This window comes from Streptomyces sp. RK9, assembly GCF_045070545.1.
Lineage (GTDB): Bacteria > Actinomycetota > Actinomycetes > Streptomycetales > Streptomycetaceae > Streptomyces > Streptomyces alboflavus.
Window position 1 is genome coordinate 288,358 of record NZ_CP173705.1, and the last position, 115,343, is coordinate 403,700.

Annotated in this window: 90 protein-coding genes, 2 tRNA genes and 1 riboswitch (2 of these 93 only partly in view); of the genes, 31 read left to right on the forward strand and 61 right to left on the reverse strand. The window is 73.3% G+C overall.

Features of this window, described 5'->3' with window-relative positions; translation table 11 throughout:
• Nucleotides 1-1,660: the 3' portion of a putative bifunctional diguanylate cyclase/phosphodiesterase gene (locus AB6L24_RS38810; protein WP_405664098.1), read on the forward strand. The gene continues 200 nt to the left of window position 1, outside the view; only the last 1,660 of its 1,860 coding nucleotides appear in the window; the start codon falls outside the window, past its left edge; the stop codon is at nt 1,658-1,660.
• An 8-nt stretch (nt 1,661-1,668) separates the two neighbouring features.
• Here the strand turns inward: AB6L24_RS38810 and AB6L24_RS38815 are convergent, their stop codons facing one another.
• From AB6L24_RS38815 to AB6L24_RS38830, 4 genes are all read right to left on the reverse strand, one after another.
• The gene (locus tag AB6L24_RS38815) at nt 1,669-2,577 is read right to left on the reverse strand and encodes a LysR family transcriptional regulator (RefSeq protein WP_405664100.1); all 909 of its coding nucleotides are present in this window, start codon (nt 2,575-2,577) and stop codon (nt 1,669-1,671) included.
• Between the two features lie 158 nt (nt 2,578-2,735).
• Nucleotides 2,736-3,836 (reverse strand): LLM class flavin-dependent oxidoreductase, encoded by a 1,101-nt coding sequence (locus AB6L24_RS38820; protein WP_405664523.1) that lies wholly within the window; start codon nt 3,834-3,836, stop codon nt 2,736-2,738.
• A 481-nt stretch (nt 3,837-4,317) separates the two neighbouring features.
• Entirely contained in the window at nt 4,318-5,058 is a 741-nt protein-coding gene (locus tag AB6L24_RS38825) for a decarboxylase (RefSeq protein ID WP_405664102.1), read from the reverse strand.
• Nucleotides 5,055-5,975 carry a decarboxylase gene (locus AB6L24_RS38830; protein WP_405664105.1) on the reverse strand — a complete coding sequence of 307 codons (921 nt, stop codon included), beginning with the start codon at nt 5,973-5,975 and terminating at the stop codon, nt 5,055-5,057. Before AB6L24_RS38830 ends, AB6L24_RS38825 begins: the two co-directional genes overlap by 4 nt.
• A 575-nt stretch (nt 5,976-6,550) precedes the next feature.
• Between AB6L24_RS38830 and AB6L24_RS38835 the strand changes: the two genes are divergently transcribed.
• Together AB6L24_RS38835 and AB6L24_RS38840 are read left to right on the forward strand one after the other, a co-directional pair.
• Entirely contained in the window at nt 6,551-7,483 is a 933-nt protein-coding gene (locus tag AB6L24_RS38835) for a D-2-hydroxyacid dehydrogenase (protein ID WP_405664525.1), read from the forward strand.
• Between the two features lie 101 nt (nt 7,484-7,584).
• Nucleotides 7,585-8,994, forward strand: coding sequence for an amidase (locus tag AB6L24_RS38840; RefSeq protein WP_405664108.1), 1,410 nt, complete (start codon nt 7,585-7,587; stop codon nt 8,992-8,994).
• Nucleotides 8,995-9,120: 126 nt separating this feature from the next.
• Here AB6L24_RS38840 and AB6L24_RS38845 read toward each other — a convergent pair whose 3' ends face one another.
• Nucleotides 9,121-9,612, reverse strand: a complete 492-nt coding sequence (locus AB6L24_RS38845; RefSeq protein WP_405664110.1) for a DUF3830 family protein — start codon at nt 9,610-9,612, stop codon at nt 9,121-9,123.
• A 109-nt stretch (nt 9,613-9,721) separates the two neighbouring features.
• On the opposite strand from AB6L24_RS38845, the gene ehuB reads away from it, so the two are divergent.
• From ehuB to AB6L24_RS38875, 6 genes are all read left to right on the forward strand, one after another.
• Nucleotides 9,722-10,621 (forward strand): ectoine/hydroxyectoine ABC transporter substrate-binding protein EhuB, encoded by a 900-nt coding sequence (gene ehuB, locus AB6L24_RS38850; RefSeq protein WP_405664113.1) that lies wholly within the window; start codon nt 9,722-9,724, stop codon nt 10,619-10,621.
• Nucleotides 10,618-11,364: an ectoine/hydroxyectoine ABC transporter permease subunit EhuC gene (gene ehuC, locus AB6L24_RS38855; RefSeq protein WP_405664116.1), complete on the forward strand. Its 747-nt coding sequence runs from the start codon at nt 10,618-10,620 to the stop codon at nt 11,362-11,364. The genes ehuB and ehuC overlap by 4 nt, the downstream gene beginning before the upstream one ends.
• Nucleotides 11,361-12,026: an ectoine/hydroxyectoine ABC transporter permease subunit EhuD gene (gene ehuD, locus AB6L24_RS38860; RefSeq protein WP_380854825.1), complete on the forward strand. Its 666-nt coding sequence runs from the start codon at nt 11,361-11,363 to the stop codon at nt 12,024-12,026. Before ehuC ends, ehuD begins: the two co-directional genes overlap by 4 nt.
• Nucleotides 12,016-12,831 (forward strand): ectoine/hydroxyectoine ABC transporter ATP-binding protein EhuA, encoded by an 816-nt coding sequence (ehuA, locus tag AB6L24_RS38865; protein ID WP_380854823.1) that lies wholly within the window; start codon nt 12,016-12,018, stop codon nt 12,829-12,831. Before ehuD ends, ehuA begins: the two co-directional genes overlap by 11 nt.
• Before the next feature lie 232 nt (nt 12,832-13,063).
• The gene (locus AB6L24_RS38870; protein ID WP_405664120.1) at nt 13,064-13,822 is read left to right on the forward strand and encodes an IclR family transcriptional regulator; all 759 of its coding nucleotides are present in this window, start codon (nt 13,064-13,066) and stop codon (nt 13,820-13,822) included.
• A 95-nt stretch (nt 13,823-13,917) separates the two neighbouring features.
• Nucleotides 13,918-13,991, forward strand: a tRNA-Lys gene (locus AB6L24_RS38875).
• Between the two features lie 214 nt (nt 13,992-14,205).
• On the opposite strand, the gene AB6L24_RS38880 is transcribed toward AB6L24_RS38875, so the two are convergent.
• From AB6L24_RS38880 to AB6L24_RS38900, 5 genes are read right to left on the reverse strand one after another with little or no spacing between them, the layout of a single operon-like run.
• A complete protein-coding gene (locus AB6L24_RS38880; RefSeq protein WP_405664123.1) occupies nt 14,206-15,120 on the reverse strand; it encodes a kinase in 915 nt (304 codons plus the stop codon).
• On the reverse strand, nt 15,117-18,752 hold the full coding sequence (locus AB6L24_RS38885) for a non-ribosomal peptide synthetase (protein ID WP_405664124.1): 3,636 nt from the start codon (nt 18,750-18,752) through the stop codon (nt 15,117-15,119). Before AB6L24_RS38885 ends, AB6L24_RS38880 begins: the two co-directional genes overlap by 4 nt.
• A complete protein-coding gene (locus tag AB6L24_RS38890) occupies nt 18,749-20,008 on the reverse strand; it encodes an ATP-grasp domain-containing protein (RefSeq protein ID WP_405664127.1) in 1,260 nt (419 codons plus the stop codon). Before AB6L24_RS38890 ends, AB6L24_RS38885 begins: the two co-directional genes overlap by 4 nt.
• Nucleotides 20,005-21,642: an argininosuccinate lyase gene (argH, locus tag AB6L24_RS38895; protein ID WP_405664129.1), complete on the reverse strand. Its 1,638-nt coding sequence runs from the start codon at nt 21,640-21,642 to the stop codon at nt 20,005-20,007. Before argH ends, AB6L24_RS38890 begins: the two co-directional genes overlap by 4 nt.
• Complete coding sequence (locus AB6L24_RS38900) at nt 21,639-22,718, reverse strand: cysteine synthase family protein (RefSeq protein WP_405664131.1); 1,080 nt, start codon at nt 22,716-22,718, stop codon at nt 21,639-21,641. The genes argH and AB6L24_RS38900 overlap by 4 nt, the downstream gene beginning before the upstream one ends.
• Before the next feature lie 399 nt (nt 22,719-23,117).
• Here AB6L24_RS38900 and AB6L24_RS38905 point away from each other — a divergent pair, with 399 nt between their 5' ends.
• On the forward strand, nt 23,118-23,846 hold the full coding sequence (locus AB6L24_RS38905) for a thioesterase II family protein (protein ID WP_405664134.1): 729 nt from the start codon (nt 23,118-23,120) through the stop codon (nt 23,844-23,846).
• A 7-nt stretch (nt 23,847-23,853) separates the two neighbouring features.
• Here AB6L24_RS38905 and AB6L24_RS38910 read toward each other — a convergent pair whose 3' ends face one another.
• Nucleotides 23,854-25,263 carry a class II 3-deoxy-7-phosphoheptulonate synthase gene (locus tag AB6L24_RS38910; RefSeq protein ID WP_405664137.1) on the reverse strand — a complete coding sequence of 470 codons (1,410 nt, stop codon included), beginning with the start codon at nt 25,261-25,263 and terminating at the stop codon, nt 23,854-23,856.
• 230 nt (nt 25,264-25,493) lie between these two features.
• Here AB6L24_RS38910 and AB6L24_RS38915 point away from each other — a divergent pair, with 230 nt between their 5' ends.
• The gene (locus AB6L24_RS38915; RefSeq protein WP_405664527.1) at nt 25,494-27,062 is read left to right on the forward strand and encodes an anthranilate synthase component I family protein; all 1,569 of its coding nucleotides are present in this window, start codon (nt 25,494-25,496) and stop codon (nt 27,060-27,062) included.
• A gap of 125 nt (nt 27,063-27,187) precedes the next feature.
• Nucleotides 27,188-27,835: an anthranilate synthase component II gene (locus AB6L24_RS38920; RefSeq protein WP_405664139.1), complete on the forward strand. Its 648-nt coding sequence runs from the start codon at nt 27,188-27,190 to the stop codon at nt 27,833-27,835.
• On the opposite strand, the gene AB6L24_RS38925 is transcribed toward AB6L24_RS38920, so the two are convergent.
• Nucleotides 27,822-29,234, reverse strand: a complete 1,413-nt coding sequence (locus AB6L24_RS38925) for a PLP-dependent aminotransferase family protein (RefSeq protein ID WP_405664142.1) — start codon at nt 29,232-29,234, stop codon at nt 27,822-27,824. The genes AB6L24_RS38920 and AB6L24_RS38925 overlap by 14 nt on opposite strands.
• A gap of 153 nt (nt 29,235-29,387) precedes the next feature.
• Here AB6L24_RS38925 and trpD point away from each other — a divergent pair, with 153 nt between their 5' ends.
• Nucleotides 29,388-30,452 (forward strand): anthranilate phosphoribosyltransferase, encoded by a 1,065-nt coding sequence (gene trpD / locus AB6L24_RS38930; protein ID WP_405664144.1) that lies wholly within the window; start codon nt 29,388-29,390, stop codon nt 30,450-30,452.
• A 306-nt stretch (nt 30,453-30,758) separates the two neighbouring features.
• Here trpD and trpC read toward each other — a convergent pair whose 3' ends face one another.
• The 12 genes from trpC to AB6L24_RS38990 form a co-directional block, all read right to left on the reverse strand.
• Entirely contained in the window at nt 30,759-31,586 is an 828-nt protein-coding gene (trpC, locus tag AB6L24_RS38935) for an indole-3-glycerol phosphate synthase TrpC (RefSeq protein WP_405664147.1), read from the reverse strand.
• A gap of 205 nt (nt 31,587-31,791) precedes the next feature.
• A complete protein-coding gene (locus AB6L24_RS38940; protein WP_405664153.1) occupies nt 31,792-32,844 on the reverse strand; it encodes a TauD/TfdA family dioxygenase in 1,053 nt (350 codons plus the stop codon).
• Nucleotides 32,837-34,093: a cytochrome P450 gene (locus AB6L24_RS38945; RefSeq protein WP_405664155.1), complete on the reverse strand. Its 1,257-nt coding sequence runs from the start codon at nt 34,091-34,093 to the stop codon at nt 32,837-32,839. Before AB6L24_RS38945 ends, AB6L24_RS38940 begins: the two co-directional genes overlap by 8 nt.
• Before the next feature lie 53 nt (nt 34,094-34,146).
• Nucleotides 34,147-35,037: an ABC transporter permease gene (locus tag AB6L24_RS38950; RefSeq protein ID WP_405664158.1), complete on the reverse strand. Its 891-nt coding sequence runs from the start codon at nt 35,035-35,037 to the stop codon at nt 34,147-34,149.
• Nucleotides 35,034-45,668: an amino acid adenylation domain-containing protein gene (locus tag AB6L24_RS38955; protein WP_405664160.1), complete on the reverse strand. Its 10,635-nt coding sequence runs from the start codon at nt 45,666-45,668 to the stop codon at nt 35,034-35,036. Before AB6L24_RS38955 ends, AB6L24_RS38950 begins: the two co-directional genes overlap by 4 nt.
• A 174-nt stretch (nt 45,669-45,842) precedes the next feature.
• Nucleotides 45,843-46,589, reverse strand: coding sequence for a 3-oxoacyl-ACP reductase FabG (fabG, locus tag AB6L24_RS38960; RefSeq protein WP_405664162.1), 747 nt, complete (start codon nt 46,587-46,589; stop codon nt 45,843-45,845).
• 66 nt (nt 46,590-46,655) lie between these two features.
• Nucleotides 46,656-47,741 (reverse strand): beta-ketoacyl synthase N-terminal-like domain-containing protein, encoded by a 1,086-nt coding sequence (locus AB6L24_RS38965; protein WP_405664165.1) that lies wholly within the window; start codon nt 47,739-47,741, stop codon nt 46,656-46,658.
• Nucleotides 47,738-48,979, reverse strand: a complete 1,242-nt coding sequence (locus AB6L24_RS38970) for a beta-ketoacyl-[acyl-carrier-protein] synthase family protein (RefSeq protein WP_405664167.1) — start codon at nt 48,977-48,979, stop codon at nt 47,738-47,740. Before AB6L24_RS38970 ends, AB6L24_RS38965 begins: the two co-directional genes overlap by 4 nt.
• Before the next feature lie 55 nt (nt 48,980-49,034).
• Nucleotides 49,035-49,304, reverse strand: a complete 270-nt coding sequence (locus tag AB6L24_RS38975; RefSeq protein ID WP_405664169.1) for an acyl carrier protein — start codon at nt 49,302-49,304, stop codon at nt 49,035-49,037.
• Nucleotides 49,305-49,485: 181 nt separating this feature from the next.
• On the reverse strand, nt 49,486-50,502 hold the full coding sequence (locus tag AB6L24_RS38980; protein WP_405664172.1) for a LysR family transcriptional regulator: 1,017 nt from the start codon (nt 50,500-50,502) through the stop codon (nt 49,486-49,488).
• Nucleotides 50,503-50,685: 183 nt separating this feature from the next.
• Nucleotides 50,686-51,483, reverse strand: a complete 798-nt coding sequence (locus AB6L24_RS38985) for a BTAD domain-containing putative transcriptional regulator (RefSeq protein WP_405664174.1) — start codon at nt 51,481-51,483, stop codon at nt 50,686-50,688.
• Between the two features lie 210 nt (nt 51,484-51,693).
• Nucleotides 51,694-53,955 (reverse strand): MMPL family transporter, encoded by a 2,262-nt coding sequence (locus AB6L24_RS38990; RefSeq protein WP_405664177.1) that lies wholly within the window; start codon nt 53,953-53,955, stop codon nt 51,694-51,696.
• A 403-nt stretch (nt 53,956-54,358) separates the two neighbouring features.
• Here AB6L24_RS38990 and AB6L24_RS38995 point away from each other — a divergent pair, with 403 nt between their 5' ends.
• From AB6L24_RS38995 to AB6L24_RS39010, 4 genes are all read left to right on the forward strand, one after another.
• Nucleotides 54,359-55,909 carry a tryptophan halogenase family protein gene (locus AB6L24_RS38995; RefSeq protein WP_405664180.1) on the forward strand — a complete coding sequence of 517 codons (1,551 nt, stop codon included), beginning with the start codon at nt 54,359-54,361 and terminating at the stop codon, nt 55,907-55,909.
• Between the two features lie 99 nt (nt 55,910-56,008).
• A complete protein-coding gene (locus AB6L24_RS39000; protein WP_405664182.1) occupies nt 56,009-56,524 on the forward strand; it encodes a flavin reductase family protein in 516 nt (171 codons plus the stop codon).
• A 196-nt stretch (nt 56,525-56,720) separates the two neighbouring features.
• Nucleotides 56,721-57,623 (forward strand): ABC transporter ATP-binding protein, encoded by a 903-nt coding sequence (locus tag AB6L24_RS39005; protein ID WP_405664184.1) that lies wholly within the window; start codon nt 56,721-56,723, stop codon nt 57,621-57,623.
• On the forward strand, nt 57,620-60,172 hold the full coding sequence (locus AB6L24_RS39010; protein ID WP_405664186.1) for an FtsX-like permease family protein: 2,553 nt from the start codon (nt 57,620-57,622) through the stop codon (nt 60,170-60,172). Before AB6L24_RS39005 ends, AB6L24_RS39010 begins: the two co-directional genes overlap by 4 nt.
• Before the next feature lie 505 nt (nt 60,173-60,677).
• Here AB6L24_RS39010 and AB6L24_RS39015 read toward each other — a convergent pair.
• The 7 genes from AB6L24_RS39015 to AB6L24_RS39045 all read right to left on the reverse strand — a co-directional run bounded on the left by AB6L24_RS39015 (nt 60,678) and on the right by AB6L24_RS39045 (nt 67,943).
• On the reverse strand, nt 60,678-61,685 hold the full coding sequence (locus AB6L24_RS39015) for an ArsR/SmtB family transcription factor (protein WP_405664188.1): 1,008 nt from the start codon (nt 61,683-61,685) through the stop codon (nt 60,678-60,680).
• Between the two features lie 166 nt (nt 61,686-61,851).
• Nucleotides 61,852-62,778, reverse strand: coding sequence for an ATP-binding cassette domain-containing protein (locus AB6L24_RS39020; protein ID WP_405664190.1), 927 nt, complete (start codon nt 62,776-62,778; stop codon nt 61,852-61,854).
• A 39-nt stretch (nt 62,779-62,817) separates the two neighbouring features.
• A complete protein-coding gene (locus AB6L24_RS39025) occupies nt 62,818-63,036 on the reverse strand; it encodes an MbtH family protein (RefSeq protein ID WP_405664192.1) in 219 nt (72 codons plus the stop codon).
• A 187-nt stretch (nt 63,037-63,223) separates the two neighbouring features.
• On the reverse strand, nt 63,224-64,918 hold the full coding sequence (locus AB6L24_RS39030) for an amino acid adenylation domain-containing protein (RefSeq protein WP_405664194.1): 1,695 nt from the start codon (nt 64,916-64,918) through the stop codon (nt 63,224-63,226).
• 63 nt (nt 64,919-64,981) lie between these two features.
• Complete coding sequence (locus tag AB6L24_RS39035) at nt 64,982-66,235, reverse strand: hypothetical protein (RefSeq protein WP_405664196.1); 1,254 nt, start codon at nt 66,233-66,235, stop codon at nt 64,982-64,984.
• Nucleotides 66,232-67,236: an alpha/beta hydrolase gene (locus tag AB6L24_RS39040; protein WP_405664198.1), complete on the reverse strand. Its 1,005-nt coding sequence runs from the start codon at nt 67,234-67,236 to the stop codon at nt 66,232-66,234. Before AB6L24_RS39040 ends, AB6L24_RS39035 begins: the two co-directional genes overlap by 4 nt.
• Before the next feature lie 14 nt (nt 67,237-67,250).
• Nucleotides 67,251-67,943, reverse strand: a complete 693-nt coding sequence (locus AB6L24_RS39045; RefSeq protein WP_405664200.1) for a tryptophan 2,3-dioxygenase family protein — start codon at nt 67,941-67,943, stop codon at nt 67,251-67,253.
• Between the two features lie 276 nt (nt 67,944-68,219).
• On the opposite strand from AB6L24_RS39045, the gene AB6L24_RS39050 reads away from it, so the two are divergent.
• The 4 genes from AB6L24_RS39050 (at nt 68,220) to AB6L24_RS39065 (ending at nt 73,986) form a co-directional block, all read left to right on the forward strand.
• Nucleotides 68,220-69,083 carry an endo alpha-1,4 polygalactosaminidase gene (locus AB6L24_RS39050; RefSeq protein ID WP_405664202.1) on the forward strand — a complete coding sequence of 288 codons (864 nt, stop codon included), beginning with the start codon at nt 68,220-68,222 and terminating at the stop codon, nt 69,081-69,083.
• Nucleotides 69,084-69,219: 136 nt separating this feature from the next.
• Nucleotides 69,220-70,752, forward strand: coding sequence for a sensor histidine kinase (locus tag AB6L24_RS39055; protein WP_405664204.1), 1,533 nt, complete (start codon nt 69,220-69,222; stop codon nt 70,750-70,752).
• Nucleotides 70,685-71,467, forward strand: coding sequence for a response regulator (locus tag AB6L24_RS39060; protein WP_405664206.1), 783 nt, complete (start codon nt 70,685-70,687; stop codon nt 71,465-71,467). The genes AB6L24_RS39055 and AB6L24_RS39060 overlap by 68 nt, the downstream gene beginning before the upstream one ends.
• Before the next feature lie 269 nt (nt 71,468-71,736).
• Nucleotides 71,737-73,986, forward strand: a complete 2,250-nt coding sequence (locus AB6L24_RS39065) for an MMPL family transporter (protein WP_405664208.1) — start codon at nt 71,737-71,739, stop codon at nt 73,984-73,986.
• A 15-nt stretch (nt 73,987-74,001) separates the two neighbouring features.
• Here the strand turns inward: AB6L24_RS39065 and AB6L24_RS39070 are convergent, their stop codons facing one another.
• From AB6L24_RS39070 to AB6L24_RS39105, 8 genes are all read right to left on the reverse strand, one after another.
• Nucleotides 74,002-74,367, reverse strand: coding sequence for a hypothetical protein (locus tag AB6L24_RS39070; RefSeq protein WP_405664210.1), 366 nt, complete (start codon nt 74,365-74,367; stop codon nt 74,002-74,004).
• Nucleotides 74,368-74,468: 101 nt separating this feature from the next.
• Complete coding sequence (locus tag AB6L24_RS39075; protein ID WP_405664211.1) at nt 74,469-75,143, reverse strand: response regulator; 675 nt, start codon at nt 75,141-75,143, stop codon at nt 74,469-74,471.
• Entirely contained in the window at nt 75,101-76,435 is a 1,335-nt protein-coding gene (locus AB6L24_RS39080) for a sensor histidine kinase (RefSeq protein WP_405664213.1), read from the reverse strand. Before AB6L24_RS39080 ends, AB6L24_RS39075 begins: the two co-directional genes overlap by 43 nt.
• 168 nt (nt 76,436-76,603) lie before the next feature.
• Nucleotides 76,604-78,301: an AMP-binding protein gene (locus AB6L24_RS39085; protein ID WP_405664215.1), complete on the reverse strand. Its 1,698-nt coding sequence runs from the start codon at nt 78,299-78,301 to the stop codon at nt 76,604-76,606.
• A gap of 216 nt (nt 78,302-78,517) precedes the next feature.
• The gene (locus AB6L24_RS39090) at nt 78,518-79,117 is read right to left on the reverse strand and encodes a lytic polysaccharide monooxygenase (protein ID WP_030358267.1); all 600 of its coding nucleotides are present in this window, start codon (nt 79,115-79,117) and stop codon (nt 78,518-78,520) included.
• 159 nt (nt 79,118-79,276) lie between these two features.
• A complete protein-coding gene (locus AB6L24_RS39095; protein ID WP_405664218.1) occupies nt 79,277-79,930 on the reverse strand; it encodes a nucleoside/nucleotide kinase family protein in 654 nt (217 codons plus the stop codon).
• A gap of 129 nt (nt 79,931-80,059) precedes the next feature.
• The gene (locus AB6L24_RS39100) at nt 80,060-81,001 is read right to left on the reverse strand and encodes an SPFH domain-containing protein (protein WP_405664220.1); all 942 of its coding nucleotides are present in this window, start codon (nt 80,999-81,001) and stop codon (nt 80,060-80,062) included.
• A gap of 480 nt (nt 81,002-81,481) precedes the next feature.
• Complete coding sequence (locus tag AB6L24_RS39105; protein ID WP_405664222.1) at nt 81,482-82,852, reverse strand: peptidoglycan-binding protein; 1,371 nt, start codon at nt 82,850-82,852, stop codon at nt 81,482-81,484.
• A gap of 254 nt (nt 82,853-83,106) precedes the next feature.
• On the opposite strand from AB6L24_RS39105, the gene AB6L24_RS39110 reads away from it, so the two are divergent.
• The 4 genes from AB6L24_RS39110 (at nt 83,107) to AB6L24_RS39125 (ending at nt 88,289) form a co-directional block, all read left to right on the forward strand.
• Nucleotides 83,107-83,180: transfer RNA gene (locus tag AB6L24_RS39110), tRNA-Lys, on the forward strand.
• A 114-nt stretch (nt 83,181-83,294) separates the two neighbouring features.
• On the forward strand, nt 83,295-84,008 hold the full coding sequence (locus AB6L24_RS39115) for a FadR/GntR family transcriptional regulator (protein ID WP_405664224.1): 714 nt from the start codon (nt 83,295-83,297) through the stop codon (nt 84,006-84,008).
• A gap of 325 nt (nt 84,009-84,333) precedes the next feature.
• Entirely contained in the window at nt 84,334-86,355 is a 2,022-nt protein-coding gene (locus AB6L24_RS39120) for a glycosyltransferase family 2 protein (protein WP_405664226.1), read from the forward strand.
• Nucleotides 86,352-88,289 carry a galactose oxidase-like domain-containing protein gene (locus AB6L24_RS39125; protein WP_405664228.1) on the forward strand — a complete coding sequence of 646 codons (1,938 nt, stop codon included), beginning with the start codon at nt 86,352-86,354 and terminating at the stop codon, nt 88,287-88,289. The genes AB6L24_RS39120 and AB6L24_RS39125 overlap by 4 nt, the downstream gene beginning before the upstream one ends.
• 48 nt (nt 88,290-88,337) lie before the next feature.
• Here the strand turns inward: AB6L24_RS39125 and AB6L24_RS39130 are convergent, their stop codons facing one another.
• Nucleotides 88,338-89,327, reverse strand: coding sequence for a glycoside hydrolase family 6 protein (locus AB6L24_RS39130; protein ID WP_405664529.1), 990 nt, complete (start codon nt 89,325-89,327; stop codon nt 88,338-88,340).
• Nucleotides 89,328-89,537: 210 nt separating this feature from the next.
• Between AB6L24_RS39130 and AB6L24_RS39135 the strand changes: the two genes are divergently transcribed.
• The 3 genes from AB6L24_RS39135 to AB6L24_RS39145 all read left to right on the forward strand — a co-directional run bounded on the left by AB6L24_RS39135 (nt 89,538) and on the right by AB6L24_RS39145 (nt 92,086).
• Nucleotides 89,538-90,311: an ANTAR domain-containing protein gene (locus AB6L24_RS39135; RefSeq protein WP_405664230.1), complete on the forward strand. Its 774-nt coding sequence runs from the start codon at nt 89,538-89,540 to the stop codon at nt 90,309-90,311.
• 349 nt (nt 90,312-90,660) lie between these two features.
• Nucleotides 90,661-90,812, forward strand: a riboswitch (cobalamin riboswitch).
• Nucleotides 90,813-90,845: 33 nt separating this feature from the next.
• The gene (locus tag AB6L24_RS39140) at nt 90,846-91,073 is read left to right on the forward strand and encodes a CbtB-domain containing protein (RefSeq protein WP_030358276.1); all 228 of its coding nucleotides are present in this window, start codon (nt 90,846-90,848) and stop codon (nt 91,071-91,073) included.
• 17 nt (nt 91,074-91,090) lie between these two features.
• Nucleotides 91,091-92,086, forward strand: coding sequence for a CbtA family protein (locus tag AB6L24_RS39145; RefSeq protein ID WP_405664232.1), 996 nt, complete (start codon nt 91,091-91,093; stop codon nt 92,084-92,086).
• A gap of 3 nt (nt 92,087-92,089) precedes the next feature.
• Here the strand turns inward: AB6L24_RS39145 and AB6L24_RS39150 are convergent, their stop codons facing one another.
• From AB6L24_RS39150 to AB6L24_RS39210, 13 genes are all read right to left on the reverse strand, one after another.
• Nucleotides 92,090-92,716, reverse strand: a complete 627-nt coding sequence (locus tag AB6L24_RS39150) for a class F sortase (RefSeq protein WP_405664531.1) — start codon at nt 92,714-92,716, stop codon at nt 92,090-92,092.
• Between the two features lie 61 nt (nt 92,717-92,777).
• Nucleotides 92,778-93,323, reverse strand: coding sequence for a hypothetical protein (locus tag AB6L24_RS39155; RefSeq protein ID WP_405664234.1), 546 nt, complete (start codon nt 93,321-93,323; stop codon nt 92,778-92,780).
• A 216-nt stretch (nt 93,324-93,539) separates the two neighbouring features.
• A complete protein-coding gene (locus AB6L24_RS39160) occupies nt 93,540-94,319 on the reverse strand; it encodes an HAD-IIA family hydrolase (protein WP_405664236.1) in 780 nt (259 codons plus the stop codon).
• A gap of 79 nt (nt 94,320-94,398) precedes the next feature.
• Nucleotides 94,399-95,904, reverse strand: coding sequence for an alkaline phosphatase family protein (locus AB6L24_RS39165; protein ID WP_405664238.1), 1,506 nt, complete (start codon nt 95,902-95,904; stop codon nt 94,399-94,401).
• A gap of 126 nt (nt 95,905-96,030) precedes the next feature.
• Nucleotides 96,031-97,107: a 2-aminoethylphosphonate ABC transporter substrate-binding protein gene (locus AB6L24_RS39170; RefSeq protein WP_405664239.1), complete on the reverse strand. Its 1,077-nt coding sequence runs from the start codon at nt 97,105-97,107 to the stop codon at nt 96,031-96,033.
• A 59-nt stretch (nt 97,108-97,166) separates the two neighbouring features.
• The gene (locus AB6L24_RS39175; protein ID WP_405664241.1) at nt 97,167-97,994 is read right to left on the reverse strand and encodes an ABC transporter permease; all 828 of its coding nucleotides are present in this window, start codon (nt 97,992-97,994) and stop codon (nt 97,167-97,169) included.
• Nucleotides 97,981-98,955, reverse strand: coding sequence for a 2-aminoethylphosphonate ABC transporter permease subunit (locus AB6L24_RS39180; protein ID WP_405664243.1), 975 nt, complete (start codon nt 98,953-98,955; stop codon nt 97,981-97,983). Before AB6L24_RS39180 ends, AB6L24_RS39175 begins: the two co-directional genes overlap by 14 nt.
• Entirely contained in the window at nt 98,948-100,009 is a 1,062-nt protein-coding gene (locus tag AB6L24_RS39185; RefSeq protein WP_405664244.1) for an ABC transporter ATP-binding protein, read from the reverse strand. The genes AB6L24_RS39180 and AB6L24_RS39185 overlap by 8 nt, the downstream gene beginning before the upstream one ends.
• Nucleotides 100,006-100,716 (reverse strand): phosphonatase-like hydrolase, encoded by a 711-nt coding sequence (locus AB6L24_RS39190; RefSeq protein WP_405664246.1) that lies wholly within the window; start codon nt 100,714-100,716, stop codon nt 100,006-100,008. The genes AB6L24_RS39185 and AB6L24_RS39190 overlap by 4 nt, the downstream gene beginning before the upstream one ends.
• Nucleotides 100,710-101,831 (reverse strand): TIGR03364 family FAD-dependent oxidoreductase, encoded by a 1,122-nt coding sequence (locus AB6L24_RS39195; protein WP_405664248.1) that lies wholly within the window; start codon nt 101,829-101,831, stop codon nt 100,710-100,712. Before AB6L24_RS39195 ends, AB6L24_RS39190 begins: the two co-directional genes overlap by 7 nt.
• Before the next feature lie 161 nt (nt 101,832-101,992).
• Nucleotides 101,993-102,781, reverse strand: a complete 789-nt coding sequence (locus AB6L24_RS39200) for a GntR family transcriptional regulator (RefSeq protein ID WP_405664250.1) — start codon at nt 102,779-102,781, stop codon at nt 101,993-101,995.
• 214 nt (nt 102,782-102,995) lie between these two features.
• Entirely contained in the window at nt 102,996-103,748 is a 753-nt protein-coding gene (locus tag AB6L24_RS39205) for a hypothetical protein (protein WP_405664252.1), read from the reverse strand.
• A gap of 208 nt (nt 103,749-103,956) precedes the next feature.
• Nucleotides 103,957-105,138 carry an ROK family protein gene (locus AB6L24_RS39210; protein ID WP_405664254.1) on the reverse strand — a complete coding sequence of 394 codons (1,182 nt, stop codon included), beginning with the start codon at nt 105,136-105,138 and terminating at the stop codon, nt 103,957-103,959.
• A gap of 56 nt (nt 105,139-105,194) precedes the next feature.
• Between AB6L24_RS39210 and AB6L24_RS39215 the strand changes: the two genes are divergently transcribed.
• Both AB6L24_RS39215 and AB6L24_RS39220 read left to right on the forward strand, forming a co-directional pair.
• Complete coding sequence (locus AB6L24_RS39215) at nt 105,195-106,277, forward strand: Gfo/Idh/MocA family oxidoreductase (RefSeq protein ID WP_405664256.1); 1,083 nt, start codon at nt 105,195-105,197, stop codon at nt 106,275-106,277.
• A complete protein-coding gene (locus AB6L24_RS39220) occupies nt 106,274-106,786 on the forward strand; it encodes a heme-degrading domain-containing protein (RefSeq protein ID WP_405664258.1) in 513 nt (170 codons plus the stop codon). The genes AB6L24_RS39215 and AB6L24_RS39220 overlap by 4 nt, the downstream gene beginning before the upstream one ends.
• 69 nt (nt 106,787-106,855) lie before the next feature.
• Here AB6L24_RS39220 and AB6L24_RS39225 read toward each other — a convergent pair whose 3' ends face one another.
• From AB6L24_RS39225 to AB6L24_RS39245, 5 genes are all read right to left on the reverse strand, one after another.
• On the reverse strand, nt 106,856-108,433 hold the full coding sequence (locus tag AB6L24_RS39225) for a choice-of-anchor A family protein (RefSeq protein ID WP_405664260.1): 1,578 nt from the start codon (nt 108,431-108,433) through the stop codon (nt 106,856-106,858).
• Nucleotides 108,434-108,587: 154 nt separating this feature from the next.
• On the reverse strand, nt 108,588-109,445 hold the full coding sequence (locus AB6L24_RS39230) for a fumarylacetoacetate hydrolase family protein (protein ID WP_030358294.1): 858 nt from the start codon (nt 109,443-109,445) through the stop codon (nt 108,588-108,590).
• Nucleotides 109,446-109,581: 136 nt separating this feature from the next.
• On the reverse strand, nt 109,582-110,355 hold the full coding sequence (locus AB6L24_RS39235) for a YidC/Oxa1 family membrane protein insertase (protein WP_405664262.1): 774 nt from the start codon (nt 110,353-110,355) through the stop codon (nt 109,582-109,584).
• A 143-nt stretch (nt 110,356-110,498) separates the two neighbouring features.
• A complete protein-coding gene (locus tag AB6L24_RS39240; RefSeq protein ID WP_405664264.1) occupies nt 110,499-110,867 on the reverse strand; it encodes a DUF6412 domain-containing protein in 369 nt (122 codons plus the stop codon).
• Nucleotides 110,868-110,890: 23 nt separating this feature from the next.
• Nucleotides 110,891-111,421 (reverse strand): winged helix-turn-helix transcriptional regulator, encoded by a 531-nt coding sequence (locus AB6L24_RS39245; protein ID WP_405664266.1) that lies wholly within the window; start codon nt 111,419-111,421, stop codon nt 110,891-110,893.
• A gap of 84 nt (nt 111,422-111,505) precedes the next feature.
• Between AB6L24_RS39245 and AB6L24_RS39250 the strand changes: the two genes are divergently transcribed.
• Nucleotides 111,506-112,912 carry an MFS transporter gene (locus AB6L24_RS39250; RefSeq protein WP_405664268.1) on the forward strand — a complete coding sequence of 469 codons (1,407 nt, stop codon included), beginning with the start codon at nt 111,506-111,508 and terminating at the stop codon, nt 112,910-112,912.
• On the opposite strand, the gene AB6L24_RS39255 is transcribed toward AB6L24_RS39250, so the two are convergent.
• From AB6L24_RS39255 to AB6L24_RS39265, 3 genes are all read right to left on the reverse strand, one after another.
• Nucleotides 112,869-114,461, reverse strand: coding sequence for a sodium:solute symporter (locus AB6L24_RS39255; protein WP_405664270.1), 1,593 nt, complete (start codon nt 114,459-114,461; stop codon nt 112,869-112,871). The two genes, AB6L24_RS39250 and AB6L24_RS39255, sit on opposite strands and share 44 nt — an antisense overlap.
• Nucleotides 114,458-114,664: a DUF3311 domain-containing protein gene (locus AB6L24_RS39260; protein WP_380854740.1), complete on the reverse strand. Its 207-nt coding sequence runs from the start codon at nt 114,662-114,664 to the stop codon at nt 114,458-114,460. The genes AB6L24_RS39255 and AB6L24_RS39260 overlap by 4 nt, the downstream gene beginning before the upstream one ends.
• Nucleotides 114,665-114,744: 80 nt before the next feature.
• Nucleotides 114,745-115,343: the 3' portion of a class E sortase gene (locus tag AB6L24_RS39265; protein WP_405664273.1), read on the reverse strand. The gene runs 241 nt beyond the window's last position; only the last 599 of its 840 coding nucleotides appear in the window; its start codon lies off the right edge, out of view — the gene reads right to left on this strand; the stop codon is at nt 114,745-114,747.

The following is a 115,343-nucleotide window of genomic DNA, read 5'->3' on the forward strand; positions in this document are numbered from 1 at the left end:
AGCGCTGGCCGAACTGCTCGGCGCCGATGCCGCCGACCTCACCGGGCGGGTCGCCGCCGACCTGGTGGACCTCGCGTCCGACGCCCGCACCTGGCACGCGTACCGCGAGGTGCTCCGCGGCCGGCAGGCCAAGCTCCGCTGCACCCGCCGCCTCAAACACCCCGAGGGGCACTCGCTGTGGACCCAGATCACCGCGTCGCCGCTGCCCGGCGGGACCGAACGGCGCGGCGCGGGCACCGTCCTGCTCGCCGCCGCCGACATCAGCGCGCGCCGTGACCTGCAGGCCCGGCTGCGGCATCTGCAGATGCACGACCCGGTGACCCGGCTGCCCAACCGCGCGCTGTTCTTCGAGCGCCTGGCCACAGCCCTTGAGGCGGGGGCGTACGACGACACGAGCACCGGCCGGATCGGGCTCTGCTATCTGGACCTCGACGGATTCAAGGCGGTCAACGACACGCTCGGCCATCGCGTCGGCGACCGGCTGCTCGCCGCCGTCGCCGAGCGACTGACCGCCCTCGCCGACCGCGCCGGATACGGCAGGGCGTCGGCGCCGCTCGTCGCCCGGCTCGGCGGCGACGAGTTCGCGCTGCTCGTGGAGGACTCCACCGGCACCGACCAGCTCACCGAACTCGCCGAGACGGTCCTGCGGACCCTCCAGGAACCCTTCGACCTGTCCGGGCAGCGGCTCTCCGTTTCGGCCTCCATCGGCGTCGTCGAGCGGCGCGCCGCGGGCACCACGACCACCGGTCTGATGCAGGCCGCCGACACCACGCTGTACTGGGCGAAGGCCGACGGCAAGGCCCGCTGGACCCTGTTCGACCCCGAGCGCAACGCCCACCGCATGACCCGCCAGGCGCTCGCCAGTTCGCTGCGCCCCGCCGTCGAGCGCGGCGAATTCGTCCTGGACTACCAGCCGTTGGTGGGCCTGGAGGGCGGCGACGTGCGCGGCGTCGAGGCACTCGTTCGGTGGAATCACCCGCAGTTCGGGTTGCTCACGCCGAATCGGTTCATCGGACTTGCTGAAGAAGACGGCTCGATCGTGCCGCTCGGCCGCTGGGTGCTGCGGACCGCGTGTCTCCAGGCCCGGCGCTGGCAGCTCGAACACCCCGGCCGGGAGCCGCTGTTCGTGAGCGTCAACGTCGCCGTGCGCCAGGTGTGGGACTCCGACCTGGTGGCGGACGTGGCCGAGATCCTGGCGGAGACCGGTCTCCCGGCGGGACTGCTGCAACTGGAGCTGACCGAATCCGCCGTCATGGGCTCCGCGGGCCGGCCGTTGCAGGCCCTGCAGGCGCTCAGCGACATGGGCGTCCGCATCGCCATCGACGACTTCGGCACCGGCTACTCCAACCTCGCCTACCTCAGCCGCCTCCCGGTGTCGGTCCTGAAGCTGGACGGCTCCTTCGTGCGCGGATTCCAGTACGACGAGGGCGAGTACGGCGCGGTGTCCGCGCACATCAACCCCGCCGACGAGGTGATCGTCGAGGCCCTCGTCCAACTCGCCCACCGCCTCGGGCTCACCGTCACCGCGGAGTGCGTGGAGACGTCCGGGCAGGCGGAGCGGCTGCGCAGGATCGGGTGCGACACCGGGCAGGGGTGGCTGTACTCACGGCCGGTGGGGGCGGATCGTATCTCCGTACTTCTCGGGTCGCGGGACACCTGAGCCCCCGGTCACTCCCCCGCCTCCGGCTCGTCGCGCGCGGCGAGGCACGCCTGTACGAAGTCCCGCACCTCCTGCGGGACTTGGGCGCCCGGGGCGTGGGCCACGCCGACCCGGGCCGGGCTGACGCCGCGCACCGGACGGTAGACCACGCCGGGGCGGCGGCAGGCGCGGGCCGTCGCCGCCGAGGCGAGGGAGACGCCCTCGCCGTCGGCTATGGCGGTCAGCCACTCCTCGACGGTACGGGCGACGGCGCCGACCTTCGCCGGGCGGCCGTCGCGTTCGTCCGCCGCCAGCCAGTAGTCGCGCCACCAGCCGGACTCCGGCGGGGCCGCGACGAAGGGCTCGTCGAGGAGTTCGGCGAAGTCGACCTCCTCGTACGCGGCAAGGCGGTGCCCGGCCGGCAGCGCGACGCGGCGCGGCTCGGTCAGCAACACCTCGACGTCCAGGGCCTCCTGGCCGGGGAACGGCAGCCGCAGCAGCGCCGCGTCGACGGTGCCCGCGGCCAGGCCCCCCGTCGGGTCGTCCGGCGCGGCCTGCGTCAGGCGCACCCGCCAGCCGGGTCTGCGGCGCGCGAACTCGGCGACGCTCCGGCGCCCGAGCCCCTCCGCCCCGTCGGTCACGAAGCCCACCCGCAGGACGCGGTCCGCGCGCGCCGCCGCGCCCCGCGTGGAGCACAGCGCCGCTTCCCAGGCGTCGAGCACCGCGGGCGCGGTGGCGGCGAGCGCCGCGCCCGCGTCCGTCAGGGCCATCCCGGCGCGCGACCGCGTGAACAACTCCGTCCCCAACTGCGTCTCCAGGCGCCTGAGCTGCCGGGTCAGTGCGGGCGCCGACAGGAAGAGGCGGTCGGCGGCACGCGCGAGGTCGCCCTCCTGGGCGACGGCGGTGAAGCAGCGCAGCAGTCGGGTGTCCATGTCCATGGCGACAGGTTAGGGAAGCGGGTGGGACATGGGGGCTTGGGGGTGGTCGCGGGGCACACGCCAAGGGGCGGGCCGGTGACGGGAGTTGGGTGACGGGAGTGCGGGTGCCGCCCCCACCCCCGTCGGGGGCGGCACCCTTTGTGGTGCGCGGGCCGCGGTCAGGCGGGGTTCGGCAGTCCGTAGGCGTCCGCGACGAGTTCGTAGCTGCGCAGGCGTACGTCGCCGCTGTGCGCGTTGGCCGTGAGCATCAGCTCGTCGGCGCCGGTGCGCTTGGCGAGGTCGTCGAGGCCGGTGCGGACCTGGTCGGCGGTGCCGTGGACGACGTTGGAGTTCCAGCTGTCGATGAAGTCCCGCTCCATCTCCGTGAACCGGTGCGCCTCCGCCTCCTCCGGCGTCGGCACCAGGCCGGGGCGGCCGGTGCGCAGGCGGACCATGTTCAGGGCGGCGGCCATCACCTGACGGCGGGCCTCCTTCTCGTCGTCCGTCGCGAGCGCCGAGACGCCGATGAGGGCGTACGGGGCGTCGAGGACGGCGGACGGGCGGAACGACTCGCGGTACAGGTCCAGGGCCGGGATCGTGTTCTGCGCGGAGAAGTGGTGCGCGAAGGCGAAGGGCAGGCCGAGGCCGCCCGCGAGGCGGGCGCTGAAGCCGGACGAGCCGAGCAGCCAGACGGGCGGGCGGTGCGGGGACTGCACGCCGCCCGGGGAGGTGGACTGGACGGGGCCCGGGACCGCGTGGATGCGGGCGTAGGGGTGGCCGTCGGGGAAGTCGTCGTCCAGGAAGCGGGTCAGCTCCGCGAGCTGCTGGGGGAAGTCGTCGGCGCCCTCGTTCAGCCGCTCCGTGCGGCGCAGGGCCGCGGCTGTGGCGCCGTCCGTGCCCGGGGCGCGGCCGAGGCCCAGGTCGACGCGGCCCGGGGCCAGGGCCTCCAGGGTGCCGAACTGCTCCGCGATGACCAGGGGGGCGTGGTTGGGCAGCATGACGCCGCCCGAGCCGAGGCGGATGCGGGTCGTGTGGGCTGCCAGGTGGGCGAGGATCACCGCCGGGGAGGAGGAGGCCACTCCCGGCATCGAGTGGTGCTCGGCCACCCAGTGGCGGTGGTAGCCGCGGGACTCGGCCAGCTTGGCCAGGGCGACGCTGGTGCGCAGGGCGTCGGTCGCGGTGCGGCCCGCGCCCACGGTCACCAGGTCGAGTACGGACAGGGGGGTCGGGGCGTCGCCGTGCCGGGGGGCACGGATTCCCTCGTCGCCGCTCTGCTCCACTGTCACCGGGGCCTCCTGGTCTTCGCCTGCGTCTTTGCGGTACGCAGGGTCGAACAGGAGGGTGTCTCCGTTTATTCCCGCATGGGACGCCCCAGTCCCGCCCCTTTCCCGAAACCGGGGCTCCGCCCCTGGACCCCGTAGGCAGGTGTCCCGTGGCGGGTGGGACAGTCCTCCCCCGCTATCGGCGCTCCGCGCCTCGTCCTCAAACGCCGGACGGGCTGAAATACAGCCGGGGCGGGCTGGAAAGGTGCCGCGGAGTGGAAAGGTGCTGCGGGGTGGGCCGGCGAGGCGCTGCGGCGTGCGCCGTTTCGGGGCTGAAGGTGCCGGGCTGTTGGCCAGCAGGGTGCAGGTTGGGGCGGGTGGGTGGGAGAGAGCCTGTCCGGCGTTTGAGGACGAGGCGCGGAGCGCCGATATGGGGGTGACCCCGGCGGGGCTGAGGGTGCCGGGGCTGTCGGGCAAGCCGGTGCGCGCCCCGGCCGGGCTACTGGTCGCGGATCTGGACGATGGGCTCCTTCGTGAAGAGGGCGCCGAGGTGGGGGGCGTTGACTCGGCGGGAGGTCAGGCGGAGGGCTTCCCAGAGGGTGACCTGGTTGGCGGTGAGGACCGGCTTGCCGAGGGCCGCTTCGAGGGGCTGGATGTGGGCGGCCGTGTGGAGCGCGGTGTCGGGCAGGAGGACGACGTCCGCGTCGGGGTGGTCGCCCGCGCGGGCGAGGGCGAGGACCTCGTCCCACCCCCAGGTGCCGACCTCCGCGGCGGTGATGATGCCGCTGCCCCGCAAGGCGACGACCTCGGCCCCCGCCGCCTTGAGGAAGGCGGAGAAGTGGAGGGCCACGTCCTCGGGATAGGTCGCGGCGACGGCGACGCGCTCGGCGCCGAGTTCGCGTACCGCGTGGGCGAAGGCGAAGGACGTGGAGGACGCGGGCAGCCCGGCGGACCGGGCGAGCGCGCGGACCTGGTCGTGCGCCCCGTCCCAGCCGAAGACGAAGCTTCCGCTGGTGCAGGCCCACACCACCGCCTCCGCGCCGGTCAGCCGCAGCTCCTCGACACCGGCGGTGAGCCGCGCGGCCGAGCCCATCTCCAGGAGCGCGTCCACGCGGTGGGCGTCCTCGCCGATGTCCGTGTGCACGACGTGCAGCCGGATGTCCGAGTCGAGGAGTTGTTCCATGCGGGGGTAGTCGTCCTCGGCCGAGTGTCCGGGGTAGAGGAATCCGAGTGCGGTCAAGTCCAGCCTCCTTCGGCGGTCGGTCCTGCGGGCCCGGTGGGTTCCGCGGAGCCCGCTGGACCCCCGGGCGGGTCGGGCAGGCCGTCCGAGGGCGCCGCGCCCGGCGGCACCGCGGGTGACACCGGTGGCTCGGCGAGCGCGTCGAGGGCACCGAAGTCCGCGGTGCCCGGCCGCGCGCCCGCGTTGACCAGCGCTTGGTAGGGCCCCACCGCTCGCGTACCCAGCCTGCGCAGGGACGACCACATCGTGACCTGGTTCGCCGAGATCACCGGCATCCGCAGCTCGGCCTCCAGCTGCGGGATGACGTCGTACGTGGGCAGGTTCGTACAGCTGATGAACAGCGCGTCGACGGGCCCTGACGCCGCCTGCCGCGCCATGTCGGCCACGTCGCGGTAGGGCACCTTCCAGATGTGCCGGGTGAGGCCGAGATAGGCGCGGCCCACCACCGAGACGCCCGCCTCCGCCAGATACTCCTCCAGGGACTGGGTCACCGACCAGGTGTAGGGCGTGACCAGGGCGATCCGCCGCGCGTCCAGCTCGTCGAGCGCTTCGAGCAGGGCGCCCGACGTCGTCACGGAGGCGACCGACCCCTCGCGCGACATGGCCTCGCACATCGCCCGCTCGCCCGCGATGCCGCCGACGAAACTGCCCGACGTGCAGGCGTAGGCGAGGACTTCCGGTTCGGCGGCGGTGAGCGCGCGCACCGCCTCGGCCAGGGTCTCGTGCTCGCTGACCAGGCGGGCCAGGTCGAGGCTGACTTCGACGGGCACGTACGGCGTGCGCGTCAGATGCAGGGAGACCTCGTCCGGGACCCAGCGCCACAGCTCCCGGTCGAGGGCGAAGTCGAAGGGTGCGACGACACCGACACCGCGCTGAGGGTGTGGTCCGCCGAGGGTGGAGAACGAAGTGACGTCCATGAGCAGGCCCTAAGTTCGTGCGTGCAGGGACAGGGCCGGCCGGGGGCCGGAAAGTGGAGCTTGGCGGCGCGCGACGCGCCGGGACGTCGGGACGGGGGTGCGTGTGCGGCGAGCACACCGTGCGCGAGGGAGGAGACACGCAGCGTGCTCGTCCCTGTGGTGCCTGAGCTGAACTGCTTCTGTTGACGAAGGTAGGTTGGGGTGCCAGCGTGGTCAATCCGCACATCTCAGACGGCTGAGAACGTCGGCCGCCGGGACGCTGCGGTGTCGTCCTGACGCTCTCCCAGGGAAGCGGGCTCTCGTTGCGAAACGGTTTCTCTGCCATGTCCGAAAGCGGTGGCTCCGGGAGCGCCGCGCGTGTCGGAAGCGGGGGCTCCGACGGCGGGGCTTCCGGAAGCACGACGCCCGGTGAGGGCGTGCCCCGGAGCACCGAGGCGCGGGGCACGGGGCCCGGTGAGCCCCTCACGCCCCCCTCCGTCCCGGCAGCCGCTGCGGCTCCCACGCCCCGCTCCGCCCCCTCTGCTCCCTCCGCCCCCTCTGCTCCGGCTGCTCCCACTCCCCCCACCGTTCTCGTACTGGACGCCCCCTCCCCCGCACCCCCGCCCCGCCTCGGCTCCCTCACCGGGCGCGCCCGGGTGCTGCACGCCGACGAGGACACCCTCGCGGACCGGCTCCCGGACGCCGATGTGCTCCTGGTGTGGGACTTCCTCTCGCACGCGGTGCGGCGCGCCTGGCCCGGTGACGGGCCGCGGCCCGCGTGGGTGCACACGGCGAGCGCGGGCGTCGACCATCTGATGTGCCCCGAACTCGCCACGTCCGACGCGGTGGTGACCAACGCGCGGGGCGTCTTCGACGAGCCGATCGCCGAGTACGTGGCCGCGCTCGTGCTCGCCATGGCCAAGGACCTGCCGCGCACCCTCGACCTCCAGCGGGAGCGGACCTGGCTGCACCGCGAGAGCCGGCGGATCGCGGGCACGCGCGCGTGCGTGGTGGGTTCGGGGCCGATCGGCCGCGCCGTCGCCCGCACCCTGAAGGCGCTCGGCATCGCGTCGGCCCTGGTCGGGCGGGCCCCGCGCGCCGGGGTGCACGGCCCGGACGACCTCAACCGGCTGCTCGCGCGCGCCGACTGGGTGGTGTGCGCGGCACCCCTGACGGACGACACGCGCGGCATGTTCGACGTGCGCCGCTTCGGGGTCATGCAGCCGTCGGCGCACTTCATCAACGTGGGCCGGGGCCAGCTCGTGGTCGAGGACGACCTCGCCGCCGCGCTGTCGAAGCGGTGGATCGCGGGGGCCGCGCTCGACGTCTTCGAGCGGGAGCCGCTGCCCGCGGACAGCCCGCTGTGGAGTGCTCCGGGCCTGATCGTCTCGCCGCACATGAGCGGTGACACGGTCGGCTGGCGGGACGAACTCGGCGCGCAGTTCGTGACGTTGTTCGGCCAGTGGGAGGCGGGTCGGCCGCTGACGAACGTGGTCGACAAGAAACGTGGGTATGTCCCTGGGCACTGATCGTTCGGCGCCCTCGACGGGCACCGTCCGACCGGCGCCCGGCCTCTCTCGGCGCACGCCCGCCCCGCCCTGCCTCGCCCCCGTCTCGTTGAGGAGCACGCATGACCGAGCTCACGGACCTCACCGCCGTACAACTCGTCGATGGCTACCGCAAGGGCGAATTCAGCCCCGTGGATGTCACCCGTGCGGTGCTGCGCAGGGCCGAGGAGATCCAGCCGGTCGTCAACGCGTTCGTACGTCTGGACCCCGAGGGGGCGCTCGCGGCGGCCGACGAGAGCGCGGAGCGGTGGCGGCGCGGTGAGCCCGCCGGGCTCGTCGACGGGGTGCCGGTGACGGTGAAGGACATCCTGCTGCAGCGCGGCGCGCCGACCTTCCGTGGCTCCAAGTCCGTGTCGGAGGAGGGGCGTTGGGACGAGGACGCGCCCTCGGTGGCGCGGCTGCGCGAGCACGGCGCGGTGTTCGTCGGCAAGACGACGACTCCGGAGTTCGGCTGGAAGGGCGTGACGGACAGCCCTCGGCACGGCGTCACGCGCAATCCCTACGACCCCTCGCGCACCGCGGGCGGCTCCAGCGGCGGCAGCGCGGCGGCCGTGGCGCTCGGCGCGGGGCCGCTTTCGCTGGGCACGGACGGGGGCGGCTCGGTGCGGATCCCGGCGGCGTTCTGCGGGATCTTCGGGTTCAAGCCGACGTACGGCAGGGTGCCGCTGTATCCGGCGTCGGCGTTCGGGACGCTCGCGCACGTCGGGCCGATGACGCGGGACGCGGCGGACGCGGCTCTGATGCTGGACGTGATCTCCGCGCCGGACGCGCGGGACTGGTCGCACCTCGGGCCGGCGCCGGGGAGCTTCCGGGACGGGCTCGACGGTGGGGTGCGGGGGTTGCGGGTCGCCTACTCGCCCTCGCTCGGCGGGCAGGTCGCGGTGCGGCCCGCCGTCGCGGCGGCCGTGCGGGAAGCGGTGGGGAAGCTCGCCTCACTCGGTGCGTACGTCGAGGAGGCCGATCCCGATTTCACCGATCCGGTGGAGGCCTTCCACACGCTGTGGTTCAGCGGGGCGGCCCGGGTCGTGCAGCAGCTGCCGCCCGGGCGGCGGGAGTTGATCGATCCGGGGCTTCGGGAGATCTGTGCGCAGGGGGCGCGGTTCAGTGCGCTCGACTATCTGGCGGCGGTGGATGTGCGGATGGCTCTGGGGCGGCGGATGGGGGTCTTCCATGAGACGTACGACCTGTTGGTGACGCCCGCGTTGCCGGTCACCGCGTTCGAGGCGGGGGTCGAGGTGCCGGGGAGGTCGGGGCTGCGGCGGTGGACGGGGTGGACGCCGTTCACCTATCCGTTCAACCTGACGCAGCAGCCCGCTGCGACGGTGCCCTGCGGGGTGGATGGGGACGGGTTGCCGGTGGGGGTGCAGGTGGTGGCTGCGCGGCATGCGGATGCGTTGGTGCTGCGGGTGGCTCAGGCGTTGTACGGCGGGGGCGCCGCGCGGGGCGTTCCCCAGCCCCGCCCCTTCCCGTAACCGGGGGCCGCGCCCCCGGGCCCCGCTGGGCGGGTGTCCCGTGCGGGTGGGACAGCCTCCGCCGAATCGGCGCTTCGCGCCTCGTCCTCAAGCGCCGGACGGGCTGGACGGGGCGGGCCGGGAAGCTCAGCTCGCCCGCCGGAAGTTCAGGCTCTCCCCCAGCGCCCCCGACCTCCACAAGTCGTTGCACGCCGCCGCCATCTCCTCCAGGCCCTCCACGATCTGGCCCCAGACGATTCCGGGGACCCAGCCCACGTCGCCGTTGATCAAGAGGTTGTTGCGTTCGTAGAAGAGGGCCAGGTCGACGATGGTGCCGCGTTGGTCCTGGTCGTAGCCGTAGGACTTGGTGCCCAGCTCTGTGCCGGTGAAGGTGAAATAGCACAGGTCGCCGGGGATGGGCGTGATGGTGGGGTTCTCCAGGGGTGGCTCCTCGGGGGCGAAGGCCGGGAACAGGGCATAGATCTCGTTCCGGGCATACTTCGCATGGAACACTTCTCCGCCCAGCGGGAGGGCGTCCCAGACCGCCGCGCAGGTGACCGGAGCCCGGTCGTCGAGGAGCTTCGCCGTGGCCTGAACTCCCCGCTTGGCGAGGGAGACTTCGATGTATCGGTCTGCCATGGGGCCCATGGTCCACCCCGGGTCGGCGCCCGCGTCAAGTGGACAACGATCGCATCAGGGGCCGAAATTCAACGGCATATCTCGTGTCTACTCGGGTAGCCGCGCGGCCATGGCTCCACCATCGAGGAATCCGAACAAGACAGAGCGCGCACCCGGCGTGCGCCGGAGATCCGTGCTCGCCTCCGCCGCCGTCCTGGGCGCGGGCGCGCTCGGCGCCACGGCGTGCAGCCGGGTGCCGACGGGCGACACGCTGGCCCGCCTGAAGTCGCAGGGCACGGTGCGGCTCGGCATCGCGGGCGAGGCCCCGTACGGCTACATCGACGAGAAGGGCGACTTCACCGGTGAGGCGGTGGAGCTCGCGAAGATCATCTTCAAGCGGCTCGGCGTGGACAGCGTGCAGCCCGTCGCCACCGACTTCAGCTCGCTGATCCCCGGGCTCAAGACGCAGCAGTTCGACGTCGTGTCGGCCGGCATGTACATCAACAAAGAGCGCTGCCAGCAGGTGATCTTCTCCGATCCCGAGTACCAGATGCTGGACGCCTTCATCGTGCGCAAGGGCAACCCGAAGGGGCTGCACACGTACGCCGACGTGGTGAAGAAGAAGGCCAAGTTCGGGACCGGGACGGGCTACGCCGAGATCGCGTACGCCGTCGACGCCGGGTACAAGGAGAGCGACATCGTGATCCTCCAGGATCCGGTGGCGGGGCTCAACGCCGTCGAGGCCGGACGCATCGACGTGTTCGGCGGCACCGCGCTCACCGCGCGCGGCGTCGTGAAGAAGAGCCGCAAGGCCGAGGCCACCGAGGCGTTCGCGCCCATCGTCGACGGCAAGAAGCACGTCGACGGCGGCGGCTTCACCTTCCGTCCCAACGACACCGAGCTGCGCGACGCCTTCAACGTGGAGATCCACAAGATGAAGAAGAGCGGCGAGCTCTTCCGGATCCTCAAGCGGTTCGGCTTCACCAAGGACGAGATGACCGAGCTGACCGCAGAGGAGCTGTGCAAATGACAGCGGGACTGTGGGAACACTGGGTACTCCCGGGCATCTGGATCACCGTCCAGCTCACGCTCTACAGCGCGGCGCTCGCGACCGCCGTGGCCTTCGCCGTCGGCATCGCGCGCACGCACCATCTGCGCGTGGTGCGCTTCTTCGCCGGGTTCTACACCGAGATCTTCCGCGGCACCTCGGCGCTCGTCCTGATGTTCTGGATCTTCTTCGTCCTGCCGCAGCTCGCAGGCTGGGCGCTCGTCCCGATGTGGGCGGCGGTGCTCGCGCTCGGTCTGTCGTACGGGGCCTACGGCGCCGAGGTCGTGCGCGGCGCCCTGAACGCGGTGGCACCGGCGCAGCGCGAGGCGGGGGTCGCGCTGAGCTTCACGCCGTGGCAGCGGATGCGGCTCATCCTGCTGCCGCAGGCCGTGCCCGAGATGATCCCGCCGTTCTCCAACCTGCTGATCGAGCTCCTGAAGGGCACCGCCCTGGTGTCGCTGCTCGGCATCGGTGACGTGTCCTTCGCCGCCTATCTGGTGCGGCTCGCCACCACCGAGAGCGCGGAGATCTACTCGATCACGCTGGTCATCTACTTCGTGCTCGCGTTCCTGCTGACCCGCGGCATGCGGATCCTGGAGCGCCGGGCCAAGGCCGGCATCGGGCAGCGGCCCGAGCCGGGCGTCGGCGTCCTGAACAGGCTGGGCCTGCGCCGGTCGACGGACGAGCTGACCCACGCGGTGAAGCAGAACGGGGGTGCCTCATGAACGACGGTACGGACAAGTGGGACTGGGGCGCCGTCTCCGACTTCATGCCGCACTTCTGGGACGGGCTGCTCGTCACCCTCCAGGTGCTCGCGCTCGGCTCGCTGATCTCGTTCGGCGTCGGCCTCCTCTGGGCGCTCGCGTTCCGGGCGCCGACGCGGTTCGTCCGCTGGCCGGTCGGGATCATCACCGAGTTCATCCGCAACACGCCGCTGCTCGTACAGCTCTTCTTCCTGTACTTCGTGCTGCCGGAGTGGGACATCCAGTACTCGGCGATGACCACCGGCACCATCGCGATCGGCCTGCACTACTCGACGTACACCGCGCAGGTCTACCGCGCGGGCATCGAGGCCGTGCCCGTCGGCCAGTGGGAGGCGGCCAAGGCGCTCAGCCTGTCGTACACGCGCACCTGGACCGCGGTGATCCTGCCGCAGGCGATCCGGCGCGTGATCCCCGCGCTCGGCAACTACGTCATCGCCATGCTCAAGGACACCCCGCTGCTCGCCAGCATCGGCGTCCTCGAACTCCTGCAGCGCTCGCGACTCGAGGCCGCGCAGACCTTCCAGTACACCGAGGCCCTGACCGTCGTCGGTGTCGCCTTCATCCTCATCGCCTACCCGTCCTCCCTCCTCCTGCGAGCCCTGGAGCGCCGTCTTGTCCGCTGACACGAATCTCACCAAGGACCAGCCGAACCCGGCGGTGGACGGCAGCGAGCTGATCCGCTTCGACAAGGTCGTCAAGCGCTTCGGGTCCAACACGGTCCTGGACGAGCTGGACTTCTCCGTCGCCTCCGGCAAGCACGTCACCCTGATCGGGCCGTCGGGATCAGGCAAGACGACGATCCTGCGCCTCCTCATGACCCTGCTCAAGCCGGACGAGGGCACGATCAAGGTCGGCGGGGAGTATCTGACGCACGAGGAGAAGAACGGCAAGCTCGTCCCGGCGGGCGAGAAGCACGTGCGCGAGGTCCGCAAGAACATCGGCATGGTCTTCCAGCAGTTCAACCTCTTCCCGAACATGAAGGTGCTCCGCAACATCACCGAGGCGCCCGTCACCGTGCTCGGCCTGTCCAAGGACGAGGCGGAGCAGCGCGCCCGCGACCTGCTCGACCTGGTCGGCCTCGGCGACCGCTGCGACTCGTACCCGACGCAGCTCTCCGGCGGCCAGCAGCAGCGCGTCGCGATCGCCCGCGCCCTCGCGATGCGGCCGCAGGTGCTCCTCCTGGACGAGGTGACGTCCGCGCTCGACCCGGAGCTGGTCGCGGGCGTCCTCGACGTCCTGCGGGACATCGCGCACACCACCGACATCACGATGCTGTGCGTGACCCACGAGATGAACTTCGCCCGGGACATCTCCGACCAGGTGCTGATGTTCGACGCGGGCCGGGTGATCGAGTCCGGGCCGCCGGAGAAGATCTTCACCGAGCCCGAGCACGAGCGGACGCGAGGATTCCTCTCGGCGGTGCTCTGACCACGGCCGTCCCGCCGCGCGATGCCGTGAGCACGGCGCGCAACGCGTGAGGCCATGGCGTCGGCGTATTCGCTTGGCATATGCCAGAGTGGCGCGTTCCTGTTCAGCGAGCCGGAAACGCGCCACTCTTGTGGCCAACACCCCCTCCCCAGGGGGTATTTGGCGGTTATCGTGGACAGTGTCCAGCTGTCCGGAACCGTTCCATCTCAGGCTCAGGGATCAGGGAGAAGCCGTGGCGGTGCAGCGCGAGTCGACGACGGCCCACCAGTTGGTGCAGAACGCCCTGCGGGTGCTCGAAATCGTCGCGCGCCGGGGCACCGGCGTCACCGAGGAAGAGCTGGCCCGGCGCACCACGATGCCCGCCGCCCAGCTCGCCGCCCTCCTGCGCATGCTGCGCCGCGAGGGGTACGTCGAGCAGATCACCGACGGGGCGTACGTCACGGGCGTCTCGCTCACCCGCCTCGGCTCCGCCCACGACCGCGCCCTCGCGCTGCGCGACAAGCTCCGGCACACCCTCGGCGGCCTGCGCGACTCCATCGGCGCGGCGGTCTACGTCAGCCGTTATGTGGACGGCGAGATCCGGGTCACCGACTTCGCCGACGGCCCCGGCACGCCGAAGGTCAACGAATGGGTGGACTTCCGGGTCTCCGCGCACGCCAGCGCCGTCGGCAAGAGCCTGCTCGGCCAGCTCGACCTGGACGCCCGCCGGGACCATCTGTCCCGGCACAAGATGGCCCGCCTCACCTCGCGCACCATCACCAGCGAGCGCGTCCTGCTCAGCAACCTCGACGCCCAGGCCGCCACGGTCCCCGTCCTCGACCTCCAGGAGTACGCGGTCGGCACGGTCTGCGCCGCCGTCCCCATCACCGCGGGCGCCACGGTCGGCTCCCTCGCCCTCTCCCTGCCGGTCGAGCACGCCCACCGCCTGCGCGAGGCGGCGGAGACCCTGAACCGCAGGGCGGCCCCGGTGCTGCTGTCCCTGGCGATCTAGGCAGTCCCGGACAGGTCCTGCCCGGGTCCCGCCCCGGCCCGCCCCTGGTGGTCCGGAGCACCCCCCAGGACCAGGTATTATTTTCGAGTCAGCAGGCGCCGCTAGCTCAGTTGGTTAGAGCAGCTGACTCTTAATCAGCGGGTCCGGGGTTCGAGTCCCTGGCGGCGCACGACAGGCAAGGCCCTCCGTGGATACGGGGGGCCTTCGCTGTTGGACCAGGCTCGGCAGCGCCCAGCGAAGTCGGCTGGGGGTCCGGGGGTTATCCCCCGGGAGATGCAGCATCAGCGGGTCCGGGGTTCGAGTCCCTGGCGGCGCACGACAAGCAAGGCCCTCCGTGATCACGGAGGGCCTTCGCTGTTGTCAGCGGAGGGCCTTCGCCGGTCTCAGTCGAAGCTCAGCGTCCTGTACACCGTCACGTTCCCCGCCAGTTCCTGGCAGCGTTGGGCCGCTGCTGTCAGCTTGGTGTGGCAGTCGGGGGCCGATGTGTCCAGGAGGATGCCGAGGGCCGTGCCGCTGTGGCCCACGACGACGCCGAGGCCGCCCACGTCGGCGCAGATGGCGATCATGGGTTCCAGGGACCACTTGTGCCGCAGGACCTGGTTCATGCGGGCGCTGGCCGTGGCGACGCGGCCGACCTCCGTGAGGTCGCGGCGGGCCACGGCCCCGGTGACGCGGTCGAGGAGGCGGGCGTACTCGCGTTTGTCGGCGGCGGTGAACGGCTTGGGGATGTTGTTGAAGTCGACGGTGTCCACCGAGCCGCCCTCGTCGACGCTGACCACCGCCATCGACGGCAGCGAGCCGAGCAGCGCGCGCAGCCGCACGCTGCGGTGGTGGAAGGCGACGACCGAGGGGTAGAGCACGCCGTCGGTGGGCTCGATCCTGGCGAGGTAGGTCTCGATGCGGCGCGGCGGCATCGGCTCGCGCAACGCGTTGGCGACCGCGCGGGCCGTGGCCACCAGGTCGGCGGACGAGCTGGCGAGGCCCTTGCCCTCGGGCAGGGTGCTGTCGAGGGTGAGCAGGCCACCGCCGGGCCGCCGCGCGTCCTCCATGATCATGGAGGTGAGCCGGAGCGCCTTCTTCTTGTGCGGCGGCACGACGGCGAGCTCCGCCGCGCCGCGGTCGAGCTCGAAGCGGGCCATGGCCCAGCGGGCCACCGGCAGCGTCACCAGGAAGTCGCCGTCCTGCTCGGGCAGCACGCCCTGGAGCAGCTCCCCGAAGGTGCCGAAGGCCGCGCTGACGCCGACGGCGGCGACGCCGGGCGGGGCCGCGCCGGTCAACAGGTGTGCGTGCGTGGTCACTTGGTTCCTCCTTGCCCGGGCGGGCCGGCGCGCAGCGCGGCCCGCACCGCTCCCGCCGCGTCAGCGGGGCGGGTATTGACGAAGTAGTGGCCTCCCAGAGGCAGTTCGTGGCTCGTGACGTGGTCGCTGACCGCCTTCCAGGCGAGGGGCGAGCGCGCGGAGCGCCCGGTGGCCGGGTCGTCGCGCGCGACGACGACGTCGAGGGGCGCCCGCACCCGGTGCGCGTCGGGGTCGGCGCGCAGCCGCAGGAGGTGCGCGTGCGCGGCCCGCAGGTCGTGGCGGCAGGCGCGGGCCACGACCGCGGCGCGCTCCGGCTTGAGCGCGTCCAGCTCGACGTACGCGCCGCCCGCGCGGAGGCCGTCGAGGAGCGTCACGTCGTCCGCCGCGGCGGCCCGGTCGGCGCGGGCGCGCAGGGTCGGGGGGTCGTCGAGGAGCTGGGCGCCGACGAAGACCCGCGCGACGGCGTGGCCGTCGGCCTCCAGGAGCCGGGCGGTCTCCAGGGCGGGCGCGGCGCCCGCGCCGTGGCCCCAGAGCAGGACGGGGCCGGTGGCGCGGGCGGCCAGTTCGTCCCGTACGCGGCGGGCGAGTCCGGGGACGTCCGCGAGGGGGTCCGCGGTGCCCGCGAGGTCGTGTCCTGGCGGCTCCACGCCGAGGACGGCGATGCCCTCGCCCTCCAGCTCGGCGGCGAGCGCGCGGTAGTTGACGGCGTTCCCGCCCTCGTACGGGAAGCAGACCAGGGTGTGGCGCGGGTTGCGGACCAGGGACAGCTCCTGGAGGAGGCCGCCGCCCGGGGCCCCGGCGCCGTCGACGGCGGCGGCCAGGTCGGCAAGGACCGGGTGGGCCGTGAGGCGGGCGAGGGAGAGGGTGCCGTCGAGGTGGACGAGGAGGCGTACCGAGGCGAGGGACGTGCCGCCCAGCTCGAAGAAGCTGTCGGTGCGGCCGATGCGCTCCAGGGGTACGCCGAGGACCTCCGCCCACACCATGGCGAGGCGCCGCTCGGTGGCGGTGGCGGGCGCGGTGTGCGGGGCGCCGCCGTGGCCGAGGGTTCCGGCGAGGCGGACCAGGGCGGGCTTGTCGGCCTTGCCGTTGCCGGTGCGGGGCAGCCGCTGAAGCTGGTGGACGTACGTCGGCACCATGTAGTCGGGCAGGCGGACGGCGAGGTGGTCGCGCACGCGGTCGGCGGGCAGCGGGCCGGGGCCGCTGACGAAGGCGGCGAGGTGGCGCGGGGCGCCGGTGCCCTCGCGCGGGCCCCCGGTGGCGATGTCGGTGCCGCCGCCGTCGACGACCACGGCGGCCTCGCGGACGCCCGGCATCGCCGTCAACCGGTGCTCGATCTCGCCGAGTTCGATGCGGTAGCCGCGGATCTTGACCTGTTCGTCGTGGCGGCCCAGGTACTCGATGCGGCCGTCGGGCAGCCAGCGCCCGAAGTCGCCCGTGCGGTACATGCGGGTGCCCGCGCGGAACGGGTCGGCCACGAAGGCCTGCCGGGTGCGCTCCTCGTCGCCCACGTAGCCGCGCCCGACGCACACGCCGGAGAAGGCGATCTCGCCGGTCGAGCCGAGCGGCACGAGGTCCAGGTTCGCGTCGAAGATGTACGGGTTGACGTTGCGCAGCGGCCGGCCGAGCGGCACGAAGTCGCGCTCGGGCGCGGCGTCGAGCACGTCGTGCACGGTGTCGTCGCAGACCTCGGTGGCTCCATAGGCGTTGACGAGCCGGATGTCCGGGTACAGCGCGAACCAGCGCCGGACCAGGCCGAGGCCCAGCGCCTCCCCCGTCACCGACAGCGCGCGCAGCGCCCCGAGCGGGCGCGGCGGCCCGCTCTCCAGGTGCGTGAGCAGGACCTCCAGGTACGAGGGGACGACCTGCGCGACGGTGACACCACCGTCGACGATGTCGTCCAGGAAGCCGTCCACACCGAGCTGTCGTGCGGTGTCGACGATGCGGACGGCCGCGCCGGTGAGCAGAGGCGCGGCGAACTGCCAGAGAGAGATGTCGAAGCTCTGGGACGCGGTCTGGGCCACGACTTCGCCACTGCCGCCGGAGTGCGCAGGGCCGGTCACACGGCCCGCGCCCGCCGGGTCCGCGAGCCCCATGTCGTCGATCTTCGCCCGAAGGTGGTTGAGCAGCCCGGCGTGCTCGCACAGGGCCCCCTTCGGGGTCCCGGTGGACCCGGAGGTGAAGTAGACGTAGGCGGCCCGGCCGGGGGTCAGGGGGACGTCGGGGGCGTGGTCGGGGCCGCCCGCCGTGAGGATGCGGGGGACGGGGAGGATCTTCGGGGTGGTGGGGGTGTCCGGCCGCGCGGGCGCATCCGGCGCTGAGGGGTCCGGGGCCATGGGGGCATCCGGACCGGGAAGGGCATCCGGCCTCGGGAGGGCGTCCGGCCCGGCAGGAACGTCCGGCCCGGCGAGCGCATCGGCCCCCGCAAGCGCCGCCGCCTCCCGCGCCGGGCCCTCCCCGGCCTCGTCCGCCAGCACGAAGTCGGCTCCGCTGCGGACCAGTTGGGTCGCGATGTGATCGACGGGGAAGTCCGGGCGCACCGGCAGATAGACGCCGCCCGCCTTGAGGACGCCGAGTGCGGCGGTGATCCAGTCCGGGGTGCGCCGCATGACGACGGCCACCACGTCCTCGGCGTCGAGGCCCTCCGCGAGCAGCGCGTGGGCGACCGCGTTAGCGGCCCGGTCGAGCTCCCGGTACGTCAGCCGCCGCTCCCCGTGCACGACGGCGGGCGCGTCGGGGCACGTCCGGACCCGGTCCTGGAACTCCTCCACGAACGTCCGCTCCGCCAACCGCCCGCGCGGGCCCGCGAATTCGTACAGCTGTGTCTCCTTCTCGCGTGCCGACAGCAGGCTCTGCCGGTCGTGGCGCGCGGCCGGGTCGGCGGCGATCAGGCGCAGCGCCGCGAGGTGGTATCCGGCGACGCGTTCGGCGTACGAGGCGTCGAGTGCGGCCGTGTCGTAGGTGACGCGCAGAGCGAGCCCGCCGTCCGCGTCCGGGGCGAGGCGCACGCGCAGGACGGTGCCGTCGGGCAGGACGCAGTCCGGACGGTCCGGCCCTGGCGGCGAGCCCGACCCCGACCGCGAGTCCGGCTCCGACCCCGAGTCCGCCCCCGGCAGCGAGTCCAACCCCGACAGGTCAAGCGTCACCTCAGGGCACCCCCCACCGCGATACGTCCCCGCCCCGGCCGCCCCCGCGATCAGCTCGGCCCACGTCGAGTCCGGCACCGCGAGGCGCAACGGCCCCCGGAACGCGTCCTGTTCGTGCGGGACGTAGCCGATGAGCAGGTCGCGTTCGTTGGTGAGGGTCGCGAGGACCCGGGCGTGGGCGGCGAGGAGCAGGGCGGGGAGGGTGGTGTCCAGGTCGGCGGCGGTGCGCTCCAGGGTCCGGGTGGTGTCGGCGGGCAGCCGGGCCGTGCGGGTGCCCGTGCCGGGCCTGCCTCCGGGGAGGGCGGTCCAGCGGGGGATCCTCGTGGCGGGCTCGCCGTCGGGCTCCCTGGCGAGGCGCGCGGAGGGCCCTTGGGTCGACGCGTACGTCGGGGCGCGCTTCGGGTCGTACGCCGGGGCGCTCCTCGGGCCGTGCGGCGGCGCGGCCTTCGGGCCGTACCGCGGCACCGCCTTCGCCTCGTGGTCGGTCATCGGTCCCCCTTCGCGCCCTCGTCCAGCTCGACGTCGATTCTGTGGGTCGCGTCCCGCGCGCGGCGGGCCGCCGCGTCGGGGCCGGGGCCGGTGGCGACGACGCACGCCAGGCGGTCCAGGAACGAGTGCGTGACGCGCACGTCCCTGCCGACGGCGGTGCCCGCGGTCGCCGCGACGACCCCCGGTGCGGCCAGCGCGTCCGCGAGACCCGTGACCGCCGTGACCCGCCCCTCCCCCGCCGCCCGCAGGAAGCGGACGGCGGCGTGCCCGGCGCCGGTCCCCGCCGGGGCGGGCGCCAGGCCCGATGCACGCGCGATCACCGCGTCGACCAGGTCCACGCCGGTCGCGGCCCGGACGGCGACGGGGATCATGCCGCCCGCGAGCCTCGGGTTGACCTCGATGACGACGGGTCCCCGCGCGGTCAGGCGCAGTTCGGTGTGGGCCGCGCCCCAGCCGAGGCCGAGGGCGGTGAGCGCCCGCAGCGCGGTGTCGGCGAGGGCGGCGGCCGTGTCGTCGGGGACGGGCGCGGGTACGTCGTGCCCGGTCTCCACGAAGTACGGCTCGGCCCCGAGGTGCTTGGCCACGACCGCGACCACCCGGTCGTCCAGGGTCTCCACGGAGAACTCGGGCCCCTGGACGGCCTGTTCGACCAGGACGCGGGCGGGCACGGGGGCGCCGCGTTCGTCGGTGGCCCGCTCCAGGAGGCGTGCGGCCCAGGCGCGGGTCTCCGCCGGGTCCCGGCACAGCCGTACGCCGACGGAACCGGAGCCGCTGACGGGCTTGAGGACCACCGGGAACCCGGTCACCTCGGCGGCCCGCACCGCCTCGGCCACGCTCCCGGCCTCCGTGAACGCCGGGACCGGCACCCCGTGGGCCGCGAGTGCCGCCCGCTGGGTGCCCTTGTCGCGGCAGCGGGCGACGGCGTCCCCGTCGGCGGCGGGCAGGCCGAGCTTGGCCGCCGCGCGGGCGGCGGTAGCCACGAAGTACTCGGAGCTGGAGGCGACTCCGGCGAGACCTCCGCCGCCCCCGCGCACCGCGCCCTCCGCGAGCGCCGCGCACTCCTCCACCACCGCCGTCAGATCCCCGGTGTCCACGATCCGTACGTCCACGGCGTCCTCGGCGAGGTACGGATAGCGCGCCGGATCCCGGGTCAGGAGCACGGGCCTGAGCCCGCGCGCCCGGGCGGCGGCGCAGAACTCGCGGCCCGTGCCGGTGGTGTTGCTCTCGACGAACGCGAGGAACGCGCCCTTGCTCATCCCGAGCCTCCCGTCGCTCCCCCGGACCCGGCTGCCGCCGAAGGACCGGGCCCGTACCGTTCGACGACCCCCGCCACGGCCGCCGCGAGCGCGTCGTCGGCGTCCCGCAGCCGGGCCCGGCAGGCCGCGCCCCAGTCGGCGTGGGCGCCGAGCCTGCGGCGCAGCGCGGCCACGACCTGGTCGCACTCGCCGGGGCCGCCGCCGCGGTCGTGGTCGGCCACGACGTCGGCGAGCGGCGGGAGCGGCCCGCCGAGGCCGGGGTGGCCGTCGGGCGGGGTGACGTCGGTGAGTTCGGCGGCGCCGGAGTCGACGGCGTCGCGGACGGCGGCGCCGACGGCGTGGTGGGCGGTGCGGAACGGGACGCCCTGCGCGACCAGCCGGTTGGCGATCGCCGTGGCGGTCACGAAGCCCTCCTTGGCGCGCTGTTCCATCCGGGCCGGCACCGGCCGCGCGCCCGTGACCAGGACCTGCGTCAGGAGCACGGAGTCCCGCACGGCGACGAGCGCGGGCCACACCACGGCGACGGCCTCCGTGCCGACCTCGATGGAGTTGGTGAACGGCGTCGACTTCATCGCGGACGCCGACGCGGTCCAGGCGCCGACGGCCGCGGCGGCCTTGGCCTTCACATGCTCCAGGAGGAAGGCGTTCCGTTTCTGCGGCATGGCGGAGCTGCCGCCGACGAGCCGCTCCGGGAACTCCACGAAGCCGAACTCCTGCGTGGACCACAGCTGCAGGTCGGTGGCGAGACGGCTCAGGGTCACCCCGGCGGAGGCGGCCGCGGCGAGCGCCCGCAGCGCGGTGTCACGGGCGGCCACCGCGTCCGTGGCGTGCAGCGGCGGGCCCGCGAAGCCGAGCAGCGCGGCGGTGCGCGCGGGCCGGATCGGCAGGTCGGTGCCCGCCACCGCGCCCGCGCCGAGCGGACAGCGGCGGCCCAGCTCGTCGACGGTGTGCCTGAGGCCCGCGATGTCCCGGTCGAGCGCGGTGGCGAGACCCGCGAGGTAGTAGCCGTACGTGATGGGCATCGCGGGCTGGAAGTGGGTGTACACGGGCATGACCACGTCCCGGTGGACGCGGGCCCGGGACAGCAGGGCGGCTTGCAGCCGGAGCAACTGGCTGATCAGCTCCTGGAGTTCGACGCGCAGCCGCATCGCCGTGACGGTGGCCTTCAGGTCGTTGCGGGAGCGCCCGGTGTGCAGCTTTCCGCCGACGTCCGCGCCGAGCGCCGCGACGAGATGCCCCTCGTACATGAGGTAGAGCCCGCGCGGCGCCGGTGCGCCCACGAGGTCCCGGAAGCCGTCAGCGCGCAGCCGGCCGACGCGGTCCAGGAGGGCCGCGGCGGCGGGACCTGGGAGCAGCCCGCTCTCGGCGAGCATCACGACGTGCGCGAGGTCGACGGTGCTGGTGAGGTCCAGTTCGGCGCGGACGTCGGCGGGGGTCGGCTCGCCGTAGACGACGCGGCGGGTGCGGGGGCCGAGGACGGCGGTGAGGCGGCCGGTGCCGGGGGGTGGGGTGTCCGGGGACGAGGTCTCCGGGGTCGGGGCTCGGGACGGCCCCGGTTCTGATGCCGGGGCCGGGGCTTGGGCCGGGACTTGACCCGAGGCTTGGGCCGGTGTGCCGAGCGGTGGGGCCGTCATGACAGGACCTGTTCCGCGCGGTCGCGCCCCGCCGGGCGCGGCACCACGCCGGGCACGTCCTCGTAGCCGCGGCGGTTCCACGCGAACCGGGTCCAGGCCGCCCCCGCCTCGTCGGGCGAGGCGACGGTCACGGGCTCGGCGTCGGGGCGCGGGTCGAGGACGTACCCGTTGTCCGCGAGCCAGGCGTCGTCGTACACCGTGGCCTGATAGCGGTAGCCCTCGTCCGGCATCATCACCACGCACAGCTTGTCCGGGTTGCGCCGGGCCCACCACTGCGCGACGAGGTAGGCGGCGCCGCTCGTCGGGCCCTGGAACAGGGCGTGCTGGGCGTGCAGGGCGCGGGTGTGCGCGTACGCCTCCTCGGCGGCGCACCAGTGGACCTCGTCGAAGACGCCGTGGTCGAGGTTGGCGGGCCACAGGCTGTTGCCGAGTCCGCGCAGCGTGCGCGGCCCGTCGTCCTGGCCGAACAGCACGCTGCTGTGCGTGTCGACGCCGATGGCGAGGGTGTCGGGGTTGTGCGCGCGCAGGCCGCGCGTGGTGCCGCACATCGAGCCGCCCGAACCGACGGGCCCCACCAGGCAGTCCACCGCGCCGAGGGTGCGGATCAGTTGCTCGGAGACCCGCTCGTAGGAACGGGGGTTGTCGGGGTTGGTGTACTGCTCGGGGCAGAACGTCGACGGCAGCGCGGCGCGGATCTCCGCGAGCCGCCGCAGCCTGGCCTCCTGGAAGCCGCCGACGGCGGCGGGCTCCCGGCAGATCTCGACCTTCGCGCCGAGGTCGCTGAGCCTGCGGTACAGGTTCGCGTCGATGGCCGGGTCGCTGACCAGGATCAGCTCGCGCTCGGTCAGCGCGGCCTGCATGGCGAGGGCGAGCCCGAAGGTGCCTGAGGTGGTCTCGACGACCACCGTGTTGTGGTGCAGCTCGCCGCGCTCACGCGCGCGTTGGAGGATGAAGTGGGCGGGCAGCAGCTTCATCAGGGTGAAGACCGCGCCGTAGAGGTTGGGGCCGATCCGCACGAGACGCGGCATCATCTGCGCCTCGGTGATCGAGTGGTACGTCGGGGGGGTCACCGGCATGGGAGCTCCCTGGGAATCGGGGTGGTGCTGGTCGGGGCGGCGGCGGGCGGAGCCCACGGGGTGGGCGGCGGAGCCCGAGAGGCGGATGGCGAGCGCGTCGCGGGGGACGCGGGCCGGGCTCCGCGCGAGGCCGGCGCCGATGGCGGTGCCTCTCCTTCGGTCAGGATCCAGGGCGGCCCTGACAGCGGACTGACAGCCGGAGCGGGTGCCGGGCGCCGGGGGCCGTCGGGCCCCAGGTGTGAAGGGTCCCGGGTACGGGCGCCGCCGGGCACCGGACCCGGTCGGGGTGCCGCAGCTCACGCCTCGCGGTCAGGTCGCCGTCAGCGCGCGGTGGAATCATGGGGGCCGACCGGTGTGCCCTCGCACGCCGGTGGACGACCGGCTGACTGGGGGACGGCAATGGTGTGGACGCAAGCAGTCGAGGCACGGCCCTTCGCGGCGGGCCGCCTGGTGTGTTTCCCGCACGCCGGGGGCTCGCCGTACTTCTACCGCTCCTGGGGCAAGGCGCTCACGGACGTGGAGGTCCACACGGTCTGCTATCCGGGCCGCGCCGACCGCATCGCCGAGCCGCCCGCCACGGACCTGAAGGCGATGGCCCGCGACCTCGCCGACGAGCTGCGCCCGCTGCCCGACGGGCGGCCCACGGCGTTCTTCGGGCACAGCATGGGCGCGTTCGTGGCCTATGAGGTGGCCCGGCTCTGGCAGGCCGACGGCGCGGAGGTGAGCCACTTCTTCGCGTCGGCGGCCCGCGCCCCGCACACGGCGCACGGCACCCCGGAGCGCGCCGCCGAGGTGGACGACGCGGCCGTCCTGCGCACCCTCGCCCAGCTGGGCGGCACGGACGCGGAGCTGCTCGACAACCCGGTGTTCCTGGAGCTCGTGATGCCGTACGTGGGCGCGGACTTCCGGATGGTCGCGGGCTACGCGGGCGGGCCGGACGCGCTCCTGGACTGCCCGGTCACGGTGCTGCGCGGCGAGGCGGACACGCGGGTGAGCCCCGCGGAGGCTGCCGCCTGGCGGGAGCAGACGCGGGGCCCCGTCACGCTGCACACGCTCGCGGGCGGGCACTTCTACCTGACGGACGAGCCACCGCTGCGGATCGTCGAGGACGCCCTGCGCGCGGGGTGAGCCCGCGTCAGCTCCCGCGGTACATCTCGGCGAGGCGGAACGCCAGGTCCAGGGACTGGGCGCGGTTGAGGCGCGGGTCGCACGCGGTCTCGTAGCGGTGCGGCAGGTCCTCCTCCAGGACGGCGTTGCCGCCGCCGACGCACTCGGTCACGTCGTCGCCGGTCAGCTCGACGTGGATGCCGCCGGGGTGGGTGCCGAGTTCCTGGTGGACCTCCACGAACCCGCGCACCTCGTCAAGAACGGTGTCGAAGCGGCGGGTCTTGTGGCCGCTGGGCGCCGTCGTGGTGTTGCCGTGCATCGGGTCGCTGACCCAGGCGACCAGGGCGCCCTCGGCGTTGACCTTCTCCACGAGTGTGGGCAGCAGGTCCCGTACGCGGTCGGCGCCCGCGCGCACCACGAACGTGAGGCGTCCTGGCTCCCGGTCCGGGTCGAGCCGGTCGAGCAGGGCGAGCACGGTGTCGGGGGACGTCGTCGGGCCGAGCTTGACGGCGATGGGGTTGGCGACGCGGGAGAAGTACTCGACGTGGGCGCCGTCGAGGTCGCGGGTGCGCTCGCCGATCCACAGGAGGTGGCCGCTGGTGGCGTAGGCGCGGCCGGATGCGGGGGCCAGGGCGCCCTCGGGCTCGGCGTGGGTCGCGGGCTCCGTGCGGGTCAGGGCCGCCTCGTAGTCCAGGAGCAGCCCCTCGTGGCCGACGAAGAACTCGGCGGTGGCCAGCCCCCGGGTGTCGACGCCGCACGCCCGCATGAAGTCGAGGCTGCGGCCGATCTCGTCGGCGAGCTGTGCGTAGCGCGCGCCGGCGCCGGACGCGGCCACGAACCCCTCGTTCCAGGCGTGCACTTGGCGCAGGTCGGCGAAGCCGCCCGTGGTCAGGGCGCGCACCAGGTTGAGGGTGCGCGCCGACGCCTCGTACATCGCGCGCAGGCGGCGCGGGTCGGGGACGCGGGCCGCCTCGGTGAACTCCAGGCCGTTGACCGCGTCGCCCCGGTACGAGGGCAGGACGACCCCGGCGCGCTCCTCGACGGCGCTGGACCGCGGCTTGGCGTACTGCCCGGCCATGCGGCCGACCTTGACGACCGGGAGGGCGGTGGCGTGCGAGAGGACCACGGCCATCTGGAGCAGCGTCTGGAGCTTGCCGCGGATCGCGTCGGCGGTGGCGTGCCCGAAGGTCTCGGCGCAGTCGCCGCCCTGGAGCAGGATGGCCTCGCCGCGCGCGACCGCCGCCATGCGCCGCCGCAACCGGTCGCACTCGGCGGCGAAGACCAGCGGCGGCGCGGCGGCCAGGTCGTCGGTGACGGCCCGCAGGGCGCGCGGGTCCGGCCAGTCGGGCTGCTGCCGGGCGGGGAACGCCCGCCAGGATTCGGCGGCCGTGTTCCTCGCCGCGATTTCCCTTTTGCTGGCTCTTGCGCTGTCTTCCATGACTGCCTTCCCCGTGCGGACATAGGACAGGAGGAACGGAAACGTGCCCCCACTGAATCCGTGCGGTGCCGCCCGGGTCAAGCGATTCGGAATTGGTCCGCCCCGAGTCCCGGGAATTGGTCTGGCACGGTTCACGGCACCGCTGTTTGACTTTCCGGCAGCACGGAAAAGGCGGCCGTGGGACAAGCCGACGGCGGCGAATTCACAAGGAGTTCACCATGCCGGACTTCATGCGGGACTTCACGCGGGGCCGCACGCCGGAACTCGTGCCGGGCCTCATTCCGGTCGACGTGCGGGTGACCGCGGGCGAACTGCCCCGCCACGACCCCCTGGACCTGTACGTCCCGCTGCGCGCGGCCCTCGGCGGGGACGAGGTGTTCCTGTTCGAGAGCGTCGACGGCGCCGACCAGGACCGCCGTGCGGCCGTCGTCGGCTTCGGGCGGCTCGCGGAGATCCGGGTGTACGACGGGTACGTCGACCTCGACGGCACGCCCGCCCTCACCCGCGCGCTCGCCGGGGCGGCCCTGGCGGCCGGCCTGCGCGGGGACCATCCGCGGGAGCCGGACCCGGGCGTGCACCGGCTCCGCCTCACCGCCGCCGACCAGGTCTGGGACTTCCTCGCCCGCGCCCAGCGCCTGTTCGCCCTGGACACCGAACTGCCCACGACCGGCTACGCGTTCGGTTTCCTGACCACCCTCGCGTACGAGGCCGCCTGGCACCTGGAGGCGCTGCCCGCGCGCACCGAGGGGCCGGGCGCCCCCGACATCACGCTGACGCTCTTCCGGGACACCGTCTGGTACGACCTGGCCGACGGGTCGGTGCGTCATGTGCGGGCCGAGAGCAGGGCGTTCGGGGACGGTGACCCGGCGAAGGCCCGGGAGGTGGCGCACGAGGCCGCGCGGGCGGCCGCTGCGGGGGCGCGGGGGCCGGTGGTGGTCCCCGAGGCGCCCGCGCCCGGGTCCGTGCGGGACAGCGTGGACCGGGAGACGTTCCTCGGCTGGGCGAAGACGTGCCTGGAGCACATCGCGGTCGGCGACATCTACCAGATCCAGATCGGCCACCGCATCGACGTCCGCACCGCGTTGACGCCCGTCGACGTCTACCGGCGGCTGCGCGCCCGCAACCCGTCGCCGTACATGTATCTGATGCCGCGCGCGGGCCGCACGCTGATCGGGGCGAGCCCGGAGCTGTTCTTCCGGATCGAGGGCGACGAGATCGTGATGCGCCCCATCGCGGGCACCGCCCGGCGCGGCCCCGACGAGGAGGAGAACCAGCGCCGCATCAAGGAGATGCGTGAGTCCATCAAGGAGCAGGCCGAGCACATCATGCTGGTCGACCTGTGCCGCAACGACATCGGCCGAGTGACCACGGCGAGCACGAAGCCGGTGGACCGGCTGATGGCCGTGGAGGGCTTCAGCCATGTCTTCCACCTGGTGTCGACGGTGTCGGGGCGGCTTGAGGGGGGCGCAGAGGGCACGGACACCTGGCAGGCGGTGCGTGCGACGTTCCCCGCGGGCACCATGACCGGGGCCCCGAAGGTGCGCGCCATGGAGATCGTCGACGGTCTCGAACGGGAGCGGCGCGGCGCCTACGCGGGCGCGGTCGGCCTGGTCGACGTGCGCGGCTGGAGCGAACTCGCGCTGTGCATCCGCACCGTCGAGCACGACGGGGACACCTACTCCACGCAGAGCTCGGCGGGGATCGTCGCCCAGTCCGAGCCCGCGGCCGAGTGGCGCGAGACGCTGGCGAAGATGGGCGCCGCGTACTGGGCCCTGACCGGTGCGGAGCTGCTGCCGTGACCGGCGCGCCGCGCCTTTGGCCGCTCGGTCCGCGCGGACTCGACCCCCTGCCCGCACCGCCCGCTCCCCGCCCGCCGTCCGCGTGCGGCACTCGCCCCGTCCCGTACGAGAGAGGCATCCCGCGCATGAACGTCCTGCTGATCGACGCCTATGACAGCTTCGTCCACATCATCGACCAGTACCTGCGCACGCTCGGGGCGCGCACCCAGGTGGTGCGCTCGCTGACCCGCTCCCCGGCCGATCTTGCGGCGGACGGGCCCGACGCGGTGGTGCTCGGGCCGGGTCCCGGGCATCCCGCGGAGTCCGGACACGTGGAGCTGGTACGGGAGTTCGCGGGGCGGGTGCCGCTGCTCGGCGTGTGCCTGGGGCACCAGGCCGTCGCGCTCGCGTACGGCGGGCGGGTCGAGGTGGCCGGGCAGGTGATGCACGGGCGCACCAGCACGGTGCGGCACGACGGCGCCGGGGTCTTCCAGGGCCTCGGGCACACCCTCGAAGCCACCCGCTACCACTCCCTGGTCGTCGCCGAACCGCTGCCCGCGCAGCTGGTGACGACGGCCACCGCCCTCGACCACGGGTACGTGATGGGCCTGCGGCACCGGACGCTGCCCGTGGAGGGCGTGCAGTTCCACCCCGAGAGCATCATGACGAACGGGGGGCTCGCGATGATGGAGAACTTCCTGGGGCGGGCGGCCGCCACCGGGGTCGGGGCCGGGCCGGGAGCCGCGGCCGGGTCGGGGGCCGGGTCCCCCACCGCCGCCGTCACCTCCCCCTGACCACCTCCGCGATCTCCCGCACCGCCTCCGTGACGCCCGAGCGTGGCAGGTGCGCGTGGCCGACGACCAGGGCGGGCGCGGTGGGCCCCGGCCGGGCGTGGAAGGCGGCGCCGCCGCGCACCAGGACGGAGCGGGCGAGCGCCCCGGCCACCACCGCGGCCTCGTCCAGGTGCCGGGGCAGCCGCACGTACGCGTGCAGGCCCGCCGCCCGGCCGATGACGCGGGCGCCGGGCAGCTGCTTGCGCACGGCCTCCTCCAGGGCCTCGCGGCGGCTGCGGGCGCGGGCGTTGAGGCGGCGCAGATGGCGGTCGAACTGGCCGCCGCGCAGGAGTTCCGCGAACGCCAGCTGGGTGAGGGTGTCCGTGCCCAGGTCCTGCCGGGCGCGCACCCGCAGGAGCCGGTCGAGCAGCGGCCGGGGCGCGGCGATCCAGCCGAGGCGCAGGCCGGGGGCGAGGGTCTTGCTGGCCGTGCCCGCGTACAGGACGTGGTCGGGGGCCTCGCGCTGGAGGGCGAGGGGGCGGATGCCGCCCTGCTCGTACCAGAGCCCGCCGTCGTAGTCGTCCTCGATCACCAGGGCGCCGGTGTCGCGCGCCCAGCGGGCCAGTGCCTCGCGGCGGCTCGCGGACAGCTTGACGCCGGTGGGGAACTGGTGGGCGGGCGTGACCAGGACGGCGCGGAGGCCGGACGCGGCGAGCGCCTCCACGTCGATGCCCTCGGCGTCCACGGGCAGCGGCACCGGACGCAGTCCGCTGTCCCGCACGAACTGCCGCTGCCCGGGGTGGCCGGGGTCCTCGATGCCGAGCTCCGCCACTCCGTCCCGGGCCAGGGCCGCGCACACCAGGGACAGCGTCTGCGCGAATCCGCCGACCACCATCATCTGGTCGGCGTCCGCGCGCACGCCCCGCATCCGGCCCAGGCAGTGGGCCAGTTCGCGGCGCAGGCCCGGCTCGCCCGCCGGCGGCGGATAGCCGTGGTCGGTGACGTTCGCGCGGTTCAGGACCCGTTGGTAGCAGCTCAGCCACTCGCGGCGCGGGAACGCCGCGAAGGTGTGGCTGCCCGGTCTCAGGTCCCAGCGGGCGCCGGGCGAGGGGGCGTCGAGGCCCTCGTCGAGCAGCGCGGGCACGACGGCCGCGGCGGCAGCGGCGTCCACGTGCTCCACCACGCGGGTGCCCGCGCCCCGCACCGCCTCCAGATAGCCCTCGGCGACGAGCTGGCCGAAGGCCTCCACGACCACGCTGCGGGAGACGCCCAGGTCGTCCGCGAGGCGGCGGGTCGAGGGCAGGCGGGTGCCGGGGTGCAGGATTCCTTCCGCTATCTCCTTCCTGATGAAGCGCTGTATCTGGGAGGTCAGGGACTGCTCGGATTCCCTGACGACGTCCACTGCCATGTGCAGGGCCACGGCCCCTCCCTTTCCTGTGCTGCGTGAACTTCTGCGAGTTCTTCTCGAATTGGCCCGTACGGCTCCTCGGAAAGTGGTCTGGAACGTGCGTGCGCCGCTCTCCAGAATGAAAGGGACGTGCTCTTCTTCTTCGAGGATTCGAGGAGAATTCCCGTGACCGCCGATGAGCCACAGGGCCGTACCTGGCCGGAACTGCTGAACGCACTGCTGAGCCGCAGGGATCTGACCGCGGCCGAGACCGCCTGGGCGATGGATCAGGTGATGTCGGGCGCCGCGGGTCCCGCGCGGCTCGCGGGTCTGATGGTGGCGCTGCGCGCCAAGGGCGAGACCGCCGAGGAGATCGACGGCCTGGTCGACGCCATGTACGCGCACGCCGTGCCGCTGTCCGTGCCCGGGCCCGCGCTCGACATCGTCGGGACCGGCGGCGACGGCTCCCACAGCGTCAACATCTCCACGATGTCGGCCGTCGTCGCCGCCGGTGCCGGGGCGCGCGTCGTCAAGCACGGCAACCGCTCGGCGTCCTCCGCGTGCGGCTCCGCCGACGTCCTGGAGGAGCTGGGCGTGGCCCTCGACCTGCCCGCGCCCGAGATCGCGGAGGTGGCGGAGGAGGTGGGCATCACGTTCTGCTTCGCGCCGCTGTTCCACCCGGCGATGCGGCACGCGGCCGCTCCGCGCCGGGAGTTGGGCATCCGCACGGTCTTCAACATCCTGGGCCCGCTGACGAACCCGGCAGCGCCGACCGCCCGCGCGGTGGGCGTCGCCGACGCCCGGCTCGCGCCGCTGCTCGCGGCGGTCCTCGCCCGGCGGGGCGTGTCGGCGCTGGTCTTCCGGGGCGACGACGGGATGGACGAGCTGACGGTCACGACTACCTCCACGGTCTGGTCGGTCTCCGGCTCCGAGGTGCGCGAGGAGTCCTTCGACCCGAGGGACATCGGCATGGCGTACGCCACCGGGGATGCGCTGCGCGGCGGCGACCGGACGCACAACGCGCGGGTGGCGCGCGAGCTGGTCGGTGGGGCCCGCGGCCCGGTCCGGGACGCCGTCCTGCTCTCGGCCGCCGCGGGCCTCGCCGCCCTGGAGCCGAGCACCGCCCCGGTCACGGAGCGCATCGCCGCCGGCGTGGACCGCGCCGCCGAATCCCTCGACTCGGGCGCCGCAGCGGCCGTGCTCGACCGGTGGGCGACGGTCACGACGAAGCGTGCGAACCAGGGAGCGTGAGGGGGACGGCCAGGACGAGCACCACCCAACGGGCCCCGGGCGACCGGGGCCTTCGGCCGTCGGCACGGGGCGAGCACCCACAGCACCAGCCACCACCGGCCAGGGCAGGACCACATGCCGCAGGCTCAGGCGGGACCAGGCTTCACCAGCACCGGCACAACAAGGAGCAGAAGCAGAAGCACGAGCTCAGGCGCCGGACTCAGGCGCCGGACTCAGGCGCCGGACTCAGGCGCCGGACTCAGGCTTCAGGCACGAACACGAACACAGAAACAGACACAGACACAGAAGCAGGCACAAGCCCCGCGCTCACCCGATCCCGCCGACCCCCCGCCCCCGCTGCCGCGCGAGCCCCCGGCCCGCCGCCACCAGCTGGGCCACCGCCTTCCTGCTGTCGCCGCCCGTGACCACGGACTCGCCGACGAGGATCGCGTCGGCGCCCTGGGCCGCGTACGCCAAGGCGTCGTCGGGGCCGCGGACGCCGGACTCGGCTATGCGCACGACGCCTTCGGGAATCTCCGGGGCGAGGCGGGCGAACATGCCGCGGTCCATCTCCAGGGTGCGCAGATCGCGGGCGTTGACGCCGATGATCCAGGCACCCGCGTCGAGGGCACGCTTGACCTCCGTCTCGTCGTGCACCTCCACCAGGGGCGTCAGGCCGATCTCGGCGGCGAGCGCCAACAGCTCGGCGAGCAGCGGCTGTTCGAGGGCGGCGACGATGAGCAGGACCAGGTCCGCGCCGTGCGCCCGGGTCTCCCAGAGCTGATAGGGGTCGACTATGAAGTCCTTGCGCAACAGCGGCACCCGCACCCGCGCGCCCACGGCGTCCAGGTCGGCGAGGTGGCCGCCGAAGCGGTGCCGCTCGGTGAGGACGCTGATCGCCGCGGCGCCACCCGACTCGTACTCCGCGGCGAGGCCCGCCGGGTCGACTATGTCGGCCAGGCAGCCCCGGGACGGGCTGTTCCGCTTGACCTCGGCGATGACCTTCAGGCCGTCCGCCCCGGAGAGCAGCGCGGCGCAGTCCAGTCCGGGGCCGACCTCGGCCACGCGGTCCGAAAGCTCGGCCTCAGGAACCAGCCGGCGCCGCTCCGCCAGGTCGGCCCGCACCGCCCCGATGATCTCGTCGAGCGCGTTCATCCATCCGTCCTTCCCTATGCCAACAAACCTAAGGACGGCCGGAGCCCCGGACCACACCCTTTAGCGTTCGTTGAAAGTCCCAGGTGGGAGCAGGTGCGAGGGTGTGGTCCCGTGGTCCGTCCGTCGAGCAGCGGGCCGCGCGCGGTCCGGGGCCGAGCGGCCCGGGCCCCGTCGGCCCAGGTCGCGGCGGTCCGGACCGCGCCGCTCAGGTCATCGACACCACCACCTTGCGGGTGCCGGTGAACGCCTCGCGGCCGTGCAGGACGGACATGTTGTCGACGATCATGATGTCGCCGGCCTGCCAGGGCTCGGCGATCCGGTTCGCGCGCTGGGAGCCGCGCACGTCGGCGAGGTCCTCGTCGGAGAGCGGTGTGCCGTCGGCGTAGGTGATCCAGTGCGGCAGTTCGGCGTGGTCGTCGATGAGGGAGAGCAGGGTCTCGGCCTCCTCCGGGGGGAGGTTGGAGGGGTGCCACTGGTCGGCCTGGTTGAACCAGGTGTCGCGGCCGGTGCGCGGGTTCTTGCGGATACCCGGCCGGTGCTGGCGCACGCGCAGACCGCCGTCCCCGGTCCAGGTGAACTCGGCCCCGGACGCGGTCAGGAACTCCTCGACGACCGCCTTGTCCTCGGTCTCGAAGGTCGCCTGCCAGGACTTGCCGAGGCCGAGGCCGCCGTGCAGGTGCTGGTGGTAGACGACGCCGTCGGCGAACCGGGCGCGCACCTCGGGCGCGAGGCCCGCGAGCAGCGCCTCGCCGTCGCACACCGGGGTGGCGCCGCCGGTGTCGGGGGCGTCCAGGCAGCAGAAGTAGAGCCGCGTCGGCCACGCCATCGCGTACGACATCTCGTTGTGCAGGGAGATGTCGTAGCGCGCCGGGTACTCCGTGGACGTGAAGACGCCGTCGGAGACCGTGGCGCGCGGGGTGTTGCCGCCGCGGTAGCTGTCGATGAGGGAGTCGCCGAAGCGGGTGACGGTGCGGTGGAAGGCGGCGGCGTCCGCGATGCCGAGTCCGCGCACGAGCACGGCGCCGCACTCGGCGATCAGCTCGTCGGCCCGCACGCGCACCGCCTCCCAGGAGTCGGATCCTCCGCTTCCGGCCCCCTTACCCACTTGATCGCCGCCGAAGTCGCCTTCGGAGAACCGGTGTTGACCGTCCGCGCCGAAGCCCCCCTCCGCACCGAAGTCCCCGTCCACCCCGAAGTCGCCCTCGACGTGCAGCACGGCCAGCGTCGTCCCGCCCGTCGTACGCCTCTCGTCACGCATCGCCGTCCGTCCTTTCCCTGTCCTGCTCCGCCGTGAAGGCGACGGGCAGGCCGCTGTAGCCGTGCACGAAGTTGGAGTAGAGCCGCCGCGCGGGACCGCGCAGGACGATCCCCGCGACCTTCTCGCGCAGGGCCTCGACCATGGCGTTCACATGGACGCGGCCGAGGAAGGCGCCGAGGCAGAAGTGCGGGCCGTGCCCGAAGACGACGTGCTTGTTGGGGCTGCGTCCCACGTCGAAGGAGTACGAGTCGGTGAAGACGTCCTCGTCGAAGTTGGCGGAGCTGTTCCACAGGGTGACGACGTCGCCCGCCTTGACGACCCGGTCGCGCAGGGGCACGTCGACGAGGGCGCGGCGCCCGAAGTGCATGGCGGGCGTGGTCCAGCGCAGGATCTCCTCGGTGGCGCTGTCGGAGGTGACCTCGCCCGCCTTGAGGCGCCGCCACTGCTCGGGGTTCTCGGCGAGCGCGATGAGGCCGCCGACGAGGGACATCCGGGTGGACTCGTCGCCGCCGAGGATCAGGCTGTAGCAGTTGAGTACGATCTCGTCCTCGGTCAGCGGCTCGCCGTCGACGGTGGCGGTGGCCAGGACGCTGATGACGTCCTCGCCGGGGTTCCGGCGCCGCGCGGCGGCGAGTTCGGAGAGGTACAGCAGGATCTCGTTGCGCGCCATCAGCGACTCCAGCTCGCTGTCCTCGCTGCTGTGCCGGGACAAGGTCTGGGTGTTCCACTCGACCAGGCGCGGCCGGTCGGCGAGGGGGATGTCCATGAGGTCGCCCATGGTGTGGATCGGCACGTGGTCGGCGACGTCGGTGACGAAGTCCGCCTCGCCCGCCGCGACGGCGCGGGCGACGAGTTCGCGGGTGTGCCGGTGCACGCCGTCCACGACGGGCGTGAGGACGCGCGGCGCGAAGGACTTCAGCATCAGGTTGCGGATCGCGCGGTGGCGGGGCCCGTCGGTGACGGCGAGCATCTTGCCCGCGGCCGAGTCGCCGCCCTGGAGCAGGGTGGTGAGGACGTTGCCCTTCTCGGAGGTGAACCGCTTGTTGTCGCGGTAGACGGCGACGGCGTCCGCGTACGTGGACACCACCCAGAAGCCGAGCGCGCGCTCGGTCGGCGGGTGCCAGTGGACGGGGCTCTCCTCGCGGAAGCGCCGCCACAGGGCGTGCGTGTCCACGTCGTGGAAGGTGCGGGGGTCGGTGAGGTCGACGGCCGCCGGGTCCGGCGGCGCCGACACCTGGGATACGGACATGGGTTGACTTCCTTCAGGCACGGGGCTCGGAAGCCCGCGGTACGGAACCGGGCCTAGGAGCCCGCGGTACGGAACCGGCGCAGGCTCACGGCGACGCAGGTCGCGAAGAGCACGCCCAGGGTGAGGGCGACCACCACCAGCGGGTGCTCGCCGGGGAAGCCGCCGCCGCTGGTGGCCGGGTTGCCCCACAGGTCGCGGCAGGAGGCGATGACGGCGCTCACCGGGTTCCACTCGGCGACCGGGCGGATCGCTCCCGGCATGGACTGCGGGGCGAGGAACGCGCTGGACAGGAACGGCAGGACGACCACGATGAACGGCGCGACCACGCTGATCGTCTCCACGCTGCGCAGCGTCATCGCGAGGAGCACGCCGAGCCAGAGCATCGCGTACAGGAACAGCGCGACGATCCCGAACCCGGCGAGCGTCGGGAGCACCCCGGTGTGCGACCGCCAGCCGAGCGCGAGGCCCGCGCCCGCCGTGACCGCGAGCCCGGCGAGCCCGACGAGGAGGTCGGCGAGGGTGTAGCCGATCGGCACCGCGGACCTGCTGATCGGCAGCGAGCGGAACCGGTCGACGAGCCCGCCGCGCAGGTCCATGGCGATGGACACCGCCGTCGGCCCGACGCAGGCGAGACCGACCTGCACGGCGCCGCCCGCGAAGACGTACTCGGTGTACTCGCCGCCCGCGGGCAGCGTGATGGCGTCCCGGAAGAGATAGCCGAGGAGCACCATCGACACCAGCGGGTTGAGGACGATGCCGATGGCGCGCCCCGGTGCCCGGCGCAGCCGCCGGAGCCTGCGGCCCGCGATGGCCAGGACCTCGGTGCGCAGCGCCGCCGGGCCGGACTTCGCGGGCGGCAGGCCGGTGCCGAGCGGCCGGTCGGGGCGCGGTCGCCCGGTGGGGCGGTCCGCCCCGGGGCCCGGCTCCAGGAGGGTGGCGGTCATGACGTCCCCCGCCCGGCCGTACGCTCCGACTTCGCCTGCATCCGCGCCAGTTCGGCGGCGACGAGCGGGCCGATCTCGGCGAGCGGCCCCGGGTCGAGCATGTCGTCGTGGGCGCACTCGACGCGGTGGACGGCCACTTCGCCCGTGCAGTACGGCTCCCAGAGGCGTTCCTTGTCCGTCACGTCGCCCCAGGGCGAGTGCTCGGCGAGGAAGAGCCGCATCCGGCCGTCGAAGGCGCCCGGCGTGTACTCGGGGATGATCGCCTGGTGCCGGGCCATCAGGCTCAGCATCCGGCCCATGCGCTCCTCGCCGAGCCGCGCGAGGGCGTTGCCGTCGCGCCGCAGCGCGTCGATGACGTCGTCGGGGGTGAGGTCGCGGTCCCCGAACTCGGACCGGTGGTGGCCGACGCCCTCCAGGAACCAGGCGAGCATGTTCTGCTCACCGCCCCTGGTGTCGGCCACTCCGGTCCGCGGATACGAGTCCAGGTTGGCCACCAGACCCACCTCGTCCCCGGCCGCGCGCAGCTGCACGGCGATCTCGTACGCGATGAGTCCGCCGAACGACCACCCGACGAGGTGGTACGGGCCGCTGGGACGGACGCCCTTGATGAGCCGGACGTACGCGGCGGCGGTGTCCTCGACGCTGTCCGGCAGCGGCGCGCCCGCGACGACGGCCGGCGCCTGGATGCCGTACACCGGGTGCTCCGGGTCGAGGTAGCGGGTCAGCGGCAGGTACGACAGGGCGAGGCCGACGCCGCTGTGCAGGCAGAACACGGGCGGGCGTGAGCCGGTCTCGCGCAGCGGGAGCACGGTCGCGAAGGGGTCCGCCTCGTCGTGCCCGGCCGCCGCGCCCGTGGGGGCGATGGCGGAGATGGCGTCGGCGACGATCCGGGTGCTGCCGCGCGGGGTCGGGGGCGCGGGGGTGGGTTCCGGGGCGGGCGCGGGTGGGGGCGCCGGTGCCTCGGCCGGTTCCGGGGCCAGGGTCGCCGCCAGGGCCCGCACGCTCTGGTGCGCGAAGACGTCCGCGATGCTGATGCTCAGCCCGGCCTTGCGTGCCTGGCTGACGAGCCGCAGCGACTTCATGCTGTCCATGCCGCCGGACACCTCGAAGAAGTTCTCCTCGGCGTCGAACCGTTCGACGCCCAGGAGCCCGGCGACGATGCCGAGGAGGGTGTCCTCGGCGGTGGGGGGCAGGGGCTGTGCCACGGGCTCCACCCCAAGGCCGCCGATCCGCACGTCCGGGTCCGCCGCCACGGCCCGCAGCACCCGTGTGAACTGCTCGACCATGTGCTCCGCGGTGGCGCGTGCGTACAGGTCGGTGCTGAAGGTGAGGAGGCCGCGCAGGCCCTCGTGTCCTGGCCAGGCGACGAGTTCGAGCAGCAGGTCGAGCTTGGCGTGGTCGGAGCCGACGTACTCGGGGCGGGCCGTCAGGCCGGGCAGGTCCAGCTCCGCGATGCCCTCCGTACGGACGCCGAGGCCGATCTGGAACAGCGGGTTGCGGCTGAGCGAGCGCGTCGGCTTGAGCGCGTGGACGACCTGGTCGAAGGACACGTCCTGGTGGGCGTACGCCGCCAGGTCGGTCTCCCGGAGCCGGTCGAGGAGTTCGCGGAAGGTGGGGTCGCCGCTCGTGTCGCCGCGCAGGACGAGGGAGTTGATGAACATGCCGACGAGGTCGTTCAGGGACTCGTCGGCGCGGCCGGCCACCGAGACGCCGAGGGGGATGTCGGTGCCCGCGCCGAGCCCGGTGAGCAGGGCCGAGAGGGCCGCCTGGAAGACGATGAAGTCGGTGGTGCCGGTGGACCGGGCCAACCTCCCCAGCGTGTCGGCCAGTTCGGGTTCCACGTCGAAGTGGACCACGTCGCCGTGCGACGCGCTGACCTCCGGGCGCGGGAAGTCCGTCGGCAGGTCCAGCTCCTCGGGCAGGCCCGCGAGCGCGTCCCGCCAGAAGGCCAGCTGCCGCCCGGCCAGACCCTCCCCGGCCACGCCCTCGCCGTCCAGCAGCTCCCGCTGCCACACCGCGTAGTCGGCGTAACTCACCGGCAGCGGCGTCCAGCGCGGCGCGTGCCCGGCGGTGCGGGCCCGGTAGGCGGTGGCGAGGTCGTTCTGCAGGGGCTCCATGGACCAGCCGTCGAAGACGATGTGGTGCAGGACGAGGAGCAGCACGCACTCGTCGGGCCGCACCGGGAAGAGCCGGGCCCGCCAGGGGAGTTCGACCGTGAGGTCGAAGCCCTGGTCGCCCTCGGCGGCGAGGGCGGCGGCGAGGTCGGGCTCCGGGACAACGACGGCCTTCAGCTGCGGCCCGCCGGTGGCCGCGTCCCGCACCTCGGGCGTGGGCACGCCGTCGGTCTCGGGAATCACCGTGCGAAGGACCTCGTGGCGCGCGGCCACGTCGGCGAGCGCCTGCTGGAGCGCGGCGGTGTCGAGGCGGCCGGTGAGCCGGAAGGCGAGGAGCGTGTTGTACGAGCCGTCCTCACGCCCCTGGCGCCGGTTGAGGAACCACTGGCGCTGCTGGCTGTACGACAGGGGCCGCTCCGCGCCCGCCGGTGCCGGGGTGAGCGGGGGCCTGGCGCTCGCCGCCCGCTCGACGTGCCCGGCGAGGGCGACCACGGTCCGGGCGTCGAACAGCGCCCGGATGGGCAGTTCGACGCCGAGCGCGGTACGGGCCCGGCTGACCAGGCGGGTGGCGAGCAGCGAGTGCCCGCCGATCTCGAAGAAGTCGTCGTCGATGGAGACGTGCGCGGCGCCGAGGATGTCGGCGAACAGGCCGCACAGGATGCCCTCGGTGAGGGTGCGCGGCGCGCGCCCACGCGAGGTCGCGCCCAGCTCGGGGGCGGGCAGGGCCTTGCGGTCCAGCTTGCCCTGGGCGGTCATCGGCAGCGCGTCGAGGGCGACGACGGCCGAGGGGACCATGTAGTCGGGCAGGGCCTCGGCGAGGCGGTCGCGCAGGGCGGTGGTGTCGGCGGCGACGGCCTCCGCCCCCGTCCCCGTACCGGAGGCGGCACCAGCACCGGAGCCCGCGCCCGACCCGGGACCCGATCCCGGCCCGGAACTCGCGCCCGACCCGGAAGCCACCACGTACGAGACGAGTCGCCGCTCCCCCGCCTCGTCCTCCCGCACCACCGTGACCGCCTGCTCCACGCCCGCCTGGGCGAGCAGCGCCGACGAGATCTCGCCCAGCTCCACGCGGATGCCGCGCAGCTGGACCTGGTCGTCGACGCGGTCGAGGTAGTCGAGTTCGCCGTTCGGGAGCCAGCGCACGAGGTCGCCGGTGCGGTACATGCGCTCGCCCGCGGGGCCGTAGGGGTCGGCGACGAAGCGCTCGGCGGTGAGGCCGGGCCGGTCGAGGTAGCCGCGGGCGAGGCCGCCGCCGACGTACAGCTCGCCGGGGACGCCGGGTGGGGTCGGCCGCAGGTCGCGGTCGAGGACGTAGACGCGGTGGGCGTTGGTGGGGCGGCCGATGGGCGGGCGCCCGGATGCGGTGAGGGGGCCGCTGACGGTGCAGCCGACGACGGCCTCGGTCGGCCCGTACCCGTTGAACATCCGCACCGACCCGGCCCACCGCTCCACGACCTCCGCGGGCACGGCCTCGCCGGTGCCGACCAGGCGCAGGTCGGCCGGCAGGGTGGCGCCGTCGGGGAGTGCGCCGAGGACGACGGGCGGCAGGGCGGCGAGGTTGATGCGGGCGTCGTTGATCAGGTCGACCAGGGGCTGTCCCGGGGTGCGGCACTCCTCGTCGGCGATGACGAGCGTGCCGCCGGGGAGCAACGCCAGCATGATCCCGAAGATGGACGCGTCGAAGCTGAACGACGCGAACTGCAACACCCGCGTGTCGGCGTCGAGTTCGAAGCGGTCGGAGAGGCTGTCGACCATCGCGAGCAGCCCGGTGTGGGCCACGACGACACCCTTGGGGCGGCCGGTGGAGCCGGAGGTGTAGATGATGTACGCCGGGTGCTGCGGCCGCAGCGGGGTGGTGCGGTCGGCGTCGGTGAGGTCGGTCGCGTCGAGGCCGGCGAGGCGCGCGGCCGTCTCCGGGGCGTCGAGCAGGACGAGGCGGGTCGCGGTGTCGGCGCCCACGGTCTCGGGCAGTGCGCCGGGCCGTCCCGCGAGGGCGCTGTCGGTGAGGAACACCGTCGGGCGGGCGTCCGCGACCATGTAGCCGACGCGGTCCGCGGGGTACTCGGAGTCCACCGGTACGTAGGCCGCGCCCGCCTTGATCGCCGCGAGGGCCGCGACGAGCAGGTCGGGGGTGCGCGGCAGCATCACCGCGACGGCCCGCTCGGGTCCGGCGCCCAGCTCGACGAGGAGTCGGGCGAGCCGGTTGGCGCGGGCGTCGAGGTCCGCGTACGAGACCTCCTGCTCGCGCAGGACGACGGCGGTCTTGTCCGGGGTCTCCGCCGCCCGCGCCTGGAACACGTCGGTGGCGAGGCCCCCGCGCTCCGGTCGTGCCCCGCCGCTGCCCGACCAGTCGCCGAGCACCTGGCGCAGCTCGTCCTCGCCGAGCGCGTCGAGGCGGCCGAGCGGGACGCCTGGCGCGGCGGCGAGCTGTTCGAGAACGCGGGTGAAGCGGCGTACGAACACGGCGACTTGTTCCGTGTCGAAGATGTCGGGGCGGAACTGGGCCTCCAGGCGCATCCGATGGCCCTCGACCGGGAACACGCCCATGGCCAGGGGGTATTCGGCGACGACGCGGGCGTTCCAGGCGCGGGTGGAAAGGCCGGGGAGGTGTTCGCCGAGGGCGTCGAGGGCGCCGGACGGATAGTTGTGGAAGCTCACGACCGTGTCGAACAGCTCGCCCACGCCCGCGCCCTGCTGGACGTCCGCGAGGCCGAGGTGCCGGTGCGGCTCCAGGGCGAGCTGGCGGTCCTGGAGGTCGGTGAGCATCGTCTCGAACGGAACGGACGGGTCGAGCGTCACGCGCACCGGCAGTGTGTGCATGAAGGCGCCGACGATCCTCTCCACGTCCGGCAGTTCCGCCGGGCGCCCCGACGCCACCGCGCCGAACGTCACGTCGCGCCGACCGGTGAGACGGCCGAGCGCGACGGCCCAGCAGCCCTGCATGACGGTGTTCAGGGTCAGCCCGCGCGAGTGCGCCCACGCGGACACGGCGGCGGTCAGCTTCTCGGGCAGCTCGGCCGTCAGCGTCTCGGGCAGCACGGACACCCGGGGCCGGTCGGCCGGGCCGAGCCTGGTCGGCTCGTCGATCCCGGCGAGGTCCTTCTGCCAGGCCTCCCGTGCGGCGGCCTCGTCCTGTGCGGCGGCCCACTCCAAGTAGGCGCGGACGGGGGCGATCTCGGGCAGTACGGAGGTGTCGGCGCCGTTGGCCCACAGCGTCACCAGTTCGCTGGTGAGGACGGCCGACAGGGACCAGCCGTCGACGAGCAGGTGGTGGGTGGTCCACACGACGCGGTGCCGGTCGGCGCCCGCGCGGTACACGGTGAAGCGGGTCAGCGGGCCCTCGGTGACGTCGAAGCGGCGCAGCCACTCCTCGTCGGTGCGCCGGTTCAGCTCGGCGTCCACGGCGTCGGCGGGCACGTCCGCCAGGTCCACCTCGGTCCACGGCACGTCGACCGCGCCGGGGATGAGCTGCACGGGGTCGCCGGTGTCCCGTTCGCGGAAGCGGGCGCGCAGGCCGGGGTGCCGGGCGACGAGGGCGGTGGCGGCGGCGCGCAGGGCGGCGGGCTCCAGGGGTCCGTCGACGTCGAGGACGATCTGGAGGGTGTACGCGTCCATGCCGTGCCGGTCGAACTCGGCCTGGAACAGCAGCCCGCGCTGCAGCGGCGACAGCGGCAGGATGTCGTCGAGCCGCGCGCACTCGGTTTCGTACGCCTCGATCTCGCGCTGGGAGACGGTGACGAGCGGGAACTCCGAGGGGGTACGGCCCCCGGCGTCCGGCCGTTCGGCGTGCGCGGTGAGCGCCCCGAGCGCCCGGAACCAGCCGTCGGCCAGCGCCCGCACGTCGTCCTCGGCGAGCAGTCCGCCCGCCCAGGTCCACTCGGCCACGAGCACCGGGCCCTCGGGCCGGTCCTCGGTGCGGGACACCAGCTCGAGGGCGTGCCGCAGCGGGGTGCCGGGGGCGGCGCCGAGGCCGAACGTCCCGGCCTCCATGGCCCAGTCGCGGCGCTCGCCCACGGTGAAGCGGCCCAGGTAGTTGAAGCCGACGCCCGGGGTCGCGGCGCGGGCGAGGACGGCGGCGGTCTGCGGGTTCAGGTGCCGCAGCAGGCCGTGGCCGAGGCCGTGGTCGGGCAGGGCGCGCAGGGTCTCCTTGACGCGCTTGAGCACGGCGGAGCAGGCGGGGCCGCCCGCGTACACGTCGGCCCAGTCGGCGTCGCCGAGGCCACTGAGGTCGCTCAGGTCGAGGGCGACGGGGAAGACGCTGGTGAACCAGCCGACGGTCCGGGACAGGTCGGTGCCCTCGGCCCCCGCGAACTGCTCGCGGCCGTGTCCCTCCAGCTCGACGAGCGCGCGCGTGGCGGGGGTTCCCCGGCGCCGGGCGCGGTCGGCGAGGGCCAGCGCGAGGCCGGTGAGCAGCACCTCGTTGACCTCGGTGCCGAAGACCGCGGGGAGGCGGGTGAGCAGGGCCCGCGTCCGGTCGGCGGGCAGCTCGACGCGGACGGTGCCAGCGGTGGCGCGCACGTCGGTGGCGGGGGCCAGGGGGCGGTCGCCGAGGGCGGCGGCGTCGGGGCCCGGGGCCGACTGGGCGGTCCACAGGGGGAGTTCGGCGACGCGGCTCGCGGTGCGGGCCTCGTCGGCGAGGAGAGTGGCCCAGCGGCGGTAGGAGGTGGCGACGGGGTCGAGGCGGGGTTCGCGGCCCGCGGCGAGCGTGGTGTACGCGGACTCCAGGTCGGGGAGCAGGACGCGCCAGGAGACGCCGTCCACGGAGAGGTGGTGGATGAGGAGGAGAAGCCTCGCGGCGCCCCCGCACTCTCCCCTGCCCCCTCCCTCGTTGTCGCCCCGGTCCGCGCCCCCGTTCTCCAGCAGCACCGCCTGGACCATCAGCCCGTCCTCGGGCCGCAGTCGCGCCCGGGCCGCCTCCGCCTGCTCGGCGAGCACCGCGTCGGGGTCGTCCTTCGGGTCGACGACGACCCGGCTGAGCACGTCAGCCGCCGCCACCGCGCCCTGCGGCAGCGTCTGGAGGGACCACAGCCCGGCCACCGGCGCGCCGAGGCGCAGCCGCAGTGCGTCGTGCCGGTCGAGCACGGCCTGGAGGGCGCGCTCCAGGACGCCGGCGTGCACGTCCGCGGGCACGGAGACCGCGACGTACTGGCTGAACTCACGGGTGGCGTCCGGAAGTCGGGACACCTCGTCGCGGAGCTGGTCGACGATCGGGGTGAGGGCGACCTCGCCGACCCCGTCCGCGACGGCGACCGGCTTGGCGGCGGAGCGCCGGGCCACGGCCGCGATGGCCGCCGCCGTCCGGTGCTTGAACACGTCGCGGGCGGTGACGACGAGGCCCGCGCGCCGGGCACCGCTGACCACCTGCAGGGAGCTGATGCTGTCGCCGCCCAGCTCGAAGAAGCTGTCGTCGGGACCCACGTCGGGCAGGCCGAGGACGTCCGCGAGCACGCCGAGCAGGATCCGCTCCTCCTCGGTGCGCACCCGGCCGCCCGCGCTCTCGGCGGGCACCCCGGCACCCGTGTCCCCGGAGGGAGCACCGGCACCGCCGGCCTGCTGCAAGACCGGCGCGGGCAACGCCTTCCGGTCGACCTTCCCGTGGGCGGTCAGCGGCAGTTCGTCCAGGGTCACCAGCACGGCGGGCACCAGCGCCCCGGGCAGCCGTGCGGCGAGCGCGGCACGCAGCTCGCCCGCTTCCGGGGCCACGCCCGTGCCGTCACCCGCCGCCTCCGTGACGACGTAGCCGACGAGCCGTCGCTGCCCCGCCGGATCCGTGACGGCCGCGGCGACCGCCTCCGCCACCCCGTCCAGGGCCCGCAGTCCCGCCTCCACCTCGCCCAGCTCGACGCGCTGACCGCGGATCTTCACCTGGTGGTCGCGGCGCCCGACGAAGGCGAGCTGCCCGTCCGCGCGCAGCACCACCTGGTCGCCGGTGCGGTACATCCGGGAGCCGTCGGCGGCGAACGGGTCGGGCACGAAGGTGACGGCGGTGCGCCCCGGGTCGTCGAGGTAGCCGCGGCCGACGCCCCACCCGGCGATGAAGAGTTCGCCGGGCACGCCGCGCGGCACCGGCCGCAGGTCGTCCCCGAGGACGTACAGGCGGGTGTTGCGCAGCGGCCGCCCGATCGGCACGACGGGGGTGTCGAGGTCGGCGGCGGAGCGGACGTAGGCGTGCGTGACGTCGTCGGAGCACTCGGTGGGGCCGTAGAGGTTGGCGAGGGGGACGTCGGGGTGGCGGGCGAACCAGCGGGCGCACAGGTCGGCGGGCAGCGCCTCGCCGTTGGAGATCATCCAGCGCAGCGCGGGCAGTCGGGGCGCGCTCCCGGCGGCGTCCCAGACGTCGAGGGCCGCGCGCAGCAGGGACGGTACGACTTCGAGGACGGTCAGGCGCTCCTCGGCGATGACGCGGAACAGCGCGTCGGGGTCGGCGAGGTCGAGGCGGTTCACGGCCCGCACCCGGCCGCCGACGAGCAGCGTGGTGAGGGTCTGCCAGACGGTGACGTCGAAGGTGACGGGCGCGTTGTGGACGAGCGCGTCGGCCGCGTCGAGGCCGAACTCCTCGACCTTGGCGAGCATGTGGTTGACCATGCCGCCGCGCTGCACCATCGCGCCCTTGGGGCGTCCGGTGGAACCGGAGGTGTGGATGACGTACGCGAGGTCGTCGGGCCCGCCGAGGACGGGGGCGAGCGCGGTGTCCGGGTCGCGGGTGCCGTCGAGCACGTGCACGGGCAGCGGGCCGCCGGGCAGGTCGGCGGTCACGTGCTCGGCGAGGGCGCGGTGGGTGGCGTCGGTGAGGACGGCGGCCGCGCCCGCGTCGCGCAGGAGCGCGGTGAGGCGGGGCAGCGGGGCGCCGGGGTCGAGCGGCATGAAGGCGCGTCCGGCGCCGAGGACGGCGACCTCGGCGGTGACGAAGTCGCGGCCGGGCTCGGTGAGGATCGCGATGGGGCCGGTGGGGGCGGGGGTGCCTGCGGGCAGAGACACAGCGCCCGTCAGCACGCGCGACACGGCGCCGGCCCGCCCGACGAGCTCCGCGTAGTCCAGGCTGCCGCCGTCGTCGGTGACGGCCACGGCGTGCGGGGTCTCGGCGGCGCGCTGCCGGATGCGCTCGACGACGCCCAGGTACGGCGTCGCACGCACCGGCCCGGTCAGGTCGGCGTCGCTCTCGCCGGGGGCGGCGAGGTCGAGGGCGGACAGCGGGGTGTCGGACGGTGCGGTCAGGAAGCGGTCCAGGAAGCCGGTGAAGCGGGCGAGGTGGTCGCGGATGTCGCGGGCGTCGTAGCGGGCCTCGTTGCCGCTGAGGTCGACGGCGATCCCGGAGTCGCCCTTGTCGGCGACGGTGAACTCCAGGTCGTCGACGAGGCCGGGGGACGGGGTGTGGATGGTGGCGGCGGCCGGGCCGATGGGGAGGTGCTCGACCTGCGGCAGGACGTTGACGTACGGGCCGAACGGCCTGCGGTCGTCGCTGGTGAGTCCCATGGTGCGGCGGATCAGGCTGGTGCGGTGGCGCTGGTGCTTCAGGCAGTGGGACAGCGACCGGTAGGCGTCCGCGAGGAGTTCGGCGCGGGTCGTGGCGGGGTGCGCGGTCAGGCGCAGCGGCAGGCAGTTGACGACGACGCCCGGTGTGTCCCGCATGGCGGCGCCCACGCGCCCGGTCACCGGCAGGGAGAGGAGGACGTCGTCGGTGGCGGCCATCCGGGCGGTGTACGCGCCGATCGCGGCGACGAGCACGGACTGCCAGGTCACCCGGGCCTCCCAGGCCACGGCCCGCAGCCGCTCGGCGACGTCGGCGTCGAGGACGGCCACGTCCTGCCGGAACGTCTGCCCGGGCGGCACGTCGCGCGCGGCGAGGCTGACCAGCGGCGGCCGGTCGCCGACCCGCGCCTGCCAGTACGCGCGGTCGCGTTCGGCGCGCGCCGAACCCGGGTACGCCGCCTCGGCGTCGACCAAGCTCCGCAGCGGCGCGATGGCGCCCTCCGTCAGCGGCGTACCCGCGAGCAGCGCCTCATAGATCACCGCGAGCCGCCGCCACAGCAGCACGGTGCTGAAGCCGTCCGCGACGAGGTGATGACTGACCAGGCAGAAGATGGTCCGCTCCGGGCCGAGCGTGAACAGGCTCAGCCGGAACAGCGGCACGTGCGGCGTCGCCATCAGCGGGAAGGCGGTGCGCAGGTCGGCGTCGATGGCGGCGCGGGCGGCGACCTCCGGGTCGGCGGCGGCGCTGACATCGGTGACCGTCAGGGGCAGCCGGTCGAGGTCCTCGACGAACTGCCGGGGCGGCCCGGCGGCGTCGGCCGCGGTGGACTCGGCGAACCGCACCCGCAGGCACTCGGCCTCGGCGGTGAGCCGCTCCAGGGCCGTCCGGAACACCCCGGCGTCCAGAGGGCCCCGGATGTCCCAGTAGACGGCGGTGTTGTAGGTGGCGCCGCCGCCGGACAGCTGTTCGTCGAACCAGATGTCCTGCTGCGCAGCGGTGAGCGGAAGGCCCTCGGGCGCCGGGTGGTCCGTCGATATGTGCGTCATGGCATTCCCCTAGCGAAGGTCACTGATGGCACAGCCTCGATCGTCGGAGAACCGCGCTGACAGCGGGCTGATAGCGGACTGATGCCGCTCGGGCGGAAGGTCTCGCAGCAGCTCCCGGGCACGCCGGGAGCGCCGCCGGAGACCTGGCTCCGGCGGCTTCTCACAAGCACCGGTTCAGACGACGAGGCCGCCGTCGACCCCGAAGACCTGCCCCGTGATGTACGAGGCCCGGTCGGAGGCGAGGAAGGACACGAGGTCGGCGACCTCCTGAGGGCGGCCGAAGCGGCCCAGCGGGATGCGTTCGGTCATCCCGCGCACGTGGTCGTCGGAGAGTTCGGAGAGCATGTCGGTCACGATGAAGCCGGGCGCGACGGCGTTGGCGCGGATGCCGTAGCGCCCCGACTCCTTGGCGAGGGACTTGGTGAAGCCGATGATCCCGGCCTTGCTGGCCGAGTAGTTGGTCTGCGTCGCGTTGCCGTACACCCCGGCGACGGACGACAGCGTGATCACGGACCCGGTCCGGCGTTTCATCATCGCGAACACGGCGGCCTTGCACAGGTGGTACGTCCCGTCGAGGTTGACGCGGACGACCCGGTCCCAGTCCGCGGGCGACAGCATGACCAGGGGGTTGTCGCGGACGATGCCCGCGCAGGACACGACGGTGTACAGCGGTCCGAGTTCGCGTTCGGCGCCGCGCACGAAGTCGCGGACGGCCTCGTGGTCGGCGACGTCGGTCCGCGCGGCGTGCACCCGGGCCCCGGCGGCGGCCGCCGCCTCGACGACGGCGTCGGCGGCCGCCTTGTTCGACTGGTAGCAGAAGGCGACGTCGTATCCGTCCTGGGCGAGCCGGATCACCACGTGCCGCCCGATGCCGCGGGAGCCCCCGGTGACCAGGGCGACGCGCCGTTGGGTTGCGGACATGCTGCTTCTCCTCCGTGGGGCGGAAATGGGGGCCCGGGGCGGGCCGGGCCGGCCGTGGACAAGGAGTCAGGCGCCGCCGAGCACGGCGCACCCGACGGTGCCGTCCCGCTCGACGCCGGTGACCAGGGCCGCCTCACCGGGCCCGAGCCCCCGCTCGCCCGCGGCCGCCAGCACCGCGGCGATCTGCAGTCCCGTGGCGGCCGCCGAGGTGTCACCGAGCAGCGCGCTCACCCGAAGCCACCGGGGCCGCGCCGCACCGAGCGCGTCACCGACGGCCCGCTCCTCGGACAGTGCGAGCGCCCCGCCGAGGCCCAGGGGCGCGACGAGACGTACCGCGTCCGCCGTGACCCCGGCCGTCTCCAACGCGCCGCGCACACAGGCCGCGAGGGCCTGCCGCGCGTCGTCCGGGGCGTGGTGGGCGCGGAAGCGGGTGGCGAGGATCCGGGCGAGCGGCCCGCGCCCGGCGGCGCGCGCGTCGGCAGCGGGCTCCACCAGGAACACGGCGGCGCCCTCGCCGAGCGGCACGTCCCGCTCGGCTTCGCCGCGGCCGTGCCACTCCAGCCAGGCGCGCTGCGTGGAGTACTCCTCGGCGGCCCCGCACAGGACGCGGGCGCAGTGCCCGCCCCGGTGCAGCCGCAGGGCGTAACTGAGGGCGAGCAGGCCGGTCAACGCGCCGCCCGCGACGGTGGTGTTGGGGCCCTTGATGCCGTGCCGGATGGCGCTCTGCCCGGTCGCGCGATTCATCACCGTGCCCGGGAACCGGGCCGGGTCGACGTGGTAGGGCCGCTCCCCCGTCAGCGAGTCGCGGGTGAAGTCCATGATGCCCTGGACGCTGCCGGAGCCGGTGCCGAGCACCAGGGCGACCTCGTCGGGGCGTTCGGTGACGCCCTCGCCGCACGCGGCGATGAGGCGGCCGAAGGCGGTGACGGCGATCGCCGTCTCCCGGTCCATGGTCCGGGTGCCCTTCCTGCCCAGGTACGTGGCGGCGCTGAAGTCCGGGACGACCCCGCCGCGCGTGAACGGCCCCGGGTACGTCTCGCGGTCCAGGACGGCGACGGCCTCGCGGCCGGAGGTGATGCCCGCGCGGAACGGCTCGCCGCCCACGCCGTAGGGCGTGACCGCCGACCAGGCGGACAGGACGAGGTCGGTCATCGCGCGGCCTCCCGGCGGTAGCGGCGGAGGATCAGGACGGCGTTGTTGCCCGCGAACGCGAGCGCGTTGTTCTGCACCACGTTCAGCTCGGCGGGCCGCGCCTCGTTGGGTACGCAGTCCAGGCCGCACTCGGGGTCGGTCTCGCCGTGGTTGACGGTCGGCGGGATGAAGCCCTCGGTGAGGGCGAGGGCGCAGGCGGCGGAGGCGAGCGCGCCGGCCGCCCCCATGCAGTGGCCGATCATCGACTTGACGGAGACGGTGGGCGGCGGGGTCGCGAAGACCTGCCGGATGGCGCCGGTCTCGATGACGTCGTTGGTACGGGTGCCGGTGCCGTGCGCGGAGATGAAGTCGATGTCGTCGGACCGCACCCCGGCGTTGCGGTGGGCCACCTCCATGCAGCGGGCCAGGGAGTCCTGGTCGGGGGCGACGGGGTGGTGGGCGTCGCAGTTGAGGCCGTAGCCGAGGACCTCGGCGTAGATCCGGGCGCCGCGGGCGAGCGCGGAGTCCAGGGTCTCCATGAGCAGGATGCCCGCGCCCTCGCCGGTGAGGATGCCCTTGCGGTCCTTGTCGAAGGGCTGGCAGACCTCGGGGGCGACGGTGCCGAGGCGGTAGAAGCCGACGAAGCTCTTGCGGCACACCGCGTCCGTGCCGCCGCACAACGCCATCTCCACGTCGCCGCTGCGGATCGCGTCGAAGCCGTTGCCGATGGCGTAGTTCCCGGCGGCGCAGGCGGTGGGGATGGTCAGCGCCTCGACGTCGGTGAGGCCCAGCTCGCGGACGATGCCGGTGGAGAGGCGGCCGGCCTGGGCGCGGCGCGCCACGGCCGGGTCCCACCGCTCGGACCCCTCCGCCAGTTGGACGGCGGTGAGCGCGTCCAGGTCGCGGGTCTCGGCGTCGGTGGTGCCGACGGAGACCAGCGACCTGCGGGCGCGCAGCTCGCCCTGGCTCAGGTCGGCGTCGGCGACGGCCATGCCCGCGGCGGCCACCGCGAACTGGGTGGCACGGCCGAGGGTGTCGGGGTCGATGTGGTGGATCCAGCGGGCGGGGTCGAAGTCGTCGACCTCGCAACCGTTGGCGTGTGCGAATCCCGTGGTGTCGAAGCCCGTGATGGGCTTGACTCCGCCCCTGCCGGATCGCAGCCCGTCGAGAAACGCGGCGGCGCCGAGGCCGATGCTGGTGACCGTCCCGAGGCCGGTGATCACCACACGGCGCGGTCGCTGCTCCTTGTCGTGCACCATGCCCTCCTGTCGTCGATGGCCGGAGTCCGGCGGTGGGGGGTGGCTCGGACAGGCCCTAGGCGGCGGGGGTGGTGAGGGCGTCGGTCACCACGGCGACGATGCCGTCGAGGTGGACCATGCGGGACAGTTCGGCCTGGTCGATGTCGACGCCGAAGGCGCGCTCAAGCTGGGAGAGGATCTCGATGGCGGCCATCGAGTCCGCCTCGTGCTCCTCCTTGAACAGGCTGGTGTCGGTCAGCTCGTCCGGCTCGATCTCGAGGATGTCGCAGACGATGTCCTTGATCCTGGCGCGGTCCACCGCGGCGGTTTCCTTGGCTGTGGTCATGCCGACGATGCTCGCGAACGCCCCCTGACAGCTGGCTGATTTACGGCTGACGCACGCGCGCGCCGGATCCTCGGAACCCATCGCTCCATGAAACGCCGGAGCCCCCGCGCCGCCGGTCGGGGCGGTGCGGGGGCTGACACGTGTACCCCTGCCGGATGAACGTTCCGGCAGGGAGCGGGCCCTAGGGCGGTGACGTCGGCGGCGTGAAGCCGTTCAACTCCAGGAAGTCCCGGGGGTGTTCGACGATCCAGTGCCAGTAGCCGGGGACCGTACGGGCGTACTCGCCGTAGTACTGGCGGACGGTGTCGACCAGCTTGCGCAGGGTCTCGCGGGGCACGGCGCCGCTGCGCCACACCAGCAGCATCTCGACCCGCTCGGGTCCGGTGAGCGGCACCAGGCGCACGTCCGTGGTGGCGCCGGTGGGCGGGGTGAGGGCGGCGACGCCGAGGTCGCGCACCCAGTTCATCGCCTCGCGGTGCCCGTCGACGCGGTGCAGGATCTCCAGCTCCGGGTGGTCGAAGGCGGCGAACAACTGCCGTTCGATGGCGTGGAACCAGTGGTCCTGCGAGTACCGGACCCAGCCGAGCGAGGCGAGTTCGCCGGGCTCCAGGCTGTAGCGCCCGGCGAGCGGGTGCTGCAACGGCAGGGCGAGCCAGACCGGTTCGCGCACGATCAGCATCTTTCCGAGCGCCGGTTCGGGCCCCTCGGCCGCCTCCGCCACGGTGATGCTCGGCACGAGCGCGGCGGTGAGGGTGCCGCTCTGGACGCCTTCGACGGCGGTCGCCGGGTCCATCGTGACGGTCTGCAACTCGACGGCGGGCAAGGCCGACTGGAGCGCTCCGCGCAGGGTCGGCGGCGTCCACTCCATATTTCCGAACCGCAGCGGTCCCGAGGTGGGCGCGGCCGCGGCGGCCATCACCTCGTCCGCGCGTTTGACCAGGTCGGACAGCATGGGGATGAGCCGCTCACCGAGTGCGGTGCGGGTCACCCCGGCGCGGGACCGGATGAACAGGTCCCCGCCCACCGCCCTTTCGATCCTGCGTAGCTGTGCGGTGAGACTGGGCTGTGGCAGATTGAGCTCGCCAGCCCCCTTTGAAATGCTCCCGGCAGCGTCGATTGTGGCCACTATCCGCGCGTGGCGCAGCTCTATGTCCAAGTCCCCGTAACCCCCTGAAGGCAAATCCCCCGAACGCCTCACGGAAGTTGTTGAAGACGTGCACGTGAACTGGAACGACCGCATGCGAGACGCCCAAGAACCTTAACCAAGAGGTGCGTTGACTGTCCACCGATCACCGCATTGACCGAAACTGAGTGAACGGAAGTTCACGGCGTTCAGGCCATACCCACAGATTGGCCAAGGATCCCCTTTGGGGGTAATTCGTCAGGATGTCTGCCCCATGTAAGCGAGCGCCTGGCGCGGTTCCCCGAGGCCCTCGTCCTGCTGGAGGATCGCCTGGTAGACGCGGTGCAGGGCGCGGCCGGGCTCCAGGCCCAGATCGCTGGCGAGGCGCTGACGCGCGCCGTGGAAGACCTCAAGCGCCTCCGCCTGCCGTCCGTCACGGTAGAGGGCCAGCATCAGAAGTTCACTGAGCCGCTCGCGCTCGGCGTGTTCCGTGGCCAGTTGGCGCAGTTCCGTCACCGATACCCGGTGCGCCTCGACAGCCAGTTTGGCGGCGGTCAGGTCCTCGTACGCGGTGATCCTGCGCTCTTCGAGCTGGGCGGCGCTGATGCGGCAGCGCAGTCCCTCGCAGGCGTCCATCAGGGCGGGCCCGCGCCACAGGGCGAGCGCCTGCTCCAGGCGGGCGATGGCCGCGGCCGGGTCGCGGTGGACCAGGTCGGCGCCGGCGTCCGCGAGCTTCAGGAAGCGGTGGGCGTCCACGGTCTCCGGCGGCACGTCGAGCAGATATCCGCTGCCGACGGTGCGAATGAGGTCGCCGCCCTTGATTCCCGTGATGGATTCCAGGTATTTGCGAAGGCGCCCCACATTGGCGTGCAGTGCGTTCCGCGCATTCGCCATCCGGCGCTCGCCCCAGAGTTCGTCCACGAGTTGGTCCGACGAAATCGGCTCCCGCGGGGTGAGGGCGAGAACGGTGAGCACGGAACTCACGCGCCGGGACGCCATCGCGTACTGCTTGTCCTCGTGGGACAGGAAAACAGAGCCAAGGATTTGAATTTCCATCGTGCCAGACCCCCGTAACGAATCGTCGGCCAGGTGGTGAGATCCATCGTGCCCCGGCGGGCCGTGCCGCGGGAAATACCATCCGGCGGGCCGCTGGGGCGGGAGGTGGTATGGCCGACCATGTCACATCGGCGGGCGGGGCTCCGTCGCAGGCGGGAGGCGCCGGACCGGCGGGGGATTCCGGTCCGGCGCCTCTCCTGGGCGGGCGGTTCAGGGGGTGCGGGCGGCTCCGGCGGGGACCAGGGGTGTGGGCTCATCGGCCTCATCGGCACCGGTGGCCTCGGTCGTCCCGGCCGTCCCGGTGGTCCGGCGCAGCTTCGTCGAGGGCCACCAACTGGCCCTGCCGAGCAGGATCATGGCCGACGGCAGGATCAGGATGCGGATGATGAAGGCGTCCAGGAGCACGGCCACGGCGAGGCTGAAGCCGATCTGCTTCATCTCCGCGAGGTGCAGGAAGACGAAGGTGGAGAACACCGTCACCATCACCACGGCCGCGCTGGTGACGACCTTGGCCGACTTGGCAAGACCGTCGAGCACCGCCTCGCGGGTGGGCATACCGGCGAGCGCCGCCTCCCTGATGCGGCTGACGACGAAGACCTGATAGTCCATCGAGAGCCCGAAGAGGATCACGAACAGGAACAGCGGTACGCGGCTGCCGATCTCGCTGGTGGCGCTCGCCTCGAAGCCGAACAGGGTGGACGCGAGACCCCACTGGAAGAACACGGTGAGCACGCCGAACGCGGCGGCCACGGACAGCAGGTTGAGGACGACGCCGATGAGCCCGAGGACGACGGAGCCGAAGACGAGGACCGTCATCACGAAGGTGACGAGCAGCAGCACGCCGAGGATCAGCGGCATCTTGGCGTTCTGGTTGTCGAGGTAGTCGCGGTCGACGGCGATGGGCCCGTCGACTCCGTACGCGGCTCCGGGGACCTTGCCGACGGTGGCGGGGACGTAGTCGTCACGCAGGTGGGTGAGGGAGTCCTTGGCCTGGTCGGAGCCGAGCTTGAAGGGGACGCGCAGGGTGAGCAGGCTGGTGCGGCCGTCCTTGGAGGTGCGGACCTCCAGCGGGGTGCGGGCGAAGTCGGGGTCGGCCTCGGTCCGCTTCTTGAGCGCGGTGAGAGCGTCGGTGACCTTGCTCTGCTGTCCCTCGGGGGCACGCACGACGACCCAGTGCTCGCCGCGCAGCTGCGGGAAGGCGTCGTTGAGGCGGTCGTAGGCGCGCATCTCGGGGATCTGGCGGGAGTGGGTGTCCTTGTTGAGGACGCGCAGTTCCATGCCGAGCGCGGGGGCGGCGAGGCCGAGCATGACGAGCACGGAGACGAGGAGGGTAACGGCGGGGCGCCGCTGCGCGGGCTTGAGCAGGGCCGACCAGACGCGGCCGTTCTTCTCCGGGGTGCGGCGCCGGACGGGCTTGCCGAGCTCCATGGCGCGCCGGGCCTTGCGGTCCATGCGGTGGCCGATCTTCACCAGGAGCGCGGGCAGCACGGTGACGGAGCTGACCATGGCGACGAGGACCACGACGATGGTGCCGGTGGCGAGGGTGGAGAAGATGGTGTCGTTCGCGAGGAAGAGTGTGGCGGTGGAGACGATGACGGCGAGCGCGGAGACGACGACCGCGCGCCCCGAGGTCGCGGCGGCGATGCCGACCAGGGCCTCGGGCGAGAGCCTGCCGCCGGCCAGCTCGCGCTCCTCGCGCTCCCGCTTGAGGTAGAAGAGGGTGTAGTCGACGCCGACGGCCATGCCGATGAGCAGGATCATGTTCATCCCGAGCCCGGAGTCCGGCACCGCGTGCGAGACGACCATCGACAGGCCGACGGCGCCCGCGATCGAGGTGAGCGCGAGCAGCAGCGGCACGCTGATCATGATCAGGGAGCCGAAGACGACGAGCAGCGTCACCAACGTCACCGGGAACGTGATGAGTTCGGACTTGGTGAGGTCCTTGCCGCGCTGCTTCTCCAGGCCGTACGTCACGGAGGCGTCGCCGATCTCCTCGACGACCAGGCCGGGGTGGGCCTTCTGGGCGGCGGCGGTCTGGTCGAGGAGCGGTTCGATGTAGTCCTTGGCCTCACGCTTGGTGCCCTTCATGGACACCTCGACGCGCAGCATCTTCTTGTTGGCCGCGTTCGTGGAGGCGACGGGGTCGCGTACGCCGACGACTTCCGGCAGTCGCTCCATCCGGGCTGTCACGTCCCGGGCCGCGGCCTCGGCCCGCCGTTCGTCCAGGGGGCCCGACCTCGCGTAGATCATCACGTGTTCGGTGGGCCGGTCCTGTACGTCGGCCCGTAACGCGATGGCCTCGGCGCGGCCGGACTCGCCGATCTGGAAGTCGCCGTCGCCCGCGCGCTGGTTGCCGAGGGCGAGGCCGACGGCGAGGCAGAGGGCGACGAAGGCGAACCATCCGGCGATCGCCCGGCCCGGGTGCAGGGCGCTCCAGTTGGCCACTCTCAAAACGGTCGGCTGCTTCTTCACGGCACCGGCTCCTCATCCTCGTTCAGCACTTTCTTTCATGTGTAAGTTGAGGATTACAGGTGCCTTGAAGAAGCGTCAACCACGCCTCCGCATCTGGCCGAGTCCCGCCCAGGAGGGCTGGTCCGGCACCCGGAACCGGCTGGTCCATGCGTTGCCCACCGCGAATTTCGGCGGCCGAAAACAGCTGTAGGCGCGACCGGGACACGGTGAGCACGGAGAGGCCCGAAGCTATGCTTGCGAACTCCCGCTGACACATCTCTGACAAGCGCTTAGCGCTTTCTGTGAACGGTCGCGTTCCTTCGCTCCACCTGCGAGTTTCGGCCGATGCTTAAGGACCTGGTTCGCCGTTCCGCGCACTCCTAGGCTCATTTTCAATCGTGAAGCCACCCGACGGGAGTCACCAATGCTGAACCGTGTAGTGATTGTTGGCGGCGGAACTGCAGGATGGATGACGGCCTCGTACTTCAAGGCCGCGTTCGGCGACCGAATAGACATCACGCTCGTTGAATCCGGCAACGTGGGTACGGTCGGTGTCGGCGAGGCGACCTTCAGCGATATCCGCCACTTCTTCGAGTTCCTCGGGCTCAAGGAGAAGGACTGGATGCCGGCGTGCAACGCCACGTACAAGCTCGCCGTCCGCTTCGAGGACTGGCGCGAGAAAGGGCACTACTTCTACCACCCCTTCGAGCAGATGCGGTCGGTCAACGGCCTGCCCCTGACGGACTGGTGGCTCCAGCAGGGCCCCACGGACCGGTTCGACAAGGACTGCTTCGTGATGGCCTCGGTCATCGACGCCGGGCTCAGCCCGCGCCATCTGGACGGCACGCTGATCGACCAGCCGTTCGTCGAGGGCGCGGACGAGATGCAGGGCCTGACGATGTCCGAGCACCAGGGCAAGACCCAGTTCCCCTACGCCTACCAGTTCGAGGCCGCGCTGCTCGCCAAGTACCTGACGAAGTACTCCGTGGAGCGTGGCGTCAAGCACATCGTCGACGACGTCAAGAAGGTCGACCTGGACGAGCGCGGCTGGATCTCCGGCGTCACCACCGGCGACCACGGCGACATCACCGGCGATCTGTACATCGACTGCACCGGCTTCCGCGGCCTGCTCCTGAACAAGGCCCTGGAGACCCCGTTCATCTCGTACCAGGACACGCTGCCCAACGACAGCGCCGTCGCCCTCCAGGTGCCGATGGACATGCAGCAGCGCGGCATCCTGCCCTGCACCACCGCCACCGCCCAGGACGCGGGCTGGATCTGGACGATCCCCCTGATGGGCCGCGTGGGCACGGGCTATGTGTACGCCAAGGACTACCTCTCGCCCGAGGACGCCGAGCGCACGCTGCGCGAGTTCGTCGGCCCGGCCGCCGCGGACGTGCCCGCCAACCACATCAAGATGCGCATCGGCCGCAGCGAGAACTCCTGGGTGAAGAACTGCGTCGCCATCGGCCTGTCCAGCGGCTTCGTCGAGCCGCTCGAGTCCACCGGCATCTTCTTCATCCACCACGCCATCGAGCAGCTCGCGAAGAACTTCCCCGACGAGGCCTGGGAGCCCGCGCACCGCGACCTCTACAACGACGCGATCGCCCATGTCATGGACGGCGTACGCGAGTTCCTGGCGCTGCACTACGCCGCCGCCAAGCGCTCCGACACCCAGTACTGGCGCGACACCAAGACCCGCCCGCTGCCCGACGGGCTCGCCGAGCGCATCGAGAAGTGGAAGGTCCAGCTGCCCGACTCCGAGACCGTCTTCCCCTACTACCACGGCCTGCCGCCGTACTCGTACATGTGCATCCTGCTCGGCATGGGCGGCATCGACCTGAAGGCCTCGCCCGCCACCCGGCTCAGTGAACCCGACGCCGCCGCGCGCGAGTTCGCCGCCATCCGCGAGAAGACCCGGGCCCTCACCTCCGCCCTGCCCAAGGCGTACGACTACTTCGCGCGGATGCGGTGACACCGGGCTCCCCCGGCCGCGCCACCGACGTCCAGGGCATCCCGGCCCCGCGCCACGCGGCCGGGATGCCCGCCCCCACCGAGCACGGAAGGCCCTCCCATGAGAGATCCCGCCCTGCAAGTGGCCGCCGAGGCGACGCCCGACGGCTTCCGCACGATGATGAGCCGCTTCCCCACCGGCGTCTGCGTGGTCACCGCGCTCGACGCCGACGGTGAGCCGCGCGGCATGACCTGCTCCGCGGTGTGCAGCGTGTCCATCGACCCGCCCACCCTGCTCGTCTGCCTGCGCGCCGACAGCCCGACCCTGGCCGCCGCCCTGGCGTCCGGCGCCTTCACGGTGAACCTGCTGCACGAAGGCGCCCAGGACGTGGCCGAGCTGTTCGCCTCCGGCGACCCCGACCGCTTCCGCGCCACGCCCTGGGAGCGGGCACCGGACGGCGCGGGCCCCCATCTGATCCGCGACGCGCACACCGTCGCCGACTGCGACGTGGTCCTGACCCAGGCCATGGGCAGCCACGTCACCGTCTTCGGCGAGACCCGCAGGATCACCCAACGCCACGTACAGGAACCGCTGTTGTACGGACTGCGGCAGTTCCGCTCCTGGTCCAGGACCTGACGGCCCGGCCGGCCATACCACTTCCCGGCCGGGCGGCGCGGCGAATGGTATTTCCCGGGGCACGTCCGCCCTGGGCACCATGACATGACCGGCGCGCGCCCGCTTGCCCGGCCCCCGCCCGCCTCTTCGGCCACGGCCCGAGCCACGCTCCGCGACCCGCCACAAGCCCATTCGCTTCCCACGAAGGACGTCATTCATGAGCGGGACCACAAGCCCCGACCCCCAGGAAGTCGTGACGCTCGACGCCGTGCACAAGGTCTACGGCGGCGCCAAGGGCCAGAGGAACCAGGTCGCCGCCCTCGACGGCGTGTCCGTCGGCCTCGACCGGGGCACCTTCACCGCGGTGATGGGGCCCTCCGGCTCCGGCAAGAGCACCTTCCTGCACTGCGCCGCTGGCCTGGACCGGCCCACGTCGGGCTCCGTGCGGCTCGACGGCGTGGAGCTGTCCACCCTCAAGGAACGCGCGCTGACCAAGCTCCGCCGCGAGCGGATCGGCTTCATCTTCCAGGCCTTCAACCTGCTGCCCGCCCTCAGCGTGCTCGACAACGTGACGCTGCCGCTGCGGCTCGCGGGCCGCAAGGCCGAGCGGGGCGCCGTGGACGAGGTCCTGGAGCGGGTCGGGCTCGCCGGGATGCGGGGCCGCAGGCCCGGCGAGCTGTCCGGCGGCCAGCAGCAGCGCGTCGCCATCGCGCGGGCCCTGGTCACCAAGCCCGCCGTCATCTTCGGCGACGAGCCCACCGGCGCCCTGGACACGCACACCGCCCGCGAAGTCCTCATCCTGCTGCGCGAGTCCGTGCGGTGGGCGCGGCAGACGATCGTGATGGTCACGCACGACCCGGTGGCCGCCGCGCACGCCGACCGCGTCCTGTTCCTCGCCGACGGCCGCATCGTCAGCTCCCTGGAGCAGCCGACGCCGGACCAGGTGGCGGAGCGGATGACGCATCTGGGGGCGTGGGGTTCGGAGCGGGCCGTTCCGGCTGCGGCCGGGCCGGGCGCGGAGCGAAGCGCGCTCGGGGCCGGGGCGGCGCCGGGCGGGCGGGCCGTGCGGTCGTCCTCGCGGACCTCCGTGCAGGCGCCCGCCTGGGAGGGCCTGCGATGATCAGGATCGCCCTGCGCACCCTGCGCCATCACCGCAACGGCTTCCTCGCCTCGTTCATCGCGCTGTTCTTCGGCGCGGCGATCGTCGTCGGCTGCGGCGGACTCCTGCAGAGCGCCCTGAAGAGCACGGCCGAGCCCCAGCGGCTCGCCGCCGCGCCCATCCTCGTCAGCGCCGACCAGCGCTATCTCGGTACGCAGAGCGAGGAGCCGTTCGTCGAGCGGGTCCCCGTGGACGCGAAGCTGGCCGAGAAGCTGAAGTCCGTCGACGGCGTCGCCCGGGCGGTGCCGGACGTGTCGTTCCCCGCCGCGCTCGCGTCCGCCGACGGCAAGCGGGCCGCGGCGAAGGTCACCGGACACGGCTGGTCCTCCGCCGGGCTCACCCCGTACCGCGTCAGCGAGGGCACCGCGCCCTCGAAGCCGGGCCAGGTCGTCCTCGACGAACGCCTCGCCGGGCAGGCCGGGTTGAAGCCGGGCGACCGCGTCCGGCTCCTCGTCGGCGGCGGCACCCAGAACTTCACGCTGTCCGGGCTCGCCCGGGGCGACGGCGGCTCCGGCACGGTCTTCCTCTCCGACGCGCGGGCCGCCGAGCTCTCGGCCCGTCCCGGGAAGGCCGACGTCATCGGGGTGTTCCCGCGGTCCGGCGCGGACGCCGGGCAGGTCGCGAAGGCCGTCGAGAAGACCCTCGACACCCCGGCCCTCACCGTCCTCACCGGCGCCGAGCGCGGCCGCGCCGAGAACCCCGACATCGTCTCCGGCGGCGACGACCTCGTCGCCCTCGCGGCGGCCTTCGGCGGACTCGCCGCGATGGTCACCGTGTTCGTGGTCGCGAGCACCCTCGGCCTGTCCATCCAGCAGCGGCAGCGCGAGATGGCGCTGCTGCGCGCGATCGGCACCACCCCCGGGCAGCTGCGCCGACTGATCCTCGGCGAGACGCTGCTGCTCACCGTCATCGCGACGGCCCTGGCCTGCGCGCTCGGCCCGCAGTTCGGCCGCGTCCTGCTCGACGCGTTCGCCTCCGCCGGTGTCGTACCGGACACCATGGAGTTCCACCCGGGCAGCCTCCCGCTGATCGCGGGCGCGGCCACGGCCCTGGTCACGGCGGTCGGCGCCGCGTTCATCGCGGCCCGCGGCCCGGCCCGCACCCGGCCCACGGAGGCGCTGGCCGAGGCGGGCCTGGAACGGAGCTGGTTCAGCTGGCCGCGGATCGTCCTCGCGGTGCTCTGCCTCGGCGGCGGCGCCGCGCTCGCGGTGGTCACGGCCGGGATGGACGGGCCGAAGGCGGCCGGGGCGGCGACGCCGGCGGCGATGGTGTGGACGGCCGGGTTCGGGCTGCTCGGTCCGGTGCTCGCGCGGGCGATGACACGAGGACTCTTCCGGCCCCTGCGCTCGCTGTCCGGGCTCTCCGGGCGCCTGGCCACGCTCAACTCGCAGGCGCGCACGGCCAGGTTCGCCGGCGCGGTGATGCCGGTGATGCTCGCCACGGGCCTGGCCATCGCCCTGATCTACATGCAGACCACCAACTCCCGGGGCGCGGAGCGGGCGTTCGACGACAGCCTGCGCGCCGACCTGGCCGTGACGTCCGACGCCGGGGGCCTGCCCCTGGACATGGTGGAGAAGGTGCGCCGCCAGCCCGGCGTGGCCGCGGCGTCCGCGCAGGTCTCCAGCATGGGGTACGTCGAGCCGAGGACACCGGTCGAGCCCACCGCCGACAGTGGTGAGGGCGCGGCCGACCCGCCCGAGATGGCGCTCGCGGGCGTCACGCCGGAGGGCATCACGAAGACGACGGCGTTCCGCGCGACCGAGGGCAGCCTCGACGCGCTGCGCGGCGAGTCCGTGGCCCTGCCCACCCGCTACACCGACGGACACAAGGTCGGCGACATGGTCCCGATGCGGCTCGGCGACGGCAGCCTGGTCAAGCTCAAGCTCGTGGCCACGGTCAAGGGCGAGCGGGGGTACGAGACGGCGCTGCTGCCCGCCGCGTTCCTCGCCGAGCACACCGACTCCGGCCTGATCCCGCGCATCATGGTGACGGCGGAGCCCGGTACGGACCGCGCCGAACTGACCGCCACCCTCTCCGCGCTGTCCGGCGACCAGCCCGGCCTGCGGGTCACCACCCGCGACACGCTGGCCGCCGCGCAGGCCGAACAGGACGACACCCAGGCCTGGATGGCGTACCTGGTCCTCGGCGTGGTCGTCGGCTACGCGGTGATCGCCCTGGTCAACACCCAGGCCCTGGCGACCACGGAACGCCGCCGCGAGTTCATGCTGCAACGCCTGATCGGCGCGACCCGCCGCCAGGTGATGCAGATGATGGCGATGGAGGCCACCCTGGTCTCCCTGGCCGGCATCCTCCTCGGCTCCCTCGTCGCGGCCCTGACCCTGGTCCCCCTCAGCCTGAGCGTCCTGGGCACGGCCACCCCCGAGGGCTCCCCGTGGATCTTCGCCGTCGTCGTCGGAGCGGCCTTCGCCCTGACCCTGGCGACCACCCTCGTCTCGGCCCTGACGGTCCTGCGGAACCGGCCGGTGGAGGCGGTGGGCGTACGGGAGTAGGCCCCTGGCCTCGGCAGGACCCGGCACACGCGAACGTGCGTGTGCCGGGTCTTCGGTTTTGCGGGCGAGGGGAGGGGGTGCTCCGCGGCGGCCTTCGGTAGTACGGGCGGGGCCTCGCTGTGGTCCGCGCGGGGAGGGCCCCCGGGCGGTACGCAGGGAGGCCCCGGCGACGCGCGCGGGGAGGGCCCGGGCGGTACGCGCCGGGAAGGCCTCGGTGGTACGCGCCGGGAAGGCCCCGGTGGTACGCGCGAGGGCGCCGACGGTGCGCGCACGAGCCCTCAGCGGTGAACGCAAGGGCCCCGAGTGGTGCGTGTGGGGAGGCCCCGCGTGGTGCGCGCGGGGAGGCGTTTCCGGTGGTACGCGCGGAGAGGCATCCCCGGTGGTGCGCGCGGGGAGGGCGGAAGCGCCCGTCCCCGGTGCTGCACGCGAAAAGAGCGGAAACGCCGAAGCAGCCCTCGGGGAGGGCTGCTTCGGCTTCGGGCAACGGGTGCGGGTGCGGTGCGGCTTACGAGGCGTGGCGGACGGCCCGCTGGGCGGGTATGGCGTCCACCACGCGGAGGCGGGCCGACTGGGGGCTCCGGCGGCGGGCGGTGTGCTCGGCCGGGGCGGGGCGGGTGGTCATGCCCTTGAGGAGGGCCACGCCGAGGGGGGTCAGGGTGTGCAGGACCGTGTTGCGGATGCGGCGGGTGGTGATGAGGCCGGTCTGGCGGAGCACCGCCGTGTGCTGGCTGGCTCCGGCGGCGGAGATGCCGAGGCGGTCGGCGAGCTGGCTGGTGGTGCAGCTGGCGCGCAGGACGTGCAGGGCAGCGGCGCGGGTCTGGCCGACGAGGGCGCCGAGGCTCTGGGCGCTCTCCTCGGAGTCCGGCTCGTCCCACAGGGCCGCCGCCTGCTGTGCGTCGGGCGGGGTGGCGAAGGCCAGGACGACCGGGCTGTTCTCGCCGAGCTTGCGGGTGACGCGGCCCGCGCGGTGGTTCAGGAACACCGAGGGCGTGAGCACCAGGCCGCGTCCGTCGAGGTAGATGTCCTCGTCGGGGCCGTCGTGGATCTCCAGGACCGGCGCCTTCCACGTCATCTTGGAGTGCAGGGTGGCGAGGAGCAGCTCGACGCCGCCCGCCATCACGACCCGGCCGCGCGCGTCGCACTCGGCCTCCAGATAGGCCACGATCCGGTCCCAGTACGGCGCCACGACCGCCTTCCACAGCTGCGACAGGTCCCCGGCCGCCTCCTGCGCCGGCAGCTGCGGGACCGGCGCCGCCGCGTCCAGGAGCTCACCGCTCATCGCCCGGTCGGAACGCTCGATGCTCCGCAGCAGGGAGTCCAGGTCACCCGTGCCGGCCAGCAGTCCCGGCCGCTGCGCCAGCGCCTTGCCGGCCTGGCCGCGCCAGCGCGCGAACGGCGCCGGAACGCCGCGGCCGAGCAGCCCGCAGGCGAACGCCGTCTCCGCCAGCGGCCCGGCCGTCGTCTTCAGTCGCGTCCGCGCGAAGTCCGCGGCGGTGAAGTGGATTCGTTGCATGGCGATGCCCCCAGGTGTCCGCGTGCCCCGTGTCCCGTGTCCCGTGTGGGTCCCGCGCGAAGAATGAGAAGAATGAAGAGAGAGAAGAGAGAGGTCGGTCGGGGAGGAGCCGGTGGCGGACCAGGCCGCCCCCGGCGTGCCCCCGCTGTTCAGGCCGTCGCGCCGGCTACCTGCCCGTGAGCGTCACGAACACCTCGTCCAGGGTCGGCCTGCGCAGCGCGAAGTCGGCGACCTCCACGCCCTGTTGGCGCAGCGCCACCGCCGCGTCGGCGAGGCCTCCCGTGCCGTCGCTCAGGGCGATGGATATGAGGCCGCCGTCGGCGTCCACGGACGGCTCGCCGGCCGAGACCCCGCGCAGCGCGGCGACCGCGGCGGCCAGGCCGTCCGGACGGGCCACCGACACTTCGAGGCGCTCCTCGCCGACCTTGCGCTTCAGCTCGTCGGGCGTGCCGTCGGCGATGACACGGCCGGAGTCGATGACGGTGATCCGGTCGGCCAGGAAGTCGGCCTCCTCCAGGTACTGCGTGGTGAGCAGCACCGTCATCCCGTCCGCGACCAGCTCACGCACCACGTTCCACAGCGCCATCCGGCTCACCGGGTCCAGGCCCGTCGTCGGCTCGTCGAGGAACAGCACGGACGGCGTCGCGACCAGGCACGCGGCCAGGTCGAGGCGGCGCCGCATCCCGCCGGAGTACGTCCGCGCCGGGCGGTCCGCCGCGGCCGTCAGGTCGAAGCGGTCGAGCAGGTCGTGGGCGCGCTGCCGGGCCGCACCGCGGCCGAGGTGGAGCAGCGTCCCGATGAGGACCAGGTTCTCGCGGCCCGTGAGGTGTTCGTCCACGGCGGCGTACTGCCCCGCGAGGCCGATCCTGCGCCGCACCTCACGCGCCTCGCGCACCACGTCGAACCCGGCGACCTCGGCGCGGCCGCCGTCCGGTTCGAGCAGCGTCGCCAGCATCCGCACGGTCGTCGTCTTGCCCGCGCCGTTCGGCCCGAGCAGGCCGAGCACCGTTCCGCTCGGCACTTCCAGGTCGACTCCGCCGAGCGCCTCGGTCTGCTCGTAGCGCTTGCGCAGACCCTCCGCCCGAATCGCCATGCCCACGAGTACTCCTCAAGGTCCGGTGGCCGACGGCTGTCAGGCGGCGGCGGTGTCGGCGTCCGCGCGCAGGCCGCGCGGACGCATGTCGGTCCAGTGCGCCTCGACGTAGGCGAGGGCGTCCGCCCGGGGGCTCTCGCCGAGCGCCACCGTCCAGCCCTCAGGACGCTCGGCGAACGCGGGCCACAAAGAGTGCTGGCCCTCGTCGTTCACCAGCACGAGGAAGGATCCGTCCGGGTCCTCAAAGGGGTTCGACACGTCGCACACTCCGTAACCGAGTCGTCGGGTGGGGGGCCTGGCGCCTGGTCCCGCTGTGCGCGCTCTTGGCCCGTACCTTCATGTTCTCGGCACGGCTCTGACAAGGTTCTGACGTCCGCCTGATGGGGCTCGGCGGACACGGGCGGGGCCATCGGCCTCCGGCCTCGTCCTCAGCCGCCGGACCGGCTCATATGCCCCGGTCCAACTGGCGCCGCGTCGCCGCCACATCGCATTTGCCGTTGGCGTTGAAGACGATGTCCGGGACCACCCGCACCGACTCCGGGACCAGCGCCGACGGCAGCTTCTCGGCGAGGGCGTCCCTGACCGTGTCCGTGAAGTCGGGGGCGTGGGACCGGTCGGCGGCGGAAGTGGGGGCGGCGGCGGAGGCAGACGCGGAAGCAGGGGCGGGGGCGGAGGAGGCGAGGACGGAGGCGTCCTTGACGCGTATGAAGAGTTCCAGCGCGTCCACCGGCCCCCGGACTATGTCGAAGGCCGCGTCGGCCACCCCCGGCACCGCCAGGACGTGGTGGCGCAGCTCCCCCAGCTCCACGCGGTGGCCGTTGACCTTCAACTGGTCGTCGCCGCGGCCCAGATAGAGGAGGGCGCCCTCGGGCAGCAGCTCCACCATGTCCCCCGTGCGATACGCCCGGCCCGCGGCGCCGCCCAGCTCCCGCTCGTCGAGGAACTTCCCGCCGGTGTCCCGGCCCCCGAGATACCCGGCGGCCACCGCGCGGCCCGCGATCACCAGCTCGCCCGGCCGCCCCGGGGCCACCGGACGCAGCTGGTCGTCGACCACGTACGCCCGGGTGTTCCAGGCGGGCGCGCCGATCGGCACCGTCGGTGTCGTGGGCACGTGGGCGCTGTCGAAGGCGTACGCGCAGCAGCCGATCGTCGTCTCCGTCGGGCCGTAGTGGTTGACCAGGCGCACTCCGTCGACGCGGTCGCCGAGCGAGGCGATCAGCGCCGGGTCGAGGCCCTCGCCGCCGAACATCAGCAGCCGCGTCGCGCGGTCGTACCGCGGCGGCTCCGCGAGGACGTCGAAGAAGCGGGCGTGCGACGGCGTCAGCTTCACGAACGTGTAGGGGTCCTCGCGGGCGCCGAAGAGCGTCTCCTGGTCGTGCAGCCCGGACACCGTCACCACCCGCAGCCCCCGCGCCAGCGGCACCCACAGCGACGTCATCGCCAGGTCGAAGCCGAGGCTCGCGAACAGCGGACTGCCGACGCCGCCCCCGCCGACCAGCTCACCGCACCAGGACACGTAGTTGGCCAGGGACGCGTGCGGCACCATGACGCCCTTGGGCGTACCCGTCGAGCCGGACGTGAACACCACGTACGCGATGTCCTCCGGGCCCGGCAGCGCCCGCTCCGGCGGCGCCACGGCACCCGGCCCGCCCACGGAGGCACCGGCGCCCGCCGCACCCGTCACGCCCGCCGCGCCCCGCGCGCCCGCCGCCAGCAACTCCCGCACGTCGAGCACGGGCACCCGCACCTGCGGCAGCCCGGCCGCCGACGGGCCGCCGTCGTGCAGCAGCGCCGCCGGGTCGGCGCCCGCGAGGACGGCCGCGGTGCGGTCGCCGGGGTGCGCCGGGTCGATCGGCACATACGCGGCACCCAGCGCCATCACCGCCAGCGCCCCCGTCACCACCCCGGCCGAACGGTCGGCCCACAGCGCGACCCGGTCGCCCGGGCCGACCCCCGCCTCCTCCAGACCTGCCGCCACCGACAGGACTCCGCACCAGAGTTGACGGAACGTCACCAACTGTCCTGCCGACTCCACGGCCACCGCGTCCGGCCGCAGCCGCGCGTGGTCCCGCACCATCCGCACCACCGAGTCGGCCTCGACCCGGCGCACCGCGCCGGACAGCATGCTGGGGTGTGCCACTGACGACACGGTCGACGTCACCATCGTCACTCCACTCCTGTCATCGGTCCGGGCCCTGCCCGGTCATGACGCCGGGACATCCCCGGCGCCGCTGGTCGCCCGCACCTTGATGAGGTGCCGCGGGTCGTTCGTGGCGTGCCGCGCGTCGCGCGTCGTGTCGGGCCGCAGGTCCGCCCGGGCCGACCCGCCTGGCCTCCCCGCTGTCCCCGCTGTCCCCGCTGTCCCTGCTGTTCCTGCTGTCCCTGCTGTTCCTGCTGTCCCTGCCCTCCCCGCTCTCTCCGCCCTCTCCGTCCCTTCCGCCACCGCGATCCGGCGCAGCTCCGCCGTCACCACCGCGAGCAGCAGCACATCGAGGAGCAGGTCCTGGACGGCCGAGAACTGGTGGATCGTGAAGTTCAGGACCTGACCGGGGAGCAGGTCGATGAGGACGCCGGTGCGCAGGGCGCGGAAGGCCGCGCGGCGGTCGCGGCGCAGCTTGCGGACCGCGTACACATAAAGCCCCCAGGTGACGGTCGCGCAGGCCAGGGCCACCACCAGGGCGTTCCACTCGCGCTCGCTCTCCGGGCCGCCGAGGCCGCTGGCCGCGAGGCGGCCGAGGCGCAGGAAGCCGAAGAGGACCGCGAGGACCACCGCCGCCCGGACCACGCCCGCACGGTCCGCGAGGCCGCCGAGCCGGCCGGACAGCGCGTCCCAGGTCCCGCGCCACGCGGCGGGCCTCGGCTCCCGCAGCGGCAGCGTGCCGAGCGTCCGCAGCAGCGCGCGGTCGGTCTCCCGTGGCGACCCTTCGAGCAGTTCCCGGGCCCTGGCCGTCTCGGCCGCCGTCAGGCCGTCCTCCACGCCGTGCAGCAGCAGCTCGGCCGCCTGGGAGGAGCGGGTGGCCTCGGCGCCGTCGCCCCGGTCGCCGCCCGGCGCCCCGTCGTCCGCGCGCCAGGCTATGACGACCAGGACCGCGAAGCTGAGGTAGATCAGTCCTGCCGCCGGGGCGTACAGATACCCCTCGTTCGACACCTGCTTGCCGACCTGGTCGATGAACAGGCCGAAGCCGATGCCGCCGACCGCGGCCGCGGCGGTCCGCAGCCGCCGTCCGGCGAGCCCGAGCAGGGCGACCTGGCTCACGGCCATGAGCAGGCCGCCCCACAGCATGTGCGAGATGTGCACCGTGGCGTCCGGGTCCTTGCTGCCCAGCTTGGGATATCCGGCGAGCGCGAGGAACGCCCGCGTCAGCAGGACCGTGAGGATCCCCGACATCACGAACAGCCGCAGCAGGGGCGCCGAAGTGGCGGACCTGCGGGCGCCGATGGAGGTCAGTGGCTTCATGATTCGAGTGTCCCGGCGCCGCCCCGCCCACCGGATCCGGACTGTCCCCCACCCCACCCCGATCCGCCCCTTACGGGTCCCCTCGAACAGATCACCCGGCGCACAACCGCGCCAAGTTCGCTCGCCGTGACACCCAAGTCGAAGGGAAGGTCGAAGTGATGGCGCCCACGGACCACGAGATCCGTCACCTCGGCACCGCCGAGACGGGCCCGTCGCACGAACTCCCGCTGCTGGCGGGCGAATTCACTGGTCTCGTTCTCACCGCGCGCGACGACGAGCGGAGGCAGGTCCAGGCCGCCCGGCTCCGCCCCGGGGAGCGGTCCCCCGGTCTCAGGGAGCAACCCACCGGCCCCGGGTAGCCGCCGCATCGGACTGCACTCCCGCGCCTCCCCCGCGTCCATCCCCAGCGCGTCGTTGACGTACGTGTGCCGCAGCAGTTCCAGGTCGTACACCCCGCTGATCAGCGTGGCCGAGGACACCGCGGCGGACGCGGTCGTGCCCACGCGCTCCCAGCCACCGGAGTCCAGCAACGCCGAGGCCACCAGGTGCGCACCGGCCGAGTGCCCGGCCAGATGGACCGCGCCCGGCGCCCCCGGCAGCTCGCCGAGCCCCGTGCAGACGCGGCGCAGGGACTCGCCCGCCGCCGCCGTGATCTGCCGCATCGAGTGCGCGGGCGCGAGGCCGTAGCCGAGGGCGGCGAACGCGATGCCCGCGGCGACGAAGTCCCGGGCGGCGAAGGCGGCTTCGGACTTGCTGAGTTCCTGCCAGTAGCCGCCGTGCACGAAGACGAGCAGCGGGGCGCCCGCGTCGGCCGCGGGGAAGTAGTCGAGGGTCTGCTCGGGCAGCGGGCCGCAGCTCAGGTCCCGGTGGACGGTCAGGGTGGCGCGGGCCCGGGCGCTGTCGGCCGCGTACCGGTCGAAGTGGGCGCCGAGGTCGTCCACCAGGGAGCTCGGGGAGAACTCCCGGTCGAGGTCCCGCCGCTCACCCGCCGTCCGGGGCACGTCCCGGGCCCCCCTCACGACACCACCGCCCACACCTCCGGCAGCACCCGGCGCCGAGCCGCCTGCCACAGATACGAGGCGCCGTCGGAGCCCGCCGTCCCCGTCGCGCCGCCGAGGAAGCGCTCGGCGAGGACCGCGTGCCGGGCCCGCCACATGGCGAGGGCCTCGTCGAAGTCGATGAGCGCGCCGCGGACCTGCTCGACGACGGCCGGGTCGGCGCAGCCCGCCACGAAGTCGCGGTACGCCTCCTGGACGGACCGCTCCTCCAGGCGGGCGCGCAGCCGGGCCCGGTCGCCCTCGGTGAATCCGTCGGTCTTCAGATAGCGCGGGTCGCGCAGGCCGCAGAGGAATTCGACCTCGCGGAACTGCGCGGACTGGAATCCGCTGGCGCTGCCCAGCTCCGTGCGTATCGCGTCGAATGCCGCCGGGGTGAGGGTGGCGAGGCCGTCGAACTGCCGCACCAGCGTGCTCACGATGACGGGGAGCGGCGCGACCCGCCGTGCGGCGAGGCGTCCGTCACCCGCGTCGAGCGCGGCCCGCGCGGCCTCCAGATGCCGCAGCATCACGGCGAAGAAGATCTCGCACGACTGGTGCGTGGCCAGGAACAGCACGCTGTCCACGTCGTCGTCGTGCACGCGCGCGCTCTGCAGGAGTTCGTCGAGCTGGAGTATCTGCCCGTAGGACGGAGCGACGGCTTGGCCGTTCACAGCAGACCCCTTTCCTCGCAGACGGAAGGGTCTGCGCTTGCACACGACACGCACCGAATTCCCGGCGGCCGCATAATGGCGTGGAGTTGGCGTTGAGGATTCCCTGTGACGAGCCTAACCAGCGGGAATTCCCCAAACAGCGTCATCAAGCGCACACTTAAAAGCGCACCTCACCCCGAACGACCCGCAGCGCGCCTCACCCCCGAACAGCCCCCAGCGCACAGCCCGCAGCACACCTCACCCCCGAACCACCCGCACGGAACACAGGACGGCCGGATGCCCCGCACGCCCCGCACCACCCGCCTGGCCCTCGCCCTGACCGCCGTCCTCGCGGTGCTCACGGGCTGCTCCACCGCCGACAAGAGCACCGACCGCGGCGCCGACCGGCCCACCGACCGCCACACCACCGCCCCCGAGAAGACCCCCCGCAAGCCCGGCGCCAACACCCCCTTCGACTACCAACTGGGCGGCCCCTACCCGCCCCCGGACGGCGTCCGCGCCGTCTCCCGGGACCGCTCCGCGAAGCCCGCCCCCGGCCGCTACAACATCTGCTACGTCAACGCCTTCCAGGCCCAGCCGGGCAAGAAGGCCGCCGCCTGGTGGGACGACAAGCACCCCGGCCTGATCCTGCGGGACGACGACGGCGCCCCGGTGATCGACGAGGACTGGGACGAGCCGCTGCTCGACATCTCCACCGCCGCCAAGCGCAAGGAGCTGCTCGGCGTCGTCGGCGGCTGGATCGACGGCTGCGCGCGCTCCGGCTTCGACGCGGTCGAGCCGGACAACCTCGACTCCTACGCCCGCTCCGACGACCGCCTCGACCCGGCCGACGCGACGGCGTTCGCACGGCTCCTGGTCCGCCGGGCGCACGACCAGGGGCTCGCCGTCGCGCAGAAGAACACCGCCGAACTGCTCGGCAAGGGCATCGGGTTCGACTTCGCGGTGGTCGAGGAGTGCGGGCAGTACGACGAGTGCGAGCCGTTCTCGTCCGCGTACGACGGGAGGGTCTTCGACATCGAGTACGAGACGAAGGGGTACGACGCCGCGTGCCGCCGCTGGGGCAAGGAGCTGTCGATCGTCCTGCGCGACCGGGACGTGCTCCCCGCCGGGGAGAAGGGCCACGTGTACCGGCGGTGCTGAGCCGCGCCCCGGGTGAGCCGGCGCCGCATCCCCCGCCCCACCGATCCACCGCCCCCGCCATCTCCCCCGTACCGGCGAGGACGCGCCCCGGCGCCCCCGGCGATACTGGCAGCCGCCTCCGCCCGGGAGCCGCCGTATGCCGCACCACGACCTGCCCCAGCACCCCCTCCAGCTCTCGCACAGCCTCCGCACCCTGATCCGCACGCGCTGGCGCGCCCTCAGCAGGCACCCGTACGTCGTGGACGCCGCACTCGCCGCCCTCGTGCTGCTCGCCGTGTCGCTGCAGTTCGTGTTCCCCGACGACGGGGAGGACGACCGGCTCTCGGTGGTCGGCTATCTGCTCGCGGCGGGGACGGCCGTGCCGCTGGCCTGGCGGCGGCGGACGCCGATGACGGCCGTGTTCCTCGTCAGCCTGTTCACGCCCGCGATGGCGGTGTACCGGCAGCCGCCGCCGGACGTGGCGTACGGCGGGCTCGTCGCGCTGTACACGGTCGCCCTGGTCGGGCGGCCCGTGCAGCGGCGCCTTGTGCTCGCGGTGTGGCTGGTCGCCTCGACGGCGACGATGACGTTCCGGGAGCGGGCCGAGCCGTTCGAGTACGCCTTCCATCTGCTCAGCTTCGTCACCGCGTACGGGTTCGGGGTGCTCGCGCGGGTGCAGCGGGCGTACACGGCGGCGCTGGAGGACCGGGCCCGGCGCCTGGAGCGGGAGCGGGCCGCCGAGACGGCGCGGGCGGCCGCGCGGGAGCGGGCGCGGATCGCCCGGGACATGCACGACGTCCTCGCGCACGCCGTGAGCCTGATGGTGGTGCAGGCGGAGGCGGGGCCCGTGGTGGTGCGGGCCGATCCGGAGCGGGCGATCACGGCGTTCGACGCGATCAGCGCGTCGGGGCGGGACGCGATGGCGCAGCTGCGGCGGATCCTCGGGGTGCTGCGGGACGCGGAGGGCGCGGGTGGGGCCGGGGCGGGCGCGGCGGCGGAACGCGGGCCGCAGCCGACGCTCGGCGCGCTGCCGTCGCTGGTGCGGGACGTCGAACGCGCCGGGATACCGGTCGAGTCGCGGGTCACCGGGGAGCCGGTCGCGCTGCGGGCGGACGTGGAGGTCGCGGCGTACCGGGTGACGCAGGAGGCGCTGACCAACGTGCTCAAGCACGCGGGCGCCGCCCGGGTCGTGCTCGAACTCGCCTGGTCACCGCACGAACTGAGGCTCACGGTCACGGACGACGGGGCGCGCACGACGGACGACGGGACCCGCGCCACGGACGACGGGACCCGCGCCACGGACGACGGGACCCGCGCCACGGACGACGGGGCCCGTGCCACGGACGACGGGACCCGCGCCAAGGGAAACGGAGCCCGCCCCACCGCCGACGGAACCCTCGCCCCGGCCGACGGGACCGTCCCCGGCAGCGCCCCCGTCCCGGGCCCGCGCCCACGGCCCCTGCCGTTCGCGGCGACACCCGCCGAGGGTGAACGCCCCGGCGGCCAGGGCCTGGTGGGCATCGCCGAGCGCGCCGCGGCCTGCGGCGGCGCGGCCGAGGCCGGACCCGTACCGGGCGGAGGTTTCCGTGTCGCCGTGACGCTGCCCACGGCATCCTTGACGCATGAGCATCCGCGTAGTGGTGGCCGACGACCAGGAGCTGGTCCGCAGCGGCTTCACGATGATCCTTGACGCGCAGCCCGACATCGAGGTGGTGGCGGAGGCGGGCGACGGCGCCCAGGCGCTCGACGCGGTGCGCCGGCACACCCCGGACGTGGCGCTCCTGGACATCCGGATGCCCGTCATGGACGGCATCGACGCGGCGCGCGCGATCTGCGCGGAGTCCACGTGCCGGGTGGTCATGCTGACGACGTTCGACGTCGACGCGTACGTGTACGACGCCCTGTACGCGGGCGCGAGCGGCTTCCTGCTCAAGGACGTGCGCCGCGACGACCTGGTGCACGCGGTGCGCGTCGTCGCGGCGGGCGACTCGCTCCTCGCGCCGTCCGTGACGCGCCGCCTGGTCGCCGACTTCGTGCGCCGCGGCCGTACGACGCAGTCCGTCACGTCGTCGCCCGCGCAACGCCTCGCCGTGCTCACCGCGCGCGAGGAGGAGACCCTGCGGCTGCTCGCGCGCGGCCTGTCGAACGCGGAGATCGCGGCGGCCTTCGTGGTGAGCGAGCACACCGTGAAGACGCACGTCAGCAACGTGCTCTCGAAGCTGGCGCTGCGCGACCGGGTGCAGGCGGTGATCTGCGCGTACGAGAGCGGTCTCGTCGTCCCCGGAGAACCGGGAGCACCAGGAGAGCCGGGCGAACCGGGCGAACCGGGCGAACCGGGCGAACCGGGCGAGCCGGGCCGGCCGGGCGGCACGGAGCCCGGACCGGACACCGCCCCGGCCCGCTGACCGCGAGGGCCACCCCAGCGCCACTCCAGCACCGCCCCCGCGCTCCTCGCATCCCCCCGCTCCTCCCCCGCCCGAGGGAGCCCTCGCCCGCGCGGGCGAGGCGCCAAGACCGCTCCGCGCGGCGATCCGACGCGCGCGTTCCACGGCGAAGGTGTGGGCCAAGGCGTTCGAGGCCGCAGGACCGGCCCCGGACGCGGTTCCCTCAGCCTTCAGCCGCGCCGGGCTCCGGCCCCACGCGGCCGAAGCCTCCGAGCTCCCGAGGAGCGGTCATGCTCGCCACCCTCGCCAGGACGGCCACGCGCCGCCCCCGCACCGTGCTCTTCATCTGGTTCCTGCTGCTCGCCGTCGGACTCGGCTTCGGTACCCGGGTGTTCGGCGACCTCACCTCGACGGTGGAGGACGTACCGGGCAGCGAGTCGGTCGTCGCGGACGACCTGCTGTCCCGGCTCGACCCCGACGGCGACGACTTCACCGCGGCCGTCTTCGGCGGCCCGGTCCGCGCCGCCGACGTGCGCGAGGCGGTGACCGAGGCCGTCGCGGACGTCCGCGGGGCGCCCGGGATCGCCGTCGCCACCGACCCGTACGAGACCGAGGGCCTGGTCGCCGCGGACGGCAAGGCCCTGCTCATCCCCGTGACGCTCAAGAGCGGCCTCGACGACGACGCCGAGGAGGACGTGGTCGGCGACGTCGCGGACCGGCTGCGGGAGATCGGCGCGGCGGTGGACGGCCGCGTCGACGTGGCGGTCAGCGGTGATCCGCTGCTCGGGGAGCAGATGGGCGGCCGGGCCCAGGAGGACGTGGCGCGCGCCGAGTTGATCACTCTGCCCGCCGTCCTCGTCGTACTGCTGCTGATCTTCGGCGGGCTGCGGGCGGCCGGGCTTCCGCTGCTTGTCGCGGTCAGCGGGGTGGCGGGCGCGTTCCTCACGCTGTTCGGGTTCCAGCAGGTCACGGAGATCTCCGTGTACGCGGTGCAGGTCGTCACGATGCTCGGGCTCGGGCTCGCGGTGGACTACGCGCTGCTCCTGGTGATGCGGTTCCGGGAGGAGCGGGCGCGGGAGGACGACGTGGTGACGGCGGTGCGGGCGACGGTCGCGAGCGCCGGGCGGACCGTACTGTTCTCCGGTCTGACGGTGGCCGTGTGTCTGTCGGGGCTCGTGTGGTTCCCGAGCCCGTTCCTGCGGAGCATGGGGCTCGCGGCGGGAGCGGTGGTCGTGGTCGACATGCTGGCGGCGCTGACGCTGCTGCCCGCGCTGCTCACGCTGTTCGGCGGCAGGATGAAGCCGAGCCCGGCGACGTCCCGCAGCGGCGCGTTCTTCGCCCGGCTCGCGCGCTTCTCGCTGCGCCGCCCGCTCGCCGTCGTGACGGCGGTCGTGGCCGGGCTCGTGGTGCTCGCGCTGCCGGTGTTCGGGATGCGGATCGAGATCGGCGACGCGCGCCAACTGCCGCACGACACCGAGGCGCGGCAGCTGTACGACACCGTGCACGCGCACTTCCCGCCGGGCACGGACACCGACACCGTCGACGTCCTCATCAGGCCGGGCGCCGAACCGGACTGCGAGCGCAAGATCCGCGCGCTGCCGGGCGTGACCCGGGTGGAGAACGGGCGGATGACCGACGGCACGGTCCTGCTGCGGCTCACGGCGCCCGGCTCGGCGGACGGTCCCGAGGCGACGCGTCTGGTGGAGCGGGTACGGGACCTGCGCGGCGCCGAACCCGTCGTGGTCACCGGTGACGCGGCCCGGCTCGTGGACTTCCGCGACATGCTGGCCGACCGGGCGCCGTGGGCCGTACTGACCGTCCTCGCGGGCCTGTTCGTCCTGCTCTTCGCCTTCACCGGGTCGCTCCTGAGCCCGCTGCGCACGCTCCTGACGACGCTCCTGAGCCTCGGTGCCGCGCTCGGCGTGGTGGTGTGGGTGTTCCAGGACGGGCACGGCGCGAGCCTGCTCGGCGGCGAGGGACTCGGGGCGCTCAGCCTGACCGCGCCGCCGCTGATCATCGCGATCGCGTTCGGCCTCGCCATGGACTACGAGCTGTTCATCCTGGCGCGGATGCGCGAGGCGTGGACGTCGGGGCCCGACGCGGGCGACCACCGGGCGGCGATCGTGGCGGGGCTGCGCAGTTCGGGGCGCGTGGTGAGCTGTGCGGCGCTGCTGCTCGCGATCGTCTTCGGCGGGTTCATGACGGGCGGCTTCTCGCCGATCCTGCAGATCGGGCTCGGCCTGACGCTCGCGGTCCTCATCGACGCGACGGTCGTGCGGATGTTCCTGGTACCGGCGGCGATGGCGCTGCTCGGGAAGCGCGCCTGGTGGGCGCCGCCGGGGCTGCGGCGACTGCACGAGCGGTACGGGCTCTCCGAGGGTGCCGGGCCCGCGGCCGGCGAACCCGAGAGGTCCGGCTCCGCCGGAGGTTCCGCGTGCGCCGCGGGCACCGGCCCCGTCGAAGGGTCCGGGTTCTCCGAGGGGTCCGGGTTCGCCGAGGGGTCCGGGTTCGCCGAGGGGACGGCGCCGGAAGCGCGCTAGGCCCGTCCGACGGGTCTAGGACAGCACCACCACGTCCATGAGCAGTGCCGCGACCAGGCCGGTGGCCAGCAGATAGCTGCCGAGCCTGGTCCGGCCGCGTCTGCTCAGCTCGATGACCAGGCCGCAGAGGATGAGCAGCAGCCCGTACACGCCCACGACGAGCACGGACGACCGGCTCGCGAGCCGGACGGCGAGCAGCACCGCCGCGGCGGCCATGAGCAGCGCGGCCGCGGCGATGCGCAGCCGCCGTGCCTGGCGCGGGGTGAGCCCGAGGCGCTCCGGTGCCATCGCGTCGGCGGGCGCTTCGTCGACGGACTCTTCGTCAAGGGGCGCCTCGGCGGCGGGCGGTGGGTCGGAGGGCGCGCGGTCGGGGACGCTCATGTCCGGCAGCGTAGTCGAGAGGTACACGTCAAAAGGGGTCGGGACTCCGGGGCTCGCGGGGTCGGGGCTCCGGGGCTCGGAGGGCCGGGCCGCCGGGCTGCTCAGGCCCGCAGGTAGGCGAGGACGGCGAGGACCCGGCGGTGGGTGGCGTCGGTGACCGGCAGGTCGAGCTTGGCGAGGATGTTGCCGACGTGCTTGCCCACGGCCGCCTCGGTGACGACGAGTTCGGCGGCGATGGCGGCGTTGGAGCGGCCCTCGGCGACGAGGGCGAGCACTTCGCGTTCGCGCGGGGTGAGCCGCTCCAGCGGGTCGCGGCGGCGCCGCAGCAACTGGCGTACGACTTCGGGGTCCACGACGGTGCCGCCCGCGGCAACCCGCGTGAAGGCGTCGACGAACTGCTCGACCTGGCCCACCCGGTCCTTCAGGAGGTAGCCGACGCCGCCGCCGTCTCCGGTGTCCAGCAACTCGGCGGCGTACGACCGCTGGACGTACTGGCTGAGGACGAGCACGGGCAGGCCGGGCCGCTCGGCACGCAGGTCGATCGCGGCGCGCAGCCCCTCGTCCTGGAAGCCGGGCGGCATCCGTACGTCGGTGACGACGATGTCGGGGTCGTACGCGGCCACGGCCTCCCGCAGCGCGTCCGCGTCGCCGACCGCGGCGACCACCTCGTGCCCGAACCGGCCGAGCACGCCCACGAGTCCCTCGCGCAGCAGCACGCTGTCCTCGGCGAGGACTACTCGACGGGCGCGGGGCCGCTCGGTGGGCGCGGGGTGCACGGGATCTCCAGGGTCAGGACGGTGGGGCCACCGGGCGGGCTGGTGACGGTCAGTGTGCCATCGAGGACGGCGAGGCGGTCGGCGAGCCCGGTGAGGCCGGAGCCGCGGGCGGGGTCGGCGCCGCCGGTGCCGTCGTCGCGCACGGTCAGGCCGAGGGCGCCGCGGGCGTGGCGGGCGTGGACGGCGGCGCGGGTGGCGCCGCTGTGCCGGGCGACGTTGGTGAGGGCTTCGCGGACGGCGAAGTAGGCGGCGGACTCGACGGGTTCGGGCAGCCGGGGCAGCGGGACGCCCGTGGCCGCGCCCGTGTCGACGTCCACGGGGACGGGTGAGCGGTCGGCGGCGTCCTCGATCGCGGCGGGCAGCCCGTAGTCGGCGAGGACCTGCGGGTGGATGCCGCGGATGAGTTCGCGCAGCTCGGCGAGGACGGCGTCGGCCTCGCCGTGGGCGGTGGCGAGGGTGGCGGCGAGCGGGCTGTCCGGCTCGGCGTCGAGGCGGGCGAGGCCGAGGGTCATGCTGAGGGCGACCAGGCGCTGCTGCGCGCCGTCGTGCAGGTCCCGCTCCACGCGGCGGCGTTCGGCCTCGAAGGCGGTGACGAGGCGGGCCCGGGAGCGGGTCACCTCGGCGAGCAGGGCGCGTGTCTCGGCCTCGCGCGGGGCGAGCAGGAGCCGGGCGAGGGCGGCGCGGGCGGCGGCGTACGCGCCGAGGGGGTACAGCAGGGCGACGAGCAGGACGAGGCCGAGCGCGGCGGTGCCGCAGGCCGCCGGATAGCTCTCGACCAGCCAGAGCTTGGCGGGTCGTACGCCGCCGTCGGCGGGGCCGCCCGCGAGGGCGAGGTGGGCGGGGGCCCCGGCGAGGAGGAGCGGCAGGGCGAGGGTGCAGGCGGCCACGACCAGGTCGAGGGGCCACAGGACGAACGCCATCAGGGCGGCGTACGCGAGCTCGCGCCACGTCGCCTGTTCGCGGGCGCGCAGCCGGAGCCAGGCGGTGAGGCCCGGGGTGTCCGGGGCGCGGTGCGGGGTCGGCGCGGGGGCCGGGTCGACGAGGCGGAGCCTGCGGCGCTCCAGGGCGGCGACGGGGAGGCCCGCGAAGGCCAGGGCGGCGAGGAGGGGCAGGCCCACGAGGGCGACGCTCAGGACGGTCCCCACGGCCAGGGACGCCGTCAAGGTCACCAGTACGGGTACGCCGATGAGCGCGCCGCCGACCACGTACGCGGCCGCTCGCCATGGCGCAGCCCCCCGCAGGTACCGTCGGCCGCCGCCCCGTAGCTCGGCCCACACACTCTCCCGTCGCATGGCCGCACGGTACCGGCGCCCCGCCGAATCCCCGCCGCTCCGCGGCGTCTCCCCACCCACCCACCCGTTGCTCGCACAACCAACTCACCCCCACCTCTTCGCCGCTCCGCGGCGACCCCGACCGAACCCCCAGCCCTCCGCCCCCCAATCAGCACCCCAACCCCAACCTCACTCCTCCCCCAACACCCCCTCCCTCCCCCTCTCCCGAAACTCCCCCACCACCGCCTCCTCGTCCCTCACCGTGAACTCCCGATAACCCCCGCCCCCACGGGGCCGCCACCACAGCTCACCCCTCTCCCCCGTCTCCCCCACTCCCGGCCCCGCGCGGCGGAACCCCTCCCCACGGAGAGCAGCCCGCGCCACCTTGTGCGTGGCGGTCACGGGCAACCGGGGCAGGACCCGGACGAACCGAGGCGCCATCTTCGTCCCCAAGTCGCCCTGCGCCAGCAGAAACGCGGAGAAGGCGTGCGGATCGAAGGCCACCCCGTCGCGCAGGGCGAGCGCGGCCATCACCTGGTCCCCGGCGACGGGGTCCGGCACGGCGTACACGGCGACGGCCGCCACCGGCTCCCACCGGGCGAGGATCGCCTCGATCACCGCCGCCGCCAGGTTCTCGCTGTCGACCCGCAGCCGGTCGTCCGTGCGCCCGGCGAAGTAGAGGTACCCGGCCGCGTCGCGGTAGAAGAGGTCCCCGGTCCAGTACCACCCGTTGTCACGGACCCGCTCCGCGTCGGCCGCGGCGTTGCGCCAGTAGCCCTCGAAGGGGCTGCGGCCCCGGTTGACCAGCTCACCGATGGCCGCGTCCCCGTTGAGCAGCCGCCCGCCGGGCCCGAACTCGGCGGCCGCGCACTCCTTCCCGGTGCCGGGGTCGAGCACGGCGAGGTCGTCGCCGGGCGCGGCCCGTCCGATGGCCCCGTCGGGCGTGCCGGGCGAGCGCTGGATCGCGGCCCCGCCCTCCGACGACCCGTAGCCCTCGACGAGCCGCACCCCGAACCGCTCCTCGAAGCGCCGCGCGTCCACCGCCCCGGCCTCGGTGCCGAAGCCGAGGCGCAGCGCGTGGGCGCGGTCGTCGGCGCGGGCGGGCGTCGCGAGGAGGTACTGCACGGCCCGGCCCACGTAGGTGAAGTAGGTGGCGCCGAACCGCCGTACGTCCGGCAGGAACCCGGACGCGGAGAAGCGGCGCCGCAGCGCGACCCCGGCTCCGGCGGCGAGCGCGGGCGCCCAGTCGGCGATGACGGCGTTGCCGTGGAACATGGGCATGCAGACGTAGTGGACGTCGTCGGGCCGTACGCCGAAGTGCCGGACGAGGGAGTGTCCGGCCGCCGCGAGCCGCCGCTGGCTGCACACGGCGGCCTTGGGTGCGCCGGTCGATCCCGAGGTGAAGTAGAGGAGCAGCCGGGCGGCGGGGGTGGCGTCCGGGGAGATCTCGGGTGCGGCGCCCCGGTAGGGCGCGAGGAGTTCGTCGTAGGCGGGCGTGTCCGTGACCAGGACGCGGACGCCGGGCAGGTCGAGTCCGGTGAGCAGGGGCAGGTGGGCCCGCTCGGTGACGAGCAGCCGGCAGTCGGTGTGCACGATGTCGCGGGCGAGTTCGGCGCCGCGCCGGGTCGGGTTGATCCCGGCGACGGCGGCACCGGCGAGCGCGGCGGCGCTCAGCCACAGCGGGTACTCGGGGGTGTTGTCGAGCAGGACGCCGAGGTGCCGGGCCGAGCGCGCGTCCAGGAGGTCCCGCAGCAGCGCGGCCCGCGCCGCCGCGGCGGCGGTCACCTGGTGGTGGCTGAGTTCCCGGTCCTCGAAGCGGAGCCCGGGGCGGTGGTCGCGCTCGCGCGCGAGGACGAGTTCCGCGACCGTTTCGGGTTCGGACGTCATGGCGGCGCACGATAATTGACGTACCGTCAGGAGTGGAGGGACGGAACGGTACGGCGTCGCCGGGCGGTACGGCATCGCGAGACGGACGGACGCACGGGAACCGTTCTGCGCACGCCGCCGAAACGGGAACCGTTCTGCGCACGCCGCCGCCTCCGCGGACGGCGTGCACAGAACTTACCCGTGGGGGGTGGCAGTTCTGCCCGGGGGAAGATCAGGTCAGAACTGGACGTCCGAGCAGGCGTAGAACGCGTTCCCCGTGTCGTGGACGGTCCACACGGCCACGATCACGTGGTGGCCGCTGCGGCCGCCGGGGATCGTGCCGCTGTGCGACAGGGTCGCGGGCGGCTGCTGGCCGCCGTAGGGGACGTTGAGGAACGGCTGGGTGTCGAGCGCAGCCCGCGTCACCGGCTGACCCTCGTTCCAACCCTGCTTGGTGATGTAGTACTTGAAGTCGGTGGTGCGGTGCCGGGCCGTGAACTGCCAGCGGAAGCTGTAGTTCTGACCGGCCGAGACCTTCGTCGTGGGCCAGGCGCCGCCGCCCGGCTTGGTGGCCTTGTCCAGCGAGCTGAAGCCCGCGATGCCGGCGGAGCAGATCTTCCCGTCGGCGGGACCGGCCGCCGGGAAGCCCTTGGGGCCCTCGACGCTCTGCGGCTCGTACTGGATGGCGCCACAGCCCGTCACTACGCCCTTCGCGCAGTTGATCTGACGGCTTGCTGGCAGGTCGGTGTAGCCATGGCTGCTGGCGCCGCCGGTCGAGAGCACGAACGCTCCCACCGTCGCCATCCCGAGCATGGCCGCGGAAATCTTCTTTCGCATGCTGCCGCTCCTGAAGAACGTGGGGGTGTTCCATGAGCCGTGCGCGCGCTAACGGTCGTGCGTCGCCCTTCGAGGCACCGTCGGTTCCCGAGACTGCTGCGTACCTCTGGGGGCGATGTTGCGGAAGTGCGTGTTCTGCGGTCTAGACCAAGCCTCAGATTATTGCGAGTAGTTGAACATGTCCATACCAATCGTGGAGAGGATCCGGTCGCACCGATCACGCGAGGCGGCCACGAGTTCACCGTTGGGAACGTCGTTCTCCGCCACCCACGCGCGCGCCGCCTCCGGATCGCGCCCGCCCGCCAACTGCCGCTCCACGAGCCGCTCCTGACGCACACCGGCGGGCGCCTCGACGTACCAGCACGCCGCCATCAGCTCCCGCGCCGCCCGCCAGTCCGGCAGGTCACAGGCCAGGTAGTTGCCCTCGGTGACCACGATCCTGGCGCCGGGCGCGACCCGGTGCCGGGCGGCGACGGGCTCGTGCAGGGTCCGGTCGTAGTCGGGTACGTAGACGTCGGCGGCGGTGTCGTCGAGGACCCGGTGGAGCAGGGCGACGTACCCGCGCGCGTCGAAGCTCGGCTCCGAGCCTTTGCGGGGCGCTAGACCGAGGCGCTCCAACTGATCGTTGGACAGATGGAAGCCGTCGAGGGGCAGATAGGCGGCGCCCGCACCGATCTCCGCGACCAGCGCGCGGGCGAGGGTGGACTTTCCGGCTCCGGGTGGCCCGGCGAGGCCGAGCACGACGCGCGGTCCGCGCTGGGTCAGCTGCCAGGCGTCCGCCGCCAGGGTGGTCAGAGTGGTGGTCGAGTTCATGGGCGGGGAGGATACGGGGGGCGGTCGGGGGCCCTCGTTCGTCTGCGGCGCCACCGTGGCTGGTCGCGCAGTTCCCCGCGCCCCTTCGGGGCGCTCCCGTACCGCAGCGGACTTCACGCGCCCCCGACGTCAGGCGCTGTCGCCGCCCCGCCCCGTGCAGAACGCCACCGTCAGGTCCTTCACCAACGCCCTGCGCTCGTAGTCGTCAAGCTCGACCAGGCCCCGCGTGGTCAGCCGGGTCACCGTGTCCTCCACGGAGTCCACCACCGACGTGAGCAGGCTGTCGCGGTGGCGGGCGTCGAGCGCGGCGATCCGGTGGCGGTGCATGGCGGCGGCGACCTCGGGGGCGTACTCGATGCGGGTCGGCTGCACCGAGAAGATCTCCACGCCCACCGGCTCCGTCTGCGCGGCGAGCGCCCGCGTCAGGGCCTCGCCGACCGCCTCCGCGTCCCGCAGGGTCGGCGCGTCGTCGTGGAAGGCGTCGGCGGGCAGCTTGGAGAGCACCCGCGCGGTGGTCGCCTCCACGCACTCCCGCAGGTACTCCTGGTGGTCGGCGACGGCGAGCGTCGCCCGCGCGGTGTCCTTGACCCGCCACACCACGAGCACCACCACGCGCAGCGCGACCCCGGAGCGGTCCACGGCGGCCATCGGCTCGCTGCGCCAGTGCCGCAGGCGTACGTCGACGCGGCGCCGCAGCAGCAGCGGGTTCACCCACAGCAGCCCGGTGCGCCGCACGCTCCCCCGGTACCTGCCGAACAGCGAGAGCACCCACGCCCCGCCGACCCGCCCCCGCGCGAGCCCGCCGAACCCGAAGAGCGCGAGCGCCCCCGATCCGGCGAGCGCGGCCCACTGCCCGACCGAGATCCCGGCCGACCCGCCGCCCCGCAGGTCCCCGGCGGGCGCCACCAGGTCCACCACCGGCTCCGGCAGCACCCCCGCCCACCACAGCGCGAGCGCGCACCCGGCCGTGCCGACGCCGCCGCCGAACACCCCGACCGCCCCGGGCAGCACCCGGGCCCGGCGCTCGGCGAGCCCGGCGTCCAGCTGCGGCACGTGGGGCGCGGGCGGCACCGGCCCGACGGCGGCCCGCCCGGCCTGCCCCGGCCGACCTGCTTGCCCCGCCTGCCCCGCGCGCCCCGCCGATGCCGTCTGCCCCTGCTGTCCCGCCCGGCCCGCACCACCCGCGCCCGCACCACCCGCGCGCCCCGCGCCCTCCGCGCGCCCCGGCCCGCCCCCGCGCCCGCGCGCCCGGGCCCGCCCGCGCCCCGCATCCCGCCCGGGAGCACCGCCTCGCGCCGCACCACCGCGGATCCGAGCGGTACGCCCGCCGTGCCGGACGCCGCCGCCATGTCCTGGGGGTCGTCGCGGAAGAGCAGGTGGACAGGGATCTCCATGGTGGCCTCGCTGTGGATCAGGCGCGGCGAGCGGCCGGCCGGTCCTGAGCCCTCACCGGATTCCGGCGGCCGCTGTGCCGTCGTACTCATCCGTGCCTCCGTCTCATCCGTGCCTCCGTCATGAGTTCCGTACCGCGCGGGTTGCTCGTCGTGCTCCTCACGCGAAGAGCCGCCGCCACGTCTCCGGCCCCGGCATCCCGTCGGCCGCCCCGCCCCGCCACCCCTGCGCCCGCTGGAACGCCTCGACCGCGCGCCGGTCCGCCTCGCCCCAGCGCGGCCCGGGCCCCCGCGCGTAGTACTTCCCGAACCCCGCGCGCACGAGCTGCCTGCCGAGCCGGGTCACGTGGTCGTTGGACTGGCCGGGGCGGAAGTACGCCTTGCCCGGGAAGGCGGGCGCGGCCGGGGCGCCGGGGGCACCCGGGGCGCCCTTGGCGGCGGGGATGTCCTTGCCCTTGCCGCCCACCAGGTACGCCCAGGTGGTCGGGCCCGGCAGGCCGTCCGCGTCGGCGCCGGTCCAGCCCTGCGCCCGCTGGAAGGCCCGGGTCGCCGCCCGGTCGGCCTCGCTCCAGCGCGGCCCGGGCCCGGTGCGGTAGTAGCGGGCGCCGCCGCGCGCCACCAGCATCTCGCCGAGCCGGGTCACGTGGTCGTTGACGGCGCCGGGACCGAACGCCCCGGCCCCGGGGAACCGCGCCGACGCCGGCCCCGAGCCCGCCTGACCGGTCGGCCGCAGCCCGTTGTAGCGGTACGCCAGATAGCGGTCGCCGTTGTTCCAGTACGCGTACGGCGTGGCCTGCCTGCGGGCGTGCGGGCGGGCCTGTTCATAGGCGAGGTAATAGCTGCGCGTGTAGTCGGTCCAGCCGCCGAAAATGGTCACGTGCGAACCTCTCTCCGGGTTCGCCGGATTGTGGAAGAGGAGAATGTCGCCGGGCTTCAGTTCTTCCTTGGAGATGCGGGTCGCATAACGGTCCAGGCTGCCCGTCCATTCGTTTCCGCCGAGATTCCAGGCCATCGAGACAAAGCCCGAGCAGTCCTGCCGGTAACCGTCGGCCGCGAACTTCTGCATGCTGTACGGCACCTTCGCGGCGACCCACCGCTTGGCCCTGGTGATGATCTCGGCGCGGCTGGTCGTGCGGGCCGCGGCGCTCTTCCCCGGCGCTCCGTGCAGGGCGCTCCTGCCGCCCTGCGGAGTGTCGGGGCCGTCCGCTCCCGGCAGGCCCGCGAGGGCTCCGGACGCGGCGGTACGGGGCGCTCCGCCCGGCTGCGCGGTGCGCTCGCCCACCCCTCCCGCCTGCCCTTCGACCTGCCCTCCGACCTGCCCGGACGCCACCGCGGGCAGGGTGTGGGCGGGGCCGAGGACGGACCCTGCCGCGGCCGCGAGGACGAGGGCGCGGCGGGCGCCGTGCGCGGCCGGGTGGCCGCCGAGCCGGGGCGGCAGCGCGTGCGCTCCGGAACGCCGCCAGTGCACGCAGCCCGGGCAGTCGCAGTCGTGCGCGGGCTCGAATTCCTCGAATACGGGGGCAGCCTCCATGCGATTCCCCTCACACTCCGGCGCATTCCCGTCGACGTCGGGGAACGGGCCCGGGAAAGTCTCTCCGCGCGTCTGCACATGCGTCAGCTTCTCAACTGTCCGGGGAAGGCGCATGTTGACGGTCCGAATGATGCAGCGCCCGCCCCCTGCCACCCGCCCGGCCCCCCGGGCCCCGCCCCCGGCACCTTCCGGACGCCACCCCGCGGTGGTCAGAAGCACCCCTGGGAGTCGGGTAGAGTTCTCCAGGTCAGCAGGCGCCGCTAGCTCAGTTGGTTAGAGCAGCTGACTCTTAATCAGCGGGTCCGGGGTTCGAGTCCCTGGCGGCGCACAGACAGCGAAGGCCCTCCGCTCCGGCGGAGGGCCTTCGTGCTGCTCACGCCCCAGGCCGGTGCGCCCCCGCACACCCCTGGGTCCCGGCCGGAGCGACCGCTACGGTTGCGCCATGCCACGGGACCTCCAGGAGCGGATCAAGAAGCTCATCATCGACCAGCGCCTGCCCTCGGGGGCGGTGCTGCCGACCGAGCCGGAGCTGATGGAGCGCCTCGGCGCCAGCAGGAACTCGGTGCGCGAGGCGCTGAAGGCACTCCAGGCGATGGGCATCGTCGAGATCAGGCACGGCTTCGGCACCTACGTCGGACCGATGTCGGTGGCCCCGATGATCGAGGGCCTGACCTTCCGCACGGTCGCGGGCCACTACCGCGGTGAGGACAGCCTGCTCCAGCTCCTCGAACTGCGCGAGGCCGTGGAGACCGGCCTGATCGCGCGGCTCGCCGGGTCCATCCCCGCCGCCGACCTCGCGGAGCTCGACGCCCTCGTGGACCGCATGGACGCCGAGGCCGCGGGCCCCGACGGCGCCGTGCGCGCCGAGACCGACCGCGCCTTCCACGCCGCCCTCTACAGGTGCCTGGGGAACCGCCTGCTCGGCGAGGTCCTGGAGGCGTTCTGGGATGCTTTCCACCGGGTTCGTACGGACCTTGTGGACATCCCGCAGGACCCCAAGGTCACCTGCCGTCAGCACCGGGAGATCCTGGACGCGGTGCGCTCCTCGGACGTGGTCCGCGCCGAGCAGGCGATACGGGAACACTTCGGTAACATTCGCACCCGGCTGAGCGCACCTGCCTCAACAGCCCTCCCCCACCCCAGTTATGACCGGTAAACTGCTTGTTTCGCTCTTGCGATCATGCTTAGGCGCGTAGAACCCTGACGGGAGGCCCGGGCCCTGCCCGGCTCTCACGAGGCGTGCGGTACGGGGCAGTTGGGGGGGCTCGCACGCCGGGAGTGAGAGAGCCCGCGTGAACGCCTGGACGGGGGTCCCCGCGTTCATGAACGGATGCCGTGGGGGGCATCATGCAACCGGAAGGTCGCCTTTCGCTGTCCTACGGGAAGGTGGCCTGCCACTGATGCGTCCGCGAAGGTCGAGGGGGACCGGGCGGGCGGAGGACCGACGAACACGCGGGCGATCGCGTGCGGGGGGATGACTCATGACGTCGACGCCGACGGGGCAGGGCGGCAACGACCCGTCCCAGACGACCCAGCTGCGGGTCCTCTCGAACCGCACGGGCGGCTTCAGACGCATCAAGAAGTCGCTGCCACGGTACGACTACGAGCACTACAGCCGGCTCGCGGGCCCCCTCACCCAGCCGGACCCGGCGAAGCCGTACAAGGTCCAGTACCGCTCGCTGCTGTCCCAGGAACCGCACCGCCTGCGCGCCGCGCTGATGCTCGGCGCGGCCCCGCTGCTCTCCCTCGTCCTGCTCGCCTGGCTGCTGCAGCCCGAGCACTGGACGGAGCGCGACTACGTGGCCAACGACTGGCTGCCCGTCCTCGACATTGTCATGCTCGTCTCGATCGGCCTGATCGAGTTCTTCCGCTGCATGAACGTCTTGTCGAACGCGCACGCCACCCTCGTCGCCCGCGACCCGATCCCCGTGGTGCCCGAGAACGGCACCCGCGTCGCCTTCCTCACCTCGTTCGTGCCCGGCAAGGAGCCGATCGAAATGGTGACGAAGACCCTGGAAGCGGCGGTGAAATTGCGCCACCGCGGACTCCTGCACATCTGGCTGCTCGACGAGGGCGACGACCCGGAGGTGAAGGAGGTCTGCGCGCGCCTCGGCGTGCACCACTTCTCCCGCAAGGGCATCGCCAAGTGGAACCAGGCCAAGGGCCCGCACCGCGCCAAGACCAAGCACGGCAACTACAACGCCTGGCTGGACGCGCACGGCGACGGCTACGACTACTTCGCCTCCGTGGACACCGACCACGTCCCGATGCCCAACTACCTGGAGCGGATGCTCGGCTTCTTCCGCGACCCGGATGTCGGCTTCGTCATCGGCCCGCAGGTGTACGGCAACTACGACACGTTCGTCACCAAGGCCGCCGAGTCCCAGCAGTTCCTCTTCCACGCCCTGATCCAGCGCGCGGGCAACGCCTACGGCTCCCCGATGTTCGTCGGCACGTCCAACGCCGTACGCATCAGCGCGCTGAAGCAGATCGGCGGCCTGTACGACTCGATCACCGAGGACATGGCGACGGGCTTCGAGATCCACCGCCACAAGAACCCGGCGACGGGAAAGAAGTGGAAGTCGGTCTACACCCCGGACGTGCTCGCCGTCGGCGAGGGCCCCAACGCCTGGACGGACTTCTTCACCCAGCAGCTCCGCTGGTCGCGCGGCACCTACGAGACCATCCTCAAGCAGTTCTGGAAGGCACCGTTCACGCTCCCGCCGGGACGGTTCTTCAACTACACGATGATGGTCATCTTCTACCCGATGTCCGCGATGAACTGGATCCTCGCGGCCCTCAGCTGCGCCCTGTTCCTGGGCCTCGGCGCGTCCGGCGTGAACATCGACCCGACCATCTGGCTGATGCTGTACGGCAACGCCTCGGCGCTGCAGATCGGCCTGTACATCTGGAACCGCCGCCACAACGTCTCGCCGCACGAGCCCGAGGGCTCCGGCGGTGTCGCGGGCATGGTGATGTCGGCGCTCTCGGCGCCGATCTACGCGCGCTCCCTGATGGACGCGGCGCTGCGCCGCAAGTCCAAGTTCGTGGTGACGCCCAAGGGCGACTCGGCGAGCCCGGACACGCTGTTCGGCACGTTCCGCATCCACCTGTTCTTCATCCTGGTCTTCGCCGGGTCCATAGCGGCGGCGTACGTGTACGACCACGCGCACCCGGCGATGATCATCTGGGCCACGTTCGCGCTGCTGATCACGGCCGCGCCGATCTTCGCCTGGCGGCACGGCATGCGGCAGGAGAAGAAGAAGTCCACCGCGCCCGCCCCGGGCCCCACCGAGCCGCGGGTCCCGCAGCCCCGCCACGCCGCTCCGACCGTGCACGCCCCGCAGCAGCAGTACGCGCCCCAGCCGTACGCACCGCAGCAGTACGCACCGCACTCCGCGCCCCCGCACGCACGTCCCGCGCCGCACGCGCCCCAGCAGAAGCCCAGTTGGGCCTCGAATGACGAGACCAAGCAGATCGCCCTCGGGAGCCACGAACAATGAAAGACCCGTCCAGCCGCCGCCGCGTCCGCCGGATCGCGATAGGTACGGCGGTGGTACTGGCCCTGGCCGGCATGAACGGCCCCTGGCTGTGGCGCGTGGGCTCCGAGAAGTACCACAACTACAAGATCAACCAGCCGGAGTACAAGGCCGACAACGGCAAGTGGGAGGTCATCGACTTCCCGGAGGAGTACCGGCAGAACACGATCCACGCGTCGCTGCTCCACACCGGCAAGATCCTGATGGTGGCCGGGTCCGGCAACAACCAGAAGAACTTCGACGACAAGAAGTTCGACACCAGGCTCTGGGACCCGGTCAAGAACACGATCAAGAAGATCCCGACGCCCGTCGACCTGTTCTGCACCGGCCACACCCAGCTCGCCGACGGCAAGCTCCTGATCGCGGGCGGCACGAAGCGCTACGAGAAGCTGAAGGGTGACGTCACCAAGGCCGGCGGCCTGATGATCGTGCACAACGAGAACCCGGACAAGCCGATCACGCTGCCCGCGGGCACCAAGTTCACGGGCAAGAAGAACGGCAAGACGTTCGTGTCGAAGGACCCGGTGGTCGTCGAGCGCGCCAAGAAGGTCTTCGACAAGCAGACCGGCGCGTTCCTGCGCAACGACCCGGGCCTCGGCCGCATCTACGTCGAGGCGCAGCAGAGCGGCGCGAAGTACGAGACCGGCACGCAGGACAACTACCGCGTGCAGGGCCTCAGCGGCGCCGACACCCGCAACACCTACGGCATCGCGCAGAAACTCGCCCTGGACAAGAAGGACTTCCAGGGCATCAAGGACACCTTCGAGTTCGACCCGATCGCCGAGAAGTACATCAAGGTCGACCCGATGAACGAGGCCCGCTGGTATCCCACGCTGACCACGCTCACCGACGGCAAGGTGCTCTCCCTCTCCGGCCTGGACGAGATCGGCCAGCTGGTGCCGGGCAAGAACGAGGTGTACGACCCCGAGACCAAGAAGTGGACGTACACCAAGGGCGTCCGGCAGTTCCCGACCTACCCGGCGATCTTCCAGATGGCCGACGGCAAGCTCTTCTACTCCGGCTCCAACGCCGGTTACGGCCCCGACGACGTCGGCCGTGACCCGGGCGTCTGGGACCTGAAGACCAACAAGTTCAAGAAGATCCCGGGCATGAGCGACCCGGACCTCCTGGAGACCTCCAACACCGTGGAGCTGCCGCCCGCGCAGGACCAGCGGTACATGGTGGTCGGCGGCGGTGGCGTCGGCGAGTCCAAGGACTCCTCGTCCAAGACCCGGATCGTGGACCTGAAGGAGAACGCCCCGCGGTTCCGCGACGGCCCGGAGCTGGACAAGGGCACCCGCTATCCGCAGGCGTCCGTCCTGCCCGACGACTCCGTCCTCGTCTCCGGCGGCTCCGAGGACTACCGCGGCCGCGGCGCCTCCAACATCAAGGAGGCCCGGATCTACGACCCGACGTCCAACACCTTCGACAAGGTCGCCGACCCGCTCGTGGGCCGCAACTACCACTCGGGCTCGATCCTGCTGCCCGACGGCCGCGTGATGTTCTTCGGCTCGGACTCCCTGTACTCCGACAAGGGCAACACCAAGCCGGGCGTCTTCGAGCAGCGCGTGGAGATCTACACCCCGCCGTATCTGTACCAGGGCTCCCGGCCCGCCCTGGGCGCGGGCCCCAAGAAGATCGCGCGCGGCGGTTCCGGGACGTTCCCGACGACCCACGCCTCGTCGATCAAGAAGGCCCGTCTGATCCGGCCGTCCGCCTCGACCCACGTCACGGACATCGACCAGACGTCCATCGCCCTCGACATGAAGAAGACCGCGAAGGGGGTCACGGTCACCGTCCCGAAGAACCGCAGCCTGGTCGAGTCCGGCTGGTACATGCTCTTCGTGACGGACGAGGAGGGCACGCCCAGCAAGGCCCAGTGGGTCCACGTGCCGTGAGCCGAGCCCCGTCCGCGGGGCGGGGTGGTGCGCCCCTTACGGGGCGCCCTACTTACTGGCCTTCGCAAGGGCGAGCGCGTACTCCGGGAACCACTGCCCCGCCTGCGGGCCACCGCGACACGTCCCGTCGGACTCGCCGGGCCGCTTGACCCAGACATAGGCGTCGACCAGGTCGTCCCCCGTCTTCGTGGTGGGCGCCTCGCCAAGCGCCCGCCCGGGCGGGTTGCACCAGGGGTCCTTGCCCTTGCCGGTGTACGGCCCGTTGCCGTTGCGGCTGGTATCGATGATGAACGGCTTGCCGCCGACCTTCGAGGACAGCGTCTTGCCGTAGGCCTTGCTGGCCTCCGTGGTCTGGAAGTTGGAGACGTTCACGGAGAACCCGTCGGCCTGCTCGACCCCGGACCGCTTCAGGGGATCGTGCAGCGAGTCCGGCTGCGACCACCCCGCGTTGCCCGCGTCGAGATAGACCTTCGTGTTCTTCAGGGACTTGAGCTTGGTGACGGCACCCTTGAGGAGGTCGTAGCGCTCCTCGTGGAACTGCTCGGGCGTGCACTTGTCGACCATGTGGAGGACCGCATCCGGCTCCAGGACGACCGTGGCGTGCCGGTCGCCGATGCCCTTGGCGACGCCGTCGATCCAGGCGCGGTAGGCGTTGCCGTCGGCGGCGCCGCCCTTGGAGAACTGGCCGCAGTCGCGGTGCGGGATGTTGTAGAGGACGAGGAGGGCGTCCCGGTCGGCCTTCTCGGCGGCCTCCGTGTACCCCTGGGCCTCCTCCTCGGGCTTCTCCGGACCGATCCACTCGCCGACGGGCTGCTCGGCGATCTTGCGGATCTGCTCGGCGTCGTCCTTCTTGCCGTCCTTGTCGTACGCGGCGACCTGCTTGGCGGCGTTCCCCTCGGGGTTCACCCAGAACGGGTCCTTGCCCTTGGGCTGTTGGCTGACGCCGCTGCCGGAGCCCTCCTCGTCCTTGCCGTCACCGTCCGACGAGCACCCGGAAAGCAGCAGCGCGGCCCCCGCGAGCGCCACTGTCACCGACACCCCCCTGGCCGCGTAGCCCCGCGCGCGACCTGTGATTTTGCGGTACATCCACTCCCCCTAGGGTGCACAGTCCGGTGCTCAATCCTGACATAACTGGGTGCGGCCCACGAGGCCCGGCCGCCTCGGCGACCCACCTGTAGGAGACCTGTTACAGCCCGCCGAAGCGGGGTAGGCGAGGGGCCGTGGGGGGCGGGCGAGAAGGGGAGGGTCATGGACCGCACCTCCGCGCGCAGGCTCGCGCAGGCCCTGGTGGAGGCCGCCGACACTGCCGCCGACGACTTCGACGCGGAGGCCCACCTGCGCCGCGTCTGCCAGCACTGCGCGGAACTCCTCGGGGTGCTCGCCGTCGGGGTGATGTACGCCGACGGCGACAGCGCCGTGCGCCTCGCCGTCAGCGACAAGGGCGGTGATCTCGCCAAGGACCTCCTGGAGGCGCAGGCGTCGGACGGCCCCTGCCTGGAGTCCTACGGCACCGGCTCCCCCGTGCCGCACGTCCGGGTCACCTCGGCCGACGCGCTCGCCCGCTGGCCCGGCTTCACCGAGCGGGCCCGGGCGCGGGGCGTGGGCGACACGTTCGCGGTGCCGCTGCGGGCCCGCAAGCGGGTGCTCGGCGCGCTCAACGTCTTCGTGGCACGGACACCGAACGGGAACCGGCCCCACGTCCGTCCGCAAGAAGGCGAAGAGGACAGCGCGTTGGCGCTCGCGCAGGCGCTCGCCGACGCCGCCGGGGTCGGGTTGCACAACCACCGCGCGTACGCCGAGTACCGCGACCTCTCCCGGCAGCTGCAATCCGCCCTGACCAGCCGCATCCGCATCGAGCAGGCCAAGGGGATACTGGCCGAGCGCTGGCGGACCGGTCTGGACGTGGCGTTCGAGGCGCTGCGGCGGCACGCGCGCCGGGAGCGGCTCGTGATGGACGTGGTCGCCGGCATGGTGATCGAAGGCTCCCTGGACGACGCGACCCTGCTCGACGAGGACCCGTGACCCTCCGGAGCGCGCTGTGGACTTGGCGTCAAAACCCCTCTAGGCCACGGCCGTCTTCCGTTCTAGAGTCAGTGCTAAGGCCCAAGCCCCCGGCCGGAGTTGCCTTTTCCACACCGTCGGGACCTCCCACGCAGTTGGGACCATCCAAGGCCTCCCGTGCCGGCGCCGGGTTTCTCCCGCAGCTCGAGCGCGCGCGGTCGAGGACCAGCCCGGTCGACGGCTCCGGGGGGAGCGGGTCGTTGGCCGGGCCAGGTTGTGTTCGCACTCGCCGCGCGCCGGGGTGCGCGCCGTGCGCACGAGTCCGCACGTCAGGGGCGCGAGGACTGGTTGACAGTGTCCATGACCACCTGGGACTCTCCGGGCGACAAGTCCATACATCGAGGCGACGGTTGCCAGGAACCCGGTGCGAATCCGGGACGGTCCCGCCACTGTCACCCCGCGCGAGTCACCGCTCACTCGCGCGCGGGAAGTCAGGAACTGACCCGTCGTCCTCCTGCTTTGGGGCGTGGAAACCCCAGAAGGAGGCTCACCGGCATGTCCGTCACGTCTGCGCACAGCGCACCACACAGCGACACGGCTGCGATACAGTCCGCGACGATCGAGACCCGCGACTGGCTGATCGCGGCGGCCGCGGCGATCGTCGCACTGATCGCCCTCTACGCCGTCTTCATGGACAACGGCTCGCTGATCTCGGCGACCGGCGACTACCTGCACGAGTTCGCCCACGACGGCAGGCACCTCTTCGGTGCCCCCTGCCACTGATCGGGGCCGCGCGCACCATGCCGACGTCCCCGAATTCCCCGAACTCCCCCACCGCTCCCCGCACTTCCTCCGCCCCCTCCCCCGACTCCGCCCCCGATCCCTCCTCCGACTCCTCCTCCGACTCCGACCTCTCTCCCGGTCCGCCGGGCGAATCCCCCAAGTCGCCCGAGACCGCTGAGGCGTCCGCGACCCCCGAGGCCGCCGGCACCTCCCGCACCGCTGCCGCTCCCGCCCGGACCGGCGGCTCCCCCGTGCTGCCGCTGCTCGGTCGCGGGATGGTCGCTGGAGCGCTCGGCGGGCTCGCCGCGGGCCTGTTCTCGCTGCTGCTCGCCGAACCCCTGATGGACAAGGCGATCCGCGCCGAGGAGGCCCGTTCGCACGAGCACGAGCCCGCGGGCGGCGCCGTCCAGCACCACGAGGAGCTGTTCTCGCGCTCCACGCAGCACGCGGGCCTGGTGATCGCCCTGGTCGTGGCGGGGCTCGCGATCGGCGTGCTCTTCGCCGTCGCGTACGCGCTCGTGCACCGGCGTGATCCGCGGGGCAACCCGTGGCCGCGCGCCCTCGCGTTCTGCGCGGCCGCGTTCTGCGCCGTCTCGCTGTTCCCCGCGCTGCGCTATCCGGCGGCCCCGCCCGGGGTCGGCGACGCGGGCACGGTGGGCGACCGGCAGGAGATGTGGCTCGGCGCCGTCGTGATCGGCGTGCTCGGCATGTTCCTGGTGTGGCAGGTGTACGTACGCCTCGCCGCGCGCCCCGTACCGGTGCGGCAGTGTGCGGTCGCCGTGACGGCGGTGGCGGTCCTCGCGCTGCTCTGGGCGCTGCCCGACAACCCCGATCCGGTCCCGGTCAGCGCGACCCTGCTGTGGGACTTCCGGATGCTGTCCCTGGCGTCGCACGTGCTGCTCTGGGCGGTGTTCGCGGGGGTGTTCGGCGGCCTCGGGCTGCGTGCCCTGCGGACGAAGGAGCCGGTCACGGCCGGTGCGGCGGGCTACGGCTCGGCCGCGCCGGCGAGCTAGCCGCTACGGCTTCGCGGCCCCCGTGAGGTAGGCGGACACGACCACGTTGGCCGAGTAGGTGCGGCTCGCGCGGTCGAAGGTGCCGCCGCAGGTGATCAGGCGCAGTTCGGCCCGGCCCTCCTCACGGGGGCCGTAGGCCGTGCGCGCGCTGAAGTCGTCGCGGCCGAGGACCTGCACGTCGTCCACCGTGAACTCGGCGACCGAACCGTCGTCCCTGGTCACGCGCACCTTCTCGCCGGGGCGCAGGGTGCTGAGGTGGTAGAAGACGGCGGGCTTGGACTCGGTGTCGACGTGCCCGACGAACAGGGACGTGCCGCGGGCGCCGGGGCGCACCCCGCCCCCGTACCAGCCCACGGCCCCCGGCTGCGCGAACGGCGGCGGGTCGATGGCGCCGTCCGCGTCCAGGCCGCGGGCCACGACGGGGGCGCGGACGCCGAGGCCCGGCACGTCGACGCGCTGCGGGCGGGCGGCGGCGAGCGGCTCGTGCGCGGGCGGCAGGTCGACCCCGGCGGGGCGGCCGACGGCGGCCACGTCGCCCGTCGTCGGGTCGGAGAGGCCGCCGCGCACATCGGTGATCTCGTTGCCCCACAGCCACAGGCCGACGAGCAGGAACGCCCAGGCCACGCCCATGACGAGTCGGCTCGTCCCGGGCGGGTGCGGGCCGGCCTCCGGGTCCGGGCCCGTCACGGTGTCACTCCGGGTGGCGGCGACGGACGCTGCGCAGCGCCACGGCGACGGCCGCCACGCCCGCGAGGACCAGGCCGACGACCGCGTGCCGGGTGCCGGGGCCTGCCTCGTCGGCCTCCGCCGCGGCCGAGGTGAGGGAGGCGGTGCCGCCGCCTCCGGCGCGGACCGGGGCGGTGGGGGTCTGCCCTGTTCCGGCGCCCGCCACCTGGACGGTGCCGACGCCTTGGTGCGGGTGTCCGTCACAGGTGACGGTGATCTCGTACGTGCCGGAGACGCCCTTGCGGATGCGGGTCGTCCCGGACAGCGTGTTCTGCTTGCCGTCCCGCCCTGTCAGCTCCGCGTCCCGCGTGAACGCGCCAGAGCCCGCCGCTCCGGTGGTGCCGCCGCACCCCTTCACCCGCACGTCGACCCGGGCGCCCGGGGTGGCGTTCGCCGGGGTGACCTGGGCCTTCACCTCGTCCTGATCATGGGCGGTTGCTGGCGGGGGCGCCCATACGGCGATGAGGACGGCGGCGCCGGCGCCACGCACGGCGAGCGAACATATACCCATCGTGAACCTCCTGTACCAGCAGGTTCCCGCCCTCCCGGGGCCCGCGCATCCCCGACACACCCGTCCGGGGCGGCGAGGTGCGCCCCGTAAGGGGCGCGGGGAACTGCGCGCTCAGCGCGCGAAAAGCCGCAGACGCGTCTGCGGAGTACCCGGCAGATGCGTCTGCGGCCTCGCTGTGGCTGGTCGCGCAGTTCCCCGCGCCCCTCACGGGGCTCTCTAGACCCTGTCGACCAGGTCGGCGATCGAGTCGACCACGTTCGACGGGCGGAACGGGTGCCGGTCGATGTCGGCACGGGACGTCAGCCCGGTGAGGACGAGGAAGGTCTCCATCCCGGCCTCCAGTCCGGCAAGGACATCCGTGTCCATGCGGTCCCCGATCATCGCGCTCGTCTCCGAGTGCGCCCCGATCGCGTTCAGCCCCGTCCGCATCATCAGGGGATTCGGCTTGCCGGCGAAGTACGGCTGCTTGCCGGTGGCCTTGGTGATGAGCGCGGCGACGGCCCCGGTGGCGGGCAGCGGCCCCTCCGTGGAGGGCCCGGTCTCGTCCGGGTTGGTGCAGATGAAGCGGGCGCCGCCGTTGATGAGCCGGACGGCCTTGGTCATGGCCTCGAACGAGTACGTCCGGGTCTCGCCGAGGACCACGTAGTCGGGGGCGTGGTCGGTGAGGACGTACCCGATGTCGTGCAGGGCGGTGGTGAGACCGGCCTCGCCGATGACGTACGCGGTGCCGCCGGGACGCTGGTCGTCGAGGAACTTGGCGGTGGCGAGCGCGGAGGTCCAGATGTTGTCCACGGGGACGTCGAGGCCCATGCGGTTGAGCCGGGCCTGGAGGTCACGGGCGGTGTAGATGGAGTTGTTGGTGAGGACCAGGAACGGCTTGCCCGAGTCGCGCAGCTTCTTGATGAACGCGTCGGCGCCGGGGATCGGCACGCCTTCGTGGATGAGCACGCCGTCCATGTCGGTGAGCCACGATTCGATGGGCTTGCGCTCTGCCATGGGGTGCACTCCTGCGGTCTGCGCGAACTGATGCTGCTGGGGGCGCCGGGACGACAGTGTGCCGACGCCCCCAGCCTAATCACGATGCGCTGATCTTCACCCCGTCGATCACCCAGAACCAGTTGTTGCCTCCGGTGTAGCGGAACCGGACCTGCGCGGTCCGCGCGCCCGCGGGGACCTGGAGCCGCAGCGACTCGACGACGGAGGGGGTGTCGGCGGCGTACGTCTTCACGACGACGGGCGTCCCGCCGTCGTAGGAGACGAGCACCTGGCCCTGCTGCGGCGCCTCGTGACGGTAGAAGGTCGTGTACGTGAGGGTGGCGGCGGCCCCGCCCCGCACCTCGTACGCGGGACTGATGAGCGTGGAGTCGAAGGTTCCGGTGACGGACTTGTCGGACCACTCGTCGCCGTCGGCGACGGCGAAGACGTTCCGGGCGCGGATGTTGAGTTCGCGTTGCTGGTCGCGCTGGGTCTTGGTCCAGAACTCGTCCGTCGTGAAGGACCAGCCGCGCCACTCGGTCATGCCGCCTCCGCCCATCCGGGAGTTGTCGACGGACCAGCCGCTCGGCGGGGTGTGCGTGAAGCCGATGACGCCCGCGCCGACGCCGGTCTCGTCGACGGGCGGCTTCAGGGTCGCCCGCAGCGCGTCGAAGTCGTCCGGCGACGGCTGCTGGAAGGCGCGGCCGTCCAGGCCCCAGGCCGGGTCGACGGCGACGCCGAGGTGCGCGAGCGCGCTGACGGCGACGTCGGGCATCCGCACGTCGTGCCGCACCGACCCGGGGCTCGCCCCGCCGCCGCGCGCGATCAGGAACGTCTGCCGCTCGGCCCAGCTGGAGCCGCCGTGCCCGCCCGCGTCGGTGTGCCCGTGGTCGGCGGTGATCATGATCAGCCAGTCCTCGTCGGCGTACGAGGCGCGGCCCTGCACGGCGGCGACCATCTGGCCGACCTGGCCGTCGGCGGTGCGGATGGCGTCCAGGTACGCCTGGCTGGCGGCGCCGCTGCTGTGCCCGGCGTGGTCGATGTTGTCGAGCTGGACGAACACGGCGTCCGGGTCGGTGTCCTTCAGGCGGGCGACGGCACGCGCGGTGGTGCCGGTGTCGTACTCGGCGGACGGGGTGGAGACCCGGGTGTCGACCTTCGGCGAGAAGATCGTGTCGGTGATGGGCGCCCAGGACGACACGGCGTACGTGTTCAGGGACGGCTTCGCGGCCTCGGCGCGGGTCATGAAGTCCGGGTAGCGGGCGAGGTCGTGGCCGGTGAAGTCGTTGTTCAGGACCTTGTGCTTGTCGGGCCAGACGCCGGTGAGGAGCGTGGACCAGCCGGGTCCGGACGAGGTGGGCGCGAGGGGGTTGGCGTAGAGGGCGCTGGGGGCGGTGAGGCCGTCGGCCATCAGGGACTTGAGGGTGGGCGCGAACGCGTCCTTGATGCGGTTCAGGAGCGCGCCGTCGAGGCCGATGATCAGGACCTTGGGCTTGCGCGCGGCCGCGCGGGCGACGGCGGCGAGCGGTCCGGCAAAGACGGCGGCGGCCGCGCCGAGGGACGCGGCGGAGACGAGGAGCGAGCGGCGAGACGGACCGTGGGACACGGTTCCTCCAGGAGGGTCGCGACGGGGAACAGCTGCGGAGAAGGGCGTGCGGGCATGCCAACGCCCCTGGCGGTACAGGGGCGTTGGTCCAGACTCGTTACCGTCGGGAGGCGACGGCGAAGGCGCTCAGCTGCCGGTGGCCGACTTCCAGTCCTCGACGTACGACTTGAGGTTCTTGGAGATGTCGTCCCAGTCCGGCTCGAAGACCTCGACGCCGTCCATGAGCTTGTCGAGGGCGATGGCGTTGGCGTCGGTGGCCTTGATGTCCTTGCGGGCCGCGAAGCCGCCGCCGATCTCGCTGACCTGCGCCTGCGCGGTGCGGCCGAGCAGGTAGTCGAGGAACTTCTTGGCGTTGGCGCTGTGCGGCGCCTTGTTCACGAGCCCGGCGGCGTAGGGCAGCGCGAAGGTGGTGGGCTTCTTGCCCTTCTTCGCCGGGAACCAGATGCCGAGGTTCGGCATGTCCTTGGACTGCGCGAAGTTCATCTGCACGTCCCCGTTGGCGACGAGCAGTTCGCCCTTGTCGACCTTGGGGGCGAGCTTGCCGGTGGAGGCGGACGGGCCGACGTTGTTGGACTGGAGCTTCTCCAGGTACTTCATGGCGGGCTCCTTGCCGCCGAAGTCGTGCATCGCCTTGATGAGGACGGCGGTGCCGTCGCCCGCGACACCGGGCGTGGAGTACTGGAGCTTGTTCTTGTACGCGGAGTCCGTCAGCTCGTCCCAGGTCTTGGGGGCCTTGGCGCCGCCGAGTTCCTTCTTGTTGTGGATGAACCCGAAGTAGTTGTTCACGACGGAGGTCCACTTGCCGTCGGCCGACTTGTTCGCGCCGTCGACGTGCTCGGACCCCTTGGGCTCGTACGCCTGGAGCAGGCCCTTCTCGTCGGCCTGCTGGATGAACGGCGGGAGCGTGACGATGACGTCGGCCTGCGTGTTGGACTTCTCGCGGACGGCGCGCTGCACCATCTCGCCGGAGCCGCCCTCGACGTACTTGACCTCGATGCCGGTCTTCTTCTCGAAGTCCTTGAAGACCTTGTCGTACCAGCCGTCGCCGTTCTCGCCCTTGAGGCCGTCGGCGCTGTAGACGGTGACGACCTTGGCGTCGGACGCGGCGGAGTCGCCGCCGCAGGCGGTGAGGGTGCCGGCGAGGACGAGGCTGCCGGAGAGGGCGGCGAGCGTGCGGACGGGGACGCGGGGGTGACGGGACATGACGTGTCGTACTCCTGACGAGTCGCAACGGAACACGGGGGAAGGGGAGTCGGGGGTGGTCAGCGGTAGGAGGCCTTGGTGCGGATCCTCGACACGGCGAACAGGACGAGGAGCGTCGCCGTCATGAGGACCACGGCGAGGGCGGCGCCGGTGAAGGTGGCGCCGCGGTCGGTGGCGGCGTAGATCCGCACGGGCAGCGGGGTCCAGTCCGGCGGGTAGAGCATCATCGTGGCGCTCAGCTCGCCCATGGACAGGGCGAAGCAGAGCCCGGCGGCGGCGGTCAGGGACGGCAGCAGCAGGGGCAGCTTCACCCGCCACAGGACGTACGCGGGCCGGGCGCCCAGGGACGCCGCGGCCTGCTCGTACGCCGGGTCGAGACGCACGATGGCGGCCGCGACCGACTGGTAGGCGAACGCCGTGACAAGAATGGCGTGCGCGAGGACGACGATCGTGGACGTGCCGTTGAGGATCATCGGCGGCTTGCTGAAGGCGACGAGGACCGCGAGGCCCACGACCACCGACGGCACGGCGACAGGCAGCATGAACAGGGTGTCGAGGGTCCGCCCGCACAGCCGCGAGAGCCGTGACGTGCCCTTCCCGCGCCCCTTCAGCGCGGCGGCGGCGAGGGCGGCCCAGGTGCCCGCGGCGAGCGCGATGAGGCTGGCGCCGAGGGCGGTGAGCAGGCTGGTGGTGAGGGCCTGGAGGGATTCGCCGCGGGTGGCGGCCGAGTAGTGCTCGCCGGTGAAGCCGGACGGGAACGCCCCCGACCAGTGCCCGGCGAACGACGCCGCCACGATCACGAGCAGCGGCAGCGCGAACAGCGGCAGGAAGAGCACGAAGAACAGGGCCCAGGTCGCCCACTTGCCCTTGCGGCTATGCACCAGCACGACGGCTCACCACCCGGTAGAGGCCGTAGAGGCCCACGGAGATCGCGATGTTGACGACGGCGACGACGCAGGCCGCCGGGTAGTCGGACTCGAGCATCGCCTTGCTGTAGACGAGCATCGGCAGCGTCGTGACGTCCTTGGCCCCGGTGAACAGCACGATCCCGAACTCGTTCAGGCACATCACCAGGACGAGGCTGCCGCCGGCGGCGAGCGCGGGCAGCGCCTCCGGCAGGATCACCTGCCGTACGACCCGCAGCGGCCGCGCCCCCAGCGAGGAGGCCACCTCCAGCTGGGCCGTGTCGATCGCCGAGAACGCGGCGAGCAGCGGCCGCATCACGAACGGCGTGAAGTACGTGATCTCGGCGAGCAGCACGCCCCACGGCGTGGTGAGGAACTGGAAGGGCCCGTCCCCGCCCGCCCCGGTCGCCCCCGTCCACATCCCGTTGGCCATGCCCTTGGTGCCGTAGATGAACAGCAGCGCGAGCGTGATCAGGAACGACGGGAAGGACAGGAACACATCGATGAACTTCGCGACGGCCTTCCCGCCGGGGAACGGCACGAACGCGATCACGAGCGCGAGCGCGAACCCCAGCACGAGACACCCGACGGTGGCACCCACAGCCAGCCACACCGTGGTCCCCAGCGCCTCCCGGAACGACTCGGAGGCAAACACATCGGAGTAAGGCTGCAGCGAGGTCCCGCCGGTGTCGGGCCGCACGGACTGCTGGACGACGAGAGCAAGGGGATACAGAAACACAAGCCCGAGCAGAGCGACGGGCGGCAGCGCCCAGACGAACGCCGGGACCTTGACTCGCCGCTCCCGCTGTGGCTCGCGCCCCGGTCCCGGGTCACGCTCCTGTTCCGTCCGCCGCTGTGGGCAATCGTCCCGCAGGGCGGGACGGGTGGGCACAGCCCCACGACCAGGTTCACCGTCAATAAGGCGCTCAGCAGGACTACCCATCGGTCACCCCCGCGGCCAACAGCACCGCGTCCTCCGGCGCGAAGTGCAACGTGACGTCGCTGCCCAGCGCGGGCGGCTCCCGGAGCTCCCGGACATCGGCCTTCACGGAATGCCCCGCCACCTCGGCGAACACCCGGTGCGTAGCACCACGCCACTGCACCTCGGTGACCTTCCCCGTAAGGGAGTTGGGCCCGGGCCCAAGCCCGACCAGGTGCGGCCGCACGCACAGCGTGGCAGTCACCCCCGCGCCCACCTCCCCGGTGTCGACCTTCAACTCGGCACCGCCCAGGGAAACCGACCCCGCCCCCACAGCAACCGGCAGGAGGTTCGCGTTGCCCACGAAGGAAGCCGTGAACTCGTTCCGAGGCCGCCGATAAAGCTCCTGCGGAGTCCCGCAGTCCTGCAACCTGGCCCGGTCCATGACGGCGATCCGATCGGCGAGAGTGAGCGCCTCGACCTGGTCATGGGTGACGTACAGAATGGAGACGTCCGGCAACTCCCGGTGCAGCCGGGCGAGTTCGGCCAGCATCCCGGACCGCAGCTGCGCGTCGAGCGCGGACAGCGGCTCGTCGAGCAGCAGCACCCCCGGCCGGATGGCGAGCGCACGGGCGATGGCGACGCGCTGCTGCTGCCCGCCGGACAGCTCCCGGGGGTACCGCTTGGCGTACGCGGCCATGCCGGTGAGCTCCAGGGCATCGGCGACCCGCCCGGGTATCTCCGCACGGGCGACCTTCTGCGCCTTCAGACCGAAGGCCACGTTGTCCTCGACCCGCATGTGCGGGAACAGCGCGTACTGCTGGACGACCATGCCGATGCCGCGCCGGTGCGGCGGCAGCGCGGTGACGTCGCGGTCGCCGATGAACACCCGCCCGGACGCGGGCCGCACGAACCCGGCGACGGCCCGCAGCGCGGTGGTCTTCCCCGACCCGGAGGGCCCGAGCAGCGCCATGACCTCGCCGGGCTCGACGGTGAGGTCCAGGCCGTCGAGCACTGTGTTCTCGCCGTGCCTGCCGTACGCGACGGACACGGAGTCGAAGCGGATGCCGCTGCTCATCGTCCGGAACCCCGTAGCAGCGCGGGCAGTTCGGCGACGGAGCCGAGTACGTGGGTGGCTCCGGCGTCGGTGAGGGCCGCCGCGTCGTGGGCGCCGGTGAGCACCCCGGCGACGACTCCGGCCCCGGACCGCACGCCGCTGCGCATGTCGTACGCCGTGTCACCGGCGACGGCGATGTGGCGGACGTCGTCGGCGGCGCCGGTGCGCAGGAACGCGGCGAGCACCATGTCGGGGTAGGGCCGCCCGCGACCGCCCGCGTCGGCGGGGCAGAGGGTGAGGGCGACGAGGTCGCGCCAGCCGAGGGCGTCGAGGATGGCGTCCTGGGTGACGCGGGCGAAGCCGGTGCTGAGGACGACGGTCAGGCCGTCGGCACGCAGCTCCTCGACGGCTTCGCGGGCGCCGGGGATCGGGGCGATGCGGCCGCCGTCGACGAGCTGCCCGTACGCCTTCTCGAAGGCCACGTTCGCCTGCTGTGCGCGGGCCTCGTCGCCGAACAGGTGCCGGAAGACGGAGATCTTCGACTCGCCCATGGTGGCGCGGACGTACTCCAGTTTCGCGGCGTGGTCGGCGGAGCCCTCCTCGACGCCGAGCTCGCGCGCGGCGGCGGCGAAGGCCTGCTCGACCAGGCCCCCGTCGGCGACGGTGGTCCCCGCCATGTCGAGCACCACAAGTCGGACGTATCCGTACGCGGTCACTTCCGTCACCATCCCAGCTCGTCGGCGGTCTTCTCGGCGATGGCGGGCGAGCAGGTCATGCCGCGCCCGCCGGGCCCGGTGACCAGCCACACGCCGTCGCGCACCTGCTCGCGGTGGACGACCCGGCTGGTGTCGACGCACTGCGCGTACACCCCGGCCCAGCGCCGCCTGATCTTCGGCAGCGGGCGCCCCAGGAAGCCCTCGACGACCTCGGTGAGGTGGTCGTAGGGGTCTTCGAGGGTGTCGAAGGCGAAGGGGTGTTCGTACTCGTGGGTGTCGCCGATGGTCAGGCCGCCGTCGGCGCGCTGCACCATGAGCAGCTGCATCTTGTGGGCGGCGGCGGTCGGCTCCTGGGCCTGCCCGGCGTTGAGGGCGTCCAGCTCCGGCGACTTGTACGCCGGGTAGTAGCGGAAGCTGTCGGCGTCGGCGACCGAGGTGGTGAGCGGCTCGCCGAGCGGGTCGGTCTGCATCATCTGGAGGCGGACGCGGCGCACGGGCAGTTCGGGGGCGAGCTCGCGCACGAGGCCGCCGAGCGAGGCGCCGGTGCACAGGACCACGGCGTCGCCGGTGTGCACCTCGCCGTGGTCGTCGCGCACCGAGCCGACGCCGACGACCTCGCGGACCTCGCGGCCCGGCAGGAACGTGTAGTTCGGCGATGCCAGGAGGGCTTCCCGCAGCCGCAGTTGAGCGGTCCGGGGCTCGACGGCGGCGTCCCGCTCGCACCACAGTGCGGCGCTGAACTCGCCGCGCAGGGCCGGGTTGAGCGCGCGGGCCTCGTCGGCGGCGAGGAGCTTGTAGCCGCGGGCCGCCGCGTCCGGGCGGGCGAGGGCGGCCTCGGCGACGGCCCGCTCGCGCTCGTTGCGTACGAGGGTCAGCGAGCCGATGGCGCGGAAGCCCAGGCCCGGCACCCGGGCACCGATGTCCTCCCACAGCTCACGGGCGCGCAGCGCCGTGTCCAGCTCCTCGCCGCCCGCGCGGCCGCTGACCCATATCTGCCCGAAGTTGCGGAGCGACGCCCCGCGGGCCTCGCTCTCGCGCTCGATCTGTACGACCTCGTGGCCGCGCTCCACTGCGTGCCAGGCGTGCATGGTTCCCACCACGCCGGCTCCTACGACGATGACTCTCACGACGGCAACGCTCCTGTCGACGGGTGACCCGACGGGGTCCGGTTGGCAACGGGACGGTGAACGGCCCATCAAGCTTGGACTAGACCCGTTACCTTTCCGTAATCATGAGGGGGCGGCGGGCGTACGGGAAGAGGGTCGACCGGCGTGCGGGCAGGGCGAGTTCAGCCCTGGCCGGCCAGGTGCGTCGTGAAGGAGAAGCGGTCGCCGCGGTAGAGGGTGCGCACGCGCTCCAGGGGCCGGCCCTCGGTGTCGCGCGAGACGCGGTGGATCAGGAGCATGGGCAGCGCGGGCGGCGTTCCGATGAGCAGGGCCTCGCGGGGTGTGGCGAGGACCGTCTCGATGCGTTCGTCGGCGTCGCCGAAGGAGATGCCGAGGCGTTCGCGCAGGTAGGCGTAGAAGGACGAGTCGGGCTCGAAGTCCCGGTCGAGGCGCGGCACCCGCTCCACGGACACGTACGTGGACTCCAGGCCCACCCGCTCCTCGTCCGCGAGCAGCACCCGCTCCATGTGCCAGACGGGCTCGCCGACCGGGAGCCCTATGTCGGCGGCGAGCGCGGCCGGGCACGCGAAGCGGTCGAGCGAGATGAGGGTACGTCCGGGGGTGCGGCCCTGGCGGCGCACCCCCTCGGTGTAGCTCGCCAGCGACAGGGGCTGTTCCAGCTTGGGCCCGGCGACGACGGTGCCGCGGCCCTGGCGGCGCAGGCGGCCCTCCAGGAGCAGTTCGCGCAGGGCCTGCCGGACCGTCTCGCGCGCGACCTCGTACCGCTCGGCGAGGTCCCGCTCCGTGGGCAGGGTCCGTCCGTCGCCGAGGTCGTCGATCAGCTCCGCGATGCGGGCCTTGACGGCGTAGTACTTCGGGATGCGGCCGTGCTCGGGGATGCCGGAGCGGATCGGGGCTCCGGGAGCCTGGTCGCGCAGGTGGTCGGGCGGGGCGGCGTTGGGCTTGTCCACGGGCAGATGTTCGCACGTCGTGGGGGTGGGGGGCGGGGGGCGGGCCTCTCGGGGGGTGGCGGGGCCGCGTGCGGGGGCGGCGGTGGGATGCGTACGGGGACGCGTGCGGGCGCGGCGGGGCGGGACACGGAGAAGGCCGGGCCCGTGCCGCCGGGTGGTGCTTCGGCTGGGGCGGCACGGACACGGCCTTTCCGCGGTCGGTGGGACGGCTGTGTCAGCTCCCTCTGGCCCGAAGGCGCCGAGATCCCACCACGAGGGCCACGCCGCCGAGGAGGAGGGCGGCGGCGGTGACCCCGAGCCCGGGCAGGTACCCCGGGCCGGTCTTCGCGAGTTCGCCGGGGGCCGGGACGGCGGGCCCGCCCGCCCCGACGATGTCGAACGCGTAGTCGTTGGAGGCGCCCACCCAGTCCCCGTCGTCGTCGCGGCGCCGCACGACGGCGGCGCTCGCCACGACGCCGCCGGGCGCGGCGTCGGAGGTGAAGGCGAGGCGGAGGCCGACGGTGCGGGTGGCGCCGGGGGCGAGGGTGAAGCCGGGGCTCGCGTCGGCTCCGCCGGCCCCGCCGCCGAGGACGCCGACGGTCTCGTCCCGGTCCGTCCGCTCGAACCGCACCGGCCACCGCCGCGCCCCGTCGTCGAACTCCAACTGGATCTGACGGGGCTTCAGGGCCTTGGCGGCGTCCACGAGCACGACGACCGGATGGACGTTTCGACAGGTGTCGTCCGTGGTGTTGGTCAGCTCCAGGGACCAGCCGCGAAAGCCGCCGCCGCGCTCGTACGTGGCGGGTCCTCCGCTGATGCGGGTGCTGATCGGGAACCCGTCCCCGGCGCCCTTCGCGCAGGTGGGCCGCAGCGCGCCCGGGCCGCCCTCGCGCGACGGGTCACCGGCGGCGGCCGCCACCTCGGCCCCGGCGGGCACGAGGGTGACGGCGGCGGCGACGCCTGCCGTGAGAGAACTGCGAAGTCGCATGGGGAGCCCTTGCTGGCGGCCGGGGCGCGGGGAGCACCGGGGACGGCCGAACTGACGGCGGAACAGCGCTCGTTGAGACGCCCGGGAACGGCCGGACGGCAACGGGTCGCGGCCCAGACCCTGCCACGCGCGCGCGACCCCGCACCCGCCCCACCGCCGTCGGCGACCCGTTCGGCTGGCCGATTCCCCCCTAACAGCCGATTCTTCGTCAAGTCCGATTGGCGGGAAAGGCGGCGCTCGCCCGCCCGAAGAGCGGGGCGAGGACCAGCTGCGCGGCGCCCTCCGCGACAGCCCGCTCACCCCCGGGCGCGACCCGCACGCCGACGGCCGCCCCGGCCCCCTCGCGCCGGGCCCGCTCCGCGACGACGGCGCCGACACCACGGACGAACAACTCCTCGGCGGCGCCGACCGTCCGCCCGCCGAGCAGCACCAGGTCGATGTCGAGCAGCGCGACCAGGTTGCCCGCGGCGGTGCCGAGCACGCGGGCCGCCTCGTCGAGGTCACCGCGCGCGACGGCGGCCAGACACAACGCCTCGACGCACCCCCGGTCCCCGCACTCACAGTCCGGCCCGTCCAACTGCACCACCTGATGCCCGAACTCCCCCGCCCCGGTCCGCGCCCCCCGGTACAACCCTCCGCCCAACACGAGCCCGGCCCCGAGCCCGGTCCCCAGATGCAGATAGGCGAACGACTCCGCGTCCCCACCGAGCGCAAGCCCCAACGCGGCAGCATTGGTGTCCTTGTCCACCACCACGGGCAACCCGAGCCGCCGCCCCAACACCTCCCGCAACGGAAACCCGTCCCACTCGGGAAACCCGGTGACACGCTGCAACACCCCGGAGGCGTGATCGAGGGGCCCGGGCAGGGCAACACCCACCCCGAGTACGCCAGCCGCCGAGGCCGACCCTTCTAGCGCTGTGCCCACGGTGCCGGGCAATCCTGCTTCCAGACCGGCCAAAGCGCCGCCAAGCAGCACCTCGACTTCAGCCGCCGCAACCTCTACGACGGAGTCGGCCCCGTCCGAGAAGTCCACCGCGGCCCGCCGCTCCCCGACGACAACCCCGGTCAGGTCGACCAGCACGGCCACCAGAGCGTCCCGCTCAAGCTGCACCCCCACGGCGTACCCGGCCTCGGGAACAAGCCGAAGCAGGGTCTGGGGCTTGCCCCCAGTGGAAGCCCGACGCCCCGCGTCGGCCACCAACCCCTCCCCCCGCAGCCGAGCGACAATCTTGCTGACGGCCTGCGGCGTGAGCCCCGTCCGCCCGGCAAGTTCGAGCCGCCCGACCCCACCACCCCCGGCGCCCCGCAGAAGATCGAGCACCAGCGCCGCGTTGTGCCCGCGCAGCCCCGGCAGATTCACCCCGGCCCCCGGCCTCTTCTCGCTGTTCACACCCCCATTGTCGCCCCCGCTTGCACTTTGGCAACACCGTTGCCAAAGTAGAGGGCATGACTCAAGGCACGAACGACCTCCGCGTCGGCCTGATCGGCTACGGCCTCGCGGGCTCCGTCTTCCACGCCCCCCTGATCGCCGCGACCGAGGGCCTGACCCTGGACACGGTGGTCACGTCGAACGCCGAGCGGCAGGCCCAGGCGCGCGCCGAGTCCGGCCCGGACCTGCGCTGCGCGGCGGACGCCGACGAGCTGTGGGACCGCGCGGACGAGCTCGACCTGATCGTCGTGGCGTCGCCGAACAAGACGCACGTACCGCTCGCGACCGCCGCGCTGAAGGCGGGCCTGCCGGTCGTCGTGGACAAGCCGCTCGCGGGCACCGCGGCCGAGGCCCGCGACCTGGCCGCCCTCGCGGACGAGCGCGGCCTGCTGCTCTCGGTGTTCCAGAACCGCCGCTGGGACAACGACTTCCGCACGCTGCGCAAGCTGCTCGCCGACGGCGGCCTCGGCGACGTCCAGCGCTTCGAGTCCCGCTTCGAGCGCTGGCGCCCGCAGCCCAAGGGCGGCTGGCGCGAGTCCGGCGACCCCGAGGAGATCGGCGGCCTCCTGTACGACCTGGGGAGCCATGTGGTCGACCAGGCCCTGGTCCTGTTCGGCCCGGCGGCGGCGGTGTACGCGGAGGCGGACGTGCGCCGCCCGGGCGCGCAGGCCGACGACGACACGTTCATCGCCGTGACGCACGCGAACGGCGTCCGCTCGCACCTGTACGTGAGCGCGACGACGGCCCAGCTCGGCCCGCGCTTCCGCGTCCTCGGCTCGGCGGCGGGCTATGTGAAGTACGGCCTCGACCCGCAGGAGGCCGCGCTGCGCGAGGGCAGGCGGCCGACGGACGAGGACCCGTGGGGCGTGGAGCCGGAGGCCCTGTGGGGCAAGGTCGGCTCGGGCGAGTCCCCGCTGACCGGCGGCGGCCGCCCCGAGCCCACGCTGCCGGGCGACTACCCCGCGTACTACGCCGCCGTGGCCGCCGCGCTGCGCGGCGAGGGCGACAACCCGGTCACCGCGCGGGAGGCCGCCGCGACCCTCGACGTCCTGGAGGCCGCGCGCCGCTCGGCCCGCGAGGGCGTGGCGGTGACGCTGTGACGACGCGGCCCACGGCAGCGGCGACGGCCCAGGCCCCCGCCGCCCTCACCGCCCCCTCCATCACCGAACTGGAGGAGCAGGAGCGGCGTCTGACGCTCCGTCGCTTCACACACGACGACGCCTGGGCGCTCGGCTCCCTCTTGGTGGAGATGGCGCGCGAGCGCGAGGCGCCGGTCGCCGTCGACATCCGGCGCGGCGGCCAGCAGCTGTTCCACGCCGCGCTGCCCGGCTCGACGCCCGACAACGACGCGTGGATCGACCGCAAGCGCCGCGTCGTCGAGCGGTACGGCTGCTCCTCGTACCTGGTGGGCAGCAGGTTCCGCGCGAAGGGCACCACGTTCGAGGAGTCCTCGCGGCTCGACCCCGACCGGTACGCGGCGCACGGCGGCGCGTTCCCGATCGCCGTCGAGGGTGCCGGGGTCATCGGCACGGTGGTCGTCTCGGGCCTCCCCCAGATCGCGGACCACGCCTTGGTGGTGGCGGCCCTGGAGCGCTTCACCGCGTCCTGACCGGACGACGACCGCCCCGCGCCGTCATGGCGCGGGGCGGTCGTTCCTGTCAGCGGTCAGCCGTCCGGATCAGTCCATCTGGTCCTCGGCGCGGCGGCGGATCATCACCACGAACCCGACACCGGTGCCGACGAGGGCCGCGGCGATCGCGCCCACGAGCGCCAGCTCACCGGACGAGGTGCCGGTGTGGGCCATCTCGTCGCTCTTGCTGGGGCTGGGCTGCGGGTGGGGGTGCGTGGGCGAGTCGGACGGGGACGGGCTCGGCCCGTCGCTCTCCGACGGGGACGGACTGGGGCCGTCGCTGTCCGACGGCGAAGGGCTGGGCCCGTCACTGTCGGAGGGGGACGGACTCGGGCCGTCGCTGTCCGACGGCGAGGGGGACGGCCCATCGCTGTCCGACGGCGAGGGGCTCGGGCCATCGCTGTCCGAGGGAGACGGACTCGGGCCATCGCTGTCCGAGGGGGACGGACTCGGGCCGTCACTGTCCGACGGCGAGGGACTGGGCCCGTCACTGTCCGACGGGGACGGGCTCGGGCCGTCACTGTCCGACGGCGAGGGACTCGGGCCATCGCTGTCCGACGGGGACGGACTTGGCCCGTCGCTGTCCGACGGCGAGGGGGACGGCGCCGTGCACGACGGCAGGTCGCCCGTGAACGGGTACGCGTGAATCTCCTGGCCGCCCCCGGCCAGCGAGGTGTGGGTCAGCGAACCCACCGTGAAGAAGCGCCCGTTCATCCCGGGCAGCGTCACCGTCGTCGAGCTGCCGGGCGACCCCACGAGCACGCTCCCCTGGAACTGCCCGCTGCCCCCGAACCGCACCGAGGAGGCGTCCGGCACGTTCCACAGCAGCTTCTCGCGGCTGACGCCGGACAGCAGGCCGCTGTAGGTGCGCACCGTGCGGGCGTCGCCGACGAGGTTGACGAGGACGGTGGCGTCGGCCGGGATGTTCCGGAACGAGATGCCCTGGTCGCCGCCGGTGCGGCTGACCATGTCGAAGTCCACGTTGAAGACCTGGATCTTGGAGGTGCCGTCGCCGGTGAAGACGGTCTCGCTGCCGTTGTTGACCGCCGTGCCGGTGGCGTCGCGGGGCGAGCCGTTCTCGTACGCGTAGCACTGGCTGGCCTCGGTCAGCTGGCCGGGCAGCATCGCGTACTTGTCGGTCGCGTTGGCGTCGTACACCGGCCTGGGGATGACCTGGCCGCTGAGGACGGCCCCGCCGTACCGCACCACTCCGGAGACGCTGCCCTCCTCGGCGAGCAGCCGCTGCCCCGAGGCGACCGTCAGGTCACCGCCGACCGTCAGGAAGTCCGAGCCGTTGGGCGGCGGCACCCGGGAGCCGACACCGGCGACGCCCACGTTGTAGACCTGCGAGGCGCCGGCGCGCTTGTTCTGGTCGAACTCGCCGAGGACGACGACCTTGCCCTCGGCCTCGGCGGCCGCCTCGCGCACCAGCATGTTCTCGCCGACGAAGACGTTGATGTTCTCGTCCCGGCCCGCCACCGGGCCGTTGTTCACCTCCGGATACCCGTTCTCCGGGCAGGCCGCGCCCTTGCAGGGGCCGAGCCCGCCGGGCAAGGGATCGGCGACACCAAGACCGGCCAGGCCGCCGACGATGGCGGCGGCCGCGACGGTGACTGCCGCCGCCACATACGCTGAACGTTTTCTTCGCATACTCGGAAATATGCGTAATTAAGACAAAACTAAGGGGAGACACGCTCACCGCTTCCCCCATTGGCCTACGCCCGCGGGAGGTCACCGACCACCCGCGGGTCCGGCCGGCCGTACCGGACCCGGCCGGACGTCAGGCCCCCTTCAGCTCCTGTCGCTGCCGCCCCAGGCCGTCGATCTCCAGCTCCACCACGTCCCCGGCCCGCAGATACGGCTTCGGCTCGGGCTGCCCGAGGGCGACCCCGGCCGGCGTACCCGTGTTGATCACGTCGCCCGGGTAGAGCGTCATGAACTGGCTGACGTAGCGGACCACTTCCGCGACCGGGAAGATCTGCTGGGCCGTCGTCCCGTCCTGCTTCAGCTCGCCGTTGACCCACAGGCGGAGGCCGAGGGCCTGCGGGTCCGCCACCTCGTCGGCGGTGACGAGCCAGGGGCCGAGCGGGTTGAAGGTCTCGCAGTTCTTGCCCTTGTCCCAGGTGCCGCCGCGCTCGATCTGGAACTCGCGCTCGGAGACGTCGTGCGCGACCGCGTACCCCGCGACGTGCGCGAGCGCCTCCTCGTGCGACTCCAGATAGCGGGCGGTGCGCCCGATGACGACCGCGAGCTCGACCTCCCAGTCGGTCTTCACCGAGCCGCGCGGTACGAGCACGGTGTCGTCGGGGCCGACGACGGTGTCCGCCGCCTTGAAGAACACCACGGGCTCGGCGGGCGGCTCGGCGCCGGTCTCGGCCGCGTGGTCGTGGTAGTTCAGGCCGATGCACACGACCTTGCCTATGCGGGCGAGCGGCGGCCCCACCCGCAGTCCGGCCGGGTCGAGGACGGGCAGCGTGCCCGCGTCGGCGGCGGCGCGGACGCGGGCGAGCGCGGCGTCGTCGGCGAGCAGCGCGCCGTCGATGTCGGCGACCGTGCCGGACAGGTCGCGCAGGGTGCCCTCGGCGTCGAGCAGCGCCGGACGCTCGGCGCCCGCCGTACCGACTCGCAGCAGCTTCATGGTCTGACTCCCTCTGGTCGCGCTGGGCCCGGCCGATGGATGCGGCATCGGAGGTTGGTCGATCCTCCAAGCTGATTGTCCGCTCCGCAAGACCCCGTTCACGTACTGGACCGTCACATCCCGTGCACGGGGGCGGTCACATCACGGCGGCCGCCCCCATCGCACCGGCCCCGGTCGGCATGTCCCGGTACAGCACGGCCCGCTCGACGGCGCTCCACGTCGTGCTGGTCACGACGTACAGCGCGGCCGCGAGCGGCACCACGGCCACGGTGAACAGGGTCATGAAGGACATCAGCGGCATGAACTTGGTCATGGCGGCCATGGCCCCCGCGCCGGGCACCTGCTCGGCGCCGGGCGCCCCGGGCGCGGCCGGCGGGTTCGCGGCGAGCTGTCGCTTCGTACGCCGGTAGTTGAAGGTCGCGACGGCGGCGACGAGGGCGAAGAGGGCGAGGTAGAGCAGCCCGGCCGCGCCGAGGAGGCCGCCGTCGCCGAGCGCGTCGGCGAAGCGGCCGCCGAGCGGTGCCGCGAACAGCTTGTGGTCGAGGAGTTCGTTGGCCTTGCCGCCGATGTCGGAGCTGGAGAACAGGTGGTAGAGCAGGAAGAAGGCGGGCAGTTGGAAGAGGCCCGGCAGGCAGCCGGCCAGCGGGGACACCTGCTCCTTGCGGTGCAGCTCCATCAGGGCCTTCTGGAACTTCTCCGGGTTCTTGGCGTGCTTCTTGCGCAGCGCGGCGATCTGCGGCGAGAGCTTGGCGCGCGCCTTCTGGCCGCGCGCGGCGGCCCGGGACAGCGGATGGACGAGCAGGCGTACGCAGATGGTGACGGCGACGATGGCGGCGGCCATCGCCGAGCCGTGGAACAGCGGCGCGAGCAGGTCGGCGAGGTCGGCCACCAGGCCGGCGAAGAAAGACATGGGTGAGCCCTCCGGGGGTCTCGTCGTGCCGGGAATGCCTCGGGGGGAGGCGTGTGCGTCGGCATGACGACCCGCGCGGGGTCAGGGAGCCGGACTCGTGGGAACGCTGCGAGTCCGAAGGAGCCGGGAAGCCCGGGATTCCCCTACGCGGCCGTCAGGAGGGCACGGCCGGGTGCTCGTGGCCGGGTGCGGCCGCGGGCGTCGGGGTCGCGCTGGGGCAGGAACGCGGTGCGTTGCTCACGGTCGCGGATGGCGGTGCGCACCCTGGTGCGCGGCACGGCGGGCGCACAGCGCGCGGCGAGCAGCGAGCACAGGGCGAGGGCGGAGCCCGCGGCGGCGGTCGCGGCGAGCGCGACGGCGGCGGAGAGGCTGCCGGTGTCGGCGAGGACGGTCTCGACGAGGAGGAAGAGGACCAGGGCGGCGGGGCGCAGCGGAGCGAGCCACTTGCCGAGCACGCGCTTGGTCAGATCCTTGACCACGTCGCCACCTCCCCTCGCCGTCCGTTCAGTCATTCGCTCACATGTCCTGCTGCCGTTTATACAGGATCGATCCGGACGGGCTGAAGGAGCCTGCGGGGTCCGAGCATCGCCCGGCTGACCGGATCGGCCGGGTCCGGATCGAGCCCGGGGCCCGGCAGCACCTCCACGTCCTCCAGCGGTACGAGACCGCCGCAGGCCGGGCACTCCCCGGCGAGGCCGAGTTCGGTGCCGCAGTCGGCGTGCCGGTAGTAGCGCAGCGGCTTGCCGTCGGCGAAGGTGTCGCGGCCCCAGACGGCGAGGGCGCGCACGGTCGGCCAGAGGGCGCGGCCGCGTTCGGTCAGCACGTACTCGTGGCGGCGGGGGGCCTCCGGGCAGGGGCGCTTCTCCAGGACGCCGGCGTCGGTGAGCGACTGGAGGCGGGCGGCGAGGACCGCGCGCGGGATGCCGAGGTGGACGAGGAAGTCGTTGTAGCGCCGCACTCCGTAGAGCGCGTCGCGGACGACGAGGAGCGTCCAGCGCTCGCCGACGACTTCCAGGGCGCGCGCGATGGAGCAGTCCTGCGCCACGTAGTCCTTGCCGAGAGCCATGCCTCCCACTGTAACCACTTTACCGAGATGAGGTTCATTCATTGAACCATGAATGCTACGGTCACCCACATGACCATAGGTTCAATGAATGAACTTGAATCCCCGACGCTGCCCTCCGCTCACCGGGCCCCAGGCCGCCCCGCCGCCACCCTCGCCGTGACCGCCGCCGCGACCACCGTCACGCTCATGACGTACGCCGCGCCGACGGTCACGCTCTCCGACACCGCCGCCTCGCTCGGCACCCCGCTCTCCGCGCAGGCCTGGCTCCTGAACGGCGCCCCGCTCGGCCTCGCCGCCCTGCTCCTGGTCGCCGGCAGCCTCGCCGACGACTACGGCCGCCGCAGGACCTTCCTCGTCGGCACCTTCGCGCTCGGCCTCACCACGGCCCTCGCCGCCCTCGCGCACACCACGCTCCTGTTCACGCTGGCCCGCGTCGCCCAGGGCGCGGCGAGCGCCGCCGTCCTCACCAGCAGCCTCGGCCTGCTCGCGCACGCGTACCCGGCCGGGCCCGGGCGGATCCGGGCCATGGGGGTGTGGGGCGCGAGCGTCAGCGGCGGCATCGCGGTGGCCTCGCCGTTCTCCGGCGGCATCGCCGCCCTCGCCGACTGGCGGTTGCCGTACGCCATGCTCGGCCTGCTCGCGCTCGCCGTCGCCGTCGCGGCGCCGCGCGCGCTCAGCGAGTCCCGGGCGCCGCGCCCGGGCCGCCCCGACCTGGCGGGCGCGCTGGCCCTCGGCCTCGCCATGGTGGCCCTGCTCGCCGCGCTCACCCTCGGCCGCGACGGCTGGCTGCGCGCCCCCGTCGGCGCTCTCCTCCTCGCGGCCGTGCTCCTGACCGGTGTCTTCGCGTACGTGGAGCGCCGCTCGGCCGCGCCGCTGCTCGACCTCGGCCTGCTGCGCCGCCCGCCGTTCCTGGCCGCGACCGCGGGCGGCCTGTTCACGGGCTTCTCCGTCATCGGCCTGTTCAGCTATCTGCCGACGCTGCTCCAGGCCGCGAACGGCCTCCCGCCGATGCACGCGGCCTGGCTGTTCGCGTTCTGGTCCGGCGTCTCGCTCCTGGTCGCCCTCCAGGCCAGGCGGCTCGCGGGCCGCGTCCCGGCCCGCCACCAACTGGCCGTCGGCTTCCTGCTGCACGCGGTCGCCCTGCTGACCATGCTCGGCGCGGTCGCGGCCGACTCCTGGGTCCGCCTCCTGCCAGGACTGCTGATCTCCGGCGTGGGCAGCGGCCTGTTGAACGCCGCCCTGCCGCTGCTCGCCGTCGAGTCGGTGCCCGCCGACCGGGCCGCGATGGGCTCCGGCGCCAACAACACCGCGCGCTACCTGGGTTCGGCCGCGGGCGTCGCCCTGATGATCGCGGTGGCGACGGCGTCGGGTTCGGCGCCGGACGACCTCGCGCACGGCGCGGACACGGCGTTGGTGGTGGCGGCGGGCCTCGCGGTGGTGGCGGCGGTCAGCGTCGTCCTGCTGCGGGAGCGTCGCCCGGCGCGGGGCTGAGGGCGCCGGGGGCATCGGGATCAGCGGGATCAGCGGGATCAGCGGGATCACCGTCGGCCGGATCGCGCGCCAGCACCTCCCCGTCCGGCCGGCTGTCCTGGTCGACAGGACCGGCGTACGACACCGCGAGCGCCACCGCCAGGTTGGCCGCGAGCGCGACGATCCCCGCGTTCACGCCGAACACCGGGTCGTGCTCGGTGAAGACGAGCCCGCACACGATCGCCACCCCCACGACGAGCCCGCTCACGGCCCCCACCAGCGTCAGGCGCCGCCAGACCAGGCCGAGCAGCAGCATCGGCAGGAGCTGCGCCATCCCCTCGTACGAGATCAGCGAGAGCCGTACGAGGGTGTTGGGCGCCGCGTACGTCATGACGAGCGCGAGCGCGCCCGCGACCACGACGACGGTCTGCGAGGCGCGCTTCTGCCGCGCGGGCGCCCGCAGGGCCGGGAGCATCGAAAGGACGCTCCGCCCCCACATCGTCCCGATGACCAGCATGAACACAGCCATCGGCACGATGGACGACAGGGCGGCGGCGACCCCGAGGAGCCCCACCACCCACGCGGGCAGCGAGTCCACGACCAGCTTGAACAGCGCCAGGTTCGACCCGGCCCCGGTGAGCCCCGGCACCACGAACAGGGCGGCCATGCCGAGCAGCATCGGCACGAAGAGGAGGATGTTGTACGCGGGCAGCAGGACGGCGTTGCGGCGCAGGCCGTCGGCGCTGCGGGCGCCCAGATAGCCCGCGACGGTGGTCGGGAAGATCACGACGGTGAGGGCGTTCAGGAAGGTGGTGGTGGCGAACCACGCCTGTCCGTACGGGCTGTTCCCGCTCCCGGGCAGTGTCAGCCACTCCCCCTTCTCCCGCACGACCCGGTCGAGGAAGTCCCCGTACCCGTCGAAGTAGTGCAGCGGCACGTACACGACGAGGAACGCCAGCGTGCCGACGACCAGCACGTCCTTCAGGACCGACACCCAGGCGCTGCCGCGAAGACCGCTCACCACCACGAACCCCGTGGTGACGGCGAACCCGATGAAATAGGCCCAGTTGAGGCTGATGGCACCGTACGAGATCGTCGAGACGACGACGCCCATGCCCGTGATCTGCAACTGGATGTACGGCAGCAGGAAGACCGTCACCATCACGGCGACGGCGGCGCCGAGCCACGGCCGCCCGTAGCGGTGCGCCACCATGTCGGTGATGCCGACCAGCCCGTGGCGGCGCGCGTACGCCCAGAGCATCGGCCCCACGACGTACCCCACCGCGTACCCGCAGGACATGTAGGCGACGACGTAGAGCACGGGCGCGCCGTAGTTGTACCCCCAGCCCGCGGCACCCAGATAGCTGAAGCTGGTGTAGCCCTCGCCCGCCATGAGGACCCAGATGAGCACGGTCCCGAGGGAGCGCCCGCCGACGGACCACTCGGCGAGGGAGCCCTTCGGGGAGCTCTCACCGGCTCCCGTCCTCCGCCCCCGGACGGCGAGCAGCCCGAGCCCGACGGTGGCGACCATGAAGACGCCGAAGATGCTGGTGGCGATGGTGGCGTTCACGAGACCCGCCGCCGCATGCTCTTGTCCCCGCGGTAGGCGAGCCAGACGGCGACCGGCGTGACGAGGGTGGCCACGAGCAGCCACGCGAACAGGAACGGCAGCCCGAGCACGAGGGGCCGTACGCGATTGACGAAGGGCAGCGCCCCCACGTACAGCACGAAGGGCACGAGGAGCCACAGGAGATGGGGGCGGCGCTTGATCACGGGGCAGGAGCTTAATCGGGCCGGTCGGCCCGGGCGCGGTCGGCGGCCTCGTGGACGCCGGTGGCCGGGGCGGTCTCCGCTCAACGCGGCCGCATGGACGTCAGCTTCCCCCACACCACGAGGCGGTACGTGGAGGTGTACGCCGGGGTGCAGGTGGTGAGCGTGAGGTAGTACCCGGCGCGGTCGTACCCGTGCCCCGTCCTGACCGTGCTGCGCGGCACGGGCGCGATGACGCCGCCGTCGCGGGGGCTCGTGCGGTCGAGGGTCTTGTCGACGGTGTACGTGTAGACGGCGTCGCGCGTCCCGACGGTCATCCGGTCACCGGGGCGCAGCCGGTCGAGGTGCCGGAAGGGCTCGCCGTGGGTGTTGCGGTGCCCGGCGAGCGCGAAGTTGCCGGGGCGGCCGGGCTGGGCGGTGCCGGGGTAGTGGCCGACGTACCCCTTGTTGAGCACACCGCCCTTGCTGACGCCCGCGGCGACGGGGACGCGGAGGCCGAGGCGGGGGATGCGGAGGACGGCGTAGGCGTGGTCGGGGGTAGGTCTGGCGGGGTCGCCGAGGGTGGGGGTGTTGCGGGCCGGGGCGTCCCGGGACGGGGGTGCGGCGGTGTCGCCACCGGGTGCGCCGCGGTCGTCGACGGCACCGGCCCCGCGGGAAGGCTCCCGACGGTCTGCCTCCCCCT

Coding starts and splice junctions, on each gene's coding strand:
- AB6L24_RS38815 (WP_405664100.1), bottom strand. CDS start 2,577: ATGGACATGGACACCCGACTGCTGCGCTGCTTCACCGCCGTCGCCCAG.
- AB6L24_RS38830 (WP_405664105.1), bottom strand. CDS start 5,975: ATGGACGTCACTTCGTTCTCCACCCTCGGCGGACCACACCCTCAGCGC.
- AB6L24_RS38840 (WP_405664108.1), top strand. CDS start 7,585: ATGACCGAGCTCACGGACCTCACCGCCGTACAACTCGTCGATGGCTAC.
- AB6L24_RS38845 (WP_405664110.1), bottom strand. CDS start 9,612: ATGGCAGACCGATACATCGAAGTCTCCCTCGCCAAGCGGGGAGTTCAG.
- ehuB (WP_405664113.1), top strand. CDS start 9,722: ATGGCTCCACCATCGAGGAATCCGAACAAGACAGAGCGCGCACCCGGC.
- ehuC (WP_405664116.1), top strand. CDS start 10,618: ATGACAGCGGGACTGTGGGAACACTGGGTACTCCCGGGCATCTGGATC.
- ehuD (WP_380854825.1), top strand. CDS start 11,361: ATGAACGACGGTACGGACAAGTGGGACTGGGGCGCCGTCTCCGACTTC.
- AB6L24_RS38885 (WP_405664124.1), bottom strand. CDS start 18,752: ATGACCGACCACGAGGCGAAGGCGGTGCCGCGGTACGGCCCGAAGGCC.
- AB6L24_RS38890 (WP_405664127.1), bottom strand. CDS start 20,008: ATGAGCAAGGGCGCGTTCCTCGCGTTCGTCGAGAGCAACACCACCGGC.
- argH (WP_405664129.1), bottom strand. CDS start 21,642: ATGACGGCCCCACCGCTCGGCACACCGGCCCAAGCCTCGGGTCAAGTC.
- AB6L24_RS38900 (WP_405664131.1), bottom strand. CDS start 22,718: ATGCCGGTGACCCCCCCGACGTACCACTCGATCACCGAGGCGCAGATG.
- AB6L24_RS38905 (WP_405664134.1), top strand. CDS start 23,118: ATGGTGTGGACGCAAGCAGTCGAGGCACGGCCCTTCGCGGCGGGCCGC.
- AB6L24_RS38910 (WP_405664137.1), bottom strand. CDS start 25,263: ATGGAAGACAGCGCAAGAGCCAGCAAAAGGGAAATCGCGGCGAGGAAC.
- AB6L24_RS38915 (WP_405664527.1), top strand. CDS start 25,494: ATGCGGGACTTCACGCGGGGCCGCACGCCGGAACTCGTGCCGGGCCTC.
- AB6L24_RS38920 (WP_405664139.1), top strand. CDS start 27,188: ATGAACGTCCTGCTGATCGACGCCTATGACAGCTTCGTCCACATCATC.
- trpC (WP_405664147.1), bottom strand. CDS start 31,586: ATGAACGCGCTCGACGAGATCATCGGGGCGGTGCGGGCCGACCTGGCG.
- AB6L24_RS38940 (WP_405664153.1), bottom strand. CDS start 32,844: ATGCGTGACGAGAGGCGTACGACGGGCGGGACGACGCTGGCCGTGCTG.
- AB6L24_RS38945 (WP_405664155.1), bottom strand. CDS start 34,093: ATGTCCGTATCCCAGGTGTCGGCGCCGCCGGACCCGGCGGCCGTCGAC.
- AB6L24_RS38950 (WP_405664158.1), bottom strand. CDS start 35,037: ATGACCGCCACCCTCCTGGAGCCGGGCCCCGGGGCGGACCGCCCCACC.
- AB6L24_RS38955 (WP_405664160.1), bottom strand. CDS start 45,668: ATGACGCACATATCGACGGACCACCCGGCGCCCGAGGGCCTTCCGCTC.
- fabG (WP_405664162.1), bottom strand. CDS start 46,589: ATGTCCGCAACCCAACGGCGCGTCGCCCTGGTCACCGGGGGCTCCCGC.
- AB6L24_RS38965 (WP_405664165.1), bottom strand. CDS start 47,741: ATGACCGACCTCGTCCTGTCCGCCTGGTCGGCGGTCACGCCCTACGGC.
- AB6L24_RS38970 (WP_405664167.1), bottom strand. CDS start 48,979: ATGGTGCACGACAAGGAGCAGCGACCGCGCCGTGTGGTGATCACCGGC.
- AB6L24_RS38975 (WP_405664169.1), bottom strand. CDS start 49,304: ATGACCACAGCCAAGGAAACCGCCGCGGTGGACCGCGCCAGGATCAAG.
- AB6L24_RS38985 (WP_405664174.1), bottom strand. CDS start 51,483: ATGGAAATTCAAATCCTTGGCTCTGTTTTCCTGTCCCACGAGGACAAG.
- AB6L24_RS38995 (WP_405664180.1), top strand. CDS start 54,359: ATGCTGAACCGTGTAGTGATTGTTGGCGGCGGAACTGCAGGATGGATG.
- AB6L24_RS39000 (WP_405664182.1), top strand. CDS start 56,009: ATGAGAGATCCCGCCCTGCAAGTGGCCGCCGAGGCGACGCCCGACGGC.
- AB6L24_RS39005 (WP_405664184.1), top strand. CDS start 56,721: ATGAGCGGGACCACAAGCCCCGACCCCCAGGAAGTCGTGACGCTCGAC.
- AB6L24_RS39010 (WP_405664186.1), top strand. CDS start 57,620: ATGATCAGGATCGCCCTGCGCACCCTGCGCCATCACCGCAACGGCTTC.
- AB6L24_RS39015 (WP_405664188.1), bottom strand. CDS start 61,685: ATGCAACGAATCCACTTCACCGCCGCGGACTTCGCGCGGACGCGACTG.
- AB6L24_RS39020 (WP_405664190.1), bottom strand. CDS start 62,778: ATGGCGATTCGGGCGGAGGGTCTGCGCAAGCGCTACGAGCAGACCGAG.
- AB6L24_RS39035 (WP_405664196.1), bottom strand. CDS start 66,235: ATGAAGCCACTGACCTCCATCGGCGCCCGCAGGTCCGCCACTTCGGCG.
- AB6L24_RS39050 (WP_405664202.1), top strand. CDS start 68,220: ATGCCCCGCACGCCCCGCACCACCCGCCTGGCCCTCGCCCTGACCGCC.
- AB6L24_RS39055 (WP_405664204.1), top strand. CDS start 69,220: ATGCCGCACCACGACCTGCCCCAGCACCCCCTCCAGCTCTCGCACAGC.
- AB6L24_RS39060 (WP_405664206.1), top strand. CDS start 70,685: ATGAGCATCCGCGTAGTGGTGGCCGACGACCAGGAGCTGGTCCGCAGC.
- AB6L24_RS39065 (WP_405664208.1), top strand. CDS start 71,737: ATGCTCGCCACCCTCGCCAGGACGGCCACGCGCCGCCCCCGCACCGTG.
- AB6L24_RS39070 (WP_405664210.1), bottom strand. CDS start 74,367: ATGAGCGTCCCCGACCGCGCGCCCTCCGACCCACCGCCCGCCGCCGAG.
- AB6L24_RS39080 (WP_405664213.1), bottom strand. CDS start 76,435: ATGCGACGGGAGAGTGTGTGGGCCGAGCTACGGGGCGGCGGCCGACGG.
- AB6L24_RS39085 (WP_405664215.1), bottom strand. CDS start 78,301: ATGACGTCCGAACCCGAAACGGTCGCGGAACTCGTCCTCGCGCGCGAG.
- AB6L24_RS39090 (WP_030358267.1), bottom strand. CDS start 79,117: ATGCGAAAGAAGATTTCCGCGGCCATGCTCGGGATGGCGACGGTGGGA.
- AB6L24_RS39095 (WP_405664218.1), bottom strand. CDS start 79,930: ATGAACTCGACCACCACTCTGACCACCCTGGCGGCGGACGCCTGGCAG.
- AB6L24_RS39105 (WP_405664222.1), bottom strand. CDS start 82,852: ATGGAGGCTGCCCCCGTATTCGAGGAATTCGAGCCCGCGCACGACTGC.
- AB6L24_RS39115 (WP_405664224.1), top strand. CDS start 83,295: ATGCCACGGGACCTCCAGGAGCGGATCAAGAAGCTCATCATCGACCAG.
- AB6L24_RS39120 (WP_405664226.1), top strand. CDS start 84,334: ATGACGTCGACGCCGACGGGGCAGGGCGGCAACGACCCGTCCCAGACG.
- AB6L24_RS39125 (WP_405664228.1), top strand. CDS start 86,352: ATGAAAGACCCGTCCAGCCGCCGCCGCGTCCGCCGGATCGCGATAGGT.
- AB6L24_RS39135 (WP_405664230.1), top strand. CDS start 89,538: ATGGACCGCACCTCCGCGCGCAGGCTCGCGCAGGCCCTGGTGGAGGCC.
- AB6L24_RS39140 (WP_030358276.1), top strand. CDS start 90,846: ATGTCCGTCACGTCTGCGCACAGCGCACCACACAGCGACACGGCTGCG.
- AB6L24_RS39145 (WP_405664232.1), top strand. CDS start 91,091: ATGCCGACGTCCCCGAATTCCCCGAACTCCCCCACCGCTCCCCGCACT.
- AB6L24_RS39150 (WP_405664531.1), bottom strand. CDS start 92,716: ATGGGCGTGGCCTGGGCGTTCCTGCTCGTCGGCCTGTGGCTGTGGGGC.
- AB6L24_RS39155 (WP_405664234.1), bottom strand. CDS start 93,323: ATGGGTATATGTTCGCTCGCCGTGCGTGGCGCCGGCGCCGCCGTCCTC.
- AB6L24_RS39160 (WP_405664236.1), bottom strand. CDS start 94,319: ATGGCAGAGCGCAAGCCCATCGAATCGTGGCTCACCGACATGGACGGC.
- AB6L24_RS39170 (WP_405664239.1), bottom strand. CDS start 97,107: ATGTCCCGTCACCCCCGCGTCCCCGTCCGCACGCTCGCCGCCCTCTCC.
- AB6L24_RS39180 (WP_405664243.1), bottom strand. CDS start 98,955: ATGGGTAGTCCTGCTGAGCGCCTTATTGACGGTGAACCTGGTCGTGGG.
- AB6L24_RS39185 (WP_405664244.1), bottom strand. CDS start 100,009: ATGAGCAGCGGCATCCGCTTCGACTCCGTGTCCGTCGCGTACGGCAGG.
- AB6L24_RS39190 (WP_405664246.1), bottom strand. CDS start 100,716: ATGGTGACGGAAGTGACCGCGTACGGATACGTCCGACTTGTGGTGCTC.
- AB6L24_RS39205 (WP_405664252.1), bottom strand. CDS start 103,748: ATGCGACTTCGCAGTTCTCTCACGGCAGGCGTCGCCGCCGCCGTCACC.
- AB6L24_RS39215 (WP_405664256.1), top strand. CDS start 105,195: ATGACTCAAGGCACGAACGACCTCCGCGTCGGCCTGATCGGCTACGGC.
- AB6L24_RS39230 (WP_030358294.1), bottom strand. CDS start 109,445: ATGAAGCTGCTGCGAGTCGGTACGGCGGGCGCCGAGCGTCCGGCGCTG.
- AB6L24_RS39235 (WP_405664262.1), bottom strand. CDS start 110,355: ATGTCTTTCTTCGCCGGCCTGGTGGCCGACCTCGCCGACCTGCTCGCG.
- AB6L24_RS39240 (WP_405664264.1), bottom strand. CDS start 110,867: ATGACTGAACGGACGGCGAGGGGAGGTGGCGACGTGGTCAAGGATCTG.
- AB6L24_RS39245 (WP_405664266.1), bottom strand. CDS start 111,421: ATGGCTCTCGGCAAGGACTACGTGGCGCAGGACTGCTCCATCGCGCGC.
- AB6L24_RS39250 (WP_405664268.1), top strand. CDS start 111,506: ATGAATGAACTTGAATCCCCGACGCTGCCCTCCGCTCACCGGGCCCCA.